The sequence below is a fragment of the Pseudalkalibacillus decolorationis genome, assembly GCF_024609785.1.
Classification (GTDB): domain Bacteria; phylum Bacillota; class Bacilli; order Bacillales; family Fictibacillaceae; genus Pseudalkalibacillus; species Pseudalkalibacillus decolorationis.
This window is the reverse complement of sequence record NZ_JANHJQ010000010.1, coordinates 55,652-170,994: the sequence shown is the minus strand read 5'-3', so window position 1 is coordinate 170,994 and position 115,343 is coordinate 55,652. Positions and strand designations below refer to the sequence as shown.

The following is a 115,343-nucleotide window of genomic DNA, read 5'->3' as shown; positions in this document are numbered from 1 at the left end:
AACGGACCAGGACCCTATTATGACAACCTACTCGCTGATGAACAAGTGCTTCATTCTTTGACAAAAGCATCCCACAAGTCATGGTCAAGCCTATATGAACAATTTCAGTCGGTATCTTTCGGGCGACTTAGGGCATGTAAAGGCGATGAGTACGACGATCGGTTAAAAGATAAAGTAAAGTCAGTTCGTGATAAAGTCAAAAAGCAGGTAACCGGACTCCAAGAAGAGCTGTTCAGTAGATCCCCTGAATCCTATATTGAACATTTACGTGAGCTTGCTCCAGTTATGAAAACGTTAGTTGGACTTGTTCAGAGATTTGCACAACAATTCCAAACAGCTAAAAAAGAAAAAGGGCTGGTTGATTTCTCCGACCTTGAACACCTTTGCCTTGAGGTACTCACTAATGAATCGTCTTTACTTGATAACCTTGTCCCATCAGAAGCTGCAAAGGAGTACCGACAGAAATTTATTGAGGTACTGGTAGATGAGTATCAAGATACAAATCTCGTTCAAGAATCAATCGTCCAGCTTGTAACAAAGGAACCCGAAGATGGCGCAAACCTATTCATGGTTGGAGATGTGAAACAAAGTATTTATCGTTTTAGACTAGCTGAACCTACGTTATTTCTTGAAAAGTACAAACGTTTCTACAGGTCAGATCCCGGTGAGGGTGTGCGGATTGATCTCTCCCGGAATTTTAGAAGCCGTAGAGAAGTGTTGGATAGTACCAACTTTTTGTTCAAGCAGATCATGAACGAAACCGTTGGGGAAATAGAGTACGACGAGGCAGCACGACTAAGGCTTGGCGCGAGTTTTCCTGAGAGTACTCAAACTTCAACAGAGCTTGTATTGATTGATCGAAGCACAGACGATGAATTCGAAGAGGACAGTGAAGAAATTGAAAACATTGAAGCTATTCAATTAGAAGCTCGTTGGATGGGAAGTCGGATACAGGATTTGATCGGTCAAAACGATACTCGGGAGTCATTTCAGATTTACGATAATAAACTCCAACAATATCGTTCTATTCAATACCGTGATATCGTTATTCTGTTACGTTCTACATCAAATGCGGCACCAACGATTTTAGAGGAGTTCAAGAAACAAGGAATCCCATCATACGCGGATTTATCCACTGGATATTTTGAAGCGGTGGAAGTGTCTGTCATGATTTCATTGCTGAAGGTTATCGATAACCCTCATCAAGACATACCACTTGCTTCCGTTTTACGTTCACCGATCATTTCGTTGTCTGGAGAGGAATTAGCAGAACTCCGTATTTCGAATAAAAGAGGAACCTTCTACGACTCACTGAACTCCTATTTGAAAATAGGAGATAATAAGCATTCAACTTACCAAAATATTGATCGGTTTTGCCGTAATTTACAGAGGTGGAGAACAAGAGCAAGACAAGGGGACCTTTCTGATCTTATATGGCAAATATACAGAGAAACAGGGTATTACGACTATGTCGGAGGTATGCCAGGTGGTCAACAGCGTCAGGCAAACCTTCGCGCTCTTTACGATCGAGCTAGGCAATATGAGAACACTTCATTTCGTGGATTGTTCCGTTTTCTTCGCTTTATTGATCGTATGAAAGATCAGGGTAAGGATTTAGGTACTGCAAGAGCACTCGGGGAACAAGAAGATGTAGTAAGAATCATGACCATCCATAAAAGCAAGGGACTAGAATTTCCAGTCGTTATGGTCGCCAATTTAAACAAACAGTTTAACGAGATGGATCTCAAAGGATCCTTTTTACTCCATAAAGAAATTGGCTTTGGTGCAAAGTACATGAACCCCGAATTGCGGGTTAGCTATCCAACGCTTCCTCAATTATCGATTCAGAAACGATTAAGAATGGAAATGATTGCAGAGGAAATGAGAATTCTGTATGTAGCACTTACACGAGCTAAAGAAAAGCTATTATTGATCGGGGCTGTTAAAGATTTAAGTAAGAAACTACAAGCATGGGAGTATATGGTTTCACGACTAGGCTGGTTGTTACCAGATTATGAACGTGCTTCCGCGAGATCTTATCTTGATTGGATTGGTCCTGCAGTCATTCGACATCCGCAAATGGAGATGTTGAGGGAAAAGGCTGGTGCAGGAGAGGTTGCCGATCCTGAATTTTTGGATACTCAAGACAACTGGCAGGTAACACTCTTATCAGCTCGTGAAATTGTTGAAGCAGAAAATATCAATCAGATTGAACAGCTTGACCGTCTTCACCAGATAAAGGATTGGAGGACAGTAGAAAGTGACTCAAGTGCTGATGTAGATGAAGCATTAGCGTGGAAGTATCCGTACCAGGCTTCGAGAAAACATATGTCTAAACAATCCGTTACAGAGCTGAAACGAAACCAAGATACAAGAGATGAGTATGGTGATACATCCTTTGTACGCCAATTTCGCAACCCGATTGGAGATCGACCGAGCTTCTTGCAGGAAAAATCTATGACCGCAGCAGAACGCGGGACTGCGATGCATCTTGTTATGCAGCATTTAACCGATACGAAGACCGTAACCAAAGGGTTGATCAATGAAAAAGTGGCCTGGATGATTCACCAAGAGCTAATTACTGAAGAACAGTCTAACGTAATTGATACAGAGTCAATTGTGCGATTTTTTCAGACTGATATCGGTAAAAGACTTCAAAATGCAAATTACGTCCAACGTGAAGTTCCTTTTAGTATGTCATTGCCAGCGGAAAAGGCTTATAAAGACTGGCAAGGTCGTGAAGGAGAGCATGTTTTAGTGCAGGGGGTTATAGATTGCGTTATTGAAGAGGATGATGGATTTATTTTATTGGATTATAAGACGGACTCCATTACGAACCGGTTTGATGGCGGGTATGAGAAGGCGATCCCAACTTTAGAAAAAAGGTATACACTTCAATTAAATTTATACGCACAAGCGATAGAACAAATTTGGAAGAAGCCTTGTAAAGAAAAGTATCTGTACTTCTTTGATGGTGGACATGTCTTAAAACTTTTGTGAAAAGGGAGGGGTATTCATGAGAGTGCTCCATACTGCGGATTGGCATTTAGGTCGGACACTTGAAGGTAGAAGCCGAATCGATGAACAGGCACAATTTTTAACCGAATTAAATGACATTGTAAAAGAAGAGAAGATTGATGTTGTTCTAATGGCCGGTGATGTTTTTGATACAGTTAACCCACCTGCTGCGGCTGAACAACTTTTCTATGAGAGTATGGCCAAGCTTACATCGGATCGGAATTGTAAAGTTGTTCTTATAGCTGGAAACCATGATAATCCTGATCGCTTATCAGCCTCAGGGCCACTTGCAGGGTTGCACGGAATTACAATTGTAGGCTATCCAAAACTGAAGCCAATCGAGCTACATATGGATAACTGCAACCAGACATTAAAGATAGCGGCGCTGCCTTATCCTTCTGAAGCAAGATTGAACGAGGTATTAACGGAATCTGTTCAGGAGGAAGCATTACAAAGTGCCTATGATCATAGGATTGAAGCGATTTTCCAGCAGATTTGCAAAGGGTTCGATCCAACATCTGTAAATCTTGCTATGAGTCATGTTTACGTTGCAGGTGGAAGAGAGTGCGATTCAGAACGACCGATACAAGTTGGTGGGGCATACACCGTTTCTGCAAATGCACTCCCTGCACAAGCCCAGTATGTCGCCCTAGGCCACCTGCATCGGCCACAAACCATACAAAGAGCGAATGGTATTGCACGCTACTCTGGATCCCCATTATCTTACAGTTTTTCTGAAGCTGGACAATCCAAATCGGTTACGATACTTGATGTTGAACCAGGCAAACAACCAGATATCAATGAGCTCCTTCTTTCATCTGGAAAACCACTCGTTCGATGGAAAGCGGAAGAAGGCTTGTCGCAAATCTATCGTTGGCTCGATGAAGAGAAGGATGCAAATGCATGGATTGATTTGGAGGTTCACCTGAAGGATGCTTTAAGCATGGAGGAAATTCAAAGGCTTCGAAATGCCCACCCAGGCTTTATTCATATTCGTCCTGTCTTTAAGGAACTTAAACCTGTAAGTAATGAACAGAGAGTTTCAGAACTACCAATCGATCAACTGTTCAAACGATTTTATGAACGACAGACAAATGGTGGGATACCTGACGACAAAACGATTAAACTCTTTTTAGAGATGATTCAGCATGAGGAAGGGGATGCTGTTAAATGAGGCCCATACACTTGAGCGTATCTGGTTTACATAGTTTTAGGGATAAAGAGAATGTAGACTTCCAATCTCTTTGCGATGGCGGTGTCTTCGGCATATTTGGACCAACGGGGAGCGGGAAATCCTCTTTGCTGGATGCTGTTACACTAGCTCTTTACGGTAAGGTTGAGCGAGCAACTAATAATATACAAGGGATCATGAATCATGCTGAAAAACAGCTTCATGTCGCCTTCACTTTTGAACTGGGTGACCGGCTGAATGGAAAACGTTACCGAGTAGAAAGGGCTTACCGGAGAACGAAAGACGAGTCAGTACGAACCAGTTCATGTAGGCTTATTGAAGTTGATCGTGAAGATTCGATTGTTCTGGCAGACAAAGAACGAGATGTAACGGGTCAGGTGGAAAAGGTGCTTGGCTTAACACTTACAGATTTTACACGAGCTGTTGTTTTGCCCCAAGGGAAGTTTGCTGAATTCCTTTCATTAAAAGGGGCTGACCGCCGACAAATGCTGCAACGACTTTTCCATTTAGAGCAATACGGTGACAAATTGAATAACCGTCTAAAACTTAGGTTAGATGAAACAAGGACGGAGCTTAAGGAAATAGTTGCTGAACAACAGGGACTCGGAAACGCTTCACAAGAAGCACTACAAGAGACAGAGTTGCAACTTAAAAAGGCAATTGAAGATGTTTCTCAAAAAGACCACTCTTTAAAATCTGCAACTGAACAATTTGAGCGTTATCGACAAATTTGGGCGTGGCAGGAAGAGTTACTTAAGGTTGAACAAAAACTTCGAGAATCTGAAGGTAAACTACCCCATATTCAGGATATACGTGAACGTTTAACGAATGCTAGACAAGCTGATTCATTGCTACCATATGTAGAAGAACTCGAAGGTGCTACGAAGGAAAAGAACTATTGGACCGAGCGAAAAGACTTACTTCACAAGTCGCTGGCTAAATCACAAATTCATGTAGAGAAGGCGGAACAAGAGCTTACAAAGTGTTCGGAAAAACGTTCAGCAGAGGAACCGATGCTGTACAAAAAATTACAGGAATATAAGCATGCAAAAGATCTAGAAAAAGAGCTGAAAGAAAAACGGAGACGTTATCAAACTCAAAAAGAGAGCTTCAAAAGTAATGATGAGCAATTGGTTCAGCTCCAGAAATCATTAGAAACGTTGAGGGAGAAAAAACAAAAGGCAACTGAAAGGCAAGGGCATATTAAAGGAGAACTTGAGCAAAAGACAGTCAGCTATAAAGATCGAAACCATTTACGAGAAGCGTTATCCTTAAAGAAAGACATTGTTGTACTCCAACAAACAAGAGATGAATTAATAGGAGAAAAAAATACCAATCAAGAAACTCAACAAATGATCATTACTCAAGAACGGTCAGTACTAACGAAAAACAGTCAATATATACACCGAATTCATGGGTTACTCGGACAAACTGAAGGAATTTACAACCGGATATGTGAGCATGAACGAGTCATTGAACAAGCTAAGGATCGGATTGCCACTTCCATAAAGAATGCAACTACACAACAAAATGAGGCGGATGTTCATGATCTTGCAATTCAACTCGCAAACCAATTAAAAGAAGAACAAGCGTGTCCTGTGTGTGGGTCAATTGAACACCCGCACCTTGCCACATCTGAAATGATGAAAGTTGATTATAATAAGCAACGAACAGACTTAGAAGAAATGCTGAAAGCTATACGGGACGAAGAAACAGTCATTGGTGATAGTAAAAGAGATCTCCAACACATGTTCGTGACGTTAAAGGATTATACGGACTCGCGAAAGGGAGACAAAGATGAAATTGCAGCTACTCTTTATGATCCAATGAAGGATTCCGTTGATTCAATAAACGAACTACATGAATATCTACGATTACTGAAAACTGAAACAAAGGGATTTCGTCAGGACGTAATTGAGTTAAAAGAAAAGCGGGATGAGTGTGTTGTTTCACTAAGATCTTGTGACAAACAATGTTTGGAGTTTAGTTCAAAACTTACGACACTTAAAGATGACTTCAGAAAAATGGAAAAGAAGTATAATGATTGTGAACAGCAGCTTCAAGTGAAAACTTCTAATTGGGAATCTCAATTCAACACATTTCCGTTTGCGACTCTTGAGAACAAACAGAAAGAAATGGATCGAATTGATGAGGAAGCAGCTAGCTTGAAAAAAAGATTTGAAACAAGCGTGAACTACATTACAACAGTTGAGGAAGAACTTAATAAAGTTAGTGAACACTATCAGACCCTACAGCTAAACGTAACAAAACTCTCGTCAAATGTTTCAGAGTTGCATTCTCGGTGTGAAGAAATAACAAATAAAATTGACACACTCTGTGATGGAAATTCTGCGGATGAGCTAATCGGAAAAGTAGAAACAGAACTATCAGAACTAAAGGTGTCTGAATCAAAGGTTAAAGACGAATTAAATACAGAAAATGAACAACTGCAACGTTTTGAAAAAGAGCTTGAAGCTGCGAAGCAATCGACAGAACAAGCCAGGGCCCGTGAAGAATTAGCTAATCTTAGATGGGAGGAGAAGTGTGCTCAATCAGCCATGACGAGTCAAGCTGAGGTGAAAGATTCCATCGTACGAAATGAAATTCAAAAGCAGTGGGAAGAAGAACTTGACACCTTTACATCTAGGTATCAGAACTTAAAACATGACCAACGCAGACTTACTAGCCATTTAGATGAGAATACGATTAGTGAAAAACAATGGAATGTGGCAAGGGAGGATCTAGAAAAAGCTAAAAGTGATAAGGATACCGCTTTGTCTACTCAAGCTCGGCTCGAGGAAACTGTTGAACAATTGAGAACACGTACTAAGAAGTTTGAGGCTCTAGAAAATAGGCGAGTCGTGACTGAAGAGCTCTCTGAACGTCTTGGTAAACTACAGGCTGTTTTCCGAGGGAATAGTTTCGTAGAATTCGTTGCTGAAGAGCAGTTGGTTCAGGTTGCTAGGGATGCTTCTGAACGGTTAGGTGAATTAACGAAACACCGCTATGCAATAGAAGTTGATTCATCTGGAGGGTTTATCATCCGTGACGATGCCAATGGGGGGATTAGAAGACCTGTTTCTTCTCTATCCGGTGGCGAGACCTTCCTTACTTCACTCGCACTCGCGTTATCTTTATCAGCTCAAATTCAACTGCAAGGCCAACATCCACTTGAGTTTTTCTTCCTGGATGAAGGATTTGGCACACTGGACCAAGAACTTTTAGAAACTGTTATAACCGCTCTTGAGCGTTTACAATTGCAGCAGTTATCGGTTGGTGTCATCTCGCATGTTCCTGAATTGCGTGCACGATTACCTAAAAAGCTCATTGTTGAACCTGCACAACCAAGTGGAAATGGGAGTAGTGTCTACATCGAAACATTATAAGTTCCAGCTGAAAATGGATTAAAACAAACTTGGTTGTTGTCATTCAGATTGATTGCAATAACCAAGTTTTTGTATAGCTTAAAAAATAGTTCCAATTAGCTAAATTAGTCGTCTTACTAAAAAACGATTTCGTGTAAACAAGGAAATGAAAGAAATTTATCGAAGAGTAGCTAATACAGATATAGAATTATGTGTTTAGAATAAGAGTTCAAACCTTATCACTGGGCACTCATTACAGTGAAGTAAATTATTTGTTGTTTTTATGGAAAAATATGATATTTTAGTAGATTTTCTGATAGGATAAAGAGAGTCATCATGTAGAGCACAAAGGGGGATATCTAGTGGAACACCAGGTTCAAGTTTGGAAAGGAATATTTAAGCCGAAAGAAACGGTACATACGTTAAGGGAATCTACGAATTTACATGGTTATCGAATACGGATGCTGATTTTACTACTCTCCAGCACTATTGTTTTCGGGTTTTTATTTTACATTAGTGCAGCAGAATGGTTGAATATGCCGGAAGCAACGGAAATGAAACTATCAAAAGAACAGCAACAAGCAGCTTCCATCTTGATTGGGGTGTGCGGTGCTTTATCTGGACTAATCATCCCCTTTTTGTTTATCGGTTTGGCTGCTCTATCATCTTGGACCTTTTTCCGAGATATAGGGTATAAGAAATTGTTTGTATTAAATACGTACTTATATGTCATTGTTCTTGTTGGATTAACAGCCAACCTTCCATTTATGCTGAAATTTGGTTCAACTGAAATGCTCTCTCCTTTTGGATTAGGGCCGTGGGTTAGTCTTTTAACTGATAATGTTTTTCTGTATTCACTTTCAGGTTGGATCACACTGTTCTTTATTTGGCATTTATATGCTTCTACCCGACTATTACAAGTAGCATCTTTAAAATCGAACCGTTATGTACGTACAGTGACAATTTTGCTTCACTTCGGATTTATAGTAATTGTGGCTTTGATTAACAGCTTGTACCATATGCATTTGAATGGATAGAAAGGAGAGCATCAGGTTGAACCGATACATAAAAAGAGGGCTGATCGGATTACCGGTCATTCTATTTATCGTAATTACTACGTATTTATTCATTTTAAATGATACATTATTTGCCAGTGAAAAACCATATGAAGTGGTTACTGTTGAAAAGAAAGATTTACGGGAAACTATTAAAACGACCGGTGTTATTGTTCCGCGTGATAGAGAGGAAGTCTATTATGAACAAAACCGTGGCGAAGTAGGAGAAATCCTAGTTCAAGAAGGTGACCAGGTTAGTGCTGGAACGCCAATTGTTAAATATCAATCAACCGAAGTTGAAAATCAAATTGCCCAACTAGAAAATGACATCGCTGAACTTAAAACTGAACAAAGCTATTACGAAGAACGTGTAGAATTAATTCGTTCACAAATTAGCGAGGAAACAAGCAATGTTCCAAGTGGAGATGAAAAGGATCAGAATCAAGATCAGTCTGCGATCTATCTTTTAGAACAAGAAAGGGCAGAAGCATCGTTTCAAGTAGATAAAATGGATAAGTTAATTTCTTCTAAGGAGACTGAAATCAGTCGATTGAAAACAGAACTGGAGAATAAAATTGTAGAAAGTTCTGTTTCTGGAATAGTTAAAAAGGTTAATAAAAATGGAAGTTCAAATAAGAAACCACTTGTGACAATAACGAGTGATAACGCAGTGATTGTAAGAGGTCATTTAAGTGAACAAGATGTTCTATTAGTAAAAGAAGGAGAGCCAGTAACAATTCGATCTCCTTATCAGGAACAGATGAAGTGGACAGGAACAATCCTTTCAATTGGTACACCTAACAATGAAGACGGGAAAAAGAAGTTTCCAATTGACGTAGCCCCAGATTTAAATTCGGATAAGCAGTTACCTGTTGGAACCACTGTGGAATTAGAGTTGGAGCCTATAGCAGAAAAAAATGCTGTCGCAATTAAGGATGGCCCAATCATGCAGCTCGATGGAAATCATTACGTTTTCGTTGTTAAAAATGGCTACATTGATAAAAGAGAAGTGACATTAGGTTTTACAAATGAAACGTATCAGGAAATCCAAAAAGGACTAAAACCGAACGAATTAATCATCAAACGACCAAATCGTCTTCTTGTTGATAATATGGAAGTCGAAATTGAAAAGAAGAAGGAAAAGAAAAAGAAGGATAAAAAGAAGCAGGACCAAACAGATAATCCTAAAACTGAAACAAAGCAAGGCACTGAATTAGATCAGGGAACAGATGACCAAGACAGAGACAGTGATCAACCTGAAACCGACGGCCAACCAAAGACAGAAATACGGAACGATGATGAAACACAATCTAATAATGGATCGGGTCAAGATGGTGATTCTCAAAATGGAAATGGAAAGCAACAAGAAAAAGAAACAAACGATGGAAAAGACCTACCGAACGATGATGAAAATTCACAAGACATTGATAGTAATGAAGAGAATATACCAACTAAAGACCAACAGAGAGGAAATACAACCGGTAATGGAGATAAGTCATAGCTAAAGAAAACTTGGCGAAGCCAAGCCTTTGGCGCCGGCTGAGCCTTAGTCCCTAAAGGGATGACCTAAAGGCCTTTGCTTTATACTTTCTTAACGTAAAAAAGGGCAGGCATAGAGCCGGCCCTTTATCTACATTTTTAACTATACAATTTGAATCGGGAGCACATAGAGAAGTACTGCAAAAAAGTGAACAGCAGTACCAGCTAAGACAAATACGTGCCAGACTGCGTGATGGTATGGAAATGCGCGCCATACGTAAAAGACGGTTCCAATAGTAAAAAGGAGTCCCCCGATAATAAATAGGTTCATTCCTGTAGGGGGCAACGTAGTAACGAGTGGATTCCATGCGATAACGGCAAGCCAGCCCATCAGTACATAGATAAAGGTTGATATGAATAAGAACCGCTTTACAAAGAACGCCTTGAAAAAGACTCCGAAGACAGCAATTCCCCATACAATTCCGAATAAAGTCCACCCAAGCGAGCCTTTTACAACGACAAACAAAAATGGTGTATACGTTCCTGCAATGAACAGGTAAATAGCAGCATGGTCAAATATCTCAAACAGATCCTTCAGTTTTCCATCTGGGAAACTATGCACTAAAGTTGAAGCTGTAAAGAGGATGAGCATCGTTGCTCCGTAAACCGAAAAGCTGACAACATGCCAGACTGATCCATCTAGTGCCGACATTACAACGAGCAGAACGAGAGCGACGATACTGAATATTACGCCTATTCCATGGGTTACCGCATTGGCGATTTCTTCATTTCTAGTGTACGTATGAGTGTTGGCCATAGTTGTTGACCTCCTCGTATTTGAATAGATACTAAAGAGCTACGTAGGTATCATTAATTCGACCTTCTGGAACGGTGAACATTTGCGCTACCTGTGTTTTAGGATTAAAATATAGAATCATCAATACTGCTTCTTCGATCATTTTACCATCTTCTAGAAAACGTTCCAGGTTAAATGGTAGCTGTTCAATCATTACGTGTTTATGGAGTTCTTTTTCATACAATGATAATCCTGCAAATTGTTCGGACACTATGGCTGAATGCTCAGATAGAAACTTGAAATAGCTGGATTGTTGTTTCTTGTCCAGCTTATAGTCCCACCAAGGCTTTCGTGGTTTATGTTTTTGACGGATAAAATAATCGTATTTCATTAACCCTTCGATCATCTCGAATCGTTCTACTTTTTCTTCCTTCAAGAACGATCGTAGCCGTAGAAACAGGTCTTCAAGCTGATGGCCAATTCGGGACCATCCTTGTCTTTCCCAATAATCCCCGAACCTTTGAAAAAAGTCGAATGCTGATCCGTATACCGTGGTAATTAAATAATCAATTGTCACGTCCATCCGGTGGTCGTTCCAATATTTCTCTAAGACATCCTCGACCCGTTTAATTTTAATGATATCATCAAAAGCTAATATATTGTTGCCAAGAATCTCATAAGGTGCTTTTTCCATGTAGATGTAGTCATATTCTTTGGCTCGAATTCGCAAACCTGTCCCACGTAACATTTTTAGAAAGCCAAGCTGGACTTCCTCAATACGAAATGCAAAGACATCATTAAAGGTTTTCCGAAAAGAATCATAGTTTTCTTCAGGCAATCCTGCAATTAAATCCAGATGCTGAACAATCTTTCCCCCATCACGAACAGTCGTTACGGTACGGGTTAATTTTTCAAAGTTTTGTCGTCGTTCTACAAGCTCGTTGGTCGTATCATTTGTTGATTGAACGCCAATCTCGAATCGGAAAAGACCTTTCGGAGCATGCTCGTTTAAATAATCGATGACTTCAGGTCGCATAATGTCCGCAGTAATTTCAAACTGAAATACTGTACCTGGTCGATGTTCTTTTATTAGAAATTCAAACATTTCCAACGCATAATCTCTGCGAATATTGAATGTCCTGTCTACAAATTTAATTGTCTTGGCACCATTGGTCATTAGAAAGCGAATTTCCTCTTTCATCATTTCGATGTCAAAGTAGCGAACTCCAACTTCAATGGATGAAAGACAGAATGCGCAGGAATATGGACAACCACGACTTGTTTCGATATAGGTAACTCGTTTAGATAATTGACTAAGATCTTCATCAAAACGAAATGGTGATGGAACCGATTTTAGATCAAGTTTGGGACGTGGAGCTGTTCGGTGTGGCTTTCCTTCTTTTAAGTAAGCAATACCCGCAACGGAGTCAGGTTCGCCGCTATCCCTTATCATTTCTAAGAGATCCTTAAAGGTTTCTTCACCTTCACCAACGACAAAGTAATCAACATTTTGAAGTCTTTCGAGCCAATGAGAGACATCATAGGAAACTTCTGGACCCCCAAGAACGATTTTGATTTCGGGACGTATTTTTTTGAGCATTTCAATCAAAGGGATCGTTTCTTCAATGTTCCAAATGTAACAGCTGAAACCAATAACATCTGGATTCCGTGAATAGAGATCAGAAACGATGTTCATAATAGGATCTTTTATTGTATATTCCATCATGTGAATGTTAAAATCAGGTTCACAATACGCCTTAAGATAACGCAAAGCAAGGGACGTATGTATGTATTTCGCATTTAACGTGCTCACAATTATATTCATATTCTTCACTCCAAGTAAAAACTAATAACAATTCATTTTAACACATTGAAGTACACCATTTCATGAATGGTTGGAAAAAGGATTTTATCGGAAGTTTATTGAAGTATATATGATGAGAGGCTTATGAGCAACGACACCAAGTAATAATACATCTATTTTTATAAGGAGGATAATTGATGGAACGATTATCAGAAGAAGAAGTCAATAGCTTTTTAGAATCATTAGATGGGTGGACATTGGAAGAGAGCAATTGGATCGTAAAGAAATATCGTTTTAAAAATTACTTGGATGGGATTAAGTTTGTTTCAGAGATTGCTTATATGTCAGAAGAAGCGAATCACCATCCTTTGATATCAGTCGATTATAAGCTTATTACTGTTAAATTAAGCTCATGGCAAGCAAAAGGTTTAACCGAGATCGATTTTAAGCTTGCGATTGATTACGATCGCTGCTATCAACTGTGAGGTGAACGGATTGAAGTTTGTAACTGCGAAATTCCAGAATGAGTCGGTTATTGGTCTTGTATTGAAGGAGGTTCCACTGGAAATACTCAATTTGACAGGAGTTGCTGAAGAATTAAACGTTGAATTTCCTAACACACTACTGGAAGCTGTTCAGTTAGGCACACCTTTTATCAATCTAGTTGAAGGTCTACTTGATCGTTTTCAAATTGACCTTAAGAATCCAATGTTGATTTTAAAAGGCGAAGACGTTCAATTATTAGCTCCGATTCCACGACCGACCAAAAATATTTTTTGTATCGGTAAAAATTATCGGGACCATGCCCTTGAATTGGGAAGTGAAGCGGATGTTCCAGAAGTACCGATGGTTTTTTCAAAAGCACCAACTTCAGTTATCGGACCATTTGAAAATATAGAAATTCCAAATTCGATAACCGAAGAACTGGATTATGAGGGTGAGCTTGCTGTTGTAATAGGAAGGACAGGAAAAGGAATTCGTAAAGATGAAGCATACAATTACGTGTTTGGGTATACGATAATCAATGATATTACCGCACGAGACCTTCAAATGCGTCATAAACAGTTCTTAATCGGGAAAAGCCTGGACACAAGCTGCCCAATGGGTCCCTATCTTGTTCATAAAAAGGCAGTTGAATCACCGAACGAGTTACATATAAAAACATTGGTGAATGGAGAAGTCCGGCAAGATGCAAATACATGTCAGATGATCTTTGATATTCCAACATTGATTGAAGACCTTTCTAGAGGTATGACCCTGGAACCAGGTGACATTATCGCCACTGGAACCCCTGCAGGAGTTGGGAAAGGGTTCAAACCACCAAGATATTTAGAAGATTCCGATGTAGTATCCATTGATATTGAAAACATTGGTGTCCTAACAAACACGATCCGAAAGCACGTTTAGAAAACCTTTTGAAATGGAATGGTTTAAATAGAATTGTATTAGTGTGTGCAAAGAAGAATGAATAAATAGGAGGCGTAACGATGGAAAAAGGTATCTATGTAAATGGGGAGTGGACTGGGAAAGATCTTGAAAAGGTTGAGGTTATTAATCCAGCTACAGGTGAATTAGTCGGAACTGTACCGAGAGCAGGGAAGAAAGAAACTCGAAATGCAATCGAAGCAGCTAACGAAGCCTTTAAATCGTGGTCGAAAACAACTGCGTATGAAAGGGCTGATTATCTCGAAAAACTATATGAACTTATGCTTCAGCATGAAGATGAGTTAGCAGAAATAATGACACTTGAGATGGGTAAGCCTTTAAAAGAATCAAAAGGTGAAGCTCAATATGCAGCATCCTTTTTAAAATGGTTTGCAGAAGAAGGTAAGCGTATATATGGTCGGACAATTCCTGCTTCAAAACATAACAAGCGTATGCAGGTAAATAAGCAGCCTGTCGGTGTTGTCGGGGCAATTACACCTTGGAATTTCCCTGCTGCCATGATCACTCGAAAGCTAGCTCCTGCTCTCGCTGCAGGCTGTACAATTGTCATTAAACCACCTAACGAAACGCCATTAACTGCAGTAAGGCTTGCTGAGCTTTGTGATGAAGCAGGTATTCCAAAAGGAGTTGTGAACCTCGTAACAGGAAAATCCTCTGAAATTGGTGAGGAGATCATGTCCAATCCTAGAGTGAAGAAACTTACATTTACAGGATCCACTGAAGTGGGTAAAATCTTGATGAAACAGGCTGCAGAACAAGTTAAAAAAATCTCGCTCGAGCTTGGAGGACATGCCCCAATTGTAGTGTTGGATGATGCAGATATCGACTTTGCAGCACAGCAAACCGTTGCATCTAAATTCCGTAATGGCGGACAAACGTGTATTTGTGGAAATCGGGTTTATGTACAGGAAAAAGTTTATGACGCATTTATTGAGAAAGTCGTCGCCGAAACAGAGAAGCTTAGGATTGGCAATGGGATGGAAGAGGGAGTAGACGTAGGTCCTCTTATCAATAGAGACGGTTATGAAAAGGTTGAAAAACATGTCAAAAATGCCGTCAAACAAGGTGCGAAATGTGTTCTTGGTGGAAAAGGAAAAGAAGGGGAAAATGGAACCTATTATTACCATCCAACTGTTCTTATTGATGTGCAACCAAGCATGTTAATTATGAATGAAGAAACATTTGGACCGGTTGCTCCAATACAAAAGTTTACTACTGATGAGGAAGCAATTAAATATGCAAACGCTACACCATTCGGCCTTGCAGCATATGTGTTCAGTGAAAATTACAGTCGAGGCATTAGAGTAGTCGAAGCATTAGATTATGGGATCGTCGGCTGGAATGACGGCTTACCTTCAGCTGCACAAGCACCATTTGGCGGTATGAAGCAAAGTGGGCTAGGGCGAGAAGGCGGAATCGAAGGAATTGAAGAGTACCTCGAAACAAAATATATTTCAATAGGGCTCAAAGAAAATTAAATACAACATCTAAGAAAAGCGCAAGCGCCCTGCATAGCCACGAAGGTCACTGGAAGACCGACGAGGAGGCTCGGCCCAAACAAGTTCGGCCCTGCGTGGGAATATACATGGAGTACTTCAGTGTGTTGCCGCCACAGGAGGCCTGAAGTGATCCAAGTGGTTGGGCGCTGAAGCTGGACATTACATCCATGCCGAAAACTTTTATACTATCTTTACTTTATAAAAAAAGGCTGCCCCACTCATCATGGGAGCAGCCCTTTTACTTCAACGATATAGGTGATTGTACGATTGGCCAACCTAAGCTGATTTATTAAGCGGTGCGTAATTCGCCGCTTTTTCTTTTTGGAAAAGTGGACTGGCAGCGAGCAATAATGAGACAGGAATCGTTATAAAAACACCCGCTGATATTAGGTCATACGTATTGGACATTATATAAAGCGAACCAATCACAGCAATGAATCCTGTGATGCAGTCCAAGCGTACATCTTGCCTCTTTTTAAACAGCGCTTGTATTAGTAAGAAGGTTGATAATAAGGGGGCAATGAGGATGAGGTATAGAGGCAGCATCTGCTGGAAGGGAACCGCTACAACCCCCAGTTCGGTTAATTGCTGGGCTAGTGTACTCGTTTTAAAAGGAAGCATGTAACCCGAGACAGAGATATTAGTAATAAAGAATGGAATGTTGATCCACGGCAAGGCAAAACAAATCAGTAAGCTAGTGTGCAACCATACATGTTTGTTCTTCATGATAGACCTCCATTGATGTTTTTTCTGAAATTGAAGATGACTCTACCATAGGCTTATTCAGCTTTGGACAAATTCAGAACTTACATTTTATGAACGAATCAGTTGGAGTAGAGAAAATCTAGAAACGTAGCCAGAGTACAGTACTGTCATACTGATGTTGATTTTTGTCGAGAATGCATATTGGTCAATTATTTGTATTCTGGACAGATTAGTTTGATTAAGAACGAATTAATCGTCATTCCGGACAGATTAGCTTAATTCCGGATAGATTATCGTTATTCTGGACAGATTGGGCTTATTAAGGACGAATTAATCGTTATTCCGAACAGATTAACCTAAATCCGGACAGATTAAATAGGATGCAGTAAAAAGCTGTGGGTCTTTCTTCTTCGATAACAGGTTATTAGGATGTGGCTTCACGTAAAAAGGGGCCAGCTAACCTCCTATACAACATTTTGAACGAAATATTGTATAGGAGGAGTCTGACCCCAATAATTAAATTAAATCTTTATATGAAAAATATATGCAGGATGTTTCTTTGTAGGTTAAGAAAGTATAAAATTTGGATGCATAGATGTACTGTCTAGCTCCAGCGCCCAGCCACTTGGATCACTTCAGGCCTCCTGTNTTGTAGGTTAAGAAAGTATAAAATTTGGATGCATAGATGTACTGTCTAGCTCCAGCGCCCAGCCACTTGGATCACTTCAGGCCTCCTGTCTGTCAGGTTACGAGAAGCGAGAAGTTCAAGGAAGTGAAGTTCAGAGGACCGGAGTTTAGTTTATCTAAATGAGGACCGTATGAACAAAACTGACGAAGAAATTCGACGCTAATCGTAGGCTGACTCAGGCGGCGACAGCCTCCTCGATTGCCTTCCAGTAACTTTCGTGGCTATCAGGGCGCTTACGCCTTTCTTAAGAATCGCCTTTATACTGCAGAAAGTACTTCCTTAATTTGCTCGATTGCCCACTCTAGATCTTTTTTATCGATGATAAGTGGTGGTGCAAAACGAATGACTGTTTCATGCGTTTCTTTACAAAGTAAGCCTTTTCCTTTTAGTTGCTCACAATATGGTCTTGCAGCTTCCTGTAGTTCGACACCGATAAAGAGTCCGCGACCACGAACTTCTTTGATCTTCGGATTATTGATTTTCTTCAGTTCTTCCTGGAAGTAGTTTCCGAGCTCAAGGGAACGCTCTACAAGCTTTTCATCTTCTAGAACTTCAAGTGAAGCTACTGAAACTGCACAAGCTAGAGGATTTCCTCCAAATGTTGACCCGTGAGAACCAGGTTCAAACACACCAAGAACATCTTTATTCGCTGCGACACAGGAAATTGGGAATACTCCTCCACCGAGCGCCTTTCCGAGAATATACATGTCTGGTACAATATTCTCCCAGTCACAAGCAAACAATTTTCCAGAACGACCAAGACCTGATTGGATTTCATCTGCAACCATTAATACATTTTCAGACGAACATAGCTCACGTGCTTCTTTTAAGAAACCGTCTGTAGGAATATTAATACCTGCTTCACCTTGAATTGGCTCGAACAAGAATGCAGCAGTGTTTTTAGTAATCGCATTTCGTAATGCATCAATATCACCGTATGGAATCAACTTTATTCCAGGGAGCATTGGCCCAAATCCACGCTTGTATTCAGCCTCAGAAGAAAGTGAGACGGCTGTCATTGTTCTACCGTGAAAGTTTCCTTCACAAGCAATGATTTCAGCTTGGTTTTCCGCCACTCCTTTAACATCATAAGCCCAACGACGTGCCGTTTTAACAGCTGTTTCTACTGCTTCTGCACCGGTGTTCATCGGAAGGATCATATCTTTTTTCGTTAGATCGGATACCTTTTCATAAAATGGTGCCAACTGATCATTATGAAAAGCACGGGACGTCAATGTCACCCGATCAGATTGATCCTTTAGTGCTTGTATGATTTTTGGATGACGATGCCCTTGGTTCACTGCTGAATATGCACTGAGCATATCCATATATTTGTTGCCTTCAGGGTCTTTTACCCAAACACCTTCAGCCTCAGAAATGACAATCGGGAGCGGGTGGTAGTTTTTTGCACCGAATTGTTCTGTTTTCGAAATAATCTGTTCGGATTGTTTCATATCTGTTACTCGATTTTCGCTCATATGTTTCCACTCCATTTCTCTTCAAATTGGTTACGTTATTCATTATAAATGAAAACGGTTCATCAAAACACCCCATTGCAATTGGTTTCCCATTCTGAAATAGTTCATGGTATGATTTAAACGATTGATGATAGAGGAGGAAATGTATAATGATTCATGCACACGTCTCATCATGGGCCGTCGCAATTATTCTCTTTTTTGTCAGCTATTTCTTGCTTCGTGCGGGAAAAGCGAAAGGGCAAAAAATCACCCACATGATCTTAAGATTGTTTTATGTACTGATTGTAATTACAGGTGGAATGATGTTTGTTAACTACTTGCAGATAGGATTTGTTGAGATCCCATTGTTTATTAAAGCAATACTTGGAATTTGGGTGATTGCTGCTATGGAAATGGTGTTAGAACGCGGAAAAAAGGGTGCCTCTACAACCGGATCGTGGATTCAGTTCGTCCTAGCCCTCATTCTTGTATTGATTTTCGGTTATATGGTGTTAGGTTAATTAATTTTGCTAGTCAAAAAGTAGGTCTGTTGCTCATCATCCGTATTCCTCATTTGGGAATGAAAGGTTGAAGCAGCAGACCTTTATACAACTAAGGATGTATAAAGGTTTAATATCTGGCTCCAACGGTTGCACTTTTCCTTGTGAGTAAAGAAAGTATAAAAGTTTGCGGCATGGATGTAATGTCCAGCTTCACCGCCCAACCACTTGGATCACTTCAGGCCTCCTGTGGCGGCAACACACTGAATTACTCCATGTATGTTCCCACGCAGGGCCGAACTTGTTTGGGCCGAGCCTCCTCGTCGGTCTTCCAGTGACCTTCGTGGCTAAGCAGGGCGTTTGCGCTTTTCTTAAGAGGTAAGAAAGTATAAAATTTTGATGCAGAGAGGCAATGTCTAGCTCCAGCGCCCAGCCACTCGGATCACTTCAGTCCCCTTCCGGCGGCAACAGCCTCCTCAGTGGCCTTCCAGTGACCTTCGTGGCTAAGCAGGGCGGTTGCGCTTTTCTTAAGAGGTAAGAAAGTATAAAATTTTGATGCAGAGAGGCAATGTCTAGCTCCAGCGCCCAGCCACTCGGATCACTTCAGTCCCCTTCCGGCGGCAACAGCCTCCTCAGTGGCCTTCCAGTGACCTTCGTGGCTTCCCAGGGCGTTTGCGCTTTTCTTACACGTTAAGAATGTATAAATACTTTCTATAGTATAAGTTCAACTACGGCTCTGACTTCGCCTAAAGGCTCGGCAATCGCCGAGTTTTCTTTATTTGGATGTGCATATTTCTTTCAATTCAATTCTTCTTTTCGGTTTCCTCAACCCCGCCCCAGTCCTCAGCAAGTATCTTCAATATTGCTTTTTCAACCGTATGTTCTTTTGATTCAGTTTCAAAATATGTATTAATCTTCTCGATAAATTCTGTTGGTCTTGACACGGAAGTTGACAGATCCCTAGATTCCATTGAACTCAAGAGCTGGATAGTAAATTTCAGTTTTTGTTGTTCTGAGAATAAGGACCAATCTTTACCGGTTTGTTGGAGTATCTGCTCAGGCTTTTCAGAATCAAAAGCAATGGGTTCCTTCAAGGAAAGTGAGGTCTGTTCATTCACTTGACGTTCTCCTACAAAAAGCTCCGTAAACTGTGGACTGATCAACACATATGAAATACCGATTAATACTGTGAGGGTGGATAATCCATATAATAAATTCTTCAAGTTACATCAAGCCTTTTACCTTTAGGATAAAAATTTATACATAATTAGTATAGCATTTCAATCATTACTATAAATCACCTTTTTCCGATAATGATTGAAATGCTATATAAATGTAGGTATAAAAGACTATTATTATCAAGTTAAGACATATAGAAAAGATAAAAATGGTAATATTTTCACCTTTAATTTCATTGTAAACTTTAGTGAAAATTGTCGATAAAAATGGTAGATATAGAAAAATTGTCTTAATAGTGCGTGTTCAAAAAGTAGACGAATCAGAAACAAGAAGTTCAAGGCACGACAGTTTTGAGGACCGGAACGTATGGTGTTAATACGTGAGAACCGGAAAAACCGAGTAACGTAGAAATTCGCCGTTTATCAGTTGGATACTTTTTGAACAACCTCTAATATTGTCGGTTTATGAAGGAATGTCATCAAGTATCGGGAAGGGTGTTTGTATGCGTACATACAGTACGATATATCGCAATACTAAACAATTACAATTATTTATTGAGGAAAATAACCTTTTATCTGTTCGCTGCCTATTGATTCAAATATTTACGATGGACAGTAGAGTTCGAATCTCTCGCCTTCTTACGTTTTTAAATAAAGGACTCCCAAATGCGACAATTATTGGTGCGTCAGTAGATGCTTCAGTTTGTGATGAACTCATTGTAAAAGGAACTGTGCTCTCTTTTACTGTTTTTGAAAAATCAACATTAATTGGCACGACAGTTTCGACAGAACAACTTCAATCAAACTGTGAAATCGACAATCATCTATCAACAAAATTTGTACGGAAAGACACAAAAGCAATTGTTCTGTTTGGTGATATTCATTCCTTGGAAAGCTGTGGTTTACTTGAATCGTTAGAGGAAAGTTGTCCTGATGTTCTAATTACAGGTGGCAACAGTGTTGCTGTGAACGAAAACAAGAACGGATTCCTTATCTCTAATGAGGGAGTTATCGACTCTGGAATTGTTGCGGTGAGCATGAATGGACCTGAACTTCGTGTATCAATGCAAAAGAGTTCAGAGTGGACTGCTGCAGGGAGAGCGTTTACCGTTACAAGCTCCAAGAAGACGAGAGTCCTAACGCTTGAAAACTCTCCTGTAAGGGATGTTTATGAAAAGTATCTTGGGAAGAAATTACCTACAACCCTTACAGGCACAAGCTGTCCATTTCCTTTAATGGTTAAAAGAGAGGGAAAGCTGAAGCCGATGATGGTTGAGAAGTTTCTCCCGGATGGTTCCATAACAACACCCGAATCCATTGAAGAAGGTGAGACTGTCTATATCGGATATGGTGATGCAGGAATCTTTTTAAATTCAGGTCAATTTATTAAGGATAGTTTACGGGGTGTACCAGTCGAGACAGTGTTTATGTATTCGTGTTTAACAAGAAGGCGATTTTTCAAACATGGAATCGAAGTTGAAGTGAAAAGCTTGCAACAACTCATTCCAACTGTCGGTGCATTTACCGCAGGAGAATATTATCATGGGGGTGGCCGGAATGAAGTTCTCTCTTATGCATTAACCTTTTTGACAATAGCAGAAGAGGATGTATATATTCAGGACTCGACGTTTGATAATCTGTCCATCGAGCCGTATGATTTTCAAGAACTTCTTGCTTTGTCCCAGTTGATAAAAACCTCAACTGAGGAGCTAGAAGCAGTAAATCAATCGTTGAAAGAATCCGAACAAAGGTATAAATCGCTATTCGATCATAATCCTGATGTGGTTTATGCGATGGATATGGATGGTTATATAACGAGTGTCAATGAAACGCTGACCAAAGTGCTAGGTTTTGATATGGATCAGGTAGTTGGGAAGAATGCACTTGCATTTGTTGTATCTGAAGAAAAGGCTCGAGTTGCTCATTATTTTGAAAAAGCATTGCAAAATAAGCCTCAACACTATTCAACGCTTATACATGATCGTAATTGTGAGAAAATACTTTTTGATATTGCGAATATCCCAATGAAAGTCAATGGTCAGGTCGTTGGGGTATTTGGTATTGCTAAGGATATTACAGCTCAAGATAATGCAGAAAAAAAGATTGCCCATCTCGCGTATCATGATGCCCTAACAGGTTTACCCAACCGTTTATATTTCCATAATCGTCTAAATGCATCGCTCAAAAAAGCAGCGGAAAATAACGAACAATTAGCTGTTATGTTCGTAGACCTTGATGAATTTAAAATGATTAACGACAGTTTAGGGCATCAGGCTGGGGATAAGATTCTGAAGCATGTTGCGAAAAATTTAAGTAATCTAATACGCAATGAACTCTTCTTGGCGCGGTTTGCGGCTGATGAATTCCTAATCCTGGTGCCCTGTGTAATGAAAATAGATATCATTAATCGTTTAGCAAAAAATGTGTTAAATGTGTTAAGGAAACCCATTTATCTGAACGGGAAAGACTATGCTGTATCAGGGAGTATTGGAATCAGCTTTTACCCGAGTGATGCCCACAATGGTGATTTGCTTTTAAAAAATGCTAACTTAGCGATGCATAGAGCTAAGCTAACAGGTAGAAACAGTGTACAGTTTTATACTTCGGATATGAATGATACGATCGTTGAGCGTCTTGAACTAGAAAACCATTTAAGAAAAGCTATGGAGTTGAATGAATTAGAAGTCTTTTACCAGCCTCAAATTAATTTAACGGATGGAAATGTATTTGCTTGTGAAGCCTTACTACGATGGAATCATACGAAAAGGGGGATGATTCCCCCGAATCAGTTTATTCCGATTGCAGAAGAAGCAGGATTAATTATTGAAATTGGCAGATGGGTCTTAAATCAGGCATGTAATCAGGCAAAGTACTGGCACGAGCAAGGGATGGACCACCTCTCTATTTGTGTGAATGTCTCTGGAGTCCAGTTTCAACGCAGGGGGTTCATTGAAGAAGTTGAAGAAGCACTTCACAAATCAGGGTTAAATGCGAATGCTCTTCATATCGAGATTACTGAAAGTATCATGCTTGAGAATGCCCAAGTCATTGATGAATTACGCAAACTGGGTGTGAAGATTTCTGTCGATGATTTTGGAACAGGATATTCATCCTTAAGCTATTTAAAAGATTTCCCGATTGATATTTTAAAAATTGATCAATCGTTCATACGGAACCTTGAAGAAAAAAGTTCAGATGCAGCGATTGTCAAGGCGATTATTACTATGTGTGAAGGCTTAGGAGTTACCGTATTGGCTGAGGGTGTAGAGACAGAACAACAATTGAAAACATTAAAAAAGTTCGGTTGTAATCAGATCCAAGGATACTACATTAGTAAGCCAGTAGTACCAGCTGCGATCGAGCAATTTTTATTAAATGAGAACGCCATATAGCTATCGATCAACACAACACAAACAATACAAATGGAGCTAGATCCCTTAATGGGGTCTAGCTCCATTATGTTGTTAAAAACCCTTGTTAGTATAGGTCCGTTCGGCGATCTTCAAATATGGGTATACGGGTTCGAATCTCCTCGAGTTCGGCTAAATCAAGTTCAGCATATATGATGGTTTCTTCTTCTTCGGCTTCTTGTATGACCTTTCCCCACGGATCGATAATCATTGAATGCCCACCAAATTCATTATCAGGGTCTGCGCCTATTCTGTTACAGGCAACTACATAACACTGATTTTCTATAGCACGAGTAATAAGCAAGGTACGCCAATGCTCAGTTCGGGGCTTCGGCCATTGAGCAGGAACGAATAAGAATTTAGCACCCTCGAGAGCATGTTTGCGCATCCATTCAGGGAAACGGATATCGTAACAGATAAACCCAGCTACAGGAATGTCATCAATCATAAAGTGTCCATCATTATTTCCCTCTGTTAAAAATTTTTCTTCATTCATCAGTCTGAAAAGATGCGTTTTACTATATTCCTTTACTACTTCTCCCTTTCGATCAAAAACAAACATTGTGTTATAAATACCTTCGTCTGTCTTTTTCGCTATCGATCCTGCAATGATATTGACATGATACGTTTCAGCAAGGGATGAGATGAATTCGATCACCTGCTCCCCGTTGGAATCCCCAATTTGATCAAGCATCTTTAAATCGTACCCAGTAGTCCAAAGTTCAGGTAGTAGAATAACATCTGCATCTCCCTTACACGCTTGCCGAATACGATCCGTTATCCGTTCATAATTAATCTGCGGTTTTCCGAATTCAATATCCATTTGGATTACAGCAACCTTCATGTTGTGCCTCCTGTCTAAAAAGTTCTTTTTTCAGTGAAATTAACTTTACCTTAACATAATAGGTAAGAATTTTGGCACAAATTGACTTGATAAAGTTGTTTAGCCTTCAGAATCCTAATATCCAAGCTCACCGCTTTCCCGATGGGCACATTTAAAGGAATCGTGCATAAATTGTGAGTGTGTAGGAGTTTTGGTGTACTTGAAAGGGTGGGATTTCTGTGTGTGGTATTACGGGATGGATAAATTATAAACGAGATGTGATATCTGAAAAAAAGACAATTGAAACAATGGCGAACACACTTAACAAACGTGGGCCTGATGCGATAAATTGTTGGCGTTCACCAAATGCGGCTCTCGGTCATACACGATTAATTGTTGTCGATCCGAAAGGCGGTAGCCAACCGATGCATAAGACGGTGAATAGTCGAACTTATACGATTGTTTATAATGGTGAACTGTATAATACAGAAGAACTACGAAAAGAGTTAGTAAAGAAAGGTTATCGATTCGATTCTAGTAGTGATACGGAAGTACTTCTGACAAGCTATATTGAATGGGGCGAATCTTGCGTTACCAATTTAAATGGTATTTTTGCGTTTGGTATCTGGGATGAAACGACAAACAGTCTATTTATTGCTCGAGACCGACTCGGTGTGAAGCCATTATTTTATTCACATATGAATCATTCATTGTTATTCGCCTCAGAACTTAAAGCGATTTTAAAGCATCCTGGTATGAAGACTGAAGTGGATCGAGGAGGTTTACAGGAGATTTTCGGGTTAGGCCCATCGCGTACTCCTGGACACGGTATATATAAAGGAATATCTGAACTACGAGCTGCACATGCTCTACGCTTTAATGAAAATGGGCTTAAGATATGGCGTTATTGGGACGTTGAAAGTAAGAAACATACCGACACTTTGGATGAAACGGTAGACCATGTTCGATATCTTTTAAAAGACGCAGTAGAACGGCAGCTCGTTGCGGATGTTCCTGTGTGCACCTTTTTATCTGGTGGAGTTGATTCAAGTGCAATAAGTACTTTTGCCTCACGTTATTTTCAGCAGGAGGGAAGAGGTGCTCTTCACACATATTCCATCGACTTTGAAGAAAATGATAAGTATTTTAAAAGCAATACCTTCCAACCGAACTCGGATTCTCCATGGATTAAGGTAATGCATGATTACTTAAAGTCGATACATCATTCTTCTGTCATTGATAATGGAGAACTTGTTCATTATTTAAAACAAGCGGTTCATACTCGTGATCTACCTGGTATGGCAGATGTCGACTCGTCGTTGTTGTGGTTTTGCGAGAAGATTAAAAATGATTTCACGGTGGGATTATCTGGCGAATGTGCAGACGAGATATTCGGGGGCTACCCGTGGTTTTATCGAAGAGAATTACTTGAGAGGGAAGGCTTTCCATGGATGCACTCGACCGAAGAACGGGAGAATCTTCTCAAGCTGGAATGGACAAAGAAATTAAACCTGCGTGATTATGTGAAGCAGCGATATCAAGAAACAATAAATGAGACTCCAAAGCTTGAAGGGGAGTCTGATGCTGAAGCAAGACGAAGAGAAATGTTTTACTTGAATATGCACTGGTTTATGGCAACCCTATTAGATCGGAAAGATCGGATGAGTATGGGGGCGAGTCTTGAGGTCAGGGTTCCTTTTGCAGATCATAGAATTGTAGAATACGCTTGGAACATTCCATGGGATATGAAAATGCTCGGGGGCCAAGAAAAGGGTATACTTCGTAAAGCGTTAGAAGGGATTCTTCCTAATGAAATCTTGTACCGGAAGAAAAGTCCGTATCCGAAAACACACCACCCAGTATACACGGTACTCGTAAAAGAATGGCTTCATACAATTATTCAGCAGAAGTCTTCTCCACTTCTTGAATTTATGCCTAAGGAAAAACTTATGGAAATCATAGAAACAGATGGAGAAGCATTTAAAACACCATGGTATGGGCAATTGATGACAGGGCCACAACTTATTGCTCATCTTGCACAAATCAACACGTGGTTGGAAGACTATAATGTAAATGTGGTAGACTAACTGATTTTTACACGTTAAGAAAGTATAAAGATACTTTCTATAGTATAAGCGCAACTAAGGCTCAGCCGGCGCCAAAGGCTGACTTTGCCAAGTTTTCTTTATCCTGTGTGCTAAAGAGCTGGACCAAAACCTAGGTTCAGCTCTTTATTTGTATGTTAAGAAAGTATAGAGCAGTGGCCTTTTAGGTCAACCCTTTAGGGACTACGGGGATCACCTGCGCTAAGTCATGGTACTAACCAAGTTTTCTTTACACACATTTCCTGACAAAATCTAACACGAAAACTAGGTCCATGATCAGAATACTACTACTAAATACATACACTTCTAAATCTGTATAGGCTTTTTCATGTCGAAAGTCACTTTTAAAATTAGCACTTCATGTGTCACCACATATAAATTAACACAATATAGACAAAAAGTAGTAGTGATCGATAGTACAAATGGATAAAAAGTGTCTGAGAGTCTTTATGCACATTTGACCTAATAAACTTCCAAATACAGGTATATCAAGCCTTGGGTAGTCATATAGATAACTTTTCTGATCAATAAGTACTGTTTAACGATTTGGAACTAAATATTACCAATTCATCATTTTTAGAAAATTCTGCTATTTGTATTAATTTTTCCCTTGTTTTCAATTATGATTAATTCAACAACAGGGGTGTCGACATAAACCCGTGAAAAGGAAGGAGGAGCGACACAGTTTTCTTTGTACGTTAACTTTTAAGGGAGGGAAAGATCATGCAATTTACGCAGAAATTGTTGAATCAACGTTGGTTTACGATCGTAATTTGTTTCGTGCTACTCGTCTCAATGTTCTCAACTGCTGTTAACGCTAGGACCACAGCTAATGAATCAGACCCATTAACGACATCGTATAAACAACACGCCCTATCCAATAAAGTCAGCAAGAAACTACTTAATCAGTATGAAGGTGAGGAATATGTAACTTTCTTGTTGAAAATGAATGAACAAGTCGACACCAAAAAGGTCGCCAAACAAGCAGCAGAAAAAGCTAATAAGCAACAACTTACATCTTATAAAACAGAACTTGCAAAGCGTTCTGCTGTTGTATCATCGCTTCGAGTAAAAGCGATTGAATCACAAGATAAACTCAAAACGTTCTTGAATGAACAAAAGGATAAAGGGAACGTGAAAACGTACGAATCGTTCTTTATTGTCAATGCAATGGCTGTTACGGCAAAAAAGGAGGTAATGAAACAGCTTGCAGCGTTTCCCGAAGTAGCAAAAGTACTTCCAAATGAAACACGTCAACTTCATCCGGTTAAGACCGATAACAAGTTGGCGAAAAAGTTGGATGTACAAACTAAGAAAGGACAGGCTCAAAACGATACGGCCAATATTGAATGGAATATTGAACGTGTTGGTGCTCCGGCCGTTTGGAATATGGGTATTGATGGTAGCGGAACTGTAGTCGCTAATATTGATACAGGGGTGCAATGGGATCACCCTGGATTAAAAGAGAAGTACCGCGGTTATGATCCTGCTAATCCCGATTCACCTAGTCATGCAATGAACTGGTTCGATGCTACTGCAGACCAAGCAGCACCATATGATGATCAAGGTCATGGTACACACACTATGGGTACAATGGTAGGTTCCGAGCCAGATGGTTCAAATCAAGTCGGTGTTGCCCCTGGTGCGAAATGGATTGCAGTAAAGGCATTTACTGCTGCGGGTGGAACAGATGTTGACCTTCTTGCCGCAGGTGAATGGATTCTTGCACCGACGGATGCGCAAGGAAATCCACATCCTGAAATGGCACCAGATATCGTAAACAATTCATGGGGTGGTGGAGCTGGACTTGATGAATGGTATCGCCCAATGGTTCAAAACTGGCGTGCCGCTGAAATCTTCCCTGAGTTTTCTGCAGGAAACACGACGATCTTTAATCCGGGTGGACCTGGATCAATAGCTAACCCGGCAAATTACCCTGAATCATTTGCAACTGGTGCGACTGATATAAACGATCAGCTGGCAGACTTTTCACTCAGAGGCCCTTCACCTTATGATGAGGTCAAACCAGATATTAGTGCACCTGGTGTAAATATTCGCTCAACTGTTCCAGGTAGCGGATATGAAGGCGGATGGAACGGTACATCGATGGCCGGTCCACAAGTCGCAGCTGTTGCAGCACTTTTACTCCAAGCTGACTCATCATTGACGGTCGATGAACTCGAAGAAATTCTCATCAATACGGCTGTTCCTTTAACAGATGAGGAATATCCGGAAACCCCAAACAACGGTTATGGACATGGGCTAGTAAACGCGTATGACGCTGTTTCATCTGTTATAAATGGACTTGGCGTTGTAAAAGGTACGGTTACCAAAGCAGGAGAAGATACTGAAGCGCCAACCTTTGAACATAATGCACTTGAAGAAACATACTCTGGTGTAAATTTACCACTTTCCATAACGGCTTCGGATAACGTGAGTATCTCAAGTGTCATGCTAGAATATATGGATGCTGATGGTAATTGGCAGTCTATTGAAGCCGTAAGAACGGGTGGAGATTATCGTTCTGGAACATACGAAGCTGTAATCCCCGGCGAAGCAATTCAAGAACCTCAATTAACGTATCGCTGGAAAATTGAGGATTATGGTGACAATGGTCTAACATCTGAAGAATTTGAAGTAGCCGTTTTACAAGGAATCACAGTTGGTTATGAAACGGACTTCGAAAGTCAGGCTCCGGGTTGGGTTTCTTGGGGAGACAACAACTCTTGGGAATTAGGTGTTCCAACTACAGGTCCTGAGAGTGCTGCTTCTGGTGAAAATGTATTTGCTACAAATCTTGATGGAGAGTATGCTGATGATTCGAATATGACGCTTATGATGCCACCGATTGACCTGGGTGAAGGAGAAGCGTATTTACAGTTTAACTCTTGGTACGAGCTTGAAAACAATTATGATTACGGTCACGTTGTCGTTTCAACTGACCAGGAAAACTGGGAACAAGTTGCTGAGTTTAACGGTGAGAGTGGTGGATGGATTGAGGGACAAGTTGACCTTTCATCATATGCAAATCAACGCATTTACGTTGGATTCCATGTTGAATCAGATGGTAGTGTTGGAAAACTAGGCTGGTATTTAGATGATGTTCAATTAAGTGATACGTCTAATGGTTCAACTGCATCTATCTTTGGTTCAAAGCAAAGTTCAAAAGATGCTAAAGATAACGAAAAAGCGGAGAAGAAAGAAAAGGCTTCTAAAAAGGATAAAGGCTCTAAGAAAGATAAAGTAGCGAAAAAGGAAAAAGTCAATCCGAATGAATTAGCACCGACAAAACGATTTGATATTGAAAAGAAGAAGGGGAAAGACAAGGGTGCTGTTCCATCCGGTTTACCGGTTGAAGCTGAGGTAACAATTGTGGAATCAGGTCGATCTACTTCAACGAATCCAGCTGATGGTAGCTTTTCAATGACACACGCAGCGGGTGACTTTACAGTGCTTGCTGAAGCTTATGGTTACCACTCTGAAGAGCAATCAGTATCGATTCCAGAAGATGGAGAAGTTGAGGCTAACTTTAATCTAGAAGAGGTTGCACAGGGTACGATTACTGGTACAATTCAGAACAAAGAAACAGGTGAACCAATTGAAGGCGCAACCGTATTGCTAATGGAAGATGCGGCAGTGGCTCCAGTTGAAACCGATGCAAACGGTGATTACACACTAACCGCTTATGAAGGCGATTATACGCTAAAAGTTATGGCTTCAGGCTATTACAGCCAGGAAATTACCATAACCGTAAACGGTGAGGAAGAAGTTGTTCAAAATGTTGAACTGGAACCATTTATCGGCACTCCAGGTGAAATTGGATATGATGATGGAACAGCTGAAAATGCTAGAGCATTTTACGATGCCGGTAATGGATGGGGCGTAAGAATGTCTCTCCCAGAAGGTAAGGAAAAGGCTCTTGTTACTGGTGGTTTGTTCCGTTTCTGGAATACCGAGTGGCCAGTGCCAGGTGGAACGGAATTCCAAGTGGCGATACATGATGCCAATGAAGATGGATCTCCAGGGAAGAAGCTTGCTGGACCAATCGATGCCACCGCGCTTCGTAATGGTGAATGGACAAATGTCGACCTTGCTGACCAAGGCGTTATTGTAGAAGGCGACTTTTATATGGTATACATTCAGAGCGCTCCTAATCCGAATGCACCAGGACTTGCAACAGATGAAAATGGAGAATATGCAGCTCGAAGCTGGCAACTTGTAGGTGGTGGATGGTCACAATCGCCGGAAGCAGAAGGAAACTATATGATTCGAGCGACTGTTGATTATGAAGTGACAGCACCAACGATAACATCACCTACTGATGGAACACACACAAATCAAGAAGTCGTAACAGTTGAAGGACAATCTGCACCATCTGTTGATATACACCTCTTTAACAACCAAGAGGAGGCTGCGGTAGTTACAACAAACGAAGATGGTTCATTCTCAGCTGAGGTTACACTTGAAGATGGTGAAAATGTTCTCACAGCAGCTGCTGCAAATGATCGAGGAATGACGGACCCATCAGCACCGGTAACTGTCATACTTGATCAAGATAAACCGGGACTCACGATCGAAAGTCCAGAAGATGATACGAAGACGAACCGAATGGCTGTTGCGGTTACCGGAACCGTTGACGAGGAAAACCTCCAATCAGTGAAAGTAAATGGAGAGAGTACTGAGGTCAATGAGGATGGATCATATTCCCATAGAATGCTATTGAATGAAGGTGAAAACGTAATCCGTGTCGTTGCAAAAGATAAAGCTGGTAATAAAAAAGTAAAAAGGGTGACGGTTCACGCGAAGTTTGGACCAATTGAGATTAGTAACCTTAAGCCTGATGAAGATAAAAATTTGAATGCAGGCGAAAGTGTCATGATCGAATTTGACAGTGAGCCAGGACTTGAAGCGCGTTTCAGAATTCACATGCCACTAACGAACACAATGATGATGATGAACGCAAATGAGCTTCCGATGATGGAAATGTCACCTGGTCACTATGTAGGCTATTATACCGCGACATCAAATGTTGTTGCTGAGGGTGCTGTAGTTGAAGTTGTTGCTAGAGATGAGTATGGCAACGAAACAGAAGAAGTAGCAGAAGGTAAACTTTACATCAACACAGAAGAATAAAATAATCTAGAGGCTGGCACTATCAACGTGTCAGCCTCTAGATTATTTAACATTAACTGATGAAATAGAAGGGGTTGACTGATTGCAGTCAACCCTTAATGTATTTTAATGTGCTTACAAAGCAACATCGAATGTTGTCGCAGTTGGAGCAGAAGTGGGAGTAGTGGTATGAGATGATTAAGGAAGCCTAAGGGACAAGCATATCGGGGCAAAACACCCTCTCTAAGCGGCATAATTGGAAATTGCGCGGCAAAATCTGTTTTATCGCGTGTAAATCAAAAATACCGCGGCAAAATTCAATTTCCCGCGGCAAAAATCAATCTTCCGGTATTTTTCTAATGTCTACGCTGGCTAAAAACAATATCCCCGTTCAATTATCCTAAAGCCATATGGCTCCACCACTACTTTTTCTGAGCAATTCATACGTTTTCCTGTCCATAAGTCTCCAAGATTACCAGTTAAATATCGTTCAGGTAGTGTTATATTGATTTTTTCATCAGAATTGTTTAACACAAAAAGCAATGAACAATCCATTGTTTTTCTTTCGTAAATAAGATGATTTGTCTCCCTGTTTGTTTCCATAAAAGAGAAGGAAGCATCATTTTGTAAGGCACTATGCTCTTTTCGTAACCTGACTAATTTTGAAACAAAGGATAATAGATTACGATCAAAGTCCTCATGTTTCTCGCGATTCCAAATCATACATTTCCGACAGCCTGGGTCCTGTCCGCCTTCCATCCCAATTTCATCCCCATAATAAATGCACGGAGTACCAACAAAAGACAGTTGGAACAAGAACAATAATCGAACCTTTTCCTTGTTATTTTCACAAAGTGTAAGAATCCTCGGCGTATCGTGGCTACCTAATAGATTAAAAGCTACTTCATTCACATTTTTCGGATAAGAAACGAGCACATTTGTCAGTCTCTCAACAAATGTTTTAGAATCAATCCTTTCTTTCGCGAAAAAATCGAGTGATGCATCGGTAAACGGGTAGTTCATTACTGCATCAAATTGATCACCTTGAAGCCATGGCATCGAATCATGCCAAATTTCTCCTAAAATATATGCTTCAGGCTTAGCGCGCTTCACGACTTTGCGAAAATCACGCCAAAATTGATGATCGACCTCATTAGCCACATCTAACCGCCAACCGTCAATATCGAACTCTTCTATCCAATAGCGGGCAACCTTCAATAAATAATCACGTACTTCATTGTTTTCAGTGTTCAACTTTGGCATGAAAGGCGTAAAGGCAAATGTATCATAGTTAGGAGCAGGATTTGTTTCGATCGGAAAATCACGAATATGAAACCATTCTTTAAAACGGGATTGTTTCTGATTTTCCAAAACATCCTGGAACGGTTCAAAATAATAGCCACTATGATTAAAAACAGCATCAAGCATCACTTTTATTCCGTTTCGATGACAAGTTTTAACGAGTTCCTTGAAGGTTTCTTTATCCCCAAACTGTGGGTCGATTTCCATATAATCGATTGTATCGTATTTATGATTAGAGTGTGCCTTAAAAATAGGTGTAAAATAGATTCCTGTAATTCCAAGGTCGACAAGGTAATCGATATGATCTATAATCCCTTGAAAATCACCACCGAAGAAATTTTCTGGTGTAGGTCCGGTGCTTGCCCAAGGAAGAGTTCCCTTTGGATTATTAGATGGATCACCATTGGCAAATCGTTCTGGAAAGATTTGATACCAAATCGTATTTTTTACCCAATCAGGTGCTCGAAATACATCAGCAGGGTTTAGAAATGGGAAACAAAAATAGAAATTCGTGTCTTTTGGATCCTTTCGGAGAAAACCTTTCTCACCATAGATAATTAATTCTTCTCTTTTAGAATGAATCTCAAATCCATAACGGAGACGTCGGTATTCAGGGTGGAGTCTGACAATCCAATAGTCAAAAAGTTCATCAGATCCCTCTTTTTGCATATGGGCCTGAGTGTTTTGCCACAAACCATTCTTCCAAAGGTAAGGGTCCCCATAAATTACATTTACATGGTTCACATCATTTTTCGCTGTTCGAAGTCTAATATCGACTTCAATCTCGTTTACACTATAAGCAAAATTATTTTTCGCCCGGTGATAGATCGCTTCTTTAATCATTGGACACCTCTATTCTTTTTAATACGAATCTAGCAATAATATAACTTAATCATACGAAAATAAAAAATGTTATGCAAACGGTTGCAGGATTTTATTCTCCTAGGTATAATATCAGTTAATAGTGCAAACGTTTTCACGAATACTTAAATCATTTGGGGAGGTCAATTTAATGTTGAAAAAGTTCTTGAATATTTCATTGACTGCTAGTTTAGCAGTTGGAATGCTCGCGGCATGTGGACCACAGGATTCTGAAGGGTCAGAGGATAAAGAAAAGAAGGAAAGTAGTGACAAACCTGAAAAGCTTGTCGTCTGGGAGGATAAGGAAAAGGGAATTGCGCTTGAGCCTGCGATTAAGAGCTTCGAAGAGAAATACGGAATTAAGGTTGAGTATAAAGAGCTTGGTATGGCAGATGAGATTCGTGAGCAGCTTCCGCTCGATGCCCCTGCAGGAACCGGTCCAGACGTACTTACATTACCTCATGACCAAATCGGGGCATTAGCAACACAAGGGCTTCTCGCACCGATCAAGGTCGAAGAAGATGTCGTCAATCAATTTACAGAGTCATCCATCCAAGCGCAAACATTCAACGGTGAATTGTACGGCCTACCCAAAGCAACCGAAACACCTGTATTTATCTACAATAAAGAACATATGGAAAAAGCACCTGAATCATTCGATGAGCTTTACAAGTTTTCGAAAGAGTTCACTAAAGGTGATAATTATGGATTTCTCGCCTTATGGGATAACTTCTATTTTGCCAACGCGATCATGGCAGCGAATGGAGGATACGTTTTCAAGCAATCAGCTGACGGACTTGATCCAAAAGACATCGGTCTGGACAATAAAGGAGCAATTGAAGGAGCAAAGTACATCCAGAAATGGTATGAAGAAGGACTGTTCCCGAAAGGTATTATCGGTGAAAGTGGAGGATCAGCAATGGATGCATTGTTCAATGAGGGTAAAGTTGCTTCTGTCATGAACGGTCCTTGGGCACTTCAAGCTATGAAGGATGCTGGAATCGATTATGGAGTAGCACCACTTCCGAAGCTTCCGAACGGGGAATATCCGAAGACGTTTATCGGTGTAAAAGGCTGGCACGTATCTGCTTATTCAGAAAACAAAGAATGGGCTACCAAATTAGTGGAATGGATTTCAAATCCGGAGAATGCAAAAATCCGTTACGAAAAAACAGCAGAGATTCCACCGGTGAAATCTTTAATTGAGGACCCGATCATTGCCGATAATGAAGCAGCTAGTGCTGTTGCACTGCAATCCCAACGTGGCGTTCCGATGCCGAACATTCCTCAAATGGGGCAAGTATGGGAGCCGATGGCTAGTGCGCTCCAATTGATTGTTACAGGTAAGCAAGAACCAAAAGCAGCACTTGAGGACGCTGTTAACACGATCAAAACACAAATTAAGGCCACTGGAGCAGAATAAGTGAATAAAGAAGGTGACTTAGATAGTGAAGAACCGAAATTGGAAAATCTGACACTTCTGGTCACCCTCTTTAACAAGGTAAAAAAAATCTGTTGCATAGTAAGGAAGGGGACAGGGATCTATATGACTGATACAGATGAGATGATGACGCCACACCGGAAAAAAGCACTCAGCTTGTCCCTGATACCGGGGTTAGGCCAAATCTACAACCGACAGTTATTAAAGGGATTTGCGTTTCTGATTTTGACGATTTCCTTTATTGTTGCGTTTAAAGATTTATTGAATATGGGTTTATGGGGAATCGTTACGTTAGGGGAAGAATTACCGCGTGACCACTCCATCTTTTTAATGGTAGAGGGTATCATTGCTATTATCGTGTTACTATTTGGGTTATCAATCTACGCATTGAATTTGTTTGATGCATACGAAAACGGAAAGAAACGCGATAAAGGACTCCAATTGAATTCGATCAGGGAGCAATACCGGAATGTTGTCGATACTGGTTTTCCTTATCTAATGCTCTCGCCAGGCGTCTTCTTATTAATATTCGTTGTCATCTTCCCGATCTTATTCGTTATCTTGATGGCGTTTACGAATTATGATTTGTATCATTCTCCACCCGCAAAATTAGTGGATTGGATAGGAATACAAAACTTTATTGATATATTCAAGCTTGATTTGTGGCGTGAAACGTTTATTAGTGTCTTTTCTTGGACAGTAATATGGACCTTTGTGGCGACTACCATTCAGATTACAATTGGAGTCTTTCTTGCGGTTCTATTAAATCAGAAGGACTTGATGTTTAAAAAATTATTCAGAACGATTTTAATATTACCTTGGGCGATTCCCGCGTTCGTTTCGATTCTAGTGTTCGCAGGTATGTTCAATGTGACGTTCGGTACGATCAACAATGATATCTTAGCTTTGTTCGGGATCGATGCAATTCCTTGGCAAACGAATCCTTTTTGGGCTAAAGTCGCGTTGATCTTAATTCAGTCGTGGTTAGGGTTCCCATTCATTTTTGCAATGGTTACAGGTATTCTACAATCTATACCTGAAGAGCTTTATGAAGCAGCTACTGTTGACGGCGCCTCTATATGGCAAAAATTCCGCACGATTACATTGCCAATGATTTTATTTGCGATTGCTCCAATTTTAATAACGCAATATACGTTTAATTTCAACAACTTCAATGTCATATTCTTATTTAATGGGGGAGGACCACCAGTACCTGGACAAACAGCAGGTTCTACAGACATTCTCATATCTTGGATATATAGCCTGACTCTTGAATCGAAGCAATACGCGAAGGCAGCAGCAATCACGATGGTTCTTTCTGTAATCGTTATTTCTGTGGCATTGTGGCAGTTTAGAAGAACGAAGTCTTTCCAGGAAGAGGATATGATGTAATATGAGTATAAGAAAACAAAAAATCATCCGCCTCACCTTGTCATATATTGTAATCATTATAGCGGCTGCCATAGTAATTTACCCTGTACTATGGATTGTCGGTTCCTCGTTAAATCCAGGAAATAGTCTTTCAGGATCTTCAATGATTCCAAAGAAAGCTACTTTTATACACTACAAAGAATTGTTTGATCTTGAAAAAAGCAACTACTTACTTTGGTATTGGAATACGTTGAAAATTTGTACCATTACGATGATTCTTTCCGTTACGATGATTGCATTAATGGGTTATTCATTTTCTAGATACCGTTTTATCGGGCGTAAAAATGGCTTGATGACATTTTTGATTCTACAAATGATTCCGAACTTTGCAGCATTGATTGCGATTTATGTATTAGCAGTACAGACCAAATTGATCGATACCCATCTTGCATTGATTTTACTTTATACCGGTGGATTACTGCCAATGAACACATGGTTAGCAAAAGGGTATTTTGACACGATTCCAAAAGAGTTGGATGAATCCGCAAGAATGGATGGAGCGGGGCATTTCCGGATCTTTTGGCAGATCATTATGCCACTTGCTAAACCTATTCTTGCGGTTATTGCCTTATTCAGCTTCATAACACCATTCGCAGACTTTATTTTAGCCAAGATCATCTTGCGAAGTGAAGATAAATACACCCTTGCGGTTGGGCTGTATAATCTTGTCGCGAAACAGTTCGGGGCGGAGTTTACGAAATTTGCTGCAGGTGCCGTTCTTATTGCCATTCCTATAGCCTTGCTGTTCTTGTCGCTGCAACGTTACTTGATTTCTGGACTGACAGCTGGAGGAACAAAAGGTTAATCAGTTTATGGTTCGTATGCAAGAAGTTTAGAAACAGTGGTAAAATAGTTAGAGACTAGATAATGAGATAGGAGGAAGAGGGCATGGCAGTAACCATAAAAGATGTTGCCAAGCTTGCAAATGTTGCCCCTTCAACAGTATCACGGGTTATTGCGAACAATCCACGGATAAGTGAACAGACTAAACGTAAGGTTCGGGAGGCGATGGAGTATCTTGGCTACCACCCGAATTTTAATGCAAGAAGCCTTGCTAACCGATCCTCGAAAGCGATTGGAATTGTTATGCCAAGTTCGGCTGAGAAGGCGTTTCAAAATCCGTTTTTCCCTGAAGTACTGAGGGGGATCAGCACGAAGGCACATGAAAAGGAATTTACCCTGTTAATGTCAACGGGTACAACGGAAGAAGAAATCTACAGGGCTGTAGTTGGGATGGTTCAAGGAAGACGAGTCGATGGTATCGTCCTTCTTTATTCCAGGGTGGATGATCCTGTTATGGCATATCTATATGAACAGAAATTCCCGTTTATGGTTGTAGGGAAACCATATAAAGACGATAACAAAATTAGTCATGTCGATAATGACAACTTTAAAGCATCTAGACAATTAACCGATCATTTAATATCAAATGGGCATGAACGGATTGGGTTTGTAGGAGGAAGTGTGAACCTTGTTGTAACGACTGATCGGCTTCTAGGGTATGAAAAAGCACTCCAAGTAGCACGTATCCCATACCGAAGTGAATATATTATCAATACCGACTTTGCTCTTGAAAGCGGGAAACAGGCAGTTTCCGAGTTAATGTCACTTAGTGAGCCTCCAACAGCACTTGTCGTTACCGATGATTTGATGGCACTCGGTGTTCTACGAATGTTTAATGATATGGGGGTAAAAGTTCCGAAGGATGTTTCTGTAACGAGCTTTAATAATGCAATGATTGCTGAGCTTGCCACACCTTCACTAACCTCAGTTGATATCAACATTTATGAACTCGGATACCAGGCTGTTGATAATCTGTTAAAATCTATTGATAAACCAGATCGTCCCCCTAGTAAAATTAAAGTCGGACATAGGATCATCATCAGGCAGTCAAGTGAACAACCATTAAGAACAAATGTATAAGTGCGTGTTCAAAAAGGAGGACAAAAAGAGCCAAGAAGTTCGAGACGCGAAAAGTCTTGAGGACTGGAACGACGAGCGGTACTTGCATAAATACTACGAGTTGTACCGAGGAAGCTTACATCCAAGAATACGCTTGTAGACGCAGGTACATATGGAACTTCGACTAAGTACTTCACGTCCTGTGAAAACGTCGAAGTCAGCACGTCCTGTGCAAGTCCACAAAGACCGAGTAACGAAGAAATTCGACAGCTATTATAGGAAGTTCGATTAAACCCACCACGTCCTGTGGCAACCTCGAACTGACTAACATCCTGTTAGCCTCCGGACTTTTTGAACAACCTCTATAAGAAATAATTTATTGAACCCAATGAGACAGAAACCATGCTGATTTTCACTCCATGTTCGGAGAAGGAAAATTGGTACGCGTGGTCTGTCTCATTTTTCTATGGATAATAAAAGGAATGTCTGTCTTCGGTCTTGAATGTAATAGGTAGAGTAAATCAATGATTGTTGGTAGGTGTAGAAGGATGACAACACGAATTCAAGATTTTCCTTTTCCATTCACACAAGATTCTTATGAATACACAAATAACTCTACTCAGCTAGATCCCCCGCGTTGTGTGACTATGACTTCAGGTTATCAAACAGAAATCCAATTAAAAAGAAATCTAATTCAAGAGTACCCTGAGCGATGTTATCGTTCGTTTCATCATTCAATAGAAGCGCAATGGGAAATTCTGAAGCTGATTATGTCAGAGCTTGCCTTCTATGAACCCGACCATTTTTCATTTCGAAAAAAGGGAAAGGAATTCCAGTTCAATAACCATATCCTTGAGGAAGAGGTTAGATTCACGGATCGTGATCTTTCTTCGGTTGATGATGAACCGCTCAATTTAGCTGGCAAGCATGTTCAAGAGGATCTTATTTTAATGGGGGATCGGGATGGTACATTGTTTCTCGATGCAGGGCAGCTTTGTTTCCCATCAAATTGGTCTCTGGCGTTTGTGTTTGGATTGGATTTCAAGTCAATTCACACCCCAGTTCCTCGTGTGAATCAGACTGACTTTATTGATAAAGTAGAACGCTTTATAAAACATATCCGTCCTGGAATGGCGTGGGAGAGGAAGAATTGGTCGGTAACGATTACTGAAAAGCTTGATACGCCACTAGAAACATTTCCGGAATGGGGGAAGCACAGATTAGAAGTGACAGAAGAAAATGTTGAGGAATTATTGCATCTACGGGTTGAAGTTCAACGGTTACACCGGTTACCCCAGACGAATGACGTTTTATTTACGATCCATACATATCTCCTTTCATTAAAAGAAATGGCCACAAAAAAGGATTGGTTGACTCGGTTTTTCCGAAACATTGATACACTTCCGGATGATATTTCAGAATATAAAGGAATCGCTTACTATAAAAATCCCTTGATGAACTACCTAGAAAAGAACGTTAGTAAGGGGTGGAGCCATGGTCGTCATAAATAGAATTAATTTAAATAGATCATCCTACTTAGCTATTACCGATCAACCAGATGACCCGAGACTACAGTCGATTTTAGAGGAATTAAAAACACGAAAGAAGACTTTCCAGACTTTGGTTTACTCCCAGCCAACTAATAAGGTGAAATTGAAAAAAGCATTATTGGACCAAACCATCGGTTGTTATTTATTGATCGGAGCTACCCCGATTAACGTAAGAGAGATTGTTCAAACAGCCCTTGAATATCATTTCACTCACTTAGATATGTTCATATTTGAGGATGAACCGTCAGTCAAACACGTGTTTTGCGGGTGTTGTCACTTCATTCACGATAATGTTGAGGCAAGTCGTTTCGTTTGTAAAAATTGTGGACAGCTTATTGAGGTTTCTGATCACTTTTCACATTACTACCATGCTGTTCTTGGATTTCCTAATATACAGTAAAAGGGTGTTCGTAGTGAATGAGCCGATGGAGTTGCAAGTTAAACAAATAAAAAAAGAAACAGATTTGGTGAAGACGTTTGTGCTCGGCTCTGATTATTGCAATCTCCCGACATTTGGACCAGGATCCCATCTTCCACTTCATTTACCAATGGGGTTAAGACATTATTCTATTATTAACAATCCTCTTCAATCGAGTAGCGAATTCATGATTGCTGTAAAAAAGATAAGTGGCTACAATAGCGGTTCTACCTATCTTCATGAGCAAATTGAAGAGGGGGAACATATAACAATTTCACCTCCAGATAATTATTTTCCACTACATTTAAAAGCTAAGCATCATGTCTTTTATGCTGCAGGTATTGGTATTACACCTGTTCTTTCGATGCTTTCGTATTTGAAAACCATTGGTCATTCGTACGAGCTTCATTACTCTGCACGTTCGATTGAAGAATGTGCTTTTTACGACTACATTCAAGCTGAATTTCGCAATCATTCAACGTTCTATTTTATGGAAAGATCGAAACGAATGAAACAGATGAAAGAGTCATTGCTACATCGAAAAGTTGGGACTCATATTTATGTGTGTGGCCCTCAAACATTTATGGATGCACTGGTTATGTATGCAAAGGAGCAGAGTTATCCAAGGAATCATATTCATGTAGAAAGGTTTAAATCCCTAGGGAACAAACAAGTGCGATCTGATTTTACTGTGTCATTAGTTAAGAAGAATGAGACGTTTAAAGTAAGGGCTGACCAAAGCTTATTAGAAGCATTGCTTGAACGTGGGATTGAACAGCCGCACGCTTGTCGGATGGGAATTTGTGGTACATGTGAGGTTGAATATACGGATGGAGAAATTGAACATTTGGATTCCTTCTTAACTAAAGAAGAGAAGAAGAACAAACTTTTAAGTTGTGTTTCCAGGGGATGCAATCATTTACGGATTAATCTTTAAGCGTTTTCGGTACTTGGGTACATGTTCAAAAAGGAGGACAAAAAGAGCCATAATATCTGAAGTTCAACTAAATTCGTCACGTCCTGTGACAACGTTGAACTGACTCACATCGTGTGAGCCCGAGGCCCGAAAATCTCGAGGACCGTAACGACGAGCGGTACTTGCATAAACACTACGAGTTGTACCGAGGAAGCTTACATCCAAGAATACACTTGTAGACGCAGGTACATATGGAACTTCGACTAACTACTTCACGTCAATATAGGATCATCAACTAAGTGCGTTACATCCTGTAACAACGTTGATATGACTCACATCGTGCGCCTAACGTCGAAGTCAGCATAAGGAAAGCTTCTATGATTACTCATCGCAGACACAAAAATAATTATTTTTGTGTTGACGTCCGTGTGCAAGTCCGGAGAGATCGAGTAACGAAGAAATTCGATAGCTATTATAGGAAGTTCGATTAAACCCACCACGTCCTGTGGCAACCTCGAACTGACTAACATCCTGTTAGCCTCCGGACTTTTTGAACAACCTCTATTAGTGATCCCGCCTATCAGCAAGACCATCCAATACACGTTGAAATGGTTGCTTATCTTTTACCATATTAAATGTAGTGAAGGGACACTCCCCAACTGCAATCCTTTGAAGCACTTTCTGCATCGTAAATTGTTCTGGTTGTAAGCCATGTTTCACTTCATTCCAATTTAGTGGGGTTGCAACGAGGGCATCTTCATTCCCGCGCAGTGAATAAGGAGCGATAATTGTTTTTCCCTCTGCATGTTGTATGTAATCGATATAGCACCTCGATTTCCGCTTTTGCTTTAATCGCTCAATCGTAAATTGCTCTGGATTTTGCTCAACTAAATACGCTGCAATAAAATGTGTAAACTTACGGGTATCATCATAGGTGAATTTCCGCTCAGGCAGTGGGATATAAACTTGGATTCCTTTATTCCCTGATGTTTTTGCGAATGAGTGTAGATTAAGCTGATCGAGTAGTTCCTTTATCTGAATAGCAGCCTCTACGGCAAGCGGAAATTGATCTCGAGAAGGAGGGTCGAGATCAAAAACGATTTCAGAGGGCCTCGACGTATCGACCGTATTGAACGGTACGTGGTACTCGAGGGCAAGTTGATTTCCAAGCCAAATTAAAGCAGGCAATTCGTTACATACGATGTACCGGATATTTTCGTGTTCATAAGTCTGTACAAATTCCGGTGCATAATCAGGACAATTTTTTTGATAAAAAAACTCATCATACATTCCATGTGGATAACGTTTAACTGTTAACCACCTATTTTTTATAAAAGGAAGCATATACGTGTGGATTTGAATGAGATAGTGCAGGTATGCTTGTTTTGTGATCCCGTTTCGAGGATATAAAACCTTATCAAGGCTAGTAACATTGATTGTTTCACCACCAATATTTAATTGTCCATCTGTTTTTGAAGTGCTTCCCATGTGCAATCCTCCCAATGAACATCAAGTCGAAATTGAATGAATCTTGGTTGACGAAGCTGTTGATCATAAATTTCGAGAAATTCAAGTTCGACACAGATCCCAGGACTTACCCGAATCAAGCTGCCCGTTTGTTCGATTTGATTCGCTTTTACTATTTGGATAAGTGCTTCCCGTTCCGATCCTTCAAGGCCATGTGAAAATAACCCTAAAGATACGAAGGAACCGTGATCATGTAATACAACATGAACAAATCCATTTTTCAGATCATAACCGGATATGATGAAAACTCCTCGTAAACCAACTTTTATTTTCAGCCAATCTCTGGTTCTTTTTCCAGGATTCCAGAAGCTATTTAAGCGTTTTGCGATGATGCCCTCACCACGCTCTTTTCTTACTTTTTCAAATAACGATATTCCTTCCGCTTCTGCTTCAATCCATTGAATTGTACTTGGATTACTTATTGAGACGTCTGGTATTTCCAAGCTCTGCATCAAATTAGACATGGTTTGCTTTCGGATGTGGAATGGAATTTGAGACTTTGACCCGCCGCTAAGCATTAATTGATCAAAAACTAAATAAGTAGCAGGACTTTGTTTCTGAGCCTGTTTAATTTTTTCTATTCTCTGAAGGCGTCCTCGTTTTTGGATTTTCGAAAAATCAGCTTTCCACTTCGATTCCAACATACAAAGCTCTCCATCGAGAATCAGTGGAAGGGTGTCAGAGTATTGTTGTTGTAGCTGCTTTGCTCTTTGTATCACTTCAGGGAACGTGTCATAAAAGGAGTGCAAATTGCGACTGTGAAATAGGATTTGCTCTTGATCAATGTGCAAAAGTGCGCGAAACCCGTCAAATTTAACCTCGTAGTTCCACTCATCCCCTTCAGGTATTGAAGAGACAAGGGTGGGGAGCATAGGTTTAATCGGCTTCATTCGCTACTGGCTTTTTTCTTTCGGGTCGTTTTTTTCTTCTTTTTCGGTTTGGATTCGTTGATACTCGCCTGCAATGCATCCATAAGATCAACAACATCTGCTTTAGGGCGATCTTTGGAAACGGTAATTTGTTCACCTTTTACTTTGCTCTCAATTGCTTCCTTCACTGATTCCCGATAATCATCATGATATTTTTCAGGGTCAAATTCAGTCGTTAATTGTTCAATGAGTTGTACCGCCATATCCATTTCTTTTTTGTTTAGATCAATGTTTTCCGGAATTTCGGGGACGAGGTCAAAATTGCGGACTTCATCTGGAAAATGGATAGTCTCTAATAATAAACCTTTATCATAAACACGAACGACAGCGAGATTTTGCTTAGAACGAATCATTACTTTAGCAATTCCAATCCTCCCGGAGTCATCCATTGCTTGTTTCAAAAGTGTATAAGGTTTTCCGCCGTTTTCACCTGGTCCGATAAAGTAGGAACGATCAAAATAGATTGGATCAACCTCTGTTAATTTAACAAAATCAATGATTTCAATTGATTTCGTCTGTTCCTTGGCAAGGGCGTCTAATTCTTCTTTTTCAAGCTCAACAAACTTCCCAGACTCATATTCATAGGCTTTAATGATGTCATCTTGCTCAAGTGATTTTTCACAAACCGGACAAATTTTTTCGTATTTAATTGGGTTATGGCATTCTTTATGGAGCTGTCTCATTTTAATATCTTTATTTTCAGTTGCAGCAAATAGTTTAATCGGAATCGTAACCAAACCGAAGCTAATTGATCCTTTCCACATCGTATGCATACCGAGGCACCCTTTCATCCCTTTTCTATTAATGTGAGCTGAAAGTGACAAATCCATTATGACCATTTTTTACAAATTAAAGAAAACCTAGGGCTATCTAGGTTTTCTTTAGAGGCCGCTTCCGCTTTTTGTGATCGTCTAGCTCCAGCGCCCAGGTGCTCGAGGTCGCTTCAATTCTTCCACAAACACAAAAAACGTGTTGTGTTACAGAATTTCCAGCGCTTGCACTCTCAAGCATAAGTGCAACTTAGGCAATCGCCTTCGCTATGCTTGGCGCTGGCCTAGTTTTCTTTATCGCACCTGAACAGGGCGCTTCCGCTTTTGTGATTAACTGTTTACGATTATCCCGCCGTTTACGTGAATCATTTGCCCCGAGACATATGAGGAGTCATCTGACGCTAAGAAGACATAACTTGGTGCTAGTTCTTCCGGTTGACCCGGCCGACCCATTGGGGTGTTCTTTCCGAATTTCTCAACGTGTTTTGCATTAAAGGTAGATGGAATAAGTGGCGTCCAAATAGGCCCAGGTGCAACACCGTTCACACGAATCCCTTTCGACACGAGTGACTCAGATAGAGAGCGAGTCAACGCCACCATCGCACCTTTAGTAGCCGAATAGTCGATTAGATTATCGTTCCCTTTATACGCCGTCACCGATGTGGTGTTGATGATTGAACTTCCTTCCTTCAAATGAGGGAGTACAAATTTAATCATATAAAAGCATGAAAAAATATTTGTTCGGAAGGTTTTTTCGAGTTGATCCTGACTAATTTCCTCAATCCCACTTTTAGGATGCTGTTCTGCTGCATTGTTTACAAGAATATCAACTGTACCAAATTCAGCTACTACTTGATTGACTCCATCACGACAAAAGGACTCATCACCAATATCACCAGGAATCAAAAGACATCTTTGTCCCTCATGTTCTACCTGTCGCTTCGTTTCGTTCGCATCCTCATGTTCCTCTAAGTAAAACACGGCAACATCAGCACCTTCTTTCGCGTACAAAATGGATACAGCCCTGCCAATACCACTATCTCCACCAGTTATTATTGCTTTTTTTCCTTTTAACTTACCACTCCCCTTATAGTTTGGATCCTCGGATTGTGGTTTCGGTATCATCTCATCCTCAGTACCAGGCTGGTGATTCTGATGCTGTGGTGGTTGTCCGGTTTGTTTGTCTGTGTTTGGTGCAAAATACTTGTTAAAATACATTTTGAAGTCTCCCTTCAATTCTAATAGAGGTTGTTCAAAAAACCCCGGAGGCTAACAGGATGTTAGTCAGTTCGATGTTACCACAGGACGTGGTGGGTTTAATCGAACTTCCTATAATAGCTGTCGAATTTCTTCGTTGCTCTAATATGATCTTTTGAAAACCTTTGAAAGATGTTTACTATACTATTACCGTCTTACATAATTCTAATCATGTTTAAGTTTCACAAAGCAAGGGGAGTGAATTAAGTAGAGAGGTTAGGAGGAATGGCACGTGATACTTGATAACGTACGATTGTATAGACCATTTAAAATGGATAATCCTGAATCTATATATCATGTTGTGATTGAGGATGGTAAAATCACTGAAATTCAAAGAGGCCGCACATCGATACGGAATAATGAGGTTTATGATGCAAAGGAAAAAACGCTTATGGTTAGCTTTACGGATTCACATCTTCATTTTCTTAGGTACGGGTTAATGAAAATTGAATTGGACCTTCGCGTTGTGACGAGTTGGGAAGAGATGAAGAAAGAGGTTCGTAAGTATTATCCGAATATGGAAGAAAATGATTGGATTGTTGGACGGGGTTTTGATGATGATCAGTTTACAGATATTGATCATTACTTGACCGCACGAGATTTGGATGAAATCCACGATGATAAACCGATGTTCTTCCTTCACAGAGATGGACATGAATGTGTCGTTAATGATACTGTGATTGATCTTCTTAAGAAAGAAAAATCCTTCAAGGAAAAAGTACCTGAAAGCTTCATTGAAAAAGACGAACAAGGAAATTGGACAGGCCGTTTCAAGGATACTGCTGTTCATTTCATAAAGAGACATTTTCGGGGTCGCTCGAAAAACGATGCAAAAGAAGCCATACAAGCCGCTATCTCACACTTAGTACCACTAGGAATTACGTCAGTTCATACCGATGATCTAAATTTTATCGAATCATATGAAACATTGCTGCAAAGCTATCAGGAACTAGAGAAAGAGGGGAACCTTCCAATCGAAGTGTTTCTTCATCATTATATTTTTAATAAAAAAGAGTTGGTTAAGTTCATCGATAGCTTTGAAAGTAGGAGTGGCGACGGAACAGAAAAAGTAAAAGTGGGTGCCATAAAAATATTTTTGGATGGAACGCAGCGCCTTCATACATCAGCAATGAGAATACCATATAAAGATCAACCTGATACCAAAGGAACAACCGTTTATACACAAGAAGAATTAAATGAAATCGTCAGGATCGCTTCCGAAAATGGGATGCAGGTTGCAATGCATGCTATTGGTGACAGAGCAGCAGAACAAGCAATAGAAGCACTAGAACAAGTTGAAGTAAGTGTATCAAAATTAAGACACCGCATTATTCACGCCCAAACATTAGGACCTGATTTACTTGTAAAGCTGGAGAGATTGAAGCCATACATTGAAACACAGCCCTCCTTTTTAATGGATGAATATGACAAAAAGGCAGAATGGGTGGGAGAAGACTTAGCACCTTACTGCGATTCTTTTGGAAGTTTAGCCCGAAATCATATTCCATTTACGTTAAGCTCGGATGCACCGATTGGAAATCTTAATCCTTTTGTCTCCATATTCGGTGCTGTTAATCGTACAAATTTACAGCATAAGCCTATGGGAGGGTGGATGCCACAAGAAAAACTGTCAATAGACGAATCGATAGAGGCTTTTACGTACACGCCGAGATATCTAGAGTTTCAGGAAACCTCAAAAGGAAAGCTAGAAGAGGGCTATGAAGCTAACCTTTTACTCATATCAATGCATCCAAGAGAAACGCCGGAAGAGGAGCTGTATCGCATCAAAGTAAATGAAGTATGGGTGGGTGGAGAAAAGAAATTTAAACGCAAAAATTAACTCTGACCCTAATTGTGGGATGATTCCTCTAAACCGCGTGTCTTCCTTGTGGGTTTTTCGTTATAATAACCTTAGGAAATAATGAAGGAAGTTCACAAAGGGAGAGTTTCTCATGAAAATTAGACACGAATTAAGTTTAGAGGAAACAGGTCAATTGATTGAACTTCTCCATAACCACCATGATGCAATTCTCGAGGAATGGTTGAAGGTTGTTTCCATTTCACCACAAGACCCATTTTACAATGAGATTATTAAGAACGGAGGGCATACGATCCGCTTAGTAACAACTTATGTTGAGGATCCAGAGACGCCTTTAGTTCAAAATCTCACTAAGAAAATCGCGAGGGAACGGGTCGAAGCTCAGGTTAATATAGAGGAATTTATTTCAAATATAAATATGGGTCGATCTATTGTCTATAGAGTTCTAAGTAAAACCAATGTTCCAAAGGATAAGCAGCTCCGATTTATGTTGCTAATCAACGACTTTTTCGATTCATATATGTACCATGCTATTACTGAATATTCCAAGCTAAAGGATTCAATTATTAAGAATAAAAGCCGATTTATTCAAGAGATGCATAGTGACCGACTTTCAATTCTAGGTCAAGTAGCAGCAAGCTTTGCCCATGAATTCAGAAACCCACTTACATCGATTAAAGGTTTTATTCAATTGATTGAAAGGGAAACCCCGCCTGGTGTTGAATCTGCTTCTTTCTTTAAAATCATAAATCGAGAAATGGAAAGTTTACAAGAAAAGATTACACAATTTCTATATTTATCGAAAATGAAAGGAATTGATGATGAATCAGAAGTTTTCTCTTTCACGGATGTGGTTCAGGACATGCTTTCATTTATGTATCCGCGAATCGTTGACGAACAGATTAATGTGAATAGTGAAATAGAAGAACAATTAACTGTTTTCGGTGTGGAAGAACAGCTTAAACAAGTTGTTTTAAATATTTTGTGTAATGCAGTGGAAGCATTGTCTGAAACAGTGGAAAGGGAGCGTATTATTGATCTGAAGTTATATAACGAAGGTGAGGTGCTCTACTTATTAATTGCAAATAATGGTTCGAAAATCCCCACACACTTGCTTGAGGATATCTTTGAACCATTTATTTCGACTAAACAATTAGGAACAGGCCTTGGTTTGTCCGTATGTAAGCAAATTGTCGAGAAACACTTGGGGAAAATCCAGGTTAACTCCACTGATCAGGAAACCACTTTTTTATTATGCTTTCCTAAAGCAAATGAGATAGGAGCCCAATCACATGACTTATAAAATAATTCATTTGTAAAAAATAAATTCGCAAAACAATCTTATTACAGCCCTTGTTAATTCGATAATCATGACTTTAGTCTATTAAACGCTTTTTATGAGTCAGCTTTCGAGCTGGCTTTTTTGATTTGTGATTAAGGAACAAGTTGTATTTGAGTAATTTGGCCAGTTTAACGGCTCTAATGAGGCAAAGAGCAGAGAAATGTTATTTGAAAATAAACACTTTTACCTCTAATTCTGACTAAAAAAGGGGTTATCTGAGACGGCGTGAAATGCCTTTTTTCTGTAAGATCAATTCACCGCGGAACAAATGGTGAAAAGTATACTTTTCAGAACAGGGGACTGTTTTGAAGGAAACATATGAGATGATTTTAGAGCGTTACGAGAATTTAATTAAAAAGCTTATTAAATCCTATGGACTGAGTTTTGAATTTGATGAAATGCTTCAGGTGGGGCGAATCGCGTTATGGGAAGCTTATGAAAAGTTCAATCCATCAAAAGGGTATTTTCCATCCTATGCAAAAAAATATGTAGCAGGTCGGATCTTACAAGCTGCCAAAAAACATCTACCTCATGAGTCTGAAGTAGAAATGAGCGATTCAATTCTCCATACAACACATACCTACGAAGAACTTTATCTTGAGGAGATGTACATTGAAGAGTACGTAAAAAATTTATCAAGAAGAGAACGACTATTTGTAGATTGCGTTATTCTTCAAGGAGAAACACAAACGGAATTGGCACAAAGAGAAGGTGTTTCCTATGAAACGGTTCGTTCGTGGAAGAAAGCAGCATTAACCAAATTGAGGATAAAAGCAAGTAAATTAAACCATCCTATAGGTTATTAAGAAACACTTAAGAAAAGAGCGGAAAAAATGATAGTCGTAGTAAATATCCTCATTCTCCGCTCTTTCTAAAAAGTAAAGAAAGTATAAAAAAAAATTTGCTGCATAGATGCAATGTCTAGCTCAGCGCCTAGGTGCGCAGATCGTCGCTTCGATTCTTCTACAAACACAAAAAGCGTGTTATGTTACAGAATCTCCAGCGCTTGCACTCTCAAGCATAAGTGCAACTAAGTTAACCGCTGTTCGCGTTTACCAAGTTTTCTTTATCGCACCTGGTCAAGGCGCTTCCGCTCTTCTTGATTAACTTATATATGGTCGGTTTTCTTCGAATATTGGCGTGTTCCTTGTTTGATATTCGCCTCTTCTTGATTATTTTTTAGCTCTTGTACGGCTTGGTTATCACGCTTTTTCTTATCGTTATCTTTTGTTTTGGACAAGGCAATTCCTCCTTATATCGCATTTAAACCTTAACTTTTTCTGACCTAGTGACTCTTTAAGGACTATCCTTCTAAAGGCCAGATTGTTATTAGGCTATACGGTTAATAGGGAATTTATTCGATATCTGGATTACCGTTCATGAAGAAAACAGCTAATGTACCTGGTCCTGCATGTGCACCAATAGCACAACCAATCGTGTTAACCATTATATTTTTGACATTGTACTTGGATTCAATTCGTTCCTTTAATTCATTGGCACGTGAAAGGCTATCAGCGTGGGAAATCGCAATCGTTTGATCTTCTAGCTTGCTTCCGCGCGTATCGATCAACTCGATGATCCGTGAAATAACCTTCTTGCTGCCCCTTACTTTTTCCAAGGGGAATAGTTTCCCATCTTCCATATGGAGAATCGGCTTTACCTTAAGTAACCCTCCGACAAATCCTGCTGTTCTCGATACTCGACCGCCTCTTACTAAATATTCCAGATCGTCGACTGTAAATATGTGCTCCATCTGGTTTATAAGTGCGTGTGTGTGGGAAACAATTTTCTCAATGGTAGGTTCGGAATCCTGAATAGTTTTTGCGAGATAATAAGCCATTAATCCATATCCAAGAGAGGCACTTTTTGAGTCAATGATTGTCAAATCTAATTCAATGTTCTCTTCAATTAGTTGGTCCCGGACAAGACATGCAGTTTGGTATGTACCTGAAAGTTCGGATGAAAAAGTTAAATATAGTGCAGACTGTTTTTTTTTCGCAAGGGAGCGAAACAATGCTTCCATACGGTCGGGGGGTACCTGAGATGTTTTTGGAGCTGCACCATCACGCATCATCCCATATAAATTTGAAGGCTGAATCGTTTCTTTATCAAAAAACTCTTCTTGTTCAACATGAACAACGAGAGGAAGAACGTTCATGTTGTGTTCATCAATAACATGCTGTGGAAGATCACAACCCGTATCGACGATCAGTTGAATGGACATAGAAACACCTCACAGTAATTGCTAATTTTCAACTTTGCTCTTAGTGTAGCCTTGTCTCAAATAAAAAGCAATGAATTGTTCGATTGTTGCTTTATATCCATTGACAAAGCCACTTAAGGTTTGATAAAAATAGTACGGTTATTATGAACGAAAGAGAGGGTTAGCCATGTCATTGTTTTCAGAAGCACAAAAAGTAATAATTGTCATCTTAGGAGCACTTTTTGGTGCTGTTTCGTTAAACTATTTTCTTATACCGGCAAATGTATATGCCAGTGGGTTTACAGGTATAGCCCAACTATTAGCAAGGATACTTCAGGCAACACCAATTCCAGCATCAACTGGTATCCTTCTATTTCTCTTAAACATTCCTGTGGCGATACTTGGATGGAGGAAAGTAGGAAAGTCCTTCACAATTTATAGTATTTTTAGTGTTGCCGCAACATCCTTTTTCCTCGAACTAATACCAATTAGAGTTATCTCTGAAGACATTCTTCTCAATGCTGTATTTGGCGGTGTACTTGCTGCAGTTGGAATCGGTTTTACATTGAAGTGGGGTGCTTCTACCGGGGGAATGGATATTGTGGCGATGGTCCTATCAAGAATGAAGGACCGACCAATCGGAATTTATTTCTTCTCATTGAATTCATTGATCATTTTAACAGCAGGACTTCTTTATGGATGGGAAAAAGCCCTTTATACACTTGTCACACTTTATGTTACTTCACGTGTAATAGATGTTATCCATACTCGTCATGAAAAACTTACAGCTATGATCATCACCAAAAAAGGTGCAGAGCTTCAAAAGGCGATTCATAACCAAATGGTGCGCGGGATTACCAAGCTTCCTGCTAAGGGCGGTTTTACTGATGAAGAGAAAGAATTACTATTCATTGTTGTTACACGTTATGAGCTTTATGACCTTGAACATATTATAAAGGAAGTAGACCCGCATGCTTTCACAAACATCGTCAACACAACTGGTATTTTCGGCTTTTTCAGAACAGAAGGGAAATAAATAAAGATATTTGTACAGATAGTAGAGAGGGTTTATGATATAAATTATAGAAACGAGCGAGAACATATTTGAATTAAAGACCTGGGTGAGCTGAATTCTACGCTCTTACCCAGGTCTTTTCATGAGTAAAGAAAGTATAAAAGTTTGCGGCATGGATGTAATGTCCAGCTTCAGCGCCTAGGTGCGCAGATCGTCGCTTCGATTCTTCCACAAACACAAAAAGCGTGTTATGTTACAGAATCTCCAGCGCCTGCACTCACAAGCATAAGTGCAACTAAGGTAACCGCCTTCACAAAGCTTGGCGCTTACCAAGTTTTCTTTATCGCACCTGGTCAAGACGCTTACGCTTTTCTAAATAAAATTAATAATTACTTTCAAACACTTCTTGCACTAGAGGAACAATAGAATCCCATTCAGCATCAGGAGTCTTATTAATGGTAATAAAATCTTGGTAACCAAAGATGGATTCAACACCTTCGATTTCAAGAAGCCCTTTCGCTACTTTATCCTCAGGATTATCACCAGAACGGTGGGAAAGTCTTCCCTCAAAAATAGACTGACTTGCTGAAAACTTTAAAGCATTTGGATTCGGTGTTGGATCAACAGTAAATTCAACTGCCATATTAAACATTCTCCTTTCAATAATACCCATAATAAAATGGTACACGAAACCTATTGTACCAAATTCAAACGGATTCTTAAAAATCTAATTCAAAATTATTGCTCTAAAATGAAAAACCATAGCGATTTGAAACGATTTCGTAAAAACCAAGTGAGTTGTATATATGTTTCGTGACAGAGTTGTTAATCCCTGTTTCCAATTCAATGGATCTAATTCCGTTGTTTTCAGCCCAGTGGATGACATGTAATAATAACTTTCGGGCAATACCCTGATTTCTCAAGTCTTCTTGAACAAAAAGTTCATTAAGCCACATATAAGATCCACCTTTAGGTAGACTAATGCCAATGTTAAAAAAGGCAACACCTACAATCGCGTTATCTTTTTCAGCAACTACGAGGTATGCATGATGCTCACTTTCTAATGCAAGATTAATGCCATTTAAAATAAAATCAAAGTTCTTTTGTGTGTTTGTATTTATCGGTTGTTGGATAAGCAAATCAGCAATGCCTGTTCGGATTGATGGATCTGCATCTCTTTGTACTTCAAAAACATTCATGATGGAACCCTCCTATGACCTCTTTCTAATTTCAATGTTAATCATCAAAATTCCTGCTTTGATTTAAAATAAAAAGTGGAACCTTTTGATGAATCTCTTCGTCTATATAAGATGAGGAGGTCAATGGGTATAAAGTAATTAGTTATTATCGATAAAGAAGATATTTAATATGTACGAAAACAGTCAAAGAGTAGCGAAGGATATCTAAAAGGGATTATACATAATACGTTTACAATTAATACTTTATTATATAGCTGAGATCTGATTTTCGGGAGGTCATTATTAATGCCTACTTTAGTCTGTTTTGGAGATAGCTTAACAGCATTAGAGGAAAGTAAGGATGGGTATGAACGGTTAACTCCACGTTTGCGTAAACAATTACCAAACTGGACAATTGTAAACTCAGGTGTATCGGGGGAAACTACAAGAGCAGCACTAGCAAGACTTCAAGATGATGTGTTACGTCATTCTCCCGACTTGGTTACCATTTTGTTCGGCTCAAATGATGCAAGTATACACCGACGCATTGTGCTTGCGGAGTATGAACGAAATCTTGATATTATGATCGATCGGATTTCCCCACAGAAAACAATTTTACTTACTCCGCCACCAGTTATAGAAAAGAATCAGAGTAAGAGAAGCAACAACGTCCTTTCTACCTATGCAGAAGCTGTGCGTAAGATTAGTAAAAAACGGGAATGTAATGTAATCGATCTTTGGTCTTATTTTCGAAAGAATAATTTATACGAAAACTTATTACAACAAGATGGACTTCACTTTAACAAGCGTGCTTACTTATTTATGTCGGAATTGGTTATAGATAAGGTTAAAGAAATTTATGGGAAGACTCACCGTGTGCACTGACTCTTTATGTTTTTCCATACAAAAGCGTGATCCAAAAGGGCATTTGTTTACATTTTATATCAAAAATCAGGCAAAACAGAGAAGGAGCGGACCCGACATCTACTTTTTATCGATGTTTTGGGTCCGCTCCTTTAGATTTAGATTCTAAATCAATAATAACTCTGACTGCTAACTATGACCAGATATGCGGATATATCGGCCAAACCTCAGTTTTAAAGAACAAGAATTAATGTTCCGACGGTTTTGGACTAGTTAATATCCGCCAGTGGACCGTTCTTCAGAATGTTTCTTTTGCTTCTCATGGTCTTGTGTAGACATTGTTGTTTCATATTCGTGTTGGTTATCGTTTTGTGCACGTTCTGCACCTTGTTCAATGGTTCGTTTTGAACGATTCTTTTTACTCATTATAAAAACCCCCTTACAGGTAGTATTCCGTAAAGAGGGTTGTCATACCCTTAATTTTTCAATTCTCAATGGAAAAGTATATTGTTTTGAAAAAGACTAAAAGCCAAGTTTTATGTCCTGCGAGAACCTTGGTTTGTTTACACGTTAAGAAAGTATAAAAATACTTTCTATAGTATAAGCGCAACTAAGGCTCAGCCGGCACCCAAGGCTTCGCAAAGTTTTCTTTATACTTTCTTAATGTGCAAGGAAAGGACATCCTCTAGATATAGTGCAATTCCATCTTCTTCATTTGTTGCTGTTACAGCATTCGCAATGTTTTTCAGTTCAGGAATCGCATTGCCCATCGCAATACCATGTCCAGCGTATTCAATCATTTCAAGGTCGTTATCTTCATCCCCAAATGCAATGACCCGTTCTTGAGGTATTTGAAAATAATCCGCTACTCGTTTTAATCCAACAGCTTTATTTAGCCCTGCCCTCACTACTTCAATGATGTTCCAAGGTGCTGCCCAAATTCGGTGATCAATGACCTCAGCATGTTCCCTTTTAAGCAGTTCCCTTAACTCTTTTAGGTGATGGTCATGGGGACGGATGAGGATTGAAGTTGGGTTTTGAACTAATGATTTACTAAGATGACCAATGTTTAGATTGGATTCTTCTATGAAAAAGGAATTCGTGATCAGTTCATCCTCGTAATGAAGATAAACGTCGTCAAGAACTTCTGCGATGACATTTTTTACATTAAAATCAAGGCATGTATTAATAATCGATTGAGCAATTTTTAGGTCCATTGGTGAATGGAAAACTCCCCATTTCGGGTCTTTAGGATGATGAATAAAAGCACCGTTAAAATTAATAATAGGGGTACATAATTCCATTTCATGATAATACTTTTCGCTTCCACGGAAGGGTCTGCCGGTTGAGATAACCACGTGGTGCCCGTCTGTAATAGCTTGTCTTATAACATTTCGCGTATTTTCCGAAATAGTCTTATCATCCTTCAATAGGGTTCCATCAAGATCGAGTGCAATTAAATAGGGTTTTGTCATCTCTCTGCCCCTTTCTATAAATGTATAACTAATTGTATCGGTAACAGGAAGAATTGTCCATGACAGTAATACATCAGTTTTTGTCGAATAAAAACCAAAATAGTAATGCTGTGAACCCCTTCAAGTTGGTAATCTTGGAAAAACAAAACATGTTTATTCCGATGTGAGAGGGGTAAACAATAATATATATTACTTGAGGAGGTTGACTGAACAATGAAGCTAAAGTCAAAAAAGGTGGTAATGTCAGGGATCGCAGCAAGTGTTGCAGGTGTAGCAACGTATTTCTTACGAGATGAAACAAATCGATCTAAGGTCAAACAATCCTTCTCTGATATTTCAACCAAACTTAAAGACACGACAGCGAAAATGAAGAACCCAGATGATGATTTACCAGTAGATAAAGGCGGACAGCCGCATCCGGATGATATTGAGGATAATAAAATGGTGTCAGAAGGAGCTCAATACAGTGTCGATTATTACAACAAGGAAAAACAATAACTTTAGAAATTAAAGGCTGACTATGGAAGTCAGTCTTTTTTCTTTTTCACATCTTTTTCACTCTGATAAAATGAAAGGAACGTTACATATAATTAAGAAGGTGGACGAATGATTCTTATCCAAAATGACCGAATTCAAAATGAAATACCCGTACTGAATATTGCGATGCAAGAAAAATTCAATGAGCAACTTGCTACGGTTATTTTTTTGCATGGAATTACAAGCTCAAAGGAGCAAAATCTGTCGTATGCATATCTCTTGGCAGAAAAGGGTTACCGTACGCTGCTCCCCGACTTTCCATTACATGGGGAGAGAACGACTCAACAATCAAATGAAGAACTCCAATTTCAGTTTTGGGATATCGTTTTGCAGGGCATTGCTGAAGTGAAAATCATTGTAGATCATTATATAAATTTAGATCAGGTTGATTCGGCTCGAATCGGTGTTGCAGGTACTTCAATGGGTAGTATTACGATGTTCGGTGCTTTGACACAATACGATTGGGTGAAGACCGCCGTCTCACTAATGGGGACACCGTGTTACCAAGAATTTGCCGCATTTTTAATCAATACGATCCAAAGGGAAGGAAAGCAGATACCGTTTTCAGATGAACAGGTCAAAGAAAAGGTGGCCGGATTACGTCCGTTTGATCTCTCCAAAGATCCTTCCAGGTTATCAGGACGGCCATTATTAATATGGCACGGGCAAAATGACCAGGTAGTTCCATACGTGTTAACGAAGAATTTTTATGATTCGCTAATCGAAAACCAATCGATCAATGCTTCGAATATTGAGATGATTACAGACCCCCAATCAGGGCATAAAGTAACCCGTAAAGCTTGCCATACAACAGTCCAGTGGTTCGAGACGAAGCTTTAATAGTCCGATAAGGCAGTTAGGTTGTTGCAAGCCTTTTAAATTTTATAAAAATCGCCTCCCCACTTTTGCCTCGTATTTTGTATTTATAAGGTGAAGGGGGGTGAGACAATGGCAACAGCCGTAATGAATGACACTCGATTGTCTGTAACATTTGATGCTGGTATTGATCTTGAAGGCAAGCCTGTTTTTAAACGCAAAAGTTTCAACAACGTCAAGAGCAGTGCGACACATGATCAACTCTACAACATGATTCAAGCACTGTCACCACTACAGCAATATCCGGTTACACAGGTTGAACGTTCGAATTCATTTGATCTTAGCGCATAACCGATATCCAAATTTCAAAGAGGAAGGAGGAAGTATGAATGGCAAAGCAAATCGAATTACTTTTTGAAAATCTTGAAGGGAAAACGGTACGTATTTCTCTTGATCAGCCAGTCGAACCAACAGATCCTGCAGCGATTAATGCAGCAATGGACCAGATCCTTGCAGATAACGCATTGACATCATCTGGTGGTGATCTTGTTGCCAAAAAGGGAGCAAGAATTGTAGAGCGCAACGTGACCGACATTCAATTAGGATAATAGCTTGAATTTATTACAAGGAGTCAGTCTGATCGGAGGCTGGCTCCTTTTCATAAGTAAGAAAGTATAAAAGTTTGCGGCATGGATGTAATGTCCAGCTTCAGCGCCCAACCACTTGGATCACTTCAGGCCTCCTGCGGCGGCAACAGCCTCCTCGTCGGTCTTCCAGTGACCTTCGTGGCTAAGCAGGGCGCTTGCGCTTTTCTAATAACTAGGTAAGAAAACAAAAAAATGTTGCATAGATGTATTGTCTTGCTTCAGAAGGAGGGAAAGAGATGGAGCAATGGGTGAGTGTGCTTAGCGAGATCGGATTTCCGGTAGTTGTTACATTGTATCTACTTCACAGGATTGAAGCGAAGCTCGAAGCGTTGAACCAGTCCATTCAAGGTCTCCCTAACCAATTAAAAAGTTAATAAGATGTAGTTCAAAAAGTCCGGGATAAATAGCTATCGAATTTCTTCGTTACTCGATCTGCTCCGGACTTGCACAGGACGTGCTGACTTCGACGTTTTCACAGGACGTGAAGTACTTAGTCGAAGTTCCATATGTACCTGCGTCTACAAGCGTATTCTTGGAAGTAAGCTTCCTCGGTACAACTCGTAGTATTTATGCAAGTACCGCTCGTCGTTCCGGTCCTCCAGATTCTCGTGCCTCGAACTTCTCGGCTCTTTATGTCCTCCTTTTTGAACACACACTAATGCGAAATATTTTATGTCCTTCTTCCGTTCGGTTATACTAAACATAGAAACTGTAAACGAAAGGGGATTGTCATGGATCAAGAATTGAAAACGAAGTATATGGAAGCACTTGAAGAAGTAGAAGATCCTGAACTTGGTGTCGATATCGTTAATTTAGGATTGGTGTATGATACTGAACTTGAAGAAGGTGTATTAAAGGTAACGATGACACTAACTGCAATGGGCTGTCCACTTGCAGGGACGATAGCGAACGATGTTAAAAACGCATTAATTGATTTTGATGAAGTGAATGATGTGGATGTAAACATCGTCTGGAATCCGCCATGGACAAAAGATAAAATGTCCAGATACGCAAAAATTGCCCTGGGAATTCAATAAATCAATAGAAATCAATGAAGGCAGACTCATTTCGGGTCCGCCTTTTCTATTAGACGTTAAGAAAGTTTGATAAAATAATTAGAGTAAGACTTCACAAAGGTGGTGCTAATAAAATGGTAGTAGAGAGACGAACTCCTATTCAGATTGGTGAAGGGGTTAAACGTGTACTAACCTACACAATACATAAAAGTAGCGAACAATTAGCAGTTGAAAATACGACCAATCGCGTTCTTGCGGAGGATTTGGTTGCAGATCACGATGTTCCTCCGTTTGATCGATCCCCATATGATGGATTTGCTATTAGAGCCGAGGATACAGGTGAGGCATCCCAACACAATCCAGTGTTTCTAAAAGTTGTAGAAGAAATTGGTGCAGGAGAGGTGGCCGCTTCGACTGTTAAACAGGGCCAAGCTATCCGAATTATGACTGGAGCTGCTATCCCAAAGGGTGCAGATTCAGTCGCGATGTTCGAGGTTGTGAAGGAGCATGAACAAAACAGTGAACCAATGATTGAAGTAGCCCGCCGTTTTACGAAAGGACAAAACATCTCATATCGTGGAGAGGATACAACAGAGGGGACTACGCTTCTGAAGAAAGGAACGTTGATAACACCTGGCGTCATTGCACTCCTTGCGACATTTGGGTATGCGCAGGTTTCTGTTTACCAAAAACCTCGTATCGGCATTTTTGCGACAGGCACAGAATTACTCGATATCAGTGAACCACTACAACCTGGGAAAATTCGAAACAGCAATGCATATATGATCGCCGCCCAAGTAAAGGAAATGGGTGGTGAACCTGTTTATTTTGGTAAGTTAAAAGATGATTTTGATGCTTGTTTCGAAGCGATTTCCACAGCAATAGGAAAGGTGGATGCTCTGATTACAACTGGGGGTGTATCTGTTGGCGATTACGATTACCTACCTGCTATTTATGAAAAGCTTGGAGCAAAGGTTCTTTTTAATAAAATAGCAATGAGACCGGGTAGTGTTACAACCATCTCTGAATATGATGGGAAGCTTTTATTCGGTTTATCAGGAAACCCCTCCGCCTGTTTTGTCGGTGGCGAATTATTTATTAGACCATTTATTAAACAATCACTTGGATCCACGCCCTTCCTTTCCAAGACAAAAGCTGTCTTACAGAGCAACTTTCCAAAAGCGAACCCTTTTACGAGACTTGTCCGGAGTAAGGTGCAATTTAAGCCTACAGGAATTTTCGTAAAACCAACAGGATTGGATAAGTCGAGCTCAGTCACTTCTATTGCAGAAGCGAATGCATTTATCGTCCTACCTGGGGGAACGAGAGGATTTGAAGAGGGAGCGGAAGTGGATGTGCTCCTCTTTGAATCTGAAAGTGAGCATAACCCTTGGATCAACTAATTTCATCTATTCCAATCGTACAAGTGGTTGGATTTAAAAACTGTGGAAAAACTTCCATCATCGAAAATGTGGTGAGTTCGTTGGGGAAGAAAGGAATTGGCGTTGGCGTTATCAAGCACCATGGACATGGCGGAAGTCCTGACTCAATTGACCAAGAGGGTACCGATACCCATCGCTTTCAACAGGCTGGAGCAGTGGTATCATCCGTCGAAGGTGAGGGGATCGTGCAACTGCAAATGCATATAGGAATAAACAATCCATTACCCTTATTAATATCGGTTTATCAGCAGTTGAATTCAGTTGATTTAATCATAGTAGAAGGGTATAAGGATGCGCCTTATCCAAAGGTGATTGTTTACAAGACCGCTTCAGAGATGAGTGAGCTGCTCGAACTGTCGAATGTTATTGGCTTGATCGGCCAATCGATGAGTGGGAACTGCGGTTTTTCAGTTCCGGAATTCTCCTTTCAAAAACCAGAGGCGTATATACGTTTTTTCGAAGAGTATATAAGACGGAGTTGAATACAAATGTTTACGATTATTAAAGAACCAATAGAAATCAATCATGTAATAGAAAGTGTTGTTCATCCTCATGCCGGAGCAATTAATACGTTTATCGGGACCGTTCGGGAATTAACTCATGATAAACGAACATTATATTTAGAATACGATGCATACATTCCGATGGCTGAAAAGAAACTTGAGCAAATTGGTGCCGAAATTCAAAAACGCTGGAACGATGCACGTGTTTCAATCATACACAGAATTGGCAGACTAGAAATCTCAGATGTGGCAGTTGTTATCGCGGTATCCACTCCACATCGAGCTGATTCATATACAGCAAGCCGATATGCAATTGAGCGGATAAAAGAAATTGTCCCCATTTGGAAAAAGGAGCACTGGGAAGACGGTGAGAGGTGGATCGGTGATCAATTAGAATCAACAGAATATCCACTTGGAAAACCGGGAAAGGAGCACTTAAATGATTAAGGTTTTACTTTTTGCAGGTTTACATGAAAAGGTCGGGAAAGGAGAGCTTTTCGTTGAGAAGGACTCAATTACCCTGACCGATCTGATCGAAGAATTAAAGAAAAATGAACCAAACCTTGAACTTTCGAATGTAATGGTAGCAGTAAACGAAGAGTTTGTGAATGAGCCAGACCACTCTGTACAAAAAGGTGATACGGTTGCATTGTTACCCCCTGTGAGTGGAGGTTAAGAGGAGGGTGGGTCATCATCTTTCTCTCCCTCCTGACAATCAAAGCAAAGAAGACCATCCACTAAGACAATCCCGTTAATAAACCCGTCAAGACAATAGATCGGTTTTTGACATTGTTTACATGGCCCTATGTATTCTTTCATACTATTTCATCCCCAATCAAAAAACAGAATAGGAAAGCATCACGAACACGCACCGATACTTATTCATTCTTTTAAGATAATAAAATCCCTTCCACATCGATTATACTTTTGACAGAATTCGTTTTTAAGTCTATATTCGTTCATGTGTGAAATTTTGTTCCACGTTAAGAAAGTATAAAAATACTTTCTATAGTATAAGCGCAACTACGGCGATCACCTGCGCTAAGGCTTGGTGCTAGCCAAGTTTTCTTTATTTGAGTTTAGGGTGAGGTTGTTTAAAGTGAAAAGAATCTATGAACTTATTCCAGTAACTTGTTTAGCATTTCTATACTTTTTTGGATTTGTAATTTGGTCTGAATTTTCCTTATATCAAGGGGTCCGAGCTCTCTTGTTATATTCCGGTAGTGTATTGGTTGCACTACACGTTCGACGGAATGATCTAAGCAAAGGGGCTTTAATTATGGGGCTCGGAATCATTTCACTTGGTCCACTTTACACTATGCATCTTGTGAACGAAGTCTCGATCGTTCCTTTTTTGCTAGCTGGACTTTGGCTGCAAGTATCGATCCATTACCTCGTTGATGGGGGGAGTGTGCTTACCGTTTCAAAAACGGATCCAAATCAGACTTTTTTAATAGGAACATGGGTAGCAGCTACATCCGTCCTCGGTGTGAACATCCTTTTTTACTATCCTGATGTGGTTTGGGTTTCCCGAATATTTGCCCTCATTGCTTTTGTAATCTGGGTATATTATATCATCCTTTCGATCAAACAACTTATATCTTTAAAAGGGCAGTTCAAAAAAGTGGCAGAGCTTCATGGTGGTATCCTGCTCTTAACTGTTTCTACTCAGTCAGTCGTAATTGTTTGTGACTGGGCATGGTCGCTTTCAATACTATTGGAAACTGTCTTTCTATATATTGGGGTATTCTTCTATCTAATCTGCTTGACTTTGCTAGTGATTCGGTACGGAAAATTCGATTGGAAAATAACAGCGGATTGGGCAAATACAAATTGCATTATCCATGGTGCCATCTCGATTACAGGTGTTGCATGGTTCAATTTGTCGGGTACCGTTTCAGGTTTGTTCGTCTTGTATTGGTGGGTAGGCTTTGCCCTTTTTATCATTGTAGAACTAATTGAGATGTTTAGAGCTGTGAAGCGGGTAAAGCTATTAGGTTTTCAAAAGGGCATTTGGGTTTACCATCCATCGCAATGGGCACGAGTGTTTACATTCGGAATGTTTTATTACCTGACTCTCTCTGTACTTGTTCTTCAAGGTCAAAGCCCGGTTGATCAGTGGATACAGAAAGCAGTCATTATGATACTAGGACCTGTAATTTTGATTATTACGATTCTTCAGCTACTTGTTATGCTGACTCAGACAATTACCTTTCAAAAGGAACCAGTAAAAGAAACGACGTAACCACTGAAAGTTAAATATAAGATCTGTTCTGATTACCAATTATAAAAATAGCAGGATGATTGGGCCAACAATGAAACAATAAATCGCGAAGTATTTCAAATTTCCCCGCTCCATAATTCCCATCAACCATTTTAATGAAAAGTAGGAAGCGATAAATGAAATGATAAATGCAACAAGGTATGGAATCAGTAATTGATCAAACGCAGGATCATACAAAATGTCATCAAAGCTGAGCAGCATGGTTCCAACACTAACGGGTATGTAGAGGAGGAAGGAATATCGAAGTGCAGTTTCTTGTTTCATTCCCCGAGTCATTGCAGCTACAATCGTTGCTCCAGACCGGCTTATCCCTGGAATCAACGCAATAGCTTGTGCAAAGCCAATAATCAAAGCATCTTTTATGGATAGGTCTTGATCCTTCTTTCTTCCACGAAGATTACGGATCATCCATAATGCGAGCCCTGTAATAATTAATGTAAATCCTATTATAGAGACTGTCTTTAAGTTCTCAGAGATCATATCTTCAAAGATCAAACCGAGTATCGCCGCCGGAAGCGTTCCTACAACCAAATAAACAATGAACATGAAATCTCCGCGATATTGCTTGTTCCGAGATTTCGTATAGGAGAGGCCATTCTTGGTTAAACGTATTAAATCAGTTCGGTAGATGACGAGTACTGCAAGTAATGAGGCGAAGTTCATAAATACTTCAAAACTCATGCCCTTCGGATGGACGCCTAGAAAATGTTCAGTAATGACAAGGTGACCACTAGAGGAAATCGGAATTGGCTCAGTAATCCCTTGAACTAGACCAAAAAAAGCATATGTAATCAATATAAGAAATTGTTCCATTAAAGAATTCCTCCATTAAAAGATTAGCATGATTAATTATTATATGTTTTAGAAAAAAAGTGAATTTAATATAACACGTTTCCTGATGATTGATAATAATTTGTCCTTACACATTTCTCATACTGGTTGAATATCATGATTGTATGAGGGGGGAAGGGCGTGTCTTACCGTAAGTTTATGCAGGCTTATAATGCACATAACCAACAATTGCAAAAGCATTGTAAGAAGCATCTTCATAAGCATGTTAATTGTCAAATGATGGATGGGAACGTTTACGAAGGTTATCTAGAGCATGTAGATAAGCAAAATATATACTTAATCGTTGAGGTATCTTATACACAACAGCCAAATCCGACGCAACAACACAATTCTCTAAAGGGTAAGCAAAATGACTCATCATATACGATGAATCAGCAAAGACAATATTATGGCTACGGTTATGGTTATCCATATCCTTACCCAAGACCTGGATTTGGTTTTCGCCGACTGATCTTACCACTCGCATTTCTGACAGCACTATCACTTGTCCCATATTAAAAAGAAGATAATCTATGATTGAAAGTCACCATGAAGGTGGCTTTTTTGCACGTATAAGTATAAAAGTTTGCTGTCTGTAATTCATATTTTTGACTGTGCTGGAAAACCTAATATCGGATACTGAAAATGATTGAAGGAGGAAATCGAATGGGTCAAAACAGGCAATTTACCCCTGGCCAAAAAGCTCCGAACAACGGTGTTTATGTTGAAATTGGTGAGACGGGAAGTACAGTGAATAACCCTAAGGAATTAAAAATGCATGCAGGAGATGAATTTCCCGAAACGAGTAATCATAATCGTAAGTGGACATACAAGCGGAAGCCTTAAGTCATTATTATATTTTAAGCGAAAGTGTGGGTCGGCTCATTATGAATATGGGTCGGCTTTTTGCTTTTAGTTCATGTGTCTTAGCTATTTTTTTAAAAAAAGTAACTTGAAGTCAAAGTAATTTACGATTAATATAATAATGAGACAATATTAAGAAAATTTAGAAAACGGAAAGGGGCCCGTATACTATTAAGTGTTTCTTAGATTACTCTTATTTGTCTTCTACATAATCAAAACTCCTCATAATAAGAGAATGTAAGTCTGCAGATGTTGCGAACAAATGCAAATGAGGGGGAGATGAAAATTGAACAAGGCGTCAATTAAAGGGGTATTTATTGTTATTTTGATTGCATTAATGGGGGTACTGGTAGCATGTAGTGAAAGTGCAACCGGTGATGGAAAGAAGAAGTTAGAAGTTATAACCGAAGCAGCTTATGCTCCATTTGAGTATATGGACGGTGACCAGATAGTCGGGTTCGACATTGATTTTATTGATACGGTAATGAAAGAAGCTGGGTACGACTATGAAGTGAAAAATATCGGATGGGACCCATTATTTGCGGAAATACAAGGGGAAAGAGCAGATATTGGTATTTCAGCGATAACGATTAATGAGGATCGGAAGCAAACGTATGATTTTTCAGTTCCTTATTTCGAGTCTACTAATATGATTCTTGTTCCAGAGGGTAGTGATATACAAGGAGCCGAAGATTTGAAAGGAAAGGTCGTAGCGGTTCAGAATGGAACAACTGGCCAAGCCGCTGTAGAAACCCTGTTTGGTACGAACCATGAAGATATTAAAAAGTTTGAAAACAATGTTCTTGCTATTATGGAGCTTGTTAAAGGTGGAGCAGACGCGGTTGTGGCAGATAATACGGTTGTCATCGAATATGTCAAAAACAACCCCGATAAGAAGCTAAAAGCAATAAAAGACCCTAACAGTTTCGATTCTGAGTTTTATGGTTTAATGTTTCCGAAAGATAGTGAGCTGAAAAAAGATTTTGATAAAGCCATAAAAGCAGTCATCGAGGATGGAACATATTCCAAATTATATAAGGAATGGTTTGGAGAAGAGCCAGATTTGAAAGCTTTAAAAGCCCAATTGAACAAGTAAACCTTTCGAATCAAACAATAAGAAATAGAAAGGTACATCAGCCCTTGGATACTTTTTGAACATCCTCTAGAAAGAGCCTCGTTTCAGTAGAAGTAGAATTTATTTGAGGTTCTTTCTAGGAACTTCGTTTTCAAGTTGTACATAGACAGAAAAGCGGTTGTACGAGTTACAAAAGGAGATGACATATGGAGTTTCGCTTTGATATTGTGAAGGAGTATGCCTATTTATTTTTAGAAGGGACCTTACTCACGATCGGCTTATCCTTAGCTGGTATTGTAATTGGACTTATTATGGGATTGTTTATCGGTATCGGAAAGTTATCCAAAAACAAGTGGATCAATATTCCACTCGATTGGTATATTACTTTTTTTCGTGGAACACCTTTATTTGTGCAAATATTACTCATACATTTTGGTGCTGTTCCGTTTATTATTGGTGATACGAATGCGATTTTTGCTGGGATTACTTCTCTATCCTTAAACGCAGCAGCTTATATTGCAGAAATCTTCCGTGCTGGGATCCAATCAATTGATAAGGGACAGATGGAGGCAGCTAGATCTTTGGGTATGAATCATTCAGAATCGATGCTTCATGTCATTTTGCCACAAGCCGTGAAAAGAATGATACCACCGCTTGGGAATGAATTTATTGTCCTTATTAAGGAATCTTCTTTACTCGCAATTATTGCCGTTCCAGAACTTATGTATTGGGGAAGGGCAATGCAAGGCCAATATTATCGCGTGTGGGAACCATACATTACAGTTGCCCTAATTTATCTTGTCTTAACTTTAACATTAAGTAAGCTATTAAACTTTGTTGAGAGAAAGTGGGCAACTGGATAAAGATTGTGAAAATGTCTTTTTTTCATTCTTAAGCGTTAAAAAGCTGACCCGGAATCTTAACGGGCCAGCTTTTTCGTAAACGTTTATTTTGTTGCTTCTGGATCTTTTATACCTGCTTCGCCAAGGATGAAAACGAATACTGAAAAGACAAGTCCAACGATACAAGCCGTTGTGAAATGATATTCTCCACCTTGCATAGAGCTTAAGACATAAAATGCCATATTTGTTAGTAAGAGCGACCAAATGATTGTCCAAATATAACGCATATTTTTTCACCTCTTCATGATATCTAACAATTATCCGCTTATATTGTAGCATAACTTCCATGCAAAGAACATTAAAAATGTGCCTCATTTTATATCCTAAACGCTATAAATGGGCGATATCCTCTCTCTATTTTGAATTTATTGCATACATTAACTTAGAGTCAACCTTTAAGGCGTGAATAGTATGAGTAAAGTGTCCTACCGAATGTTTGAAATAAATAATGAAAAAGGGATTATTCATCTACCTGAAAAACCGAATGGCTTTGCCGTTTTGATCATCGGTGATGTAAACCATTATGTGACAGACACGACAAGTTTCTGGATACAGCATCCCGAACGATCAATGTTTATTGGTAGTTTAACGGAATTGGGCTATACGGTTTTTTATTCAAATTTATTTGGACGTAATTGGGGGAATCCAAAAAGCCTTGATTTATTACATCGGATGTACCATTCGATTATAAAACAAGAAATAGTCAACCCTAAAATTCATCTTTTCAGCGAAGGAATGGGCGCTCTTACTGCACTTCGTTGGATAGACAGATATGAATCTTTAACAAGATCCGTTGCCTTCTTAAATCCATGCTTCAGCTTAAAGGTCCATGCAGAAGCCGTTAAAGAGCAAAAGCTATTTTATAAGCAGTTTCATAGAGAGGTCCGTCAGGCATATGGAATGAACGAGGATGAAGTTGATCAGCTGCTTCTTGAGGATAAGGGATTTGAACAATATCAATCCTCAATCCCTGTGAAAATTTGGCACTACACGCAGGGCACACCCTATTTGTTCCAACATCACAGCAGAGAATATGAAAAATATCGTGAGCAACTTGGTTTACCAATCTCGTTGACGTTACAACTACCAGGAAGAAGGATTGATTTTGCGAACAAACTGAAGTCCTTTTATCAACAATACGAAAAGATATTATAAAACGAAAATAGAAAAGGCAGGTCGATCCATAATATGGTTCGGCCTTTACCTAGTTTTAAGAAAAATGTTTTTGTTCAGAATTTCTATTTGGAAAATAGAATAGTATAAAGTTTACTATCATATTGGAGGGCCCTGTATTATGAAAAAAGTATTGATTACAGGAGTTGCAGGTGAAGTCGGGTATGCTTTATGTAATGAATTATTAGAATTAGGGATTGATGTATATGGAATAGATACTCCAAAGGATAAACATAATGAACGAATTGATTGGATTGGTCGTAATGCATTGTTTCACTTCATCCCAAAACCAATTGAAAAGGTAAATTGGAGTACAATGGAGCCAGTTGATGTTGTTTATCATTTCGCGCAAACCTATCCAAGTTCTAATCGACTTTCTGACTTGAAAATGGTGATTGCAAAGCATCGGAAAAATAGTGAGAAGATTGCATCATATGCGGTTCACCATAATGCGAGGGTTATTCTTTTAAGTACAATCGAAGTATATGGAATGAGCCACAAGAGGATCACCGACACTACAAAGGCGAACCCGGCAAGTCTTTTCGGGGAGGTTTTGATGACAGAAGAAAACCTTTTAACCGAGCATATGAATGCTAATGGATCCAATTATTTGATTGTTCGAGTACCTTCAATCGAAGGACTTGAACATCCATTAGAAATCAACTATGGGAAAATTGATCAATCGGAACAAGCAGGAGTTTACAAACGTAATCGAGAATTTAATCAAAACTCAAGCTTAAATGTGAAAGATTTGCTTAAGCTATTAATTACTGCTGGAAACGCTAGTGATGTTACGGGTGTTGTACCAGTGCCAGGTAAGGAAGCTGTTACGGCTACCTATATTGTGGATAGTGATAAATATAAAGAATTATTAAACCATTCTAAACGTCAAAAATAAAGGATCAAGATAACTTATAAAAAATAAGTTGGATTTTATCGTTTTTTTGATATAAAATGGATATCGTTTATACTAGTTGTAGCTTGCCTGTTGAAGGAGGTACGGATGAAAATATTGAAGCCGTTCCTAATTGCACTATTGGTTTTTGCACTCACTGGTTGTCAAGAAGCACTCGGTAAAGGACAATTAAAGGGTACTGGATTGTTGATTGAAGATACAATCAATGACCAGGGTTGGGGGACAAAAGGGTATAAAGGTTTGCTTCAAGTGAAAGATCAATTTGAGACAGAGGTCTTTTATCGAGAAGAAATCAAGTCTAAGGAGCAAGTTCTAGAAGCCGTTCATCAATTTAAAAAAGATGGGGTGAACCTTGTCTTCGGACATGGGCAAATTTACGCACCCATTTTTCAAGAAATTAAAGCAGATTTTCCTAATCTTCATTTTGTGAGCTTTAATGGAATAGTAAGCGGTGATGGGATTACGAGTGTTCACTTTGATTCATATGCGATGGGATATTTTGCTGGTGTGTTAGCAGGAGCGATGTCTGAAAGTGGACAAGTTGGCATGATTGCGGCATTTCCGTGGCAACCTGAGGTAACAGGTTTTCAAGAAGGTGTAAATGTTTACAATCCAAACGCAGTAGCATCTGTACAATTTGTTAATAGTTGGAGTAACACGGAAAAAGCTATTGATATTTTGCGGAAAATGGAGAAGATGGGAGTAGATGTTTACTACCCAGCAGGTGATGGCTATACGATCCCTGTTATTAAAGAAGTAAAGGATCAAGGGGACTATGCGATAGGCTTTGTCTCGAATATGACCGATCTTGGTAAACAGACCGTTTTGACAAGTACAGTACAGCATGTCGATCTCTTGTATGTGAAAATTGCAAAACAGTTCGATAATGGAGAACTGAAATCTGGTAATCGTCACTATGATTTTCAAGATGGTGTGATCTCATTAGCACCATTCAGTGATGAGGTTCCTAAGAAATTGCAAAAGAAATTAAATAAGGCTGTTTCTGTTTATAAGGAGACTGGCAAACTTCCAGCACCATGAAAATGGAAATTTAAAAGGCAACGGAATGATTAACGGCGAAATTTAATTAAGGGGGGAAGAGTTATGGATCAGGAGAGAAATATGAGATTTATGCAAATTGCGATGATGCATTTGCCTGAAGCGAAACAAATGATTGAACAAAAAGGCATTGAGTTAACGATGGAAGACATTCAACCAATGTTAAATTTGTTAATGAATGTGATGAACGACGCATATGAGTTAGGAAAATCAGAAGCATCAGAAAATGAGTAGAATGCACTTATACTTATAATCGAAAGACTTGAGTAGATGGTTAAAATTCTGCTCAGGTCTTTTTTGCGCGTTTATGTATAAATCTCCAGCACTTGTATTACAAGTATAAGTATAAGTATAACTAAGGTAATCGCCGAGTTTTCTTTGCTGGACAATTTCGTTTTTTTGAATTAGAATTAGTACCAACTCATAATATAAGATACTAAGAATGTCATACAAAAAGGGGTAATGGAATGAATGCAGGTGTAATCGGTATTGGCAGATATGTCCCGGACCGTGTGATGACCAATGCAGACCTTGAAAAGATAGTTGATACTTCTGATGAATGGATTCGTACACGTACAGGTATAGAAGAAAGAAGAATTGCTGATAAAGAAATGGATACGTCTCATATGGCCGAACTGGCCGCTGACAATGCTCTAAAGGATGCAGAGATTGCTGCGGAAGAGTTAGATTTCATAATTGTAGCAACGGTAACAGGTGATCATGGATTTCCATCTGTAGCATGCTTAATCCAAGAACGGCTTGGCGCGAAAAATGCTGTAGCTATGGATGTTAGTGCTGCATGTGCAGGCTTTATTTATGGGATGATAACTGCAAAACAGTATATTGAAACAGGAGCCTATCAAAATATTCTCGTAATCGGAGTTGAAAAGCTTTCTAAGATAACCAATTGGGAAGACCGTAATACGGCGGTATTGTTTGGAGACGGTGCTGGAGCAGCAATTATTTCTCCTGTATCTGAAGGAAGAGGGATTCTCTCCTTCGATATGGGTTCTGACGGATCAGGTGCAAAACATCTCTTCCAAGATGGACCACTCCTTTATATGAATGGACGAGAAGTTTTCAAGTTTGCGGTCAGAAAAATGCCAGAATCCTCTCTTAAGGTAGTGGAGAAGGCTGGGCTCGTTAAAGAAGATGTGGATTTTCTTATCCCGCATCAAGCAAATATTCGAATTATGGAAGCCGCAAGGGAACGCCTAGGACTTCCTCCTGAAAAAATGGCCCGTACCATTCATAGGTTTGGAAATACTTCTTCATCATCGATACCAATTGCATTGGTGGAATCAGTTAAAGATGGTAAAATAAAAGAAGATGATGTAATTGTCCTCGTTGGTTTTGGTGGAGGTCTGACCTGGGGTTCAGTTGCAATTAAATGGGGAAAATAGTTTGTAAGGAGCTGGACAATACATGAGTAGACGAGTTGTGATTACAGGACTCGGCACAATATCGCCGCTTGGAAACGATGTTGAGACAACCTGGAAAAATATTATTGAAGGCAAATCCGGAATCGGAGAATTAACCCGCCGCGATAAAGAACAATTCCCAGCTAAAGTAGCAGGTGAAGCGAGTGAGTTCGATCCTGAACAATATGTGGACAGAAAAGAAGCAAGAAAAATGGATCGATTTTCACAGTTTGCAATTGCTGCTTCACTAATGGCTGTGAAGGATGCTGATCTAACCATTACTGAAGAACTTGCACCAAGAGTTGGTGTCTGGATTGGATCAGGTATCGGTGGAATGGAAACCTATGAACAACAATTTAAAGTGTTTATGGAAAAAGGACATCGGAGAGTCAGCCCGTTTTTCGTACCAATGATGATTCCAGACATGGCATCAGGGCAAGTTTCAATCGTTCTTGGGGCAAAAGGAATTAATTCTTGTACAGTAACAGCATGTGCTTCCGGAGCAAATTCGATTGGTGACGCGTTCAAAGCAATCCAACGTGGAGATGCGGATGTTATGGTGACTGGAGGAAGTGAAGCCCCTATTACAAGTATGGCACTTGCTGGGTTTTCATCTGCAAAAGCTCTATCAACGAATCCGGATCCACGTTCAGCAAGCCGACCGTTTGATGCAAACCGTGATGGCTTCGTAATGGGTGAAGGTGCAGGGATTTTGATTCTGGAATCACTTGAATCGGCACAAAAGCGTGGAGCTAAGATTTATGCTGAAATCTCAGGTTATGGAGCAACAGGTGACGCTCATCATATCACTCAACCAGCACCTGGTGGTGAAGGTGGGGTACGTGCAATGGATATTGCATTGAAAGATGCTGGAATCAGTCCTGAAAACGTAGATTATATTAATGCACATGGTACGAGTACGGATTACAATGATAAGTATGAAACGATGGCAATCAAAACGGTATTTGGTGACCATGCCAAAAAAGTTGCGATCAGCTCAACGAAATCAATGACCGGTCATCTATTAGGGGCAGCAGGTGGAATAGAGGCCGTATTTTCAATTAAAGCTATCCAGGATAACATCATGCCGCCAACCATCAATTATGAAACTCCTGATCCTGAATGTGATCTCGATTATATTCCGAATGAAGCTCGTAAATCAGAAGTAAACACGGTTATGAGTAACTCATTAGGTTTCGGTGGACACAATGTAGCACTTATCTTTAAAAAATACACAAACTAAATGACTACGAGAAACTACGGAATTCAACCTCCGTAGTTTTTATTTTTTACACGTTTGAAAGCTGGCTCATTTTGATTTGGAGCCAGTTTTCTTTATGACTTTTTTTATCATACATATATTATAGAAGAAACTCGTTATTTCCTTTATTTAAGTACGTCAACTCCTATAAATCCTATAGTTTAAATATACTTTAATTTAGTAATATATATACGGGTTCAACCATATAGTTAAATAAAATAGTGTACAAGCACTTGTATGGGGGATGAAAGATTTGATCTTTCGATTGTTTATCCTTATGGTCGGTTTTAGTCTTGCAGTTGCAGGTGGAGTCAGTTTGATCGCCTTTTTGAATTTAATTACGGCTGGACACGGCTTTATAAATTATTTAATTTTTGTGAGTGGTAGAACTGAATTTTTTTTATTCTTAATTGGACTTGCTTTGATTTGGGGTAGTATCTATTTGCCTTCTTTTAATTCGAAGTCTAAAAAGTAACCAATTGATAATCGGTGAATTTCTTCGTACCTGGAAAATGAAGTCTGAGTGGGACTGACGATATGTTGCAAATGTCGACGGAAAATCAGTTGGTTATGGAATAATTTAGCGAACCTCTGACTATACTGTTTTTAAATAAGTTAAGTAAACGTGATTGCTAACTTTTATTGAAAAACAGTAAATCCTGAAAAGTGAGGGGTATACATGTTGTATTTACGAGACGTTTGGGTAAATTGGTTCGAAGGAGAAGAGAACGGTTATAATGTTTGTGAATTTCACGAATGGCGTAAAGAGGATTTTATTGAATTACTCGACCAGGTTCCAATAGTCAAAATGGAATCATCATTACTTGACTACATAGAGAATGACTTGAGTGAATTACCGTTAGAACTGTTAGACGAGATTAAGAACAAAAGCTTCATTCGCAAAAATAATCAACGTGAACAAATTGAATATTGTTCGATCGCAACAGATGGAAAAAGCTGCTTAGTAATTGATACGATGGGTTATAAAATACCGATTCGAAAAAGCAGGATGATCCCTCGTCAAGAACAACTTGTTTACGAAATGGCAGAGGAGATTGATTCAAAACGATATACCTTTGATCCATTACAATCCATGAAGAAGGAATATCACATTTTATCTCCAGAACCTGTAAGTATGAAAGGTCTTACAAGAAGAGAGAGACAGCTTAAGCAACTACTATTTATGGCTCTTGATCAAATGTATTCGACGGGAAATACTTCTGAGGTAAGATACTGGTACACAGAATGGTTACCAGAGAAGTATTCTGACATTCAAGTGATGAGTTTTGAAGAAGCGTGGCGGGCACTTTATCGAGAAGTCTCTCATGGATGGACATTCAAGCATCAAACCATTTGTGAACGATTAATTAAAGGACAACCCTATTTTGAAAAGATTTGGGAGCTCGAAAAAGGAACCCATGTCAATTAAAGAAAGAGATGATCCATTGTCAATGGATCATCTCTTTCTAGTTTCAATCAGAATTATTGATTCCGTGTTTCTTTAATTCCGCCGCTTTCTTTCTAATCCCATTGCACGTTCTGCTTTCGCGAGCATTTTATTGGCTGCTCGGGTGGCCTTTTCTGCACCGTGGTCAAGGATATCATCTAACGTTTCGGAATCAAGAAGCTCATAGTAACGTTCTTGAATCGGCAGCAATTGGTTGACGACGGCATCAGCAACACCTTCTTTAAAGTCACCGTAACCTTTCCCTTCATAGTGTTGCACTAATTCTTCAATTGATTTATCTGAACATAACGAATGGATCGTTAGGAGGTTAGATACTCCTGGCTTATTTTCTTCATCATAGTTTACACTGGATTCAGAATCTGTTGTTGATCGCTTTATTTTCTTTCGAATCGTCTTTTCATCATCAAGCATCGATATAACGCTATTTATGTTTTCATCTGATTTACTCATTTTTTTTGTCGGTTCCAGCAGACTCATAATCTTCGCTCCGACTTTCGGGATATGAACTTCCGGGATGGTGAAAATATCGTTGTATTGGTTGTTAAATCGTTCAGCAAGATCTCTTGTTAGTTCAAGGTGTTGCTTTTGGTCTTCACCTACTGGTACTATGTCCGTCCCATAAAGAAGGATATCTGCTGCCATAAGTGGGGGATACGTTAAAAGGCCGGAAGAAACAGAACCCCGTTTTTTCGATTTATCTTTAAATTGTGTCATTCTTTCCAGTTCACCAATGTAGGAAATGCACTGTAACATCCACCCCAATTTCGTGTGTGCTGATACTTCAGATTGGATGAATAGTGTTGCTTTTTCTGGATTGATTCCAATAGCTAAATAAAACGCTGCAAGTTTCCTGCTGTTTTCTCTAAGCTCGATTTTGTCTTGTGGGACGGTTATCGCATGTTGATTCACGACACAAAAATAACAATCATGCTCATCCTGATACGCTACAAAGTGTTTAAATGCACCAAGGTAATTTCCGAGTGTTGGAAAGCCTGTAGGTTGAACTCCAGAAAAAATGGTCGCCATACTTACTCACTCCTTGTGATTTTTTAGAAAATAAAAAACGCGACATAATCACCCAATGTTGGGACGATTATACCGCGTTGCCACCCAGTTTATTCATTCATAGAAAAAAGAATCTCTCTGCTTTCTGCGTGTACATTTCGTAAGTACAGACAGAAGGTTCGTGATAACGTACGAACAAGAACGTCAAAGCCTACTATTACACATCGGTTCGGTTTGAATGCTCAGAAGTCCATTCGACTTACCCGTTATATCTGTTTACACCAGCCACAGACTCTCTAAAAAGACGAAATAAGTGTACTCTCTTCATCATCGCGCTATGTTCTTATATTAGTTGATAGTATATCCAAAAAAAAAGTGATTTGCAACTAAAATATTAGGAAGGAACTACCGATAGTGATTAAAAAACCGAGAAGCCCAGAAACGAGCAGGGATTCGGTAAATGTATATTCAAACGCTTCAGATGGAAGATCCATATACTCTACCTCATCCATCATTTTACCCATATTCGTTCCTTTCTTCATGAAACGACGGAAACTTAACGTAATTCCATCAAAAAAACCACCACGCGTTACAAACATCAATGCCCCCACCATAATATATAGTAAAGATACTACAAATACAGTATTGATTAGATATAGTATTGTCAACTGATCATAGTACACGTAGGAAATGATTACAGATACAACTAAAATTGATACAAAAAATAGAAATGAGCGCTTTATAAAGTCCATTTTGTCACCTCAAGACGATAATACACGAATTAAGTAGAAGAAGGCAATCGACTTTACAAGAGATACCCCCATGTAATAAATCAGAATATTTATTATGTAATGAATAATGCATACCATATACATATTTGATGACCATACAGGCGTGTTGTACAGGGCTCCAGGATGAATGATATACATCTTGATCAATCCTTAAGCACCGAAGTCCTATTTTACGTTGATTACAATATAGGAATAAAGTCCTATTTTTTGTTATGAAAGCGTAATCATTATAGGCTTTTTGTAAATTTTCTAAAAAAAGTGAATGCAAAATTATGTGAATACTTGTATAATCGTAAATGTGGACGAAATACTTAAATAATCTGACAATTATTAAAGGACAACGTTCATGCAAATTCAACAACATTTTAGGGGAGGTCATTAAGACATGAGAAAGTCAAAATGGTCATTGCTTATGACACTAGTATTAGTGCTGAGCATGTTCCTCGCAGCTTGTAGCGGCGGTGGCGATAGTGCTGGCGACGACAAAGGCGGCGACGGAGGAGATAGTGGAGATAAAGGAAGTAGTGAGCCACAAGTACTAAATATTATTGACAGTGCAGAGATTCCCACAATGGACACAGTTATGGGAACAGACGAAGTTGCATTCCAGGTTATGAATGGAGTGTTTGAAGGTCTTTATCGTCTTGGTAAAGATAACAAGCCTGTACCTGGTGTTGCAAAAGATCACACAGTAAGTGACGATCAAACGGTTTATACATTTAACCTACGCGAAACAAAGTGGTCAAATGGTACACCTGTTACTGCACACGATTTTGTATATTCTTGGAGAAAAACTGTAGATCCAGCAACTGCTTCACAATATGCATTTATTATGAGCCCAGTCAAAAACGCTACTGCAATTAGTAACGGCGAAATGAAGCCAGAAGAATTAGGTGTTAAAGCGATTGATGATTATACATTAGAAGTAACGCTTGAACGTCCAGCTCCGTTCTTCTTAAGCTTAACAACTTTTGCAACGTTCTTCCCGCAAAATCAAGAATATGTCGAGTCTCAAGGTGATAACTACGCACTTGAAGACGATACAATGATATACAACGGTCCTTTCACCCTAACAAACTGGGAACACGAAGAGGGCTGGGTACTAAAGAAGAACCCTGATTATTGGGATGCTGAAACAGTACAATTAGATAAAATTAATGTAAAGGTTGTAAAAGACCCAGCAACAGGTGTAAACCTTTACGAAACTGGAAAAATTGATCGTGTAGGATTATCAGCAGAATACGTAAACAAATACAAAGACCACCCAGACTTTAAGCAGTATGGTGAACCAACAATCTTCTGGTTCAAATACAACCAAACTCGTTCAGAAGCATTAGCAAACGTTGATATTCGTAAAGCCATAAGTATGGCAATCAACAAGGAAGACCTTGTTAACGTTATCTTGAATGATGGATCAATCCCTGCATACTATTCAGTACCGAAGGATTTTGTTAACCATCCGAAAACGGGTGAAGATTTCCGTGCTAAAAACGGTGACATGCTTAAGTATGACGTTGAAAAAGCGCAAGAACATTGGAAAAAAGGATTAGAAGCACTAGGAAAAGACAAAATTACACTTGAAATTCTAGGTGGAGACACTGAAACGTCTAAGAAAATGCAAGCATACTTCAAGTCACAGTTAGAAGAAAACCTAAAAGGCTTAACAATTGAACTGAAGGGTGTACCATTTAAGCAACGTCTAGAGCTTGATAACAACCAGGATTATGATATCCAGTTTGCTGGCTGGGGTCCTGACTATCAAGATGCAATGACTTTCGTTGACCTTTGGGTAAGTGACGGTGGACATAACAAAATGGGTTATTCTAATCCAGAATACGATGCGCTTGTAGAAGCTGCAAAAACGGAACTAGCTGATAAGCCGGTTGAACGTTTTGAAGCAATGCAAAAAGCTGAGAAAATCTTATTAGAAGAAGATGCTGCAATCGGACCGCTTTACCAAGAAGGTGCATCCCAGCTTTGGAAGCCATACGTAAAAGATGTTTACATCAACTCATTTGGTGCTAACTTCTCTTACAAGTGGGCATCTATCGAAGGTAAAAAATAATAACATCAAATGATTTAAGGGAGAGTATCAGGAGAGTATATGTCGTCCTGAATGACGTATACTCTCTTTTTCCCCTGTATTGAAATTGTTTTTTGAAAATAGAAAACCTTAAAAATTGATGATCTTTCAGCAGAAAAAATCAGATAAATAGAAGACATACCTGGAGGTGGAGGAGTATGAAGGGTTATATAACAAAACGTGTGTTTTATATGATCATTACCCTATTACTCATTGCATCAGCGACATTTTTCTTAATTAAAGTTATGCCGGGTAATCCATTAAGTAACGCGGCAAAATTAACCGCTGAGCAAGAAGCTATTATACTCGAAAATTATGGACTTGATAAACCCGTTCCCGTGCAATATTTATTATATATGGGCAATGTATTAACAGGAGATCTTGGATTATCGTTTCAATACGATGGACGTGACGTTACCAGTTTGATTTTGAATCGGATCGGTCCTTCCGCGCAACTCGGTATTCAAGCTATTCTCTTTGGATCTGTAATAGGAATATTGTTAGGAATATTATCAGCTATTCGCTATAACACGATATGGGACTATGGATCTACCTTTATTGCAGTAATTGGAATATCGATCCCGAGCTTTGTTTTTGCAGCACTTCTTCAATATTATGTTGGAGTAAAGCTTCAATGGCTTCCTGTAGCATTTTGGGAAGGGTTTGAATATTCAATTCTACCAACGTTAGCATTGGCCGTGGGTGTGATCGCTGTGTGTGCGCGTTTCATGCGTACAGAAATGCTTGAAGTATTGGGACAAGAGTATATTACCACTGCAAGAGCAAAAGGAGTTAGTGGGTTCAGTGTAATCTTTAAACACGCAGTTCGTAATTCGATGATTCCTTTAATAACGATTCTCGGACCTCTTACAGCTGCTTTAATGACGGGTACACTTGTTATTGAAAAAATCTTTGCAGTTCCTGGTCTTGGTGAGCAATTCGTACTTTCAATAACGACGAATGACTACCCTGTTATTATGGGTACAACACTATTTTTTTCATTTTTCTTGATTTTAACAATTTTAATTGTCGATATTTTATACGGTGTTATTGATCCGCGAATCCGTCTGTCAGGGGGGAAAGAATAATGAGCAAAAGAGAAGAACATGTCACAGAAGAATTATTTCAACCTGCTCATATTGATAGTGGTAAGAGTGAGGAAATCGCTGCCCCTAGTTTAAGTTTTGGGCAAGACGCCTGGAGGAGCATGAGAAAGAATAAGGCTGCTATTTTCGGTATTATTGTACTCATAGCTCTAACTTTTTTAGCGATTTTCGGACCAATGATAGGAAAATACGACTTTGCTTCTCAAGATTTGAGTCGTGCTAACTTACCTCCTAGAGTTCCAGTTCTCGAGGACTTTGGAATTATGGATGGTACCGACGAAATGGGCAATAACGTTTACGAGTTTAAAGGGGTGAAAGACCAGTACTTCTGGCTTGGAACCGATGGGCTCGGACGTGACATGTGGTCCCGTATTTGGCAAGGAACAAGAATATCTTTATTTATTGCACTCCTTGCTGCCGCGATTGATTTATTAATTGGCGTTGTTTATGGAGGAATTTCCGCTTATTATGGCGGAAGAGTCGATAATGTTATGCAACGTATCGTTGAGATTTTAATTGGTATTCCAAACCTTGTGTTGGTTATCTTAATGATCCTCGTCCTGGACGCCGGGATAACATCGATTATTATTGCCTTGACGATTACCGGGTGGATAGGAATGTCGAGAATTGTCCGGGGACAAATGCTTAAATTGAAAAATCAGGAATTTGTTTTAGCTTCACGAACACTTGGTGCTACTGATAACAAGATTATTACGCAGCATCTAATTCCGAATGTATTAAGTGTAATAATCATCAACACGATGTTTACAATTCCAACAGCGATTTTCTTTGAGGCATTCCTAAGCTTTATCGGTTTAGGTTTACAACCACCGATTGCTTCACTTGGAACATTAATAGAAGATGGGTATAGAAATATGCAGATTTTCCCGCATTTGATGATATATCCTTCGATTATTATTAGTTTAATTATGATTGCATTTAATATTGTGGCAGATGGATTGCGTGACGCACTCGATCCGAAGATGAGAGACTAGATGAAGGTGGGTGAAGAGGTTGGAAAAGATTTTAGAATTAAAGAACTTACATGTTTCCTTTGATACGCATGGTGGCGAGGTTGAAGCAGTCCGTGGTGTAAGCCTCGATCTTAAAAAAGGTGAAACACTAGCGATCGTTGGTGAATCAGGTTCAGGTAAATCTGTAACTTCCAAAAGTATCATGAGGTTGATTCCGAACCCGCCGGGTCGCATTAAAGAAGGGGAAATCCTTTTTGCTGGAAAAGATTTAGCTAAATTGAACGAACGTCAAATGCAGCAAATTCGAGGATCTGAAATCTCAATGATTTTCCAGGACCCGATGACTTCGTTGAATCCGACGATGACGATAGGAAAACAGATCATGGAAGGTCTAGTAATTCATCAGAGTATGTCCAAGACACAGGCGCGTGATCGGGCTATTGAACTATTAAAGTTAGTAGGTATTCCTAATGCAGAAGCGCGTGTTAAACAATACCCGCACCAATTTTCCGGCGGGATGAGACAACGTGTTGTCATAGCAATCGCGTTAGCTTGTAACCCGAAAATTTTGATTGCTGACGAACCAACAACAGCATTGGATGTTACGATTCAAGCGCAAATCTTGGACTTGATGCGTGACCTTCAAGATAAAACGGGTACTGCAATTATTTTGATCACACATGATCTTGGTGTTGTTGCAAATAGTGCACAGCGTGTCGCGGTAATGTACGGCGGACAAATTGTTGAAACAGGTACGGTAGATGAAGTATTCTATAAGCCGGAACATCCTTATACATGGGGATTACTCGCATCTATGCCGAAGATAGGATCTTCAGGTGAAGATGAATTGATTGCAATCCCAGGTTCTCCTCCAGATTTAAGTGATCCACCAAAAGGATGTCCATTCGCAGCACGTTGCCCACATGTGATGAAGGTTTGTGAAGACCATATGCCTGAGTACACAGAGTTATCAGGTACACAGAAGACAGCTTGCTGGCTGTTGGACGAAAGAGCACCTAAAGTGGAAAAGCCTGAAGCGGCAATAGTTGGAGGTGCGAAATAATGGCAACTAGAGAAAAATTAGTCGAAGTGAAAAATTTAAAAAAATATTTTAATATGGGTAAAGGTCAACAGTTGAAAGCTGTTGATGACATATCTTTTGATATTTATAGAGGTGAAACACTCGGTCTCGTTGGGGAATCTGGATGTGGAAAGTCCACAACTGGCCGTACGATTATCCGCCTTTATGGTGCTTCTGGTGGAGAAGTAACCTTTGATGGTGAAGATGTTCATGGGAAAAAATCAAAAGCGAAATTAAAGCAATTCAACAGAAAGATGCAAATGATCTTCCAAGATCCATATGCATCATTGAATCCACGGATGATCATCAAGGATATCATTGCAGAAGGTATCGACATTCATGGATTAGCGAAGTCGAAGGAAGAACGATTGGAAAAGGTTCATGAATTACTTGAAACAGTCGGATTAAATAAAGAGCACGCTGGTCGTTATCCCCATGAATTTAGTGGTGGTCAGCGTCAGCGTATTGGAATTGCTCGTGCATTAGCAGTAGATCCTGAATTTATTATTGCGGACGAGCCAATCTCAGCCTTGGATGTATCAATTCAGGCTCAGGTCGTTAACTTGATGCAAAAGCTTCAAAAAGAACGTGGATTAACGTATCTCTTTATTGCCCATGACCTTTCCATGGTTAAGCACATTAGTGACCGTGTTGGGGTTATGTACCTCGGTAATATGGTTGAGCTAACAGCTAGTGACGATTTATACAATGAGCCGTTGCATCCTTATACGCAAGCATTACTGTCTGCAATCCCGGTCCCTGATCCGGAATTAGAGCGTAGCCGTGAAAGAATTATCCTTGAAGGTGATGTTCCGAGTCCGGTTTCACCACCGAGTGGTTGCCGTTTCCGAACAAGATGTCCACATGCAATGGATGTATGTGCAAAGGTCGTTCCTAAATGGCAAGAAGCCCGTGAAGGTCACTACGTTGCTTGTCACTTGTATGATGACGAATTAAAAGAAAGCTAAACGTATATCTTTGATAAAACGATCTCTTTTATAGGGGTCGTTTTATTTTCATTAAATACTCCATATGGTAGACTATAATAAATAAAGGTTGATTAGAACAGGAATGAGGAAATTTTTATGTCAATATCCTTTGTAGTTGACAGTGCAAGTGACTATTTAGGACAGGAAGAAGCATTCGAAATGAAAAATCCAATCCATGTTGTTCCTTTAAATGTGAATTTTGAGGGTGAAGAAACTACCTATTTAGACGGTATGACAATAACTCATGAAGAGTTTTATGATAGGATGCGCAATTCAAAGTCTTTGCCAAAAACAAGCCAGCCTTCGCCTCAGCGCTTTTTTGAGGTATTTCAAAAATTAATAGCTAATGGTGAAACGGTGATCTATTTTGGTATTGCAAGCGAGCTTAGTGGCACATACCAAAGTGCAAATGTTGCAAAAGAAATGCTATCTGAACAAGAACAAAAACAATTATATATCATAGATACGGAAACTGTTTCAGCAGGCGTTCTTTATTTAGTTGAATATGCAGATATGTTAGCTTTAGAGGGTATGTCAGCTGAAGAAATATATAATAAGGTTGAAATTCGCAAAAAAAGTGTCGCAGGAATCATTCTTCTTGAAACATTAGAAAACCTAAAAAAGGGTGGACGTATTTCTGCACTCCAAGGTCGTATTGCTGGGATATTGAATATTAAGCCCCTGCTTAATATTAAGGCAGGGAAAGTGGAAACTCTTGAAAATTTTAGAGGTAAGAAGAAAGGGATTCGGAAGCTTGCAGAATTAATCCATGATTGGATGGCGGATCATGAAGAACTGTTAGTTGTCCATAGTTATCCTTCAAGGCAAGCTGTAATTGATACATTTAAGGAACAGTTTTCGTTTGATTCTTTTAAAAGGACGCGCTTTATAAAGCTAGGGAGCGTAATCGGAGCGTATGGCAGTGAAAATGCTATCGGAATAATTAAGTATTAACAGTCTGACTCATTCAGTCAGGCTGTTTTTATTTTGAAAGGATTTCCGTATAATCAAAGCGGACGCTTCGTATATATAATATATAAGGAGAACGATTCATGTACTAACTAGGTTGTTTTAACGTGGTAGTTGGGTCAGTTAAAAGTACTTCATTAACCTTTTCGTCCAATTTCTTAATCATTAAGCATGCACGTTCATTACTTATTGTACGATAATGATGCATTCCACCGGGTTCTTCATCTGCCTCATCTGCAAGCTTGACTACCTGTTGCAAGGGATCCAATTGAAGTGCTCCTTCGGGTAAGTAGGAATCTGTATGAAGCAAAATCGCCAGTGCAATTGCTTTTGCACTTTCACGATCCTCATCGAGTTCGATTAAGATTTTATGAGCACGCTCAGCTCCTTTAATTGCATGTATGTCGTTCGCTTTATAGAGATCATAATCCCATTCACCATTACGGTACCACGTATAGTGTCCAATATCATGGAGTAGTGCAGCCTTTGTCGCCAAATCTGGATTAACGTTATATTTTCTCGCTAGTGTAAGTGCATGATAGCTAGCGGCGATTGCATGGGCTACACCAGAACGTTTTAAATATTTTTGCGTTTGTGGGTTATGAAAAATATCATATAGTAACAATTTTCGCATGTCTAAACCTCCTTTAATTTCAAAGGGTGTAAAATGTCGCTATAGACCAACATTTTGAATTCCTCTTTTTAGTATATTGTTCAACACTATAGCACGATTGTACTTTGGTATCAAGCTTTTCAAATCAAAAATATTAAGGAATTATATTTATAAAATAAAAACGTGCCAAAAATAAAGAAAACTTGGTAAAGCCAAGCCCTTGGCGCCGGCCGAGCCTTAGTTGCGCTTATACTATAGAAAGTATTTTTTATACTTTCTTAACGTATAAAGAAAACTTGGTAAAGCCAAACCCTTGGCACCGGCCGAGCCTTAGTCGCGCTTATACTATAGAAAGTATTTTTATACTTTCTTAACGTGCAAGAAAAATATGTCGAAATATCCTTTTCATTAACCCAATTGTTTCCTATAATAGAATCATAGAGTTGATCAGCTGGGAGGAAAAAATAATGGGAATGATGAAGGTAGCCATGTCCCTGTTTTTGTTGTCATTTCCACAATGGGAACTAGCAGAAGCAAATCCAGAGAAAGAAGTCTCGTTACATACAGGAATTGAAACACATCTCATGAAAAGGGAACTTCCAAAACAACTGCCTCGCTTCATTTATGACTCAGGGTTAGAATTTACTTATCCGGATGCGGTTCGAGGGATATATGTCACAGGACATTCTGCTGGGGGAAGCCGGTTTGAGAAACTGGTCTCACTTATAGACAGATCGGACCTGAATGCTATGGTAATCGATATCAAGGATGATTATGGAAATATAACATATATCCCTGATAAAAATTCACCTCTTCACCCATATGGTAAACCATTTATTAAAGAGCCAAGGAAAATGTTGGAGGTGATGGAGAAACATAAGATTTATCCTATTGCCCGGGTAGTAGTGTTTAAGGATTCTATACTAGCGGAAAGAAAACCTGAACTTTCTTTCAAAGAAGGGAAAAAAATTTGGAAGAATGGTCGTGGTGAAGCTTTTGTTAGTCCATTTCAAAAAGAAGTTTGGGACTATAATGTGCAAGTTGCAATTGAAGCAGCAAAACTTGGCTTTGAAGAAATTCAATTCGACTATGTACGATTCCCTGAAGGGTTTGAACACCGTGGTGATGAATTGAATTACGATATGGGGGATTATAAGGACCTTGAACTTACGGATGTACAAAAACGAGTTAAAGCGGTTACGGACTTTGTAGCCTATGCTGAGAAACAATTAAAGCCATACGGTGTGAAGGTATCTGTTGATATATTCGGGTATACTGCAACATTACCTGCAGCTCCTGGGATCGGGCAAAATTTCACAAAGATCTCGGAACATGTCGATGTCATTTCTTCAATGATTTATCCGAGTCATTGGACGTCGTATTTTGGCATTGCAAAGCCGGACCTTGTCCCTTATAAGCTCGTCACTGAATATTCTAAGGTAGAGAATAAGAAGCTTAGTAAAATGGAAGATCCACCAATTTCTAGACCTTGGATTCAAGACTTCACTGCATCGTACCTCGGAAGTGGGAATTATCAAGTGTATGGTAAAGAAGAGGTCGAAGCACAGATTCGTGCGTTGAATGAGAATGGTATCGAGGAATTTTTGTTATGGGATGCTGGAAATACCTACACACCAAATGTGGATTATACACCTTTAAATTAAAGGAATACGTAATATGATTATCCTCTTAGTGCTCTCACGTATTAAGATACACGTTCTTTGAAAGAAAACGGAGTGGGAAATATCCCCACTCCGTTTTCTTACGTATTTCTTCGTTGGACTTTTCTCCAGCCTGTTTGGGTTTCCCTACTTTTTACTGCAAAGAACTGTCTCCTGCTTTTACCAAATAACCGAGATGCGGATCCATGTGTGATGACTCCCATAAACGCAGTCAAACCAATAATACATAGTGAAAGCAATGCTAAATCTACAAAGAATTGCATGAAGGATACCTCCTGTGAATGGTACATCCATCTTTATCTTATACTACTAGAAGATGTTCAAATAGTCACCTGGGTTATCAAGATTGTAGTTACTGAAAGTTGCGAATTAGCGCCTTTCAAATTCGTCGACTTTTTGATCTTATACGACTATTGTAAATGAAGTTTCAGGAGATGGAAAGAAGAGAATATTCTGAAATGGGAATTCAAATGACAACTTTGCCTACAGTAGACCATTTAGAGACAAGTGGAGGTTGTGTTATAATGGAAATGAAGAATCAAAAAAGAAAGGATAGATCTATGAACTGGTACGAAAAATTAAACCAATATTTTCCGATTGAAGAAATGAAATCAAAGCAACACATGGAATTGTTATTGAAAGAAAAGAGCGATGTATACCACAAGGATGAGGGCGAAAATCATGTGCTCATGTATGTCGAGTTTGAAGATTTTATCTTTATCGACTATATCTTTGTATCGGGTGCAGCACGCGGACAAGGAACTGGACGTAAGCTTTTGGAGAAACTAAAAGCGAAAGGAAAGCCTATTATTCTTGAAGTAGAACCAGTGGACTATGAGGATTCAGACACAGAAAAAAGGCTCCGCTTCTATAAACGAGAAGGTTTTACCCATGCAGAATCGATTGGATATCGTCGTCGCTCTCTTGCAACAAATGAAATAAACGAAATGGAAATTCTATTCTGGTCGCCAAATGCAGAATCCGAAGAGGTTATATATGAAAGTGTCAAGAAGACTTACGAGAAGATTCATACGTACAAAGATAAAGAGCTTTACGGAAAAACCTATCAGGATGTTGATGATGTTCTCACCTTTGAAGAGTGATAACATGAAAGGACGGTGAGTCAAATGAAACGCCGTACGAAAAATAAAAAGAAACGCGAATGGTTAAAAGATCTCCTCAAAAAAAGGCTTCGTGGTTGGAACCCACAACCCAATAATGGGCCTGCATCTCAATCAAAACATACTGCATGACATGAAAAAGGGTGACCTATGGAACCGGCTCCTGCGTATTGAAGAAGCCGATGTTACTTCCATTTTAAGGTCAACCCTTTTTATTTTTCACGTTAATAAAGTATAAAAATACTTTCTATAGTATAAGCGCAACTAAGGCGATCGCCTGCGCTAAGGCTTGGCGCTAGCCAAGTTTTCTTTATCTCACTCAACTATGATCTTTTCTTACAGATCGTCAACATTTGGTTAGTCTTTCTGTCTATCCTTTTTCTCAGTTCGTTTATGCTTAATGTAATCAAATTGATTGTAGACAACAGGTATGAATATAAGACTAATCAGTGTGCCAAACGTCAGACCAAAGATGATAACAATCGCCATAGGTTGTTGAATTTCGGTACCCTCTCCAATACCAAGCATCAAAGGAATTAAGCCTAACACCGTAGTTAATGTTGTCATTAAAATGGGGCGTAGACGGGCACGACCCGCTCGAACAAGTGCTCTCTCTGTTGATATACCTTTCTTTTTCAGAAGGTTAACATAGTCGATAAGAACGATGGCGTTATTAACGACAATCCCGCTTAATATTAATATTCCGACAAGTGAGCCAACGCCAAATGGTTGATTGGTAAGGAGCAGACCTGTGATGATTCCGATAACAGTTAATGGAATTGAAAGAAGAATGATAAACGGATAAAAGAATGATTCGAACTGCCCGGCCATGACCATGTAAATGAGTACGATTGCAAGGGCAAGTGCACCACTCAATTTCAGGAAAGCATCTTCCATTTGTTCGGTTTGTCCTCCGAATGTAATTGAGTATCCGGGCGGCAGATTAATCTCTCTTTTTACTTTTTCTTTTATATCTTCAATCACATTTCCGAGGTCTCGATCCAGTATTGAAGCTGTTATTCGAATTTCTCTTAAACGATCGGTTCTGTTAATTTGACTTGGACCTTTGCCAAAATCAATTTTGGCAATCGATTTTAATGAAATTAATTCATCAGTTGGTGTTACTAGTTGTAAGTTTTTCAAATCTTCTAATGAAGAAATTTGTTCCGGGTCAATTTGTAATTGGACATCAACTTGATCCCCACTGCGATTTAGAACAGTAGCAACGGTTCCATTTGTTGCATCTTGAATGGATTTTGACACCTGAGCGCTCGTTAGTCCGTAATAAGCAGCCTTAGTCCGATTCAGTTCAATTTCAATTTGAGGATTTCCTGTCTCGTAATTGGATGTAACTTCCCGGATCCCATTCACCTCATTGATTTCTTTCCTGACATTTTTAGAAATATCCTCGAGTGTTTTTAAATCAGGACCTGTAATTTCTAATGAAACGGGGTCTTCAGAAAATCCAGCATCGCTTGCTTCGACGGAAATTTCTGCACCTTTTACTTTGCTTAATGAGTTTCGAATTTCTTCAGCAACTTGAACGTCAGATTTGTTTCGTTCATTAATCGGATTTAACAAAATACTGTACATCGCCGTGTTTGTGTTGGAACCTGCCTGAATCGAAAAGTCGTTGGATCCACCGACAGTGACATAATAAAGATCGATCTCTTCCAGTTTTTCTAGTTGTTTATTTATTTTTTCTGTCTTTTCATAGGTTGCATCTGTTGAACTTCCTGGTGGTAGCTCCATCGAGAGATTGATATAGCTTTGGTCCTGTGCAGGTAAGAATTCAGTACCAATCAAGGGTATAGCAGACAACGAAACAGCAAGAAGGATTACTGTACCTATAATAACCCGTTTCGGATACTTCAAAGCTTTTTTTACCATATAGACATACCGTGTTTGAAAGCGACTATACTTCCCTTGAAATCGAGATGTTCCTTTCTTCAGTTTTAACAAGTTCGATGATAGCAATGGTACGATAATTAAGGCTGTAATGAGTGATGCAAGTAGGGCATAGGTTACACTTAAAGCAAGTGGTTTAAATAGTTGTGCTGCAAGACCGTCTACAAAAATGATCGGTAAGAAAACGACAATTGTTGTAAGTGTAGAAGCAATTACTGCTCCGCCAACTTCTTTCGTTCCATTTATTGCTGCCTTTTTAAGGGGGAGTCCTTTTTCTCGCAGGCGGTAAATGTTTTCAAGGATTACGATTGAATTATCAACAATCATTCCAACACCGAGGGCCAATCCGCCGAGTGTTAATAAATTTAAGGTTTGTCCTGAAAAGTACATGAAAATAAACGCTGTCATCACGGATATTGGAATCGAAAAGCCGATGATTAACGTACTTCGGATATTTCGTAAAAATAGAAATAGAACCCCAGCTGCAAGTAAGCTTCCAATCACCATATTCCAAATCACGGAATTAATGGATTGTTTAATAAATTTGGCTTGATTGAAAATCGTTTCTAATTGAACGTTTTCAGGCAGGTCCAGTGTTTCAAGTTCTGCTTCGATCTGGTTTACAACGGTAACTGTATTTTCACCGGATTGTTTCAAAATCGAGAGCCCGATGCTCGGTTTACCATTAAGATAACTGATTTGATCAGCAGGGGAAGTCGTTTCTTTAAGCTCAACAAGATTTTGTAGTTCGACGATCCCTTTTTCAGTAGGTATAGGTAATTGTTTTAACGTAATAAGTGATTCGAATTCACCAACGACACGGATTGGATATTGATATCCCTTTTCTTTAATTGATCCACTTGGAAGTGTAACATTTTCAGCTGCAAGGATGTTCCGGAGTGAATCGATTGTTAGTCCATGCTCCTTGAGCTTTTGAGGATCAATTGTTACATTTACTACCTTTTCTGTTCCCCCTTCAACGGTCACTGATGCAACACCAGCAACCGAATCAAGTACAGGTTTAATTTCATTTTCAACAAGCTTCTTGGCAGCAACTAAATCCCCTTCTGGTGCTTGTATTCCTAAACGAACGATAGGAAGGTCATTTGGGTTAAAGCGTAAGACTCTAGGCTGAGGGACATCAGGTGGAAGCTGTTCGCGAACTGCATCGAGTTGTTCACGCATTTTTAAGGCAGCAAAATCCATATCTGTTCCCCAGTCGTAGGATACGATAACGAGTGCACCTCCATTTCTTGATACGGAAGAGACACTTTCAACATTTGGGATCGTTCCCATGATGTTTTCGATTGGCTGAGCTAGAAGTTTTTCAACTTCTTCAGGACTTGCTCCATCATATGTAACTGTAACAGCAGCAACAGGAAATGTTAGATCAGGAAACAAATTTACAGGTGTATTCTTGACACTTACAGCGCCGATGATTAGCATGAACAAAATGACCATGCCCATAGCAACCGGGCGGAAGACAGATAATTGAATGATTTTCATTTATTCCACTCACTTTTTAAAACTAATTTTCGAACCATTTGTCAGCTGGTATTTACCGTTTGTGATGACAAGGTCTCCTTCTTTAAGTCCTGAATCGACCTGAACGACATCTTTTTGTTCTTTTTTGATGGTTATCCTTGTCTTGATTGCCTGGTGGTTTTTGGCGATAAATACATAAGTCTTTCCATCGTCGAAGAGCAAACTCTCAACGGGAAGTATTAGGGCGTTTTTGTTGCTGTAGGTCATAAATGTACCTGTAGCAAGTTCTCCAGACTTTATCCGATCATTTGTTTTTCCGAGTGGAACTGTAACGGTGTATGTATTAGTCTGTTTATTCACTTCATTAGATATAGACTGTATGGTTCCATTGTATGTTTGGTTTGATTCACCAGTGGATACGATAGAGTTCATCTTTTCTTTTAAAAGGGCAACCTGATGTTTATTGGCACTAAAAACGGCTTTCACGTTGTTTTTCCCTGAAACGATTGCAAGGGGCTGAGAGGGGAGAGCCGGCATACCTTCCGTTACATTGATTTCACTAATTGTTCCACTGATCGGTGCGGTTATCGTTGTTGCTTGGATTGCTTTTGATGCCTGATTGACTCCAGCTCTTGCTTGCTGTAGTTGTTGATTTACTAAGTTAAGAGCTGAGCTTGTAGTTGGTGTACCTTGTGGGCTTAACGTTTGCAGCTCCTCTAAAGCACCAATGACATCTTTCTTAAGCTCTTGCTGTTCCGGAATTTCTGCTTTTTGAACTTGTTCAATGGAAGAGTTGATTATACTTTTGATTTGGGCTTGCGCTGCTTGTTGTTGACCGACGATCCCCTGTAGTTCTATTTTTGTATTCTCAAGAGTGTTTACTATTGAAGTAGCTTGTGAAAGTTGTTGTTTTAATTGACTATTCTCAAGAGTGAATAAAACCGTTCCCTTTTCTACATCGTCTCCATTATGGACATGTATTTTGGCAATTGGTAATGCTGTTTTCGAAGTAACAACCTCTTGCCGTGACGGTACGAGCTTACCGACTAGCTCTACCGAAGATTTAAAAGTACCGCGTTCAATCTTGGAAACGTCAACAGGAATTGCGTTTTTCGATAGCTGATCACTTGTAATTGTATCATCGGAACAGGCTGTTAGCAGGACGAGAAGGGCAGGGATGATTAATTTTGTTTTCATCGTGTATTTCACTCCGTTTGAATGTTTAAAGTTAGTTGATGAGGGAATAGAATGAATGAACTCATTATACCTCATGTTTAATTGTGTGTTCAAAAAGTAGACGAATCATGAATTGAAACTTATCAATACCCCTATCATCCTTATAGAAATTGTAGTATAATATAAAATATGATTAAATAATCTTTTTAAAGTAACTTGCTTATGCGTAGACTGAGCCTTAGTTGCATCTTTACTCTAGAAAAGTATTTATATACTTTCTAATGTGTGAAGTAAGATTGTTTTTAATTTTATATTTTAAATCAGGAAGGAGTCGATCCTTATGGTTAAATTATATACATCACCAAGCTGTACTTCATGTAGAAAGGCTAGAGCATGGTTGGAAGAACATGAGATCCCTTTTCATGAGAGGAATATTTTCTCAGAACCCCTTTCAATCACAGAATTGAAGGAAATTCTCCGAATGACGGAGGAAGGCACAGATGAGATTATTTCTAAACGTTCAAAAACGTTTCAGGAATTGAATATAAATCTCGAAACAATGCCGCTTCAAGATTTGTTTGAATTGATGAGTGAGAATCCAGGACTTCTAAGGAGACCAATTCTCATTGACGAAAAACGACTTCAAGTAGGTTATAACGAAGATGAAATTCGCCGTTTCCTACCAAGAAAAGTACGTACGTTCCAACTACAAGAAGCACAGAAGATGGTAAACTAATTAAGGGATGGGTTGACTGTAAATCAGTTAACCCATTTTGTTTTTTTTCCCAAAAACGATAAAAAGAACCTTACCGGAGTAACTATTCATCCCCTTTGAGGTTCTTCTGCTTAATTGTATAAAAATGTAAATTCGGTATTTACACGTTTTTTGGACGTGCTTTTGAGCGCTTTGTAAACCATCCTGCAAGTAAGATGCCACCGATAACAACTATATATATAAGTAGTTTAAGTCCAAAGTTGTCTCCGATCCAGTTATGAACTACTTCCTCTTCCATAATCATTCCTGCTGAAGTAAAACCTAAAATAGCGGCTCCAATGTAGATAATAGAAGGGTACTTTTCCATGAAATGAAGGATTAATTTACTTCCCCATATAATGATCGGTACAGATACAAGAAGACCAATGATGACGAGAAGAATATTGCCGTGTGCAGCCCCTGCAATCGCGAGTACATTATCGACACCCATGACGACATCGGCAACTACAATTGTACGAATTGCTTCAACTAGGGTTGTCCCACCTTTGATATCTGCGTCGTGATTGTCATCTGCTAGCAAGTTGTAAGCGATGTAGACTAGTAATAATCCCCCGATTAACATTAGGAATGGGATTTTAAGTAGATAAACAGCTACAATCGTCAGGAGCACTCGTACAGCAATCGCAAGCCCAGTACCAATGAAAATGGCTTTGTTTCTTTGGTGATCAGGTAAGTTTCTGCTGGCTAGAGCAATGACGATTGCATTATCTCCACCGAGTACGATATCGATAGCAATAATTGATAATAAAGCAACTAAAAATTCAGAATCAAAAATCAAAAAAAAGCTCCTTTCTGTTATTGCACTTGACGTTCTTTATGAATCCACGTACAATCAGTAACAAAAACTATGTAGACCCAACTAACGTTGAAATTATAAGATAGTTTTATTGTACAGTCAAGTGACGATATAGTTAACGAGGGCCTATTTGTGAATAAAATGTAAAAATGGTCATGCATTTTTATTTCATTATCCTCCTATTTATCATAGAATAGAAGTACAAGAAACTCTACTCCTAATCATGGATTTAACTATTACTATAACTGGGCATACCTAATTGTATTGAGTTAACCAAATTTGCTGAACAGGGGTTTAAAATCTCTTCCAGGTGATAATCTGGATCGAAGGGAGAGAAACACCATGGAAATAGAACGTGTAAACGAGTATACGATTAAGTTTTTTATAACGTATCATGACATAGAAACACGTGGTTTTGATAAAGAAGAAATCTGGCAGAACCGTGAACGGGGTGAAGAATTGTTCTGGGAAATGATGGATGAGGCCCATCAGCAGGAGCAATTTTCATTAGAAGGCCCACTTTGGATCCAAGTTCAAGCACTTGATAAAGGGCTTGAAATTTTAGTTACACGAGCTTCTCTCTCGCAGGATGGTTCTAAGCTAGAGCTTCCAATATCTGATGATAAACCGCTGGATGTTCCTGTAGATGAAAATATCGAGAAGATGCTTGATCAGCAGTTTAACTCAGACGATGTCAAGGCAGACGTGGAACTGGAAACGGATGATGAGGATTACTTATCTTTCATGCTGCGTTTTACAGACATTGAGGACCTCATCGCATTAAGCCATTATGTTCAAACTGAATCGTTTGAGGATACACTTTATCACTATGACAACAAATATTATCTTTACGTAACCTTTTATGATGCTTATAGTGAAACAGAGCAGGACAACGTATTGAGTCAAATATTAGAATTCGGTGATGAGGCAGATGTCACAATCCATCGATTGGAAGAGTACGGTAAAATTATTATTAAGGAAAATGCAATTGAACAACTCAATGAGAAGTTTCCGCTACAATAGTCAGACGCCGAATTCAGTTTAGGGTTCGGCGTCTTCGTATACATAACAGCCATTTTATTACTAGCTAATTGAAGATTGAAGATTGAAGGATGAGGAACCGATGTTTAAGAAGACCTTGCAAGTGAGCTTATTTATCGTTCTGTTAGTAAGCATCTTTATTATTACAAAACCTTACTGGGAAAGTTGGATTTTTGGATTATTAAGTGTTTTCTTCTCTTTTTCTGCCCTATTTATTGGTATCGTTATTTTCCTTGAGAACCGTCATCCGTCTCAAACCCTAACATGGATTGTCGTTCTTGCCGCCTTTCCATTTGTTGGCTTTTTCTTCTATTTGCTATTTGGTCAGAATTACCGTAAGAAGAAAATGTTCACTCAAAAAGCACTAACCGATGAGGAGACTTTTTCGAGATTTGAACAAAATCGCGCGATTAATAATGCACAATTTGAAATGATGGGGGATCATCAGCGTCTTTTATTTCAGTTGGCACAAAAACTAGGGAAAAGTCCGATTTCTTTTAATTCGCATACCCGAGTATTAACGAATGGCAAAGAAACGTATACGTGCATTCTAGAGAGTTTACGAAATGCGAAGGAACATATCCATCTGGAGTATTATATTGTTCGTGATGATCTTATTGGAAGACAGCTCCAAACACTTTTGATTGAAAAGGCTCGTGAAGGTGTGGAAGTCCGTTTTTTATATGATGGAGTCGGTAGCTGGAAGCTTTCCCAAGAATATATCGATGATCTTAAAACTGCAGGTGTTCATGTCGAACCCTTTTTACCAGTAAAGCTTCCGTTTTTCAACAACAAAATCAATTATCGTAACCACCGTAAAATTATTGTCATCGACGGTCAGACGGCCTTTGTAGGCGGGTTAAACATTGGCGATGAATATTTAGGTTTGAATCCAAGTTATGGATTTTGGAGAGATACACACCTATGGGTGAGTGGGGAGGCTGCTCGGAGTTTACAGCTTATCTTCTTACAAGATTGGTTTTCAATGACTGGAGAAACGTTATTAAGTCCTAAGTACCTCTCTCCGAAGATATTGGACCATAAAACTTCAGGTGGGGTACAGATGATTTCAGGTGGGCCGGATCATCAATGGGATGTAATCAAGAAGTTGTTTTTTTCAATGATCATTTCAGCAAAACGGTCGATCTGGATCACGTCGCCGTACTTTATACCTGATGAGGATATTTTACATGCATTACGAGTGGCTGCGCTTAGCGGCCTCGATGTTCGTGTTCTTGTTCCTGCTAAACCGGACAAGCGGTTGCCCTTCTATGCGTCAAGGTCGTATTTCCCAGGTTTGTTGGAGGCGGGTGTAAAGATTTACGAATATCGTAAAGGGTTTCTCCATAGTAAAATTATGATTGTAGATAATGAGCTTGCTTCAATCGGGACAGCAAATATGGATATGAGAAGTTTCCATTTAAATTTTGAAGTGAATGCCTTTTTATATCGGACAAAGAGTACTTTACGGTTGGTTGATGATTACATGCAGGATCTTGAGGATTCTACAGAAGTGCTTTTAGAAACGTTTCAAAAACGGTCTATTTATTATAAGCTGATTGAATCTACTTCACGGCTGCTTTCACCACTCCTATAATTTCAGATCACTTAAAAAAAGGATTTCCGCATTTTTGAACGAATAGAACAAGGAATTACATATAGAGAGGTGATGCTATGCTCCTTGGCAAATCCGCAAGCGGTCAGTTGATTAACCTTGCTGAACCATGGTGTAGGAAAGATTTAGAACGAATTCGAAAGACTGAACTATTTAGCTGTCCAACCTGTGCTGAGAAGGTACAATTGAAGCTTGGAACGAAACGAATTTGGCACTTTGCACATTTTGATATCTCAGGCTGCGTTGGACTGCATGAACCGGAATCGATGTACCATCTGACTGCAAAGAGACAACTGTACAACTGGCTAAAAGAGATTCATCCATTTGTTGAAATGGAACCTTATCTGAAAAGGTTGAAACAACGCCCCGATCTTCTTCTAAGAAAGGACTCCGCCATTCACGCTATTGAGTTCCAATGCTCTTCGATCCCCGATGAAATTCTTCAGAAGCGGACGAGAACGTACCGAAGTCACAACATTGATCCATATTGGATATTAGGGCATACACGCTTATCGAACAAATCTGACTGTGTATTTCGAATGGATGACGTTGCCTGGAATGCGATCCGTTGTCACGGAAAAAATGATCCTTATCTCATTTATTACTCCCCAAGAACTCAGCAATTCCTTCAACTACAATCGATTATTCCTTTCTCTTCACGAACTGTATTTGCAAGCTTAGATACTCAAAGCTTATCCAACGCATCATTTCCGCTTGTTACTGATCTAGACACTCATCGGTTTCCTCAATCCTTTATCCAACCATGGAAAAATCTTCTCCAGCAAACCCGCATGTACATTCATTTAAGTCGCGATCCAGCAGTTTATTCACTAAAAGCCCGATTTGTAGAAAAGGGTATTCCTGCAAGTCTTTTTCCTGTGGAAGCAGGGATTCCTTCGAAGTTTTTGTACTGGTTCCAATCACCCGCCTATGTTTGGCAATCTCGGTTTATTATTGAATTGATCGATCCAGTTCCAGTTGGTCAATCGATTGATTTTCAGCAGGTGTATCGTTATTTTCTTAATCTTCTTGATACATATAAGCTGAAAAGAAGGTTTTTGACGATAAAAACGAACTCTCATATTTCATTTGCAATTATGGATTATTTGAATTGGTTAGCATTGTTAGGTGTTTTAAAGCGAAGGTCTGCCACACAATTTCTGAAGGTAAGAGATATAATTTATCCCTCTACAATTGCAGAGGCTAATCAAAAGCTGGGAGAAATATTGAAGACCATTTCTACAAACTAATTTTTGTCATAACAGAAAAAGGAATCGAAATGAATACATCGAATTTCTATTAGAAGGTAAAGAAACCTTGGCTAGCGCCAAGCCTTAACGTAGGCTATTGCCTTAGTTACGCTTATACTATAGAAAGTATAAAACAAGTGGAATGTTTGAACAGAAGAATCGTTCCATATATACTCAATACAAAGAGATATTGTAATTTCAATTAATGACATGATTGTACTAAAAGGAGGAGCAGTCAATATGGCAGAACAAAGTGTGAAATCGTTACCAAAAAGAGATGAAATCCCGGTAGAGGATACGTGGAATCTTGAAGATATCTTTGAAACCGACGAACGATGGGAAGAAGAATTTAAACAGGTAAAACAACTGATACCTGAAATTGATCAGTACCAAGGGCGTTTAGGTGATTCCGCAGAGACTTTATATGAAGCAATGCAGCTGCAGGATGAAATAACAATGAGGCTAGGTAAGTTATATACATATGCCCATATGAGATATGATCAAGATACAACAAACTCGTTTTATCAAGGTTTAAATGACAGAGCGGCCAATTTAGCAACAGATACAAGTAGTCACTTATCTTATATTGTTCCTGAAATTTTATCTCTTAAAGAAGATACAATTCTTTCCTTCGTTAAAGAGCATGATGGTTTAAAGTTATATGAGCATTTCCTTGATGAGGTCAACCGGAGTCGACCACACGTGCTTTCAAAGAAAGAAGAAGCACTTCTTGCTGGAGTTGGAGAAGTCACGAATAGTGCCAGCAATACGTTCGGTATGCTGAACAACGCAGATATGAAATTTCCTACAGTTAAAGATGATAGCGGAGACGAAGTTGAAATTACCCACGGAAGGTATATTCGATTTCTTGAAAGTGATCAACGCGAAGTACGAGAGAATGCCTTTAAGGCGATGTATGAATCGTACGATAAATTTAAAAACACGTTTGCTAGCACATTAAGTGGAACAGTAAAAAAAGACAATTTTTATGCGAAGGTACGGAATTACGACTCTGCACGTCATGCAGCACTTGACCATAATAACATTCCAGAAAAGGTTTACGATAACCTCGTGACAACCGTCAATGATAATCTACATTTGTTACACCGTTATGTCAAGTTGAGAAAAAAGGCGCTTGGTTTAGACGAACTACATATGTATGATTTGTATACTCCAATCGTTAAAGATGTAAAAATGGAGATTCCATATGAAGAAGCAAAAGACCTTGTACTTAAAAGTCTTGAGCCAATGGGAGAAGAGTATGTCAACATCGTTCGTGAAGGTTACGAAAAACGTTGGATCGATGTACAAGAAAATGCGGGAAAAAGAAGTGGCGCCTATTCATCAGGAGCTTTCGGAACGATGCCTTATATTTTGATGAACTGGCAGGATAATGTGAACAATCTATTTACATTGACTCATGAAATCGGGCACTCCGTCCATAGCTACTATACTCGGGAATCTCAAGCCTATCCTTATGCCAATTATTCGATCTTTGTAGCAGAGGTTGCATCCACGTGTAATGAAGCTTTGTTAAACAACTATCTGCTCGAACATACGGAGGATAGGAAGAACAAGCTCTACCTATTGAACCACCTATTAGAAGGGTTTAGAGGCACTGTATTCCGCCAGACAATGTTCGCAGAGTTTGAACAGCTTATTCATGAAAAGGCAGCGGAGGGAGAAGCACTTACACCGGACCTCTTTACTAAAATGTATTATGAACTAAACCAGAAATATTTCGGGGATGATATTGTAATCGATGAAGAGATTGGTTTGGAATGGGCTAGAATCCCTCACTTCTATTACAACTTTTATGTGTATCAGTATGCGACGGGATTCAGTGCGGCTGCATCACTATCAAAACAGCTTCTTGATGAAGGGAAGCCTGCTGTTGATCGTTACCTCAATTTCTTAAAGGCAGGAAGTTCCGATTATCCAATTGAGGTTTTAAAGAAAGCTGGCGTTGATATGACAAGCAGTAAGCCAATTGAGGAAGCATTAACGGTATTCGAATCCGTGTTAGGTGAAATGGAACAGCTACTTTTTGAAGATGAGTAGAGAAAAGGTATGGGGGGCTAACTCTTTATTAGGAGTTATGCCCCCTTTCAAATAAATTCAGGTTAGTTTCGTTCTTCTGTTCATTGGGAGGACTTAAATCCTTTAAAACTACGTCTATGATTGAACCGATATATGTTAAAAAAGATCGATAGGAACAGTAGAGGAGTAGCGATAAATAGAGGAACCATCCTCATGAAGCCAAAGACAACAAGAATAAATGATCCAATTATTGATAAGATTCCAATCATTGTCCAAACGTTTGAGCTCATCTTCATAACCCCTTTCAATAACAGTTTATGAGATTAGATTAAAAAAATATGCTGAAGTTTAGTTGCAGGGTGTGAGCGAAAAATGCGAAATAGGAGTGGCGTAATTATTATGATTGAGAACACCGTTGCCTTAATTAAAAGGGAGCGCGGTAAAGAGGTCTACTACGTGATTCCTGGAGGAGGGATTGAGTTCAGGGGAGACACCGGAGCAGTCTGCAGTTAGAGAGCTTATGAGGAGCTTGGTGTACAGGTGCAAACTGGAACTCTATGCTACTTAAACAGAAAAGAGTCTGATTCATCATGAATCAGACTCTTTTACCTCCATTAAAATCCTATAATAATTGCAACACATGTATATAATTAAAATGATTAAAAGCATTGAATATGAAGTTTCTAGTACTCACTTTTCTTCAACATATCGCCAAAACGTACCATGCTTAACAGGGACTCGCTCTACGCGTTGCAGTAAGACAAGTTTTTTAAGTTCCTTTTCGACTTCACCTCTTGTTAGGTTATATACCTCTGCAACCTCCTGAGTTGCAACGAACGAATACTTTTTTAGAAAGTTTAAAATTGTTGGTGGAGCATTTTTATTCGGTTTGTTCCCAAGTAATTCCTCAAGGATATGGACGTAAATTTCAAAAGGATACATTCCCGTAATTTTAATGCCTTCTTCAGACGTATTGCTAAAAAACACTAGGGACGGCAATTGGTTTACTTCCATTTCTCTTGTGGTTTTTACATCACACTGAAAGGCTTTTACCGAATCTTCGGAATGCAGGTCTTTTTGAAACTCATGTAAATCAAGACCCGCTTCTAGGGCACAAGATTCAAGAACCTCAAGCTTGCTTATGTTTTGTTTCTGTAAAAACAAAACCTCTCGAAGCTTCCGTAAAAAGTGAACACCAGCTCCCCTACCTTGTAGTTCTGCAGCTTTTACTGCAATCGAGGCGATATACGGTGTTTTAATCGGATCCTCGAACCACAAATCACCATCGCAAGACATTCCTGAACGATTGGCTGTCTTTTCCCAACTTTTTGCGACTTCCTCATGAGTACAAATCCCACTTCGTTTTCGAAGAACGCTATTCCAATAATCAAGTCGACCTCCCATTAAGTGACGAAGACGAAAATATTGACCATATTCAATTTGTAACTTTTTCAGGATAGGCTCGAGTCCCCAGCACTCTGGACAAAGCGGGTCCACGAACGAATAAATTTCAATAGGCCGACTGAGACCTGTAGGTAAAATACCAAAATCATGTTGGGCCTGTGAGGACTCATCTTGATCCTTCGCCCCAGCTTTGTGCATAGTCAATGGTTATTCTCCTTTCTACCGCTCTTATTCAGGATGGTTAACCATGTGGTAGGCCGTCATCGTTAAACGGCTTAAAAGTTGTTCTTTCATGGAACTGTCCAATTCTATTTCATCTATTGCACTCTTCATACATGAGAGCCATGCTTCTGCACGTTGAGGCGTGATCTTAAACGGCATATGTCTTGCTCGAAGCATTGGATGACCATGTTCTTGTGAATACAATGGTGGTCCGCCTAAGAATTGAGTTAGGAATTGTTTCTGCTTCCTCATCGTTTCTGTTAAATCATCGGGAAAGATGGGTGCTAGATCCGGATGAGCTTGGACCTTTGGATAAAATGCTTCAACAAGACGTTCGATGGTTTCTCTACCACCGAATACATCAAAAGGATTCGTTCCATTTGGGTTTGTCATTTAAACTACCTACCTTATTTTGTACCAAGATGTTATTACTTATTTTAGCAATGCAGGTCATAATAGGGCAAACAATCTGATTGAACCAATTTTGTCCATAAAAAAGAAGCCGATCGTATCCGTTAATCGACCTCTAATTTATGTGGGAATCAGACCTATTTTACACTCGGAATTTCTAGATGACTTGATAAGATGCCATTACTTTATGTACATAGTTCCTTGTTTCTGTGAATGGAGGTATACCATCATATTTGTCTACATTCTCTGGGCCTGCATTATAGGCGGCAAGAGCTGTTTGGATATTTCCATCGTACCGATCTAGCATTTGTTTCAAGTATTTTGTACCACCCATGATGTTTTCTCTTGGGTTATAAGGATTGGCGACACCAAGCCCCTCTGCGGTCGCTGGCATTAGTTGCATCAAACCCATGGCACCAGCAGGGCTTGTACTCAATGGATTAAAGCTAGATTCCTGTTTTATGACCGACTGAATTAAGCGTGGATCAACACTGTACGTTTCTGCCGCTTCTTGTATGTATGTATCAAAAGGACTCTTCCCCGTTTTTGTGTCGGCACTAGCTGATTGTACATTGACCTGATTAACAGTTTGTGTACCTAAAGGAAGTGTGCTTGTTATAGGAGCACGGTTCACTAACCCTTGATCCTTTGATTGAATGGCAGACTGAAGTTCAGCTTTAAAGATGTCCATCCAAACTGTAGGTGGGAAGCTTGTCATCCCTGAGCTAATATTCATTTGCCTTAATGACTGTATCTCTAACAGAGACTTAATTAATTGACTGTTCATCAGATCCCTACTTTCTACCGTTACCTTATTTTATCAGAGAACAGATTTATTAGACAATGCTATTTTTTCATATTTTTTACACGAAAAAATCGCCTGATCTTGTTTGGCGTTTCACGGATAGGTATCGAAAACTGTGCAAACAATTGTTCGAATTCATTTCTACCTTGGAGAAAATCAGGTACCTCAAATTCGATTTCAAAATCCTCATGACCAAGATATTCGGAGTGGTCAAACACGAGAAGACCCGATTTGAAGCAGGTTTCTGCTCGGGTGGTTTTCAATGAGCCAAGGAAGAGAAGGGAAGAAGGATCAATGTTGAAATTGCTTTTAATGAGGTTAACCATCTCACTTTTATCTGTTAAATGACCCGAAATATAGTTCAGTGCATCTTCGTCATTAAGAGATTCATGTGATTCTAATAACCCATCACCCTCTGGTTGTTTAAGAGTAAAGGTATACTCGTCTTTTTTCTTTCGAATACGTAGCGCACAACCGAGACCCTTTAAACGAAAATCTTCCGTATCGAAATAATAATTGGTCTGCTCAACAAATGAACTAGACGGAAGCTTGAAATGTGTAAGCAATTGTTTGAACTCGTCTATGGTTACTAAATTTTTTAATTCAATTTCAAGTTCTTGTTTCATACGATCACCTCATTGTTAATATAGCAGCAATTATATGATACAATTGGGATGATGTTCAAATTGTAGCTACATGATAAACGGCGAATTTCAGCGTTACTCGGTTTTTGCGGTCCTCACGTATCTTTAAATACGATCCGGTTCTCAAAACTGTCGTGCCTTGAACTTCTTGTTTCTAATTTGCTACATTTGAACTGGTATTTAAAGGATGTTCAAATTGTAGCTTAACCATATTTATATATAAGAGATTTTGCATTAGGAGGATCATAATGACAACCAGATTAGAAGTGAATTCAACGAGTAAGCATGATGGTTATATTCAATTTAATTGTAATAGTGATGAGTTGAACAGAGATATAGAGTTACACCCGTCAGAACAGGTTCTCGTTGATTCTGACACATTAGCATTCATCTATATTCTAGATACACCTAATGACTTTGTATATGTATCTTTTCCAAAGGAACACTGGGGGGAATTGAAGGATGCAATTAACCAATCAAAGGAAACAAGATTGCATTTAACGAACCATCCTGATCTATCCCTTGAAGGGTTAAAGCCTGAACTGGAATACTTAATTGAAAACATTAAGGGAAATGCAAATTACGGGAATGAAATGATGAAGAGTGTTGAATCAGTATTCTTGTCAGAAGAAGTGAATTGATGAAGATAATGTAACCCGGTGGTGTTTCTATGGATTGGCAAGTATTTTTAAACCCCTACAGTCAAGCAGTAGATGAGCTTAAGATTAAGTTAAAGGGTGTAAGGGAACAATGTGTAATTGAAAACAGGCATTCTCCTGTTGAGTTTGTTACAGGAAGGGTAAAACCTATTGCTAGTATTCTTGATAAGATGAAACGGAAAAACATCTTAATAAATGAAATTGAAGAAGAGATTCAGGATATAGCTGGTCTACGAATCATGTGTCAATTTGTTGATGATATTTATGCGGTAATCGAACTTCTCCGAAAACGAAAAGATCTTGATTTCGTAGAGGAACGGAATTATATTACCCATAAAAAAGAGAGTGGTTATCGTTCGTTCCATGTAGTAGTTTCATACCCAGTCCAAACAGTTGATGGTGAAAAGCGAATTCTTGTAGAAATTCAAATACGGACTCTTGCAATGAATTTTTGGGCCACAATCGAACATTCTTTAAATTATAAATATGAAGGTGCAATTCCGATGAATATTCAAGACCGACTTCAACGAGCTGCAGAAGCTGCCTTTCGCCTCGATGAAGAGATGTCCCTCATTAAAGGTGAAATTCAGGAAGCGCAAAAGATATTCGATCAAAAGGAAAAGCGGAAGCGTACATAATAGAGAAGTTCAAAACAAGGACTAAACGTGGACAACGAGAGGTTGTTCAAAAAAAGTCCGGTAGTGCTCCTTTGTGAGCACGCATTACTAGATGGAAATTTAGTTAACAAGGAAGCGATAATTGATGAATTTTGCGATTATATCAAAAGGCGATGAAGTTTCAGCAAGATTGGAAAAACGAATCAAGACGTACTTGCTTGATTTTGACTTGATTTGGGATGAAAAAAATCCAGATATTGTGATTTCAATCGGAGGTGATGGCACACTCTTACATGCCTTTCACCATTATATTCACCGCGTGGATCGAACCGCCTTTGTCGGGGTACATACAGGACATCTAGGCTTTTATGCAGATTGGACTCCTGAAGAGGTAGAAAAGCTTGTTATCCATATTGCCAAAACGCCTTTTCAAATCATCGAGTATCCACTACTTGAGGTTACAGTCCGTTACTTAGATGATCGGATGGAAAGTAAGTATTTAGCAATGAATGAATGCACCGTGAAAAGTGTTGAAGGCTCACTTGTCATGGATGTTGAGATTAAAGGGGAGCATTTTGAAACTTTTCGTGGGGATGGGCTATGCCTTGCGACGCCATCTGGAAGTACGGCCTATAACAAGGCACTCGGTGGAGCAATTATCCACCCATCTCTTCCATCTATTCAGTTAGCAGAAATGGCTTCCATTAACAATCGAGTATTCCGGACGGTCGGGTCACCACTTGTACTGCCGCAACATCATACTTGCTTGTTAAACCCTGTTAATGATGTCGATTTTCACATCACAATCGATCATCTATTCCTGCTGCATGAAAAGGTTAAATCTATTCAATGCCGGGTAGCAGAAGAAAAGGTACGTTTTGCCCGATTTAGGCCGTTTCCGTTCTGGAAACGTGTTAAGGAATCTTTTGTATAAACCAAATAAGTAATTAAGAAAGAGTCGTTGTTGCATGAAATCATTTGAAATTTCTTGGAAGATAGAAGAGCTCTATGATGGGCAGTTACTTAGAGAATTTCTATTAAATGAAAAAGAGATCTCTCGGCAGGCATTGACCGATATAAAGTTTAATGGCGGTGGTCTATTCGTAAATGGAGAACAAGTTACAGTTAGACACCTGCTGAAATCCGGGGACATTGTTTCGGTTTTTTTTCCAACTGAGGTGGTAAGTGAACAGATGGTCCCTGAGGAAATGCCTTTATCGATTTTATTCGAGGATGACCATTTCCTTGTGCTGGACAAGCCGGCAAATGTAGCGACGATTCCATCTAAATATCAAAATACAGGATCTCTTGCCCAAGGGATCCTGCATTATTATCAAACCAAAGCGATTCCAGCTACCATCCATGTCGTCAATCGCTTGGACCGCGATACATCAGGAATCGTATTAATCGCCAAACACAGGTATGCTCATTCCTTACTCTCTAAACAACAACAATCTTCTCGTATAAAAAGGTCGTATATAGCACTATGTCATGGGCAACCAATTTCTAAAATAGGCGAGATTGAAGAACCGATTGGAAGGAAAGAGGGGAGTATTGTAGAACGATGTGTTCGTGCTGATGGTCAGTTTGCTCGTACGCATTATAAGGTTCTTAAGACATATGAAGGTTATTCGTATGTTCAGCTGAATCTAGATACTGGAAGGACTCATCAAATCCGAGTTCATATGAATTACATAGGTCATCCATTGTTAGGTGATGATTTATACGGCGGTACCCGAGAAAAGATCCAACGCCAAGCCCTGCACAGTACAACAATCACCTTTTACCACCCATTTTCAGAAAAAGAAGTAAAGCTCGAGGCCCCACTTCCTAATGATATTTCAAATCTACTTGATTAAGTTAATCCTCGAATGTGTGGAACTTCTCCTCAACAAGTGGCATGCTAGATGGAACGGATATCGTTTGCCCCTCTGGATAACGGTATGCTGTCAGAGAACCACCGAATACACATCCAGTATCAATGTTGATTGTACTCCCAGCTTTACGTGGTTCTTTAACCGGTGTATGACCATATATAATCGTTCTCTCTCCAGTATATTCTTTTGCCCAATCACGTCTAACCGGCATTCCATTTGGGTGTCGTTCTCCCGTGATGTCTCCATAGAGTACAAAAGTCCGGACTGCTTTATGACGCTGGCCAATGAATTCTTCGCGAATCCCAGCATGTGCAATGATAAGCTGATTATCGGCGAGCTGTAAATAAAGGGCTGCCTCCTCAACCATTTTTTTGAATTTGGAAGCCACTGTCACTTGCTCATTAGAAGAGAGTGCTTTAAACTCATCAACAGTCGTTTCAAGGCCGTGCCTGATTTGAACATCACGACCACAAAAGTATCGGTACAGCTTGTCGCAATGGTTACCAGGTGTGTAAAGGGCTACTTCATTCTCAAGGAGTTCATAAACAAAATGGACCACCTTCAAAGATTCAGGACCACGATCTGTCAAATCCCCTAAAAACACAAGCTTTCTATTGTCTTGATGATTCAATATGCCGTTCTGATCACGCGAATAGCCAAGTTCATTGATTAGATTAATAAGTTCATCGTAACAACCGTGTATATCGCCAATTACATCATAGTTCATTCCGTAAACCCTCCGTGAATAAAAAACTTCGAGATGAAGAATTCTATTGTAACATATTTCTAATCCCTGAATCTAAAGGAAAAGCACCTTATCCAGGTGCTTAATCAAACATATATTTTCTTGTTCTTGATCGAACATTTAAGATAATCCCAATTGCAATCATACTTGCCAGAATGGAACTACCTCCGTAACTAATAAAGGGTAAAGGTATACCGGTTATAGGTAATACACCGATTGTCATTCCGATATTTTGGAACACTTGGAAGGTGATCATACCGATAACGCCAGCACATAAGTAGCTTCCGAATGGCTCATTACTTTCTAAAGCAACATGGATCATTCGGTACACTAATAAGAAGAATAGTGAAATAACAAAGCTTGTTCCGATAAAGCCGAATTCTTCACCAATGATTGCAAAGATAAAATCAGTATGGGCTTCAGGAAAATATACACTCCCATCCGTAAATCCTTTACCAAACAATTGCCCAGAGCCAATAGCCAATAGTGACTTCACAAGCTGATATCCAATCCCTTCGTCATACTCATAAGGCTGAAGCCAAGCATAAAATCGTTCGAGCTGGTAAGTTTCCAAAATGTATGTCAGAAAGAAATCGGGAAAATACAAATACAAGAAAACTAATCCTGTAATCAATAATACAAATAGCAGGGTGATCAGGAAAATAATCCGCCAGCGAATACCTGAAACAAGAAGCAAGCTTGAAATTATTGCAATGAACACCAGCGTTGTTCCTAAGTCAGGCTGGAGCATCACGAGAACAACGGGCGGTAAAGCGATTGCTAAAATTTTTCCTAACAATAAAAAGTCTTCTTTAATCGATCGATTTGAATACTTTTCATTATGAAGCGTAATCGAGTTTGCGAGTGAAATAATCAATGCAACCTTCATGACTTCTGCAGGCTGGAAAGCGAATCCGCCAAATCGATACCAACTTTGTGCCCCATTAATAACCGGTACTAAGGCCGCAGGGGTTCCTGCATTTGGATCAACGTAAGGGACGATCACAATGCCGATAAGAAGTAAAATTCCTAAACCGTATATGTACCATGACAGTCTCCTAAACTGATCGAAATCAAGGATCATAACTACAGCAATGGCGATCAAGCCTAACACATACCACACAACTTGTTTTACTACATAGTTTGAATCATATTGTCCGATAATCTGTGCACTGTAAATCGCAATACAACTAGAACAAATTAAAAGGAATAATATGAAGATTAGGTTATAATCAATTTGTTGGAATGGTGATTCTTTATCTTTTTCTAAGTTTGTCATTATTTTACCTTCCTAACTTCTGGTTCAACGAACAAGGTTATACCAAAATCATAACATCTTATATCATATCGAACTATGGGCACTTTGAAAATAAGTAAACTAGATTATTTCGTTGACAAATTCTAGACGTTTTTTTACGATAGATTAGTTCTTTATTTATATTGCCCTTACAGTGTGTGTTTAAAAGGGGGATAAACAGAGCCGACTTTTTGAACAACCAGAATGATGAGAGGGGGAACGTACGTGGAACAAACCAATGAGCATGAATACAAACCAATTTTAGAAGCGTTGAAAAAAGGTGATATTGATCAATTTCGAAAACATTTCCTTGACATACACCCATATGATCAAACACGCGTGTTCCTCGATTTAACAGATGAAGATCGGATGATGGTCTACAGATATCTCTCACCAGAAGAGATGGCTGAAATCTTTGAAAATATTGATCGTGAAGATACGAAGGATTATTTATTTGAAATGGAACCGTTCTATGCTGCTGAAATGCTTGGTGATATGTATGCCGATGATGCCGTCGACGTATTAAACGATCTAGAAGCAGAGCAGTTAGCCAGTTATTTGACAATCATGAATGATGAGTCTGCTCAGGAAATCAAAGAACTTCTTCATTATGAAGAGAAAACTGCCGGTAGTATAATGACGACCGAGTTTATCGCAATCAGAACCCACCAGACGGTAACAGAAACAATGCAGATTCTCCGTAAAGAGGCCCCAGAAGCAGAAACGATTTATTATTTGTTTGTCATTGATGATTCGAAAAAACTCGTAGGGGTTATATCGTTAAGAGATTTAATTATCGCCGACGAAGATACCCTTGTTAGTAATGTAATGAATGACCGTGTCGTTTCGATTTCCGTTGGAGAAGACCAAGAAGAGGCAGCTCGGATGATGAAAGATTATGATTTCCTTGCTCTTCCGGTTGTAGATTTCCAGCAGCATCTACTCGGAATTATTACAGTCGACGATATTGTTGACGTTATCGATGAAGAGGCATCGGAAGATTACTCGAAGCTCGCAGCCGTTTCAGATATGGATTCCGTTGACAGAAGCCCCTGGCAAGCAGCTAGACGTCGGTTACCGTGGCTTGTCATCCTGTTGTTCCTAGGGATGGTAACAGCTAGCCTTATTGGTCAGTTTGAAGGAACATTAAACAAAGCTGGAACTCTTGCTATTTTTATCCCGCTCATTGCAGGGATGGCAGGGAACACTGGAACACAAGCCCTGGCCGTAGCTGTGCGAGGGATTGCGACTGGGGATACCGATAAACAAGATATCAGAAGTCTTATTCTACGTGAGGCAGGAACAGGCCTAATAACGGGTGCTTCATGTGGTGTATTGATAACGATTATTGTGTTTTTCTGGCACCATTCTATTTATCTTGGTTTGTTAGTCGGTGCATCAATCTTATTTACACTCATTGTCGCAACCCTTGCAGGAGCATTGATTCCCTTATTAATGTATAAGCTAAACATAGACCCTGCAGTCGCGTCAGGCCCATTTATTACAACAATCAATGACATCATAAGTGTATTGATCTATTTTGGTTTAGCGAGTACGTTTATTAACTACTTTATTTCAAATTGAACGGACTACATCCTGCTAGCCTCCGGACTTTTTGAACAACTTTTAAAACCATTCAGGAGGGGATTATGGGCGAGCATGCTTCTCTGACATCATTAATCGTCGTTATAGTAGCAGCATTTCTTACACCTATATTGCTTAAAAAGTTTCGGTTAACCTTGATACCAGTTGTCGTTGCCGAAATTATTGCTGGACTGATCATTGGGAAATCTGGTTTTGATCTGGTCCAGCCCGACCCTTGGATTGCGATACTCTCAACATTAGGTTTTATTTTCTTAATGTTTTTAAGTGGGGTTGAGATCGATTTTTCCGTATTCACGAACAATAAGAATAGGGTGACCCTTCCTTCTGGAAAAATAGAGCCGAATCGATTTCTTGTTTCTTCAATCATATTTGTCTTTATACTGATCTTATCATTCGGTCTTTCTTGGTTACTTGTTTGGTTTGATTTTGCGAACAATGCCTATTTTATGACCCTGGTAATCTCAACCATTTCACTTGGCGTTGTTGTACCGACATTAAAAGAAACCGATATTATGAAAACGGGAATCGGGCAGATCATTTTGCTTGTAACAGTGATTGCAGACCTTGCGACAATGGTACTGCTTGCTGTTTTCGTCTCCTTTTATGAGGGTGGCGGCAACATGTGGTTGCTACTACTTTTGTTTGCCGCAGGAGTGCTTCTATATTTTGTCGGGAAGGTATTCAAAAAAAGCACCTTTTTTGAAACTCTTTCAACAGGTACGGTTCAAATTGGCACACGTGCGGTATTTGCGTTGATCATCTTACTAGTTGGTCTTTCGGAGCAAGTTGGTGCTGAAAATATTCTCGGTGCATTTCTTGCTGGAGTGCTCGTATCACTGCTGTCACCGAACAGGGAAATGGTTAGACAATTAGATTCATTCGGATATGGGTTTCTAATTCCGATTTTCTTTGTAATGGTTGGGGTAGAGTTAGATCTATGGGAATTATTCAGCGACGCTAGAGTATTTCTATTAATCCCGTTGTTATTTGTAGCATTGTTGATTTCCAAGCTGGTTCCGATTTTATATTTGAAAAAGTGGTACGATTGGAATACGGTCATGGGATCAGGATTCTTGCTAACGGCTACCTTATCTCTTGTAGTTGCTGCAGCAAAAATTGGAGAACGAATTGGAGTAATAGATAACCGGATGGCTTCAGCACTGATTTTACTAGCGGTTATCGCATGTATCATAACACCTATTTCATTTAAAAAAATCTTTCCATTTAAGAATCTGACGAACGACAAAAAGCGAGTAAATATTATTGGGGCAAATCAAATAACATTGCCATTACCTTTTGAATTGGATCAAGAGCTGTTCCAGACATCGTTATTTCATACAAAGCAAGAGAAAATTAATGTCGGTAAAGAAAACTGCTTTGAGGTTTGTGAGATTGATGATTTTGAACTTGCTACACTTCAAGAACAAAATGTGTTTGATGCGGATATTTTAGTTGTAACAACAGGGAAAGATCCTGTAAATGAAAAAGTCTCGATATATGCAAAAGAGGAGATCGGGATTGAGCGTGTAATTACAAGAATGGAGATCATTGAATTAAGCGACCGGTTAAAAGAAAAAAACATTGAAGTGTTTTCTTCATTACTGTCCGCCAAAACGATATTAAAATCAATGGTTGAAACACCAGATGTTGCAAAGCTGATTACCGGTCAAGAAAATCGCCTTTATCAAGTAAATATGCAGAACCCAAAATTTATCGGTACTCAGCTTAGACACTTTCCATTTATGGGTAATTCAATTATTATTAGGATATTCCGCGGAAACGACTCGATTGTACCGCATGGTGATACAGAGCTTCAGATGAACGATCATTTAATCGTAACTGGGAGCAAAGAAAGCATTCAAGAATTACGGGGCTTATTGTCCTGATGACAAAAATCATTTTTATTTATAGGCAGTTAGTGGTATACTATCCTTTAGTACTAGGTCCTAATAACAACCCACAAATATTTTTTCTTGATAAAATGAAGGAGGATCATTCATGAATATATCTTTGGAAAACCGTACATATGTAGTTATGGGAGTTGCGAATAAACGTAGTATCGCATGGGGAATTGCAAGATCACTTAGTAATGCAGGAGCACGCCTTGTTTTCACATATGCAGGTGAACGTTTTGAGAAAGGTGTTCGCGATCTTGTGGAAACATTGGATCGTAAAGATTCTTTAGTAATTCCTTGTGACGTTACCGATGACGAACAAATCAGTGAGGCATTTGGTCGAATTAAAGAAGAAGTCGGTGTTATTCATGGCGTTGCACATTGTATTGCTTTTGCAAGAGTGGAAGAACTTAAAGGTGAATACATGAACACGACACGAGACGGATTCCTCTTAGCACAAAATATCAGCGCCTATTCGTTAACTGCGGTAGCAAAAGAAGCTCGTCCATTAATGACTGAAGGTGGCAGCATTATGACGATGACGTATCTCGGTGGAGAACGTGTCGTTGAAAATTACAATGTAATGGGTGTCGCTAAAGCATCATTGGATGCGAGTGTTAAGTATTTAGCTAGTGATCTTGGTAAGGAAAACATCCGTGTTAATGCAATATCAGCAGGGCCAATTCGGACATTAGCTGCAAAAGGTGTAGGAGACTTCAACAGCATTTTGCACGAAATCGAAGAGCGTGCTCCACTTCGTCGTGCGACGACTACAGAAGAAGTAGGAGATACTGCATTGTTTCTAATGAGTGACCTATCCAGAGGTCTAACAGGCGAGATTCTTCACATCGACAGTGGATTCCATATTATCGGCCGATAAATTTAAACGTAAAGTAACAAAGTCCATTAAATATCTAACTAAAGTCCTTGGATACATATGTTCAAGGGCTTTTTTGCACGTTAAGAAAGTATAAAAAATACTTTCTATAGTATAAGCAACTAAGGAGATCGCCTGCGCTAAGGCTTGGCGCTAGCCAAGTTTTCTTTATGAGTAAAGAAAGTATAAAAGTTTGCGGCATGGATGTAATGTCCAGCTTCAGCGCCCAACCACTTGGATCACTTCAGGCCTCCTGCGGCGGCAACAGCCTCCTCGTCGGTCTTCCAGTGACCTTCGTGGCTAACCAGGGCGCTTGCGCTTTTCTAATTATGTATTGTCTATTACCATATCTGAAAATCGAATACGACCTCCAGGATAAACTTGTTGTTCTAATGAATCATCCGTCAAGCCATCCAAAACTTTTTGGGTTAATACGGCTTCTTGATTCGATTGCCGATGATATGGACAAAGCACCAAACCTGGTCAGCCATCATAAATATAAAGATGTATAAATTATGAAACGGGGGCGGAATGGTCCATGTCAAGAAAAACATTTGATTATATTGTGGTCGGAGCAGGAACTGCTGGTGGGGTAATTGCAAAGGAATTATCGGATGACAATCATACTAGTGTTCTAGTCCTTGAACCGGGTACGAATATGACGGAAGAACTTCGTAGTGCTTCAAGTAGTAGGGCATCAGCCTTGGCTACGGATAACAAGTTTTCATTCAATATTCTTTCAAAGATTGAACCGAATATTCGACATCAGTTAAGGTTATCAAGTGGCAGAGCAATCGGGGGAAGTTCCGAACATAATGCGATGTATGCTGTACGTGGAAGCGAGGAACTCTATGATGAATGGGCTAGCCTTGTCGGTTCCCAATGGAGCTATGACAGTATACGTTCATTATTTAAAAGGAATGAAACCTATACTGGAAGTACACAAGAAAAGGACGAACGAGGAACAAAAGGCCCGATCTATGTCCGCCAGCAAACTATTCCAAAGGGTCGGCTCATACCAACTTTGGTTAAAGCTACATCGGATACGTTGAATATACCGATTGTAGAAGATTACAATACAGGGATAAAGGATTGTACATTTTTAAAGTCCCAATTTCTTCAAAAGGAAGAGGATGGTCAGTACGTTCGATCTTCTACAGCGACGGGTTATCTTAATGAGGAAATTGTTACTCAAGGAGATGAGTTTAATCCCGATGAGTTTGGTGTTGATGGAAGAAGGTTGGTTATTCTGACCAAAACGACAGTTAACAAAGTTCTATTTGAAAAAGATGGAAAAGATTATATTGCTGTTGGGGTTGAGGTAGTCAGGGATGGAAAATCGCAGAGAGCGTTTGCCAAAAAAGGAATCATCATTGCCGCTGGTAATTTCTCATCTGTTATTCTACAACGTTCAGGCATCGGAAGAACATCGGATTTAGCTGAAGCAGGTATATCCACTTTAATAGAGAGTCCGAATGTCGGTCATAATTTCCAAGCACATTTTACTGGAGGAATTGGAGTAGAAATTGAAACAACAAGACTCCAACAGGTTATTAATGCTGATCCAGATATGCCATTTCCATTAGGTGCATTCAAAGGTGAAGGCCGATCGGGAGGACGTCGTCTTCAATTGTATGGATCCACTGGACCAAGGTTTGTCCCTATTCAGGATGTCCATGTGAACGATTGGGAGTATGATCCAAACAAAACGACTAATGTCATGAGTATTGGCATATTTGATCTGAATCCTAAAAGCCGAGGAACAATTCTAGCAGCACATAGTGATCCTGAGGCTTATCCTTCCATCAACCTAAATCCGCTTACAGACCCTGACGATTTGGATTTTATGGTAGATCAGTATATTGAGGCATTCAACATTATGAAGCGAGCTCGCAGACTGGATAAAGGAGGCGTTTACAAGGTCGTCTATCCACCTGAAAATGTATTCAATTTAACTGATGAGAAAGAAAAGCGAAAACAGCTCACTGATTATGTCAAAGCTTCTTATCATAACATTGCTCACTTTGGCGGACAATGCAAGATGGGTAGGAATATTAGAGAAGGGGTTGTTGATGGATACTTAAATGTCTTCGGTACCAAAAACCTTAAAGTTGCTGATCTTTCCATCTCCCCTATTTTGCCGGACGGGAATACATCCATGCCTGCTCAGATTATCGGCCTAAATGCAGTTAGGTTTCTCAATGAAGAATTTTCTTCATAGAGTTTTAAAATTTCCACAAGATGATTATTAAAAATTGGTTTGTTACATGCCATAAAGAAAACTTGGTCCCTAACGGCTGTCGACGATAACTGAACTCGACGGCCTTTTTGTTTATAAGGTCAAAAATGAATAATGATAACAATGTGGTTCCATTTAAAAAAGAACGATATTGTAGGATATGAATTCCATTCGTCAATTTGTTCTCCACCAAAAATCCTTATACGATTCTTTTTAATACGAAGGGAAGAAAGTCCATTAACTTAATGTTATACGGTCATTGAGGCACCTTCATATAATCCCCCCGCAAAACTAATAATTCTATAGATGATGTTGCGTATAACGCTTTACGTATCGATTAATCTTCAAATGAATGATCGGACAATTCTGCAAGTCTATGAAGTAAGTCCATCCTGCTATATCCTGAAAAATCCAGTTTCAATAGGATGTTTTACGGGAATTGTTAAATGACGATGACGTAAAGGAGTTGGTGGAGGATCGTTTATGAATATATTTTATCGGTTGCTTTTATTTATTTATAGTGTAATCATGTTAGTCCTTTCAGCCGTTGCAATTATTTCAGTACTTAATGTTGGTGGTGCAGCTGGAAATGTCATTAATCGGTATCAACAATGGTTAACCATTCCTTCGTTTCGATGGTTCGAGCTAGGTGTTGTAACTTTCTTGTTTCTTGTGAGTGTATTGTTTCTGATTTTCTCATTGCGAAGAGAAAAAACACCCCCCGACATCGAACAGGTAATGGAGAACGGTCATCTTTCTATATCTGTGACAGCAATCGATAGCCTTGTTCGAAAAAAAGCACGTAAGTTTAATGAAATTCATGATTTGAAAGTGCGAATTCGCGTCAACGAAACACAAATGGTTAGCATCGGCTTAAAGGCTGTTGTCGATGGGAAAACTCCGATACCTATCCTTTCAAAACTATTACAAGAAGCTGTGAAAGAGGAAATAGAAACGATTGCTGAAATGAAGGTCGATGAAGTTACCGTCAAAATCACGGATATCATTCAGCCGAAACGATCCAAAGTACGGGTAGAGTAGGCGGTGATGAACGTGGATAAGAAAAAAATGTGGAAGGATTATTATGGCCGTATTGTTGGGACATCGATAGGGTTTTTGTTAGCTTTCATTTTTTTATTTTCTGGATTCTGGGCAGCAATTATTGCTGGATTATTTATTGGAGCAGGGTACCTTGCTGGTCGTTATGTCGATGGTAAGGCTGACGTAAAGCGTATGCTGAATAAATTCATTGCAATGATTCTGAACAAATAACTCTACCGTCGTCGCAAAAAAATCAAATTGTTATAAAAATAATTAAGGGAGAGATCATTATGCCTGAAAAAACACAGACTCAAAATCAGACTCAACAACAAGAGGGACTCAAATTTTCGGAAGAGGTAATTAAAAAAATTGCAGGTATTGCTGCAAGTGAGGTTGAAGGGATAGACTCCATGAGCAGTGGATTTGTGGAAGGCTTTGCTGAAAGACTTGGAAGGACA

106 protein-coding genes, 1 pseudogene and 1 other annotated feature (2 of these 108 running past the window's edge) are annotated in these 115,343 nt (G+C 39.4%); of the genes and pseudogenes, 72 read left to right on the top strand and 35 right to left on the bottom strand.

Going from position 1 to position 115,343, the window contains the following annotated elements:
* The 5 genes from addA to NON16_RS11740 form a co-directional block, all read left to right on the top strand.
* Positions 1-3,000, top strand: the 3' portion of a protein-coding gene (gene addA / locus NON16_RS11760) for a helicase-exonuclease AddAB subunit AddA (RefSeq protein ID WP_257349236.1). Its footprint begins 753 nt before the window's first position; 3,000 of the gene's 3,753 nt are visible here — the last part of the coding sequence; its start codon lies beyond the left edge, outside the window; the stop codon is at positions 2,998-3,000.
* A 16-nt stretch (positions 3,001-3,016) separates the two neighbouring features.
* Positions 3,017-4,192: an exonuclease SbcCD subunit D gene (locus tag NON16_RS11755; RefSeq protein ID WP_257349235.1), complete on the top strand. Its 1,176-nt coding sequence runs from the start codon at positions 3,017-3,019 to the stop codon at positions 4,190-4,192.
* Positions 4,189-7,596 (top strand): AAA family ATPase, encoded by a 3,408-nt coding sequence (locus NON16_RS11750; protein ID WP_257349234.1) that lies wholly within the window; start codon positions 4,189-4,191, stop codon positions 7,594-7,596. The genes NON16_RS11755 and NON16_RS11750 overlap by 4 nt, the downstream gene beginning before the upstream one ends.
* A gap of 341 nt (positions 7,597-7,937) precedes the next feature.
* On the top strand, positions 7,938-8,612 hold the full coding sequence (locus NON16_RS11745) for a hypothetical protein (RefSeq protein WP_257349233.1): 675 nt from the start codon (positions 7,938-7,940) through the stop codon (positions 8,610-8,612).
* A gap of 16 nt (positions 8,613-8,628) precedes the next feature.
* Positions 8,629-10,131 carry an efflux RND transporter periplasmic adaptor subunit gene (locus NON16_RS11740; RefSeq protein WP_257349232.1) on the top strand — a complete coding sequence of 501 codons (1,503 nt, stop codon included), beginning with the start codon at positions 8,629-8,631 and terminating at the stop codon, positions 10,129-10,131.
* 141 nt (positions 10,132-10,272) lie between these two features.
* Here NON16_RS11740 and trhA read toward each other — a convergent pair whose 3' ends face one another.
* Both trhA and NON16_RS11730 read right to left on the bottom strand, forming a co-directional pair.
* Positions 10,273-10,926 carry a PAQR family membrane homeostasis protein TrhA gene (gene trhA / locus NON16_RS11735; protein WP_257349231.1) on the bottom strand — a complete coding sequence of 218 codons (654 nt, stop codon included), beginning with the start codon at positions 10,924-10,926 and terminating at the stop codon, positions 10,273-10,275.
* Positions 10,927-10,957: 31 nt separating this feature from the next.
* Positions 10,958-12,730, bottom strand: coding sequence for a B12-binding domain-containing radical SAM protein (locus NON16_RS11730; RefSeq protein ID WP_257349230.1), 1,773 nt, complete (start codon positions 12,728-12,730; stop codon positions 10,958-10,960).
* Between the two features lie 176 nt (positions 12,731-12,906).
* On the opposite strand from NON16_RS11730, the gene NON16_RS11725 reads away from it, so the two are divergent.
* The 3 genes from NON16_RS11725 to NON16_RS11715 all read left to right on the top strand — a co-directional run bounded on the left by NON16_RS11725 (position 12,907) and on the right by NON16_RS11715 (position 15,633).
* The gene (locus NON16_RS11725; RefSeq protein ID WP_257349229.1) at positions 12,907-13,194 is read left to right on the top strand and encodes a 4a-hydroxytetrahydrobiopterin dehydratase; all 288 of its coding nucleotides are present in this window, start codon (positions 12,907-12,909) and stop codon (positions 13,192-13,194) included.
* Between the two features lie 10 nt (positions 13,195-13,204).
* Entirely contained in the window at positions 13,205-14,116 is a 912-nt protein-coding gene (locus NON16_RS11720) for a fumarylacetoacetate hydrolase family protein (RefSeq protein WP_257349228.1), read from the top strand.
* An 80-nt stretch (positions 14,117-14,196) separates the two neighbouring features.
* Complete coding sequence (locus NON16_RS11715; RefSeq protein WP_257349226.1) at positions 14,197-15,633, top strand: NAD-dependent succinate-semialdehyde dehydrogenase; 1,437 nt, start codon at positions 14,197-14,199, stop codon at positions 15,631-15,633.
* Positions 15,634-15,930: 297 nt separating this feature from the next.
* Here the strand turns inward: NON16_RS11715 and NON16_RS11710 are convergent, their stop codons facing one another.
* Positions 15,931-16,380 carry a hypothetical protein gene (locus tag NON16_RS11710; protein ID WP_257349225.1) on the bottom strand — a complete coding sequence of 150 codons (450 nt, stop codon included), beginning with the start codon at positions 16,378-16,380 and terminating at the stop codon, positions 15,931-15,933.
* Between the two features lie 924 nt (positions 16,381-17,304).
* Complete coding sequence (locus NON16_RS11705; RefSeq protein WP_257349270.1) at positions 17,305-18,501, bottom strand: ornithine--oxo-acid transaminase; 1,197 nt, start codon at positions 18,499-18,501, stop codon at positions 17,305-17,307.
* A 173-nt stretch (positions 18,502-18,674) separates the two neighbouring features.
* On the opposite strand from NON16_RS11705, the gene NON16_RS11700 reads away from it, so the two are divergent.
* Positions 18,675-19,025, top strand: a complete 351-nt coding sequence (locus NON16_RS11700; protein ID WP_257349223.1) for a YisL family protein — start codon at positions 18,675-18,677, stop codon at positions 19,023-19,025.
* A 782-nt stretch (positions 19,026-19,807) separates the two neighbouring features.
* On the opposite strand, the gene NON16_RS11695 is transcribed toward NON16_RS11700, so the two are convergent.
* Positions 19,808-20,227 (bottom strand): hypothetical protein, encoded by a 420-nt coding sequence (locus tag NON16_RS11695; RefSeq protein WP_257349222.1) that lies wholly within the window; start codon positions 20,225-20,227, stop codon positions 19,808-19,810.
* A gap of 458 nt (positions 20,228-20,685) precedes the next feature.
* On the opposite strand from NON16_RS11695, the gene NON16_RS11690 reads away from it, so the two are divergent.
* The gene (locus NON16_RS11690; RefSeq protein WP_257349221.1) at positions 20,686-23,574 is read left to right on the top strand and encodes a bifunctional diguanylate cyclase/phosphodiesterase; all 2,889 of its coding nucleotides are present in this window, start codon (positions 20,686-20,688) and stop codon (positions 23,572-23,574) included.
* A gap of 85 nt (positions 23,575-23,659) precedes the next feature.
* Here the strand turns inward: NON16_RS11690 and NON16_RS11685 are convergent, their stop codons facing one another.
* Positions 23,660-24,436 (bottom strand): carbon-nitrogen family hydrolase, encoded by a 777-nt coding sequence (locus NON16_RS11685; protein WP_257349219.1) that lies wholly within the window; start codon positions 24,434-24,436, stop codon positions 23,660-23,662.
* 218 nt (positions 24,437-24,654) lie between these two features.
* On the opposite strand from NON16_RS11685, the gene asnB reads away from it, so the two are divergent.
* Together asnB and NON16_RS11675 are read left to right on the top strand one after the other, a co-directional pair.
* Positions 24,655-26,502 carry an asparagine synthase (glutamine-hydrolyzing) gene (asnB, locus tag NON16_RS11680; RefSeq protein ID WP_257349217.1) on the top strand — a complete coding sequence of 616 codons (1,848 nt, stop codon included), beginning with the start codon at positions 24,655-24,657 and terminating at the stop codon, positions 26,500-26,502.
* 741 nt (positions 26,503-27,243) lie between these two features.
* Positions 27,244-31,653 (top strand): S8 family serine peptidase, encoded by a 4,410-nt coding sequence (locus NON16_RS11675; protein ID WP_257349216.1) that lies wholly within the window; start codon positions 27,244-27,246, stop codon positions 31,651-31,653.
* A 351-nt stretch (positions 31,654-32,004) separates the two neighbouring features.
* Here the strand turns inward: NON16_RS11675 and NON16_RS11670 are convergent, their stop codons facing one another.
* Complete coding sequence (locus tag NON16_RS11670) at positions 32,005-33,777, bottom strand: alpha-glycosidase (RefSeq protein ID WP_257349214.1); 1,773 nt, start codon at positions 33,775-33,777, stop codon at positions 32,005-32,007.
* A 172-nt stretch (positions 33,778-33,949) separates the two neighbouring features.
* On the opposite strand from NON16_RS11670, the gene NON16_RS11665 reads away from it, so the two are divergent.
* The 7 genes from NON16_RS11665 (at position 33,950) to NON16_RS11635 (ending at position 41,474) form a co-directional block, all read left to right on the top strand.
* Positions 33,950-35,218, top strand: a complete 1,269-nt coding sequence (locus NON16_RS11665) for an extracellular solute-binding protein (protein WP_257349269.1) — start codon at positions 33,950-33,952, stop codon at positions 35,216-35,218.
* Positions 35,219-35,341: 123 nt separating this feature from the next.
* Positions 35,342-36,628 (top strand): sugar ABC transporter permease, encoded by a 1,287-nt coding sequence (locus NON16_RS11660; RefSeq protein WP_257349268.1) that lies wholly within the window; start codon positions 35,342-35,344, stop codon positions 36,626-36,628.
* 1 nt (position 36,629) lies between these two features.
* Entirely contained in the window at positions 36,630-37,472 is an 843-nt protein-coding gene (locus NON16_RS11655; RefSeq protein WP_257349212.1) for a sugar ABC transporter permease, read from the top strand.
* Between the two features lie 83 nt (positions 37,473-37,555).
* Positions 37,556-38,590 (top strand): LacI family DNA-binding transcriptional regulator, encoded by a 1,035-nt coding sequence (locus tag NON16_RS11650; protein WP_257349210.1) that lies wholly within the window; start codon positions 37,556-37,558, stop codon positions 38,588-38,590.
* 527 nt (positions 38,591-39,117) lie between these two features.
* Positions 39,118-40,080, top strand: a complete 963-nt coding sequence (locus NON16_RS11645; protein ID WP_257349208.1) for a heme-dependent oxidative N-demethylase family protein — start codon at positions 39,118-39,120, stop codon at positions 40,078-40,080.
* Entirely contained in the window at positions 40,064-40,519 is a 456-nt protein-coding gene (locus tag NON16_RS11640; protein ID WP_257349207.1) for a hypothetical protein, read from the top strand. The genes NON16_RS11645 and NON16_RS11640 overlap by 17 nt, the downstream gene beginning before the upstream one ends.
* A gap of 13 nt (positions 40,520-40,532) precedes the next feature.
* On the top strand, positions 40,533-41,474 hold the full coding sequence (locus NON16_RS11635; RefSeq protein ID WP_257349204.1) for a PDR/VanB family oxidoreductase: 942 nt from the start codon (positions 40,533-40,535) through the stop codon (positions 41,472-41,474).
* 543 nt (positions 41,475-42,017) lie between these two features.
* Here the strand turns inward: NON16_RS11635 and ligD are convergent.
* The 4 genes from ligD to NON16_RS11615 all read right to left on the bottom strand — a co-directional run bounded on the left by ligD (position 42,018) and on the right by NON16_RS11615 (position 45,897).
* Positions 42,018-42,941: a non-homologous end-joining DNA ligase gene (gene ligD, locus NON16_RS11630; RefSeq protein WP_257349203.1), complete on the bottom strand. Its 924-nt coding sequence runs from the start codon at positions 42,939-42,941 to the stop codon at positions 42,018-42,020.
* On the bottom strand, positions 42,908-43,870 hold the full coding sequence (locus tag NON16_RS11625) for an ATP-dependent DNA ligase (RefSeq protein ID WP_257349202.1): 963 nt from the start codon (positions 43,868-43,870) through the stop codon (positions 42,908-42,910). The genes ligD and NON16_RS11625 overlap by 34 nt, the downstream gene beginning before the upstream one ends.
* Positions 43,867-44,682, bottom strand: a complete 816-nt coding sequence (ku, locus tag NON16_RS11620; RefSeq protein WP_257349200.1) for a non-homologous end joining protein Ku — start codon at positions 44,680-44,682, stop codon at positions 43,867-43,869. The genes NON16_RS11625 and ku overlap by 4 nt, the downstream gene beginning before the upstream one ends.
* A gap of 327 nt (positions 44,683-45,009) precedes the next feature.
* Positions 45,010-45,897 carry an SDR family oxidoreductase gene (locus NON16_RS11615; RefSeq protein ID WP_257349199.1) on the bottom strand — a complete coding sequence of 296 codons (888 nt, stop codon included), beginning with the start codon at positions 45,895-45,897 and terminating at the stop codon, positions 45,010-45,012.
* A gap of 271 nt (positions 45,898-46,168) precedes the next feature.
* Here NON16_RS11615 and NON16_RS11610 point away from each other — a divergent pair, with 271 nt between their 5' ends.
* The 3 genes from NON16_RS11610 (at position 46,169) to NON16_RS11600 (ending at position 49,903) form a co-directional block, all read left to right on the top strand.
* Positions 46,169-47,776, top strand: coding sequence for an amidohydrolase (locus tag NON16_RS11610; protein WP_257349198.1), 1,608 nt, complete (start codon positions 46,169-46,171; stop codon positions 47,774-47,776).
* A gap of 112 nt (positions 47,777-47,888) precedes the next feature.
* Positions 47,889-49,058 carry a histidine kinase N-terminal domain-containing protein gene (locus tag NON16_RS11605; RefSeq protein WP_257349197.1) on the top strand — a complete coding sequence of 390 codons (1,170 nt, stop codon included), beginning with the start codon at positions 47,889-47,891 and terminating at the stop codon, positions 49,056-49,058.
* Positions 49,059-49,402: 344 nt separating this feature from the next.
* Positions 49,403-49,903: a sigma-70 family RNA polymerase sigma factor gene (locus NON16_RS11600; RefSeq protein WP_257349196.1), complete on the top strand. Its 501-nt coding sequence runs from the start codon at positions 49,403-49,405 to the stop codon at positions 49,901-49,903.
* 302 nt (positions 49,904-50,205) lie between these two features.
* On the opposite strand, the gene NON16_RS11595 is transcribed toward NON16_RS11600, so the two are convergent.
* Positions 50,206-50,337, bottom strand: a complete 132-nt coding sequence (locus NON16_RS11595) for a DUF3941 domain-containing protein (RefSeq protein ID WP_257349195.1) — start codon at positions 50,335-50,337, stop codon at positions 50,206-50,208.
* Positions 50,338-50,451: 114 nt separating this feature from the next.
* The gene (locus NON16_RS11590) at positions 50,452-51,321 is read right to left on the bottom strand and encodes a DegV family protein (RefSeq protein ID WP_257349194.1); all 870 of its coding nucleotides are present in this window, start codon (positions 51,319-51,321) and stop codon (positions 50,452-50,454) included.
* A 166-nt stretch (positions 51,322-51,487) separates the two neighbouring features.
* Here NON16_RS11590 and NON16_RS11585 point away from each other — a divergent pair, with 166 nt between their 5' ends.
* Positions 51,488-52,336, top strand: a complete 849-nt coding sequence (locus NON16_RS11585) for a YitT family protein (RefSeq protein WP_257349193.1) — start codon at positions 51,488-51,490, stop codon at positions 52,334-52,336.
* Between the two features lie 361 nt (positions 52,337-52,697).
* Here NON16_RS11585 and NON16_RS11580 read toward each other — a convergent pair whose 3' ends face one another.
* Together NON16_RS11580 and NON16_RS11575 are read right to left on the bottom strand one after the other, a co-directional pair.
* Positions 52,698-52,958, bottom strand: a complete 261-nt coding sequence (locus NON16_RS11580; protein ID WP_257349192.1) for a NifU N-terminal domain-containing protein — start codon at positions 52,956-52,958, stop codon at positions 52,698-52,700.
* A gap of 103 nt (positions 52,959-53,061) precedes the next feature.
* A complete protein-coding gene (locus NON16_RS11575) occupies positions 53,062-53,514 on the bottom strand; it encodes a GNAT family N-acetyltransferase (protein ID WP_308216603.1) in 453 nt (150 codons plus the stop codon).
* A gap of 285 nt (positions 53,515-53,799) precedes the next feature.
* On the opposite strand from NON16_RS11575, the gene NON16_RS11570 reads away from it, so the two are divergent.
* Positions 53,800-54,378: a GDSL-type esterase/lipase family protein gene (locus NON16_RS11570; RefSeq protein WP_257349191.1), complete on the top strand. Its 579-nt coding sequence runs from the start codon at positions 53,800-53,802 to the stop codon at positions 54,376-54,378.
* Positions 54,379-54,630: 252 nt separating this feature from the next.
* Here NON16_RS11570 and NON16_RS11565 read toward each other — a convergent pair whose 3' ends face one another.
* Complete coding sequence (locus tag NON16_RS11565; protein WP_257349190.1) at positions 54,631-54,783, bottom strand: hypothetical protein; 153 nt, start codon at positions 54,781-54,783, stop codon at positions 54,631-54,633.
* Between the two features lie 224 nt (positions 54,784-55,007).
* The gene (locus NON16_RS11560) at positions 55,008-55,832 is read right to left on the bottom strand and encodes a Cof-type HAD-IIB family hydrolase (RefSeq protein WP_257349189.1); all 825 of its coding nucleotides are present in this window, start codon (positions 55,830-55,832) and stop codon (positions 55,008-55,010) included.
* A gap of 213 nt (positions 55,833-56,045) precedes the next feature.
* Between NON16_RS11560 and NON16_RS11555 the strand changes: the two genes are divergently transcribed.
* The 10 genes from NON16_RS11555 to moaD all read left to right on the top strand — a co-directional run bounded on the left by NON16_RS11555 (position 56,046) and on the right by moaD (position 61,469).
* The gene (locus NON16_RS11555) at positions 56,046-56,330 is read left to right on the top strand and encodes a hypothetical protein (RefSeq protein ID WP_257349188.1); all 285 of its coding nucleotides are present in this window, start codon (positions 56,046-56,048) and stop codon (positions 56,328-56,330) included.
* Positions 56,331-56,438: 108 nt separating this feature from the next.
* Entirely contained in the window at positions 56,439-57,209 is a 771-nt protein-coding gene (locus NON16_RS11550) for an alpha/beta fold hydrolase (protein ID WP_257349187.1), read from the top strand.
* 108 nt (positions 57,210-57,317) lie between these two features.
* Complete coding sequence (locus NON16_RS11545) at positions 57,318-57,536, top strand: DUF1659 domain-containing protein (protein ID WP_257349185.1); 219 nt, start codon at positions 57,318-57,320, stop codon at positions 57,534-57,536.
* Between the two features lie 38 nt (positions 57,537-57,574).
* Positions 57,575-57,793, top strand: coding sequence for a DUF2922 domain-containing protein (locus NON16_RS11540; protein ID WP_257349184.1), 219 nt, complete (start codon positions 57,575-57,577; stop codon positions 57,791-57,793).
* Between the two features lie 275 nt (positions 57,794-58,068).
* The gene (locus tag NON16_RS11535) at positions 58,069-58,206 is read left to right on the top strand and encodes a YvrJ family protein (RefSeq protein ID WP_257349183.1); all 138 of its coding nucleotides are present in this window, start codon (positions 58,069-58,071) and stop codon (positions 58,204-58,206) included.
* A gap of 357 nt (positions 58,207-58,563) precedes the next feature.
* The gene (locus tag NON16_RS11530; protein WP_257349181.1) at positions 58,564-58,869 is read left to right on the top strand and encodes a metal-sulfur cluster assembly factor; all 306 of its coding nucleotides are present in this window, start codon (positions 58,564-58,566) and stop codon (positions 58,867-58,869) included.
* A gap of 113 nt (positions 58,870-58,982) precedes the next feature.
* On the top strand, positions 58,983-60,251 hold the full coding sequence (locus NON16_RS11525) for a molybdopterin molybdotransferase MoeA (protein ID WP_257349179.1): 1,269 nt from the start codon (positions 58,983-58,985) through the stop codon (positions 60,249-60,251).
* On the top strand, positions 60,239-60,772 hold the full coding sequence (gene mobB, locus NON16_RS11520) for a molybdopterin-guanine dinucleotide biosynthesis protein B (protein ID WP_257349177.1): 534 nt from the start codon (positions 60,239-60,241) through the stop codon (positions 60,770-60,772). The genes NON16_RS11525 and mobB overlap by 13 nt, the downstream gene beginning before the upstream one ends.
* A 6-nt stretch (positions 60,773-60,778) precedes the next feature.
* Positions 60,779-61,240 carry a molybdenum cofactor biosynthesis protein MoaE gene (locus tag NON16_RS11515; RefSeq protein WP_257349175.1) on the top strand — a complete coding sequence of 154 codons (462 nt, stop codon included), beginning with the start codon at positions 60,779-60,781 and terminating at the stop codon, positions 61,238-61,240.
* The gene (gene moaD, locus NON16_RS11510; RefSeq protein ID WP_257349174.1) at positions 61,233-61,469 is read left to right on the top strand and encodes a molybdopterin converting factor subunit 1; all 237 of its coding nucleotides are present in this window, start codon (positions 61,233-61,235) and stop codon (positions 61,467-61,469) included. The genes NON16_RS11515 and moaD overlap by 8 nt, the downstream gene beginning before the upstream one ends.
* Here moaD and NON16_RS11505 read toward each other — a convergent pair.
* Positions 61,466-61,612: a hypothetical protein gene (locus tag NON16_RS11505; RefSeq protein WP_257349172.1), complete on the bottom strand. Its 147-nt coding sequence runs from the start codon at positions 61,610-61,612 to the stop codon at positions 61,466-61,468. The genes moaD and NON16_RS11505 overlap by 4 nt on opposite strands.
* A 280-nt stretch (positions 61,613-61,892) precedes the next feature.
* On the opposite strand from NON16_RS11505, the gene NON16_RS11500 reads away from it, so the two are divergent.
* Complete coding sequence (locus tag NON16_RS11500; RefSeq protein WP_257349171.1) at positions 61,893-63,038, top strand: TDT family transporter; 1,146 nt, start codon at positions 61,893-61,895, stop codon at positions 63,036-63,038.
* 39 nt (positions 63,039-63,077) lie between these two features.
* On the opposite strand, the gene NON16_RS11495 is transcribed toward NON16_RS11500, so the two are convergent.
* Positions 63,078-63,890 carry an undecaprenyl-diphosphate phosphatase gene (locus tag NON16_RS11495; protein ID WP_257349170.1) on the bottom strand — a complete coding sequence of 271 codons (813 nt, stop codon included), beginning with the start codon at positions 63,888-63,890 and terminating at the stop codon, positions 63,078-63,080.
* 159 nt (positions 63,891-64,049) lie between these two features.
* On the opposite strand from NON16_RS11495, the gene NON16_RS11490 reads away from it, so the two are divergent.
* From NON16_RS11490 to NON16_RS11475, 4 genes are all read left to right on the top strand, one after another.
* Positions 64,050-64,427, top strand: coding sequence for a hypothetical protein (locus NON16_RS11490; protein WP_257349169.1), 378 nt, complete (start codon positions 64,050-64,052; stop codon positions 64,425-64,427).
* Positions 64,428-64,574: 147 nt separating this feature from the next.
* Complete coding sequence (locus tag NON16_RS11485) at positions 64,575-64,754, top strand: YjzC family protein (RefSeq protein WP_257349167.1); 180 nt, start codon at positions 64,575-64,577, stop codon at positions 64,752-64,754.
* A 355-nt stretch (positions 64,755-65,109) separates the two neighbouring features.
* A complete protein-coding gene (locus NON16_RS11480; protein ID WP_257349266.1) occupies positions 65,110-65,868 on the top strand; it encodes a basic amino acid ABC transporter substrate-binding protein in 759 nt (252 codons plus the stop codon).
* Positions 65,869-66,053: 185 nt separating this feature from the next.
* Positions 66,054-66,710 (top strand): amino acid ABC transporter permease, encoded by a 657-nt coding sequence (locus NON16_RS11475; protein WP_257349165.1) that lies wholly within the window; start codon positions 66,054-66,056, stop codon positions 66,708-66,710.
* An 83-nt stretch (positions 66,711-66,793) separates the two neighbouring features.
* On the opposite strand, the gene NON16_RS11470 is transcribed toward NON16_RS11475, so the two are convergent.
* A complete protein-coding gene (locus NON16_RS11470; protein WP_257349164.1) occupies positions 66,794-66,976 on the bottom strand; it encodes a YjzD family protein in 183 nt (60 codons plus the stop codon).
* 184 nt (positions 66,977-67,160) lie between these two features.
* On the opposite strand from NON16_RS11470, the gene NON16_RS11465 reads away from it, so the two are divergent.
* From NON16_RS11465 to NON16_RS11430, 8 genes are all read left to right on the top strand, one after another.
* Positions 67,161-67,904, top strand: a complete 744-nt coding sequence (locus NON16_RS11465) for an alpha/beta hydrolase (RefSeq protein WP_257349163.1) — start codon at positions 67,161-67,163, stop codon at positions 67,902-67,904.
* Between the two features lie 139 nt (positions 67,905-68,043).
* Positions 68,044-68,820: an NAD-dependent epimerase/dehydratase family protein gene (locus NON16_RS11460; RefSeq protein WP_257349162.1), complete on the top strand. Its 777-nt coding sequence runs from the start codon at positions 68,044-68,046 to the stop codon at positions 68,818-68,820.
* 105 nt (positions 68,821-68,925) lie between these two features.
* On the top strand, positions 68,926-69,879 hold the full coding sequence (locus tag NON16_RS11455) for a BMP family ABC transporter substrate-binding protein (protein WP_257349161.1): 954 nt from the start codon (positions 68,926-68,928) through the stop codon (positions 69,877-69,879).
* Positions 69,880-69,942: 63 nt separating this feature from the next.
* Positions 69,943-70,131: a ComZ family protein gene (locus tag NON16_RS11450; RefSeq protein ID WP_257349160.1), complete on the top strand. Its 189-nt coding sequence runs from the start codon at positions 69,943-69,945 to the stop codon at positions 70,129-70,131.
* A gap of 233 nt (positions 70,132-70,364) precedes the next feature.
* The gene (locus NON16_RS11445; RefSeq protein WP_257349159.1) at positions 70,365-71,300 is read left to right on the top strand and encodes a beta-ketoacyl-ACP synthase III; all 936 of its coding nucleotides are present in this window, start codon (positions 70,365-70,367) and stop codon (positions 71,298-71,300) included.
* A 22-nt stretch (positions 71,301-71,322) separates the two neighbouring features.
* Positions 71,323-72,561, top strand: a complete 1,239-nt coding sequence (gene fabF, locus NON16_RS11440; protein WP_257349158.1) for a beta-ketoacyl-ACP synthase II — start codon at positions 71,323-71,325, stop codon at positions 72,559-72,561.
* A 271-nt stretch (positions 72,562-72,832) separates the two neighbouring features.
* The gene (locus tag NON16_RS11435) at positions 72,833-73,054 is read left to right on the top strand and encodes a YuzI family membrane protein (RefSeq protein WP_372508793.1); all 222 of its coding nucleotides are present in this window, start codon (positions 72,833-72,835) and stop codon (positions 73,052-73,054) included.
* A gap of 204 nt (positions 73,055-73,258) precedes the next feature.
* Positions 73,259-74,008 (top strand): YjbA family protein, encoded by a 750-nt coding sequence (locus tag NON16_RS11430; protein WP_257349157.1) that lies wholly within the window; start codon positions 73,259-73,261, stop codon positions 74,006-74,008.
* A 72-nt stretch (positions 74,009-74,080) separates the two neighbouring features.
* Here NON16_RS11430 and trpS read toward each other — a convergent pair whose 3' ends face one another.
* Together trpS and NON16_RS11420 are read right to left on the bottom strand one after the other, a co-directional pair.
* Positions 74,081-75,073, bottom strand: coding sequence for a tryptophan--tRNA ligase (gene trpS, locus NON16_RS11425; protein ID WP_257349156.1), 993 nt, complete (start codon positions 75,071-75,073; stop codon positions 74,081-74,083).
* Positions 75,074-75,129: 56 nt separating this feature from the next.
* Positions 75,130-75,392: a binding site (T-box leader), on the bottom strand.
* A gap of 46 nt (positions 75,393-75,438) precedes the next feature.
* Positions 75,439-75,804: a DUF3899 domain-containing protein gene (locus NON16_RS11420; protein ID WP_257349155.1), complete on the bottom strand. Its 366-nt coding sequence runs from the start codon at positions 75,802-75,804 to the stop codon at positions 75,439-75,441.
* Positions 75,805-76,228: 424 nt separating this feature from the next.
* Between NON16_RS11420 and NON16_RS11415 the strand changes: the two genes are divergently transcribed.
* From NON16_RS11415 to NON16_RS11390, 6 genes are all read left to right on the top strand, one after another.
* A complete protein-coding gene (locus NON16_RS11415; RefSeq protein ID WP_257349154.1) occupies positions 76,229-77,908 on the top strand; it encodes a peptide ABC transporter substrate-binding protein in 1,680 nt (559 codons plus the stop codon).
* A 176-nt stretch (positions 77,909-78,084) separates the two neighbouring features.
* Positions 78,085-79,014, top strand: coding sequence for an oligopeptide ABC transporter permease (gene opp3b / locus NON16_RS11410; protein WP_257349153.1), 930 nt, complete (start codon positions 78,085-78,087; stop codon positions 79,012-79,014).
* A complete protein-coding gene (gene opp3C, locus NON16_RS11405; RefSeq protein ID WP_257349152.1) occupies positions 79,014-80,027 on the top strand; it encodes an oligopeptide ABC transporter permease in 1,014 nt (337 codons plus the stop codon). Before opp3b ends, opp3C begins: the two co-directional genes overlap by 1 nt.
* A gap of 19 nt (positions 80,028-80,046) precedes the next feature.
* Complete coding sequence (locus tag NON16_RS11400) at positions 80,047-81,069, top strand: ABC transporter ATP-binding protein (protein WP_257349151.1); 1,023 nt, start codon at positions 80,047-80,049, stop codon at positions 81,067-81,069.
* A complete protein-coding gene (locus NON16_RS11395; RefSeq protein WP_257349150.1) occupies positions 81,069-82,055 on the top strand; it encodes an ABC transporter ATP-binding protein in 987 nt (328 codons plus the stop codon). Before NON16_RS11400 ends, NON16_RS11395 begins: the two co-directional genes overlap by 1 nt.
* Positions 82,056-82,172: 117 nt before the next feature.
* Positions 82,173-83,030 carry a DegV family protein gene (locus tag NON16_RS11390; RefSeq protein WP_257349149.1) on the top strand — a complete coding sequence of 286 codons (858 nt, stop codon included), beginning with the start codon at positions 82,173-82,175 and terminating at the stop codon, positions 83,028-83,030.
* Between the two features lie 103 nt (positions 83,031-83,133).
* On the opposite strand, the gene NON16_RS11385 is transcribed toward NON16_RS11390, so the two are convergent.
* Positions 83,134-83,679, bottom strand: coding sequence for an HD domain-containing protein (locus NON16_RS11385; RefSeq protein ID WP_257349148.1), 546 nt, complete (start codon positions 83,677-83,679; stop codon positions 83,134-83,136).
* 452 nt (positions 83,680-84,131) lie between these two features.
* Between NON16_RS11385 and NON16_RS11380 the strand changes: the two genes are divergently transcribed.
* Positions 84,132-85,322 carry a putative glycoside hydrolase gene (locus tag NON16_RS11380; protein WP_372508795.1) on the top strand — a complete coding sequence of 397 codons (1,191 nt, stop codon included), beginning with the start codon at positions 84,132-84,134 and terminating at the stop codon, positions 85,320-85,322.
* 98 nt (positions 85,323-85,420) lie between these two features.
* Here NON16_RS11380 and NON16_RS11375 read toward each other — a convergent pair whose 3' ends face one another.
* Positions 85,421-85,603: a hypothetical protein gene (locus NON16_RS11375; RefSeq protein ID WP_257349146.1), complete on the bottom strand. Its 183-nt coding sequence runs from the start codon at positions 85,601-85,603 to the stop codon at positions 85,421-85,423.
* 297 nt (positions 85,604-85,900) lie between these two features.
* On the opposite strand from NON16_RS11375, the gene NON16_RS11370 reads away from it, so the two are divergent.
* On the top strand, positions 85,901-86,443 hold the full coding sequence (locus NON16_RS11370) for a GNAT family N-acetyltransferase (protein ID WP_257349263.1): 543 nt from the start codon (positions 85,901-85,903) through the stop codon (positions 86,441-86,443).
* A 375-nt stretch (positions 86,444-86,818) separates the two neighbouring features.
* Here the strand turns inward: NON16_RS11370 and NON16_RS11365 are convergent, their stop codons facing one another.
* Together NON16_RS11365 and NON16_RS11360 are read right to left on the bottom strand one after the other, a co-directional pair.
* Positions 86,819-89,875, bottom strand: coding sequence for an efflux RND transporter permease subunit (locus tag NON16_RS11365; RefSeq protein ID WP_257349145.1), 3,057 nt, complete (start codon positions 89,873-89,875; stop codon positions 86,819-86,821).
* Positions 89,876-89,884: 9 nt separating this feature from the next.
* The gene (locus NON16_RS11360) at positions 89,885-91,051 is read right to left on the bottom strand and encodes an efflux RND transporter periplasmic adaptor subunit (RefSeq protein WP_257349144.1); all 1,167 of its coding nucleotides are present in this window, start codon (positions 91,049-91,051) and stop codon (positions 89,885-89,887) included.
* Positions 91,052-91,370: 319 nt separating this feature from the next.
* Here NON16_RS11360 and spxA point away from each other — a divergent pair, with 319 nt between their 5' ends.
* On the top strand, positions 91,371-91,766 hold the full coding sequence (gene spxA, locus NON16_RS11355; protein WP_257349143.1) for a transcriptional regulator SpxA: 396 nt from the start codon (positions 91,371-91,373) through the stop codon (positions 91,764-91,766).
* A gap of 139 nt (positions 91,767-91,905) precedes the next feature.
* Here the strand turns inward: spxA and NON16_RS11350 are convergent, their stop codons facing one another.
* Complete coding sequence (locus NON16_RS11350; protein WP_257349142.1) at positions 91,906-92,583, bottom strand: TerC family protein; 678 nt, start codon at positions 92,581-92,583, stop codon at positions 91,906-91,908.
* 360 nt (positions 92,584-92,943) lie between these two features.
* On the opposite strand from NON16_RS11350, the gene mecA reads away from it, so the two are divergent.
* From mecA to pepF, 4 genes are all read left to right on the top strand, one after another.
* Entirely contained in the window at positions 92,944-93,624 is a 681-nt protein-coding gene (gene mecA / locus NON16_RS11345) for an adaptor protein MecA (RefSeq protein WP_257349141.1), read from the top strand.
* A 100-nt stretch (positions 93,625-93,724) separates the two neighbouring features.
* Positions 93,725-95,239 (top strand): cardiolipin synthase, encoded by a 1,515-nt coding sequence (gene cls / locus NON16_RS11340; RefSeq protein WP_257349139.1) that lies wholly within the window; start codon positions 93,725-93,727, stop codon positions 95,237-95,239.
* A gap of 77 nt (positions 95,240-95,316) precedes the next feature.
* Positions 95,317-96,507 (top strand): competence protein CoiA, encoded by a 1,191-nt coding sequence (locus NON16_RS11335; protein WP_257349138.1) that lies wholly within the window; start codon positions 95,317-95,319, stop codon positions 96,505-96,507.
* Between the two features lie 240 nt (positions 96,508-96,747).
* Positions 96,748-98,568 (top strand): oligoendopeptidase F, encoded by a 1,821-nt coding sequence (pepF, locus tag NON16_RS11330; protein WP_257349137.1) that lies wholly within the window; start codon positions 96,748-96,750, stop codon positions 98,566-98,568.
* A gap of 80 nt (positions 98,569-98,648) precedes the next feature.
* Here the strand turns inward: pepF and NON16_RS11325 are convergent, their stop codons facing one another.
* Complete coding sequence (locus NON16_RS11325; RefSeq protein ID WP_257349136.1) at positions 98,649-98,837, bottom strand: hypothetical protein; 189 nt, start codon at positions 98,835-98,837, stop codon at positions 98,649-98,651.
* A gap of 82 nt (positions 98,838-98,919) precedes the next feature.
* Between NON16_RS11325 and NON16_RS11320 the strand changes: the two genes are divergently transcribed.
* On the top strand, positions 98,920-99,060 hold the full coding sequence (locus NON16_RS11320; protein ID WP_257349135.1) for an NUDIX hydrolase: 141 nt from the start codon (positions 98,920-98,922) through the stop codon (positions 99,058-99,060).
* Between the two features lie 177 nt (positions 99,061-99,237).
* Here NON16_RS11320 and NON16_RS11315 read toward each other — a convergent pair whose 3' ends face one another.
* The 4 genes from NON16_RS11315 to NON16_RS11300 all read right to left on the bottom strand — a co-directional run bounded on the left by NON16_RS11315 (position 99,238) and on the right by NON16_RS11300 (position 102,015).
* Positions 99,238-100,149 (bottom strand): ClpXP adapter SpxH family protein, encoded by a 912-nt coding sequence (locus NON16_RS11315; protein ID WP_308216605.1) that lies wholly within the window; start codon positions 100,147-100,149, stop codon positions 99,238-99,240.
* A gap of 30 nt (positions 100,150-100,179) precedes the next feature.
* Positions 100,180-100,566 (bottom strand): globin domain-containing protein, encoded by a 387-nt coding sequence (locus tag NON16_RS11310; protein WP_257349133.1) that lies wholly within the window; start codon positions 100,564-100,566, stop codon positions 100,180-100,182.
* A gap of 175 nt (positions 100,567-100,741) precedes the next feature.
* Positions 100,742-101,371 (bottom strand): lytic transglycosylase domain-containing protein, encoded by a 630-nt coding sequence (locus NON16_RS25475; RefSeq protein ID WP_308216601.1) that lies wholly within the window; start codon positions 101,369-101,371, stop codon positions 100,742-100,744.
* Positions 101,372-101,430: 59 nt separating this feature from the next.
* Positions 101,431-102,015, bottom strand: a complete 585-nt coding sequence (locus NON16_RS11300; protein ID WP_257349132.1) for a CYTH domain-containing protein — start codon at positions 102,013-102,015, stop codon at positions 101,431-101,433.
* A 266-nt stretch (positions 102,016-102,281) separates the two neighbouring features.
* Here NON16_RS11300 and NON16_RS11295 point away from each other — a divergent pair, with 266 nt between their 5' ends.
* From NON16_RS11295 to NON16_RS11280, 4 genes are all read left to right on the top strand, one after another.
* A complete protein-coding gene (locus NON16_RS11295) occupies positions 102,282-102,674 on the top strand; it encodes a UPF0738 family protein (protein ID WP_257349130.1) in 393 nt (130 codons plus the stop codon).
* A 29-nt stretch (positions 102,675-102,703) separates the two neighbouring features.
* Complete coding sequence (yjbM, locus tag NON16_RS11290) at positions 102,704-103,330, top strand: GTP diphosphokinase (protein WP_257349129.1); 627 nt, start codon at positions 102,704-102,706, stop codon at positions 103,328-103,330.
* A gap of 121 nt (positions 103,331-103,451) precedes the next feature.
* Positions 103,452-104,243, top strand: coding sequence for an NAD kinase (locus NON16_RS11285; protein WP_257349128.1), 792 nt, complete (start codon positions 103,452-103,454; stop codon positions 104,241-104,243).
* A 34-nt stretch (positions 104,244-104,277) separates the two neighbouring features.
* Positions 104,278-105,168 carry an RluA family pseudouridine synthase gene (locus NON16_RS11280; RefSeq protein WP_257349127.1) on the top strand — a complete coding sequence of 297 codons (891 nt, stop codon included), beginning with the start codon at positions 104,278-104,280 and terminating at the stop codon, positions 105,166-105,168.
* A 1-nt stretch (position 105,169) separates the two neighbouring features.
* Here the strand turns inward: NON16_RS11280 and prpE are convergent, their stop codons facing one another.
* Positions 105,170-105,913: a bis(5'-nucleosyl)-tetraphosphatase PrpE gene (prpE, locus tag NON16_RS11275; protein WP_257349126.1), complete on the bottom strand. Its 744-nt coding sequence runs from the start codon at positions 105,911-105,913 to the stop codon at positions 105,170-105,172.
* Between the two features lie 100 nt (positions 105,914-106,013).
* Entirely contained in the window at positions 106,014-107,210 is a 1,197-nt protein-coding gene (locus tag NON16_RS11270) for an FtsW/RodA/SpoVE family cell cycle protein (RefSeq protein WP_257349125.1), read from the bottom strand.
* A gap of 225 nt (positions 107,211-107,435) precedes the next feature.
* Here NON16_RS11270 and mgtE point away from each other — a divergent pair, with 225 nt between their 5' ends.
* The 3 genes from mgtE to fabI all read left to right on the top strand — a co-directional run bounded on the left by mgtE (position 107,436) and on the right by fabI (position 111,608).
* A complete protein-coding gene (gene mgtE, locus NON16_RS11265; protein ID WP_257349262.1) occupies positions 107,436-108,812 on the top strand; it encodes a magnesium transporter in 1,377 nt (458 codons plus the stop codon).
* A gap of 65 nt (positions 108,813-108,877) precedes the next feature.
* The gene (locus tag NON16_RS11260; RefSeq protein ID WP_257349124.1) at positions 108,878-110,719 is read left to right on the top strand and encodes a monovalent cation:proton antiporter family protein; all 1,842 of its coding nucleotides are present in this window, start codon (positions 108,878-108,880) and stop codon (positions 110,717-110,719) included.
* Positions 110,720-110,831: 112 nt separating this feature from the next.
* On the top strand, positions 110,832-111,608 hold the full coding sequence (gene fabI / locus NON16_RS11255) for an enoyl-ACP reductase FabI (protein WP_257349123.1): 777 nt from the start codon (positions 110,832-110,834) through the stop codon (positions 111,606-111,608).
* Between the two features lie 360 nt (positions 111,609-111,968).
* On the opposite strand, the pseudogene NON16_RS25850 reads toward fabI, so the two are convergent.
* A pseudogene (locus NON16_RS25850) lies at positions 111,969-112,082 on the bottom strand (DinB family protein); the annotation flags it as partial.
* Between the two features lie 61 nt (positions 112,083-112,143).
* On the opposite strand from NON16_RS25850, the gene NON16_RS11245 reads away from it, so the two are divergent.
* The 4 genes from NON16_RS11245 to NON16_RS11230 form a co-directional block, all read left to right on the top strand.
* A complete protein-coding gene (locus NON16_RS11245; protein WP_257349122.1) occupies positions 112,144-113,826 on the top strand; it encodes a GMC family oxidoreductase in 1,683 nt (560 codons plus the stop codon).
* Positions 113,827-114,327: 501 nt separating this feature from the next.
* Positions 114,328-114,885 (top strand): alkaline shock response membrane anchor protein AmaP, encoded by a 558-nt coding sequence (amaP, locus tag NON16_RS11240; protein WP_257349121.1) that lies wholly within the window; start codon positions 114,328-114,330, stop codon positions 114,883-114,885.
* A 12-nt stretch (positions 114,886-114,897) separates the two neighbouring features.
* Positions 114,898-115,116, top strand: a complete 219-nt coding sequence (locus NON16_RS11235; RefSeq protein ID WP_257349120.1) for a DUF2273 domain-containing protein — start codon at positions 114,898-114,900, stop codon at positions 115,114-115,116.
* A gap of 59 nt (positions 115,117-115,175) precedes the next feature.
* Positions 115,176-115,343 carry the 5' portion of an Asp23/Gls24 family envelope stress response protein gene (locus tag NON16_RS11230; protein ID WP_257349119.1) on the top strand. Its footprint extends 243 nt past the window's final position, so the window shows 168 of its 411 coding nt (coding positions 1-168); the start codon lies at positions 115,176-115,178; its stop codon lies off the right edge, out of view.

Coding starts and splice junctions, on each gene's coding strand:
- NON16_RS11590 (WP_257349194.1), bottom strand. CDS start 51,321: ATGTCCATTCAACTGATCGTCGATACGGGTTGTGATCTTCCACAGCAT.
- NON16_RS11725 (WP_257349229.1), top strand. CDS start 12,907: ATGGAACGATTATCAGAAGAAGAAGTCAATAGCTTTTTAGAATCATTA.
- NON16_RS11755 (WP_257349235.1), top strand. CDS start 3,017: ATGAGAGTGCTCCATACTGCGGATTGGCATTTAGGTCGGACACTTGAA.
- NON16_RS11545 (WP_257349185.1), top strand. CDS start 57,318: ATGGCAACAGCCGTAATGAATGACACTCGATTGTCTGTAACATTTGAT.
- NON16_RS11660 (WP_257349268.1), top strand. CDS start 35,342: ATGACTGATACAGATGAGATGATGACGCCACACCGGAAAAAAGCACTC.
- NON16_RS11670 (WP_257349214.1), bottom strand. CDS start 33,777: ATGATTAAAGAAGCGATCTATCACCGGGCGAAAAATAATTTTGCTTAT.
- NON16_RS11465 (WP_257349163.1), top strand. CDS start 67,161: ATGAGTAAAGTGTCCTACCGAATGTTTGAAATAAATAATGAAAAAGGG.
- NON16_RS11310 (WP_257349133.1), bottom strand. CDS start 100,566: ATGACAAACCCAAATGGAACGAATCCTTTTGATGTATTCGGTGGTAGA.
- prpE (WP_257349126.1), bottom strand. CDS start 105,913: ATGAACTATGATGTAATTGGCGATATACACGGTTGTTACGATGAACTT.
- NON16_RS11655 (WP_257349212.1), top strand. CDS start 36,630: ATGAGTATAAGAAAACAAAAAATCATCCGCCTCACCTTGTCATATATT.
- NON16_RS11565 (WP_257349190.1), bottom strand. CDS start 54,783: ATGAGTAAAAAGAATCGTTCAAAACGAACCATTGAACAAGGTGCAGAA.
- NON16_RS11390 (WP_257349149.1), top strand. CDS start 82,173: ATGTCAATATCCTTTGTAGTTGACAGTGCAAGTGACTATTTAGGACAG.
- ku (WP_257349200.1), bottom strand. CDS start 44,682: ATGCATACGATGTGGAAAGGATCAATTAGCTTCGGTTTGGTTACGATT.
- NON16_RS11450 (WP_257349160.1), top strand. CDS start 69,943: ATGGATCAGGAGAGAAATATGAGATTTATGCAAATTGCGATGATGCAT.
- NON16_RS11455 (WP_257349161.1), top strand. CDS start 68,926: ATGAAAATATTGAAGCCGTTCCTAATTGCACTATTGGTTTTTGCACTC.
- NON16_RS11315 (WP_308216605.1), bottom strand. CDS start 100,149: ATGCACAAAGCTGGGGCGAAGGATCAAGATGAGTCCTCACAGGCCCAA.
- NON16_RS11715 (WP_257349226.1), top strand. CDS start 14,197: ATGGAAAAAGGTATCTATGTAAATGGGGAGTGGACTGGGAAAGATCTT.
- NON16_RS11710 (WP_257349225.1), bottom strand. CDS start 16,380: ATGAAGAACAAACATGTATGGTTGCACACTAGCTTACTGATTTGTTTT.
- trpS (WP_257349156.1), bottom strand. CDS start 75,073: ATGGCGACCATTTTTTCTGGAGTTCAACCTACAGGCTTTCCAACACTC.
- NON16_RS11460 (WP_257349162.1), top strand. CDS start 68,044: ATGAAAAAAGTATTGATTACAGGAGTTGCAGGTGAAGTCGGGTATGCT.
- fabI (WP_257349123.1), top strand. CDS start 110,832: ATGAATATATCTTTGGAAAACCGTACATATGTAGTTATGGGAGTTGCG.
- NON16_RS11515 (WP_257349175.1), top strand. CDS start 60,779: ATGTTTACGATTATTAAAGAACCAATAGAAATCAATCATGTAATAGAA.
- NON16_RS11380 (WP_372508795.1), top strand. CDS start 84,132: ATGATGAAGGTAGCCATGTCCCTGTTTTTGTTGTCATTTCCACAATGG.
- mecA (WP_257349141.1), top strand. CDS start 92,944: ATGGAAATAGAACGTGTAAACGAGTATACGATTAAGTTTTTTATAACG.
- NON16_RS11645 (WP_257349208.1), top strand. CDS start 39,118: ATGACAACACGAATTCAAGATTTTCCTTTTCCATTCACACAAGATTCT.
- NON16_RS11475 (WP_257349165.1), top strand. CDS start 66,054: ATGGAGTTTCGCTTTGATATTGTGAAGGAGTATGCCTATTTATTTTTA.
- cls (WP_257349139.1), top strand. CDS start 93,725: ATGTTTAAGAAGACCTTGCAAGTGAGCTTATTTATCGTTCTGTTAGTA.
- NON16_RS11730 (WP_257349230.1), bottom strand. CDS start 12,730: ATGAATATAATTGTGAGCACGTTAAATGCGAAATACATACATACGTCC.
- NON16_RS11505 (WP_257349172.1), bottom strand. CDS start 61,612: ATGAAAGAATACATAGGGCCATGTAAACAATGTCAAAAACCGATCTAT.
- NON16_RS11395 (WP_257349150.1), top strand. CDS start 81,069: ATGGCAACTAGAGAAAAATTAGTCGAAGTGAAAAATTTAAAAAAATAT.
- NON16_RS25475 (WP_308216601.1), bottom strand. CDS start 101,371: ATGAACAGTCAATTAATTAAGTCTCTGTTAGAGATACAGTCATTAAGG.
- NON16_RS11420 (WP_257349155.1), bottom strand. CDS start 75,804: ATGGACTTTATAAAGCGCTCATTTCTATTTTTTGTATCAATTTTAGTT.
- NON16_RS11370 (WP_257349263.1), top strand. CDS start 85,901: ATGAACTGGTACGAAAAATTAAACCAATATTTTCCGATTGAAGAAATG.
- NON16_RS11550 (WP_257349187.1), top strand. CDS start 56,439: ATGATTCTTATCCAAAATGACCGAATTCAAAATGAAATACCCGTACTG.
- NON16_RS11495 (WP_257349170.1), bottom strand. CDS start 63,890: ATGGAACAATTTCTTATATTGATTACATATGCTTTTTTTGGTCTAGTT.
- NON16_RS11615 (WP_257349199.1), bottom strand. CDS start 45,897: ATGTATTTTAACAAGTATTTTGCACCAAACACAGACAAACAAACCGGA.
- NON16_RS11375 (WP_257349146.1), bottom strand. CDS start 85,603: ATGCAATTCTTTGTAGATTTAGCATTGCTTTCACTATGTATTATTGGT.
- NON16_RS11625 (WP_257349202.1), bottom strand. CDS start 43,870: ATGAAGCCGATTAAACCTATGCTCCCCACCCTTGTCTCTTCAATACCT.
- NON16_RS11485 (WP_257349167.1), top strand. CDS start 64,575: ATGGGTCAAAACAGGCAATTTACCCCTGGCCAAAAAGCTCCGAACAAC.
- fabF (WP_257349158.1), top strand. CDS start 71,323: ATGAGTAGACGAGTTGTGATTACAGGACTCGGCACAATATCGCCGCTT.
- mgtE (WP_257349262.1), top strand. CDS start 107,436: ATGAGAGGGGGAACGTACGTGGAACAAACCAATGAGCATGAATACAAA.
- NON16_RS11580 (WP_257349192.1), bottom strand. CDS start 52,958: ATGGCAGTTGAATTTACTGTTGATCCAACACCGAATCCAAATGCTTTA.
- NON16_RS11335 (WP_257349138.1), top strand. CDS start 95,317: ATGCTCCTTGGCAAATCCGCAAGCGGTCAGTTGATTAACCTTGCTGAA.
- NON16_RS11570 (WP_257349191.1), top strand. CDS start 53,800: ATGCCTACTTTAGTCTGTTTTGGAGATAGCTTAACAGCATTAGAGGAA.
- NON16_RS11700 (WP_257349223.1), top strand. CDS start 18,675: ATGATTCATGCACACGTCTCATCATGGGCCGTCGCAATTATTCTCTTT.
- opp3C (WP_257349152.1), top strand. CDS start 79,014: ATGAGCAAAAGAGAAGAACATGTCACAGAAGAATTATTTCAACCTGCT.
- NON16_RS11640 (WP_257349207.1), top strand. CDS start 40,064: ATGGTCGTCATAAATAGAATTAATTTAAATAGATCATCCTACTTAGCT.
- ligD (WP_257349203.1), bottom strand. CDS start 42,941: ATGGGAAGCACTTCAAAAACAGATGGACAATTAAATATTGGTGGTGAA.
- NON16_RS11360 (WP_257349144.1), bottom strand. CDS start 91,051: ATGAAAACAAAATTAATCATCCCTGCCCTTCTCGTCCTGCTAACAGCC.
- NON16_RS11470 (WP_257349164.1), bottom strand. CDS start 66,976: ATGCGTTATATTTGGACAATCATTTGGTCGCTCTTACTAACAAATATG.
- NON16_RS11280 (WP_257349127.1), top strand. CDS start 104,278: ATGAAATCATTTGAAATTTCTTGGAAGATAGAAGAGCTCTATGATGGG.
- opp3b (WP_257349153.1), top strand. CDS start 78,085: ATGAAGGGTTATATAACAAAACGTGTGTTTTATATGATCATTACCCTA.
- NON16_RS11320 (WP_257349135.1), top strand. CDS start 98,920: ATGCGAAATAGGAGTGGCGTAATTATTATGATTGAGAACACCGTTGCC.
- NON16_RS11445 (WP_257349159.1), top strand. CDS start 70,365: ATGAATGCAGGTGTAATCGGTATTGGCAGATATGTCCCGGACCGTGTG.
- NON16_RS11650 (WP_257349210.1), top strand. CDS start 37,556: ATGGCAGTAACCATAAAAGATGTTGCCAAGCTTGCAAATGTTGCCCCT.
- NON16_RS11540 (WP_257349184.1), top strand. CDS start 57,575: ATGGCAAAGCAAATCGAATTACTTTTTGAAAATCTTGAAGGGAAAACG.
- NON16_RS11705 (WP_257349270.1), bottom strand. CDS start 18,501: ATGAAACAATCCGAACAGATTATTTCGAAAACAGAACAATTCGGTGCA.
- NON16_RS11525 (WP_257349179.1), top strand. CDS start 58,983: ATGGTAGTAGAGAGACGAACTCCTATTCAGATTGGTGAAGGGGTTAAA.
- amaP (WP_257349121.1), top strand. CDS start 114,328: ATGAATATATTTTATCGGTTGCTTTTATTTATTTATAGTGTAATCATG.
- NON16_RS11260 (WP_257349124.1), top strand. CDS start 108,878: ATGGGCGAGCATGCTTCTCTGACATCATTAATCGTCGTTATAGTAGCA.
- NON16_RS11385 (WP_257349148.1), bottom strand. CDS start 83,679: ATGCGAAAATTGTTACTATATGATATTTTTCATAACCCACAAACGCAA.
- spxA (WP_257349143.1), top strand. CDS start 91,371: ATGGTTAAATTATATACATCACCAAGCTGTACTTCATGTAGAAAGGCT.
- NON16_RS11300 (WP_257349132.1), bottom strand. CDS start 102,015: ATGAAACAAGAACTTGAAATTGAATTAAAAAATTTAGTAACCATAGAC.
- yjbM (WP_257349129.1), top strand. CDS start 102,704: ATGGATTGGCAAGTATTTTTAAACCCCTACAGTCAAGCAGTAGATGAG.
- NON16_RS11245 (WP_257349122.1), top strand. CDS start 112,144: ATGTCAAGAAAAACATTTGATTATATTGTGGTCGGAGCAGGAACTGCT.
- NON16_RS11480 (WP_257349266.1), top strand. CDS start 65,110: ATGGGGGTACTGGTAGCATGTAGTGAAAGTGCAACCGGTGATGGAAAG.
- NON16_RS11685 (WP_257349219.1), bottom strand. CDS start 24,436: ATGAAGGTTGCTGTAATCCAAATGGATATTGAATTCGGAAAACCGCAG.
- NON16_RS11325 (WP_257349136.1), bottom strand. CDS start 98,837: ATGAGCTCAAACGTTTGGACAATGATTGGAATCTTATCAATAATTGGA.
- trhA (WP_257349231.1), bottom strand. CDS start 10,926: ATGGCCAACACTCATACGTACACTAGAAATGAAGAAATCGCCAATGCG.
- pepF (WP_257349137.1), top strand. CDS start 96,748: ATGGCAGAACAAAGTGTGAAATCGTTACCAAAAAGAGATGAAATCCCG.
- NON16_RS11295 (WP_257349130.1), top strand. CDS start 102,282: ATGACAACCAGATTAGAAGTGAATTCAACGAGTAAGCATGATGGTTAT.
- moaD (WP_257349174.1), top strand. CDS start 61,233: ATGATTAAGGTTTTACTTTTTGCAGGTTTACATGAAAAGGTCGGGAAA.
- NON16_RS11675 (WP_257349216.1), top strand. CDS start 27,244: ATGCAATTTACGCAGAAATTGTTGAATCAACGTTGGTTTACGATCGTA.
- NON16_RS11750 (WP_257349234.1), top strand. CDS start 4,189: ATGAGGCCCATACACTTGAGCGTATCTGGTTTACATAGTTTTAGGGAT.
- NON16_RS11575 (WP_308216603.1), bottom strand. CDS start 53,514: ATGAATGTTTTTGAAGTACAAAGAGATGCAGATCCATCAATCCGAACA.
- NON16_RS11560 (WP_257349189.1), bottom strand. CDS start 55,832: ATGACAAAACCCTATTTAATTGCACTCGATCTTGATGGAACCCTATTG.
- NON16_RS11365 (WP_257349145.1), bottom strand. CDS start 89,875: ATGAAAATCATTCAATTATCTGTCTTCCGCCCGGTTGCTATGGGCATG.
- NON16_RS11415 (WP_257349154.1), top strand. CDS start 76,229: ATGAGAAAGTCAAAATGGTCATTGCTTATGACACTAGTATTAGTGCTG.
- NON16_RS11530 (WP_257349181.1), top strand. CDS start 58,564: ATGGATCAAGAATTGAAAACGAAGTATATGGAAGCACTTGAAGAAGTA.
- NON16_RS11535 (WP_257349183.1), top strand. CDS start 58,069: ATGGAGCAATGGGTGAGTGTGCTTAGCGAGATCGGATTTCCGGTAGTT.
- NON16_RS11585 (WP_257349193.1), top strand. CDS start 51,488: ATGTCATTGTTTTCAGAAGCACAAAAAGTAATAATTGTCATCTTAGGA.
- NON16_RS11690 (WP_257349221.1), top strand. CDS start 20,686: ATGCGTACATACAGTACGATATATCGCAATACTAAACAATTACAATTA.
- NON16_RS11430 (WP_257349157.1), top strand. CDS start 73,259: ATGTTGTATTTACGAGACGTTTGGGTAAATTGGTTCGAAGGAGAAGAG.
- NON16_RS11555 (WP_257349188.1), top strand. CDS start 56,046: ATGAAGCTAAAGTCAAAAAAGGTGGTAATGTCAGGGATCGCAGCAAGT.
- NON16_RS11605 (WP_257349197.1), top strand. CDS start 47,889: ATGAAAATTAGACACGAATTAAGTTTAGAGGAAACAGGTCAATTGATT.
- NON16_RS11270 (WP_257349125.1), bottom strand. CDS start 107,210: ATGACAAACTTAGAAAAAGATAAAGAATCACCATTCCAACAAATTGAT.